Below are 112,253 nucleotides of genomic sequence, written 5' to 3' on the forward strand. Positions count from 1 at the left end.
CCCCTCCTTTTTTTCCCCGCTGCCGCCGGGGCTTTCCCCTTTCTGTGGGCTCTCCCCCGGGCGCCCTGTGCCTGCCCCGCGTCTGGCACCAAAAACCCCCGGGGGGACCGCCCCCCCGCTCTTTTGTAGAAGATCAGCTTCGGCTGTTAACGGCCGAAGAGATTCCGGTCGCTGCCCTGAGGGGCGGACTTCTCCACGTCGCCCGACGAATTGAGCAGCTTCTCGACGAGGCTACCGCTGTTGCGGACCGAGCTCGTATGCGCGCTGTCAACCGAAGTAACCGCAGGCTGATTGGCGCCATTGGAGCCAAAGTTGTCGCTGCCGGCGAACGCGCTGCCGGTGATGGCCAGAACGGCGGCGGCAGCAATAAGGATCTTGTTCATTTTAATCTCCTGAATTCTGGATTTCGCCAGGACGGCAGACACAGCTGCCGTCGCTTGCGAAATTGGCTGTTAGCGACCGAAGAGGTTACGGTCGCTGCCCTGAGCGGGCGTCTGGGCAGCCGGTTCCGAGGTCTTGGTGGAAGCCGTGTACGACTGGTCCACTGCGGCGGCAGGCTGGTTAGAGCCGTTCGAACCGTAGTTGTCGCTGCCGGCGAAAGCGCTGCCGGAGATGGCCAGAACGGCGGCGGCAGCAATGAGGATCTTGTTCATCTTAAATACTCCTGAATGTCTGAATTTCGCCAGGGCGGCGGGCGAGCCCGCCGTCGACTGGGAATCGGCTGTTAGTTGTTGCCGAAGACGTTGCGGTCAGCACCCTGGGCAGGCGCCTGAGCAGCCGGTTCCGACTTCTTGGTCGAAGCGGTGTACGAGCTGTCGACAGCAGTGGCTGCCGCGGCGTTCGAACCGTAGTGGTCGCTACCAGCGAAGGCGCTGCCGGAAATGGCCAGAAGGGCTGCGGCAGTGAGAATGATCTTTTTCATTTTTGTACTCCAGTATCGTCTTTTTCCGTCCGTCTAGCGGCGTGTCTTGGAAATGAAATCGCGTCGTTCGGACAGCCCCGATGTGGGAGGGCAACCCCGCCTTTTCCAATCACGAAGTTGTTCCGTGTGGACCATGAATCCACACCTTGAAATTGTGCCAAGGGAATCTACGGGTATATTTTTCTTCTTTAAATCAGCATGTTAAGTGTAACCGCTGGATGGATCACTGACTGTTTCAGAGGCCCAGCGTTCACACCGTCCTGCACGCACCGTCAACAGAAACGAACCGTTCGGTTCGATTTTAGATCGAGCTAATAGTCACTTTTCGAAACCGTTAACCTTTTTTGACCCCGCCAAGGGGTCCGATTCGGGGATATCGCAGCCGGCAAAATGGTCATCCGGGAGGTGGATTTCAGCCCGCGACGGTCTGCGGGAACGTTCGCAGGCCGTGTCGCGCCGCATGGATACGATGTCGTTTTCATGCCGACGGCGCGCCCCCGATCGTGGTTAGATCATACCATCTCAGGTGCCGCTTCGTGACGACGAGGCGGAGAATTGGGAAGCCGGTCAGAATCCGGCGCTGCCCCCGCAACGGTGGTGGAGTTCAAGTCGCAACGGGAGACCACTGGGCAACTGCCTGGGAAGGTGTCGCGATGGTCCGCAAGGACAACTCCAGAGCCCGGAAACCAGCCCGAGATTGTTAGACTCGACTGATCGCGGTGGGCGGTCAAGAGGTGGATAGCGCATGTCTGGCACCTAGCCGGCCTGCGTTTCAATCCTTCCTCCATCACCACCAGTTCAGTCCTTAGAAACGAGGACAGGACATGGATACCCGCAACGACATGCTAAGGCTCCTGAAGGGGCGCCGGCAAGGCTTTTCGCTGGAGCAGCCCTTCTACACCGATCCGGACTACTTCAAGCTCGACATGGAGCTGATCTGGTATCGCGACTGGCTGTTCATCGGCCATGATTGCGAACTGCCGAAGCCGGGCAGCTACATCACCGTGCAGATCGGCGACTATCCGGTGGTCCTTGTCCGCGACCAGCACGGCAAGATCAACGCCTTCCACAATTCCTGCCGCCATCGCGGCAGCCGTGTATGCAACACGGAGAAGGGCACGGCGGCAAAGCTCGTCTGCCCCTATCACCAGTGGACCTATGAGCTGGACGGCCGCCTGCTGTTTGCCCGCCAGATGGCCGACGGTTTCGACAAGAGTGATTTCAGCCTGAAGCCGGTCGCCTGCGAGAGCGTCGGCGGCTACATCTTCATCTGTCTGGCCAAGGAGCCGGCGGATTTCGCGCCGATGCGGGCGATGATCGAACCCTATCTTTTGCCGCACCGGTTGCGTGAAGCAAAGATCGCCTTCGAGAGCACGATCGTCGAGAAGGGCAACTGGAAGCTGGTCTGGGAAAACAACCGCGAGTGCTATCACTGCGCCGCCAATCATCCTGAGCTGTGCAAGACCTTCCCCGAGGCTCCGACCGTGACCGGCGTCAACGGCGCCGACAGCGACCCTGAAATGGTCGCGCACTGGGCCAAATGCGAGGCATCAGGCCTGCCGAGCAAATTCCGCATCGATCCGGCAGGGCAGTACCGCGCCACCCGCGCGCCGCTGCTGCGCGATGCCGTCAGCTACACCATGACGGGAAAACGGGCGGTCCAGAAGAACCTGTCCGACAGCGTTTCAACCGACCGCATCGGCTCCTTGCTGCTTTATCATTATCCGACAACCTGGAACCATATCCTCGGCGACCATGCCGTCACCTTCCGCGTGCTGCCGATCAGTGCCACGGAAACCGCGGTGACGACAAAATGGCTCGTCCACAAGGATGCGGTCGAAGGCGTCGACTACGATCTCGCTGAGCTCACCCATGTCTGGACCGAGACCAACGACCAGGACCGTCGCATCGTCGAGGAAAACGCCTTCGGCATCTTGTCGCCGGCCTACGAACCAGGCCCCTATTCGGAGCTGCATGAGGGCGGCGTGATCCAGTTCGTCGAGTGGTACGCGTCGTTCATCGGACCGCGCCTTGCAGAAGGCGACCGGCCGGCCCTGCGCAGCGTCGCCTAGCCCAGGGGACAAGAGGATGAATGCGATGACGGACCTTGGCCTCTATCGCCATCTCGACCAGATGACGCCCTGGAACGACAGGCTGCAGGTGCTGGAAGTGATCGGCGTCAGTGACGAAGCGCCTGACGTGAAGACCTTCACCTTCCGCTCCGACAACCAGACCTGGTTCCGCTACAAACCGGGCCAGTTCGTGACGCTGGAATTACCGACATCGGACGGGCCGCTGATGCGCACCTACACGCTGTCGTCCTCGCCGTCGCGGCCGTTCTCAATCGCGGTGACGGTCAAGGCGCAGGCGGGCAGCACCGGTACGCGCTGGATGTTCGACCATCTGACGCCGGGCTCGCACGTCAAGGCCTATGGGCCGACCGGCGACTTCTCGCTACACAGCCACCCGGCGGCCAAATATCTGTTCATTTCGGCCGGCTCCGGCGTGACGCCGATGATGTCGATGCTGCGCTGGCTGAACGACTGTGCGCCATGGACAGATGTCGGCTTCGTCAACTGTGCGCGCCGCCCGGAAGAGATCATTTTCCGCAAGGAACTCGAGCTGCTCGGCAGCCGCATGCCCGGCCTGTCGCTCGGCTTCATGATCGAGGAGCGGTCGAGCCGCGAGGGCTGGTTCGGCCATATGGGCCGCATCGACGCGATCCGGCTGCCATTGCTGGCGCCCGATTTCCGTGAGCGCGAGATCTTCTGCTGCGGCCCCGATCCCTTCATGCGCGCCGTGCGCGGCATGCTGAACGCCGCCGGCTTCGACATGGCGAAATACCATCAGGAAAGCTTTGCGGCGCCTGCCGTGGAGGAGATCCAGGCGCCGTTCTCGCCACTGCCGGAAGACGGCGCCGCCGTTGCCGTCGAGGCCGTGACGCCGATCCGGTTTTCGCTTTCCGATGTCGATGCCGAATGCGTCGCCGGCCAGACCGTGCTGCAGACGGCACGCGCCTCTGGGGTGCGGATTCCCGCCGCCTGCGAGTTCGGCCTGTGCGGCACCTGCAAGGTGAGGAAGGTCGCGGGCGACGTCGAGATGAGTCACAATGGCGGCATCCTCGATCACGAAATCGAGGACGGCTTTATCCTCGCCTGTTGCTCGAAGCCGCTTTCTGCGCTTGAAATCGAAGCGTGACCGGCTGCGCTCGCCCGAGTCTGCGCCATCTTGCCAAAAACCCTGCAAATGGTTAGACGCCTGCAACGGTGGGGTTGACCGTAAGGCCCGAAGATCATCTCCGCGGCCTGCTCGGCGGGGGAGCAAACATGCGACAATCCGGCATCTATGCCATTGCCAGCAAGGATATCGTCTTTGAATCCTTCGACGGCGAAGCCGTCGTTCTTGACCTGACCACGGGCAAATATTTCGGCTTCTCTGATTCAGGCAGCAGACTTTGGGATGCACTGTCGTCCGGCGTGCCTGCCTCCGAACTGGTCGGCGCCGCGACCGGAATTGGCGCCCTCGATGCCGCCGCGATTGACGGCTTTGTTTCACAATTGCTCGAATTCGGTTTGCTGGCGGCCGTAACCGATGGCATGGCAAGACCGGTTCCAAGCGAATTGCTGGCTCAGCTCGCCGCTGCCAGAGAGCCCCTCAAGGTCGACATCCATGACGATCTCGCCGATCTCATTGTCGTCGATCCCATCCACGAGGTCGAGGAGCCCCTCGGCTGGCCCGCGGTGAAGCAAGCCAACTGAAGCGCCCATCAGGTTCTCGTTGCCGGACAGCTCCGGAACAGGCAAACCCATGCCGAACATCACTCTCGAAAACCTGGCTGACTACGCACGTCATGTCCTGGCGCAAGCAGAGAGCAGCGCCGCGCATTATCCACTGACCCGCAAGGCGAGCTTGCCGCATCTGGATCTGACCGCGCATGTCAGCGCCGGCGCGTTGGCGGATGCCTTCGCTCATGGCTTTGTCACGGCTCCGGGCAGCCGAACGCCTGCCGACATCTGCCGCGTCTTCGTCGCACATCCCGGTATTGACGGCATCGCGGTACCGGCCAGTTGGGGCCAGGGACCCTTCACGCAGCATGGCTTCGCCACCCAACTGGCGGAAGCAGGATTGCGCGGCAACCATTTCCACGACCTGGATTTCTGGCAGTTCTATGATCCGCAACGTCGCGTTGGCGTGCAATTGATGGCTTCGGCCGACGCCTTTCCGCCGTGGGAGCCGGGAGCGCCGCTGCGGGCTTTCCTGCATTGGGAATATGGGGCGCGCGGCATGCGCCTTGCCCATGCCGGCACGCTCGGCGCCAATGGCAAGGGCGTGCTGCTGGCCGGTGCGGGCGGGGCCGGGAAATCTGGAACCGTCGCCGCCGGCCTCCTCAACGGACTGGACAGCGTCGGCGACGACTATGTGCTGGTCGACCTCTCCAACGGCGTGACTGCCCGCCCGTTGTTTTCAACACTCAAGCAGGATCCCCAGGGATTCGCTCGGCTTGGGCTGAAGCACCGGCTGCCGGCGCATGGCCCGCTTAACTGGCAAGGCAAATATGCGTTTCACATTGATGACATCGCTCCCCGGCCGGTGCCTGAAACTCTCGACATCGTCGCGCTGTTGGCGCCACATATCGGCGGTGGTGGGGCAAGTTCGATCGTGCCGGTGTCGCGCAGGGATGCCATGATCGCCTTGGCGCCGTCGGGCATAGCGCAGATGCCGGGCGAGCGGGAGAGCGGCTTTCGCTTCTTCAGCGACCTGACCCGCCTGCTGCCGTGCTATCGTCTGTCGCTGGGGACGCAGCCTCAGGAGATAGCCGGCACGATTGCGGACTTTCTCGCGCGGGGCGATTCGTGAAACTGAGCGTGATAATGCCCGTCTACAACCGTGAGCGCTATGTCGTTTCGGCATTGCGCTCGCTGGTGCGGCAGCGGGACGCCGCCGATCTCGATATCATCGTCATCGACGACGGCTCGACCGACGGCTCTACTGAGGCCGTGCGCTCGATGATGCGCGAAAACCTCTGCATCCGACTGTTCCAGCAATCCAACATGGGCGTAGCCAGGGCGCGCAACGCCGGGCTGCGGCAACTGCCGCCGGATGCGGAGTTCGTGTCATTCCTGGATTCGGACGACATCTCGCTGGCCGGACGGTTCAAGGCCGATCTCGCCCGCTTCGAGGCTACCCCCGGGCTTGAGCTGACCTATTCGCTGATGACGCTGGTCGACCGGATCGACGATGAGCGGCTGAAACCGGCAGTCGACAGCCGCACGATGACGCTTCGGGGAATTTCGCTGAGCGCCGCCGTGTTCAGCAGAGGGCTTGTCGACCGGACGGGCGAGTTCGATGAGGATTTCGAGCAGGCTGAGGATACCGACTATCTGCTGCGCGTTTTCGAGGCGGGACCGAACTACGAATTGTTGGACGCCGTCGCGATCTACTACCGACGCCACGCCGGAAATGTCACCAAGGAGCATAGCGAAAGGGTCCGCAACCACTTGCGCGCGATCCACAAGTCGATGCGGCGGCGCAAGGCCGATCCGTCACGGCGTGAGGTCCAGGGCATCTTCGAATTGAAGAGTCCCACCGATTGGCGGATGCTATGATGCTCGACACAATCGGGTCGGATCAGCCAAGCCCGGAACGCTGCTGGAGACGCCGATGAGGCTGAGCGTCATCATGCCGGTTTACAATCGCGAACAATTCGTTGGCCTGGCGCTACGCTCGCTGCTCAGGCAGCGCGAAGACATCGATCTTGACATCATCGTCATCGACGATGGGTCGACCGATGGCTCGGCAGCCGTCGTACGGTCGTTGATCGACGAGGCCCCGTGCATTCGTCTTTTCCAGCAGAGCAATGGCGGCGTCACAAAGGCGCGCAATGCAGGGCTGAAGCAGTTGCTGCCGCAGACTGGCCTGGTGTCGTTTCTCGATTCGGACGACATCTCCCCGACGGGGCGCTTCAAGGCGGATCTCGCCTGCTTCGAAGAGGATCCTGGCCTCGACCTGACCTATTCGCGCATGACGCTGATAGACAAGATAGATGGCGAGACGCTGGAACCGGCCGCCGACAGCCACTCCATCACCGTGCGAGGGATCCACCTGTCCGCCGGAATCTTTGCGCGAGACCTCATCGAGCGCACCGGTGGTTTCGACGAGGATTTCAAACAGGCCGAGGACACCGACTATCTGTTGCGTATCTTTGAGAGCCAGGCAAAATACGTTATGCCCGATACGGTGGCTCTCTATTACAGGCGTCATCCCGGCAACATGACCAAGGAAGCCGATGTGCCCTTTCGCGAGTTCATGCGCGCCATTCACAAGTCGATGAAGCGTCGCAAGGCCGATCCCAGCTTGCGCCGGGTGGAGGGGATTTTCGACTTCAAGGATCTCGCGCAGTGGCGGTTCCTTTGATGGCAGGCTACGGCGTCGTCATTCCGGCTTTCAACGCGGCCGCCACCATCGGCGCGGCCCTGAACTCCGTTCTGGCCCAGACGGCAAGGGCGGAGACCATCGTCGTGGTCGATGACGGTTCGACCGACGATACGGCTGCGGTGATCGATGCGATGAACCTGCCGGTGACGGTGCTGCGACAGGACAATGCCGGACCTGGCAGCGCAACGACCCGTGGCATTGCGGCACTCTCGACGCCGCTCATCGCGACGCTCGATGCCGACGATTTGTGGCTGGCGGACAAGGTCGAAAAGCAGCTGGCCTATCTCGACCGTCATCCCGGGACAGCGGGCGTCTTTACGCATTGGCGGACGTTTCGCGGCGACAGCCCCGATTTGCCCGATGCGACCAGTGGAGCTGGCTGGTCGCGCACGACGATGATGATCCGCCAGGAGGTGGTGCCGCGCATCGGTCCCATCATCGACCCACCAGGCGGTCGCGGCGAGATGATCGACTGGATCGCCCGGGTTCGTGAGGCAGGCCTTGCCCTTGCCATGCTCGACGACGTGCTTGCATTGCGCCGCATCCGTCCGGGCAGCCTTTCCTACGGCCGCGATCCGGCACGCGACCGGGGCTATCTCCAGGTCGCAAGGCTCGCCATGCAGCGGCGAGCCCAGAACAAGGCAGGCTCCAATTGAACGCCAGGCCCGTTCGCCGCATCGGCCGCCGCTTCCCGGACTATGGCTGGTCGTGGCCCACCGGCCAGCTGGACCTGTTGCTAAAGGCGGCGCTGCTCTCCGATGAGGACGCAGCCGCTGCCTGTGCCGCGCGCTGGCTGGACGAGAACGACATCGACCTCGTCTCGTTTCGAGAACATCGTCTGCTCGCCGCCATCTCCGACAGGTTCGGCAGGAAGCTGGCCGGGCATACCGCCCATCCGCGCCTCGTCGGCCTGCAGAAGATGCTGTGGACGAAGTCGCGCATGGCGATGCGCGAGGCCGAGCCGGCGCTGAAGGCGATGGCCGACGGCGGCGCCGACATCATGCTGATCAAGGGCGCCAGCCGCATTGCCTTGAACGCGTCGGCGCAGCGTGGCCGGGTGGCGCACGACATCGATATACTGGTGCGCCCGCGCGACTTGGCTGCCGTCTTCGACATCTTGCGCGACCGCGACTGGCAGATCGCCTCGGGCGTCAGCGCGCAATATCTGCGAACCCGGTTGGCGTCGCTGCGGTCGATGAACTTCTTCAAGGGCCGTTTCGGCGACATCGACTTGCACCAGTTCGGCTATGACGGATCGCAGACGAGCGCGGAAGACGACCTGGCGATCTGGCAACGGGCGGTCCCAGCCGAATTCAGCGGCGTCGCGGTCTTCGTGCCGTCGCCGGCCGATCGCATGGCCCTGGCCATCGCCCATGGCGGCCTCGACGCCCACACCCACAGCGACTGGCTTGTCGACTGCGCGGTCGCCATCCATGGCGAAGAGGTCGATTGGGACATGTTCCTCGACATCGTCGGCAGACGCGGCCTGGCGGTTCCAGCGGCGGTGGCGCTATCCTATCTGGCGTTTGAGATCGGCATTCCGGTGCCGGAATCGACAATGGTCAGAATCTTAGAGATGGCCGACGGAGCTGGCTTGTCGCGTTGGTCGTCGGTTCTGCAAGCCAAGCCGCGCACGGATTTCGGTGGCCTGGTCTGGCTGTCGCGCGGGCTTGCCAAGCAGTTGCGCCTGAAGCGGAAGAAGGGCCGGTTGCAACAGGAGCCACCCGCCAAACCTTGGCGCGGCAGACCGGCCGCGCGCAAGCCGCAAGCAGCATCGGCGCCTCTGATGTTTTCGCAGGCCATCGCCTGTCCGCAAACGACCGGCGACATGATGCTCGATATCACCGTCAGGATCGGCGTTCCGCCGGTCCGGCGCCGCATCGAAATGGAGATCAATGCCGGCGACGACCATGTCGCCCGCCTGCGCGCCATGGCCATCAGCCGATCCGGCAGGGAACGCGTGCTGCATTTTCGCGGCAAGGTGACGCTCGACGGCGCGCGAGCTGCCTGGACGCTCGAAGCGCGACCGTCGCGGCAGTTTCGTGAATGGAACGACGAAGCCACAGTGGCTGCTTATGGCGCCTTGCCCTTCGAGCTGCTGTCGGCGGATTTCTCGCCGGTTGGCTAAAGGCGAATCCGACGAACCTTTCTCGAAAGGCGGCGTCGGTTCACACTCCGTAGCGTTCGGTGCGAATGATTCCGGCTGCAACGCCGGCATCGATCAGCGCCTGGGCGGCCGCGGAAACGAAGGCATTGGAGCCGCAGACGAAGGCGATGCCAGGCGGCTCCGGCAGCCGCGCCATTGCTTGAACCATCATCGCGACGTCCACCCGCCGCGCATAGTCGGCTGGACGGCGTGCGGCTTCGCGGGTCAGTGTCAGCACCAGGTCGAAGCCGTCCTGGCGCTCGTCGCGAACGATCAGCTCGTCACGAAAGATCACTTCGTCCCAGATCCGCGCGGAAAAGACCAGGACGACGGGCACGCTCGAATTCTGCGCGGCGCGATGGCGGACCATCGACATCAGCGGCACGACGCCCGAACCGCCGCCGACCAGCACAAATGGGCCATTCTCATCTTCTGGCCAGACGAAATGTCCGCCGAGCGGCCCGCGCAGTTCGATTTCGTCGCCAATTGCCGCGACCTCGTGGAAGAATGGCGAAACCTCGCCATCGTCGAGTTTTTCGATCGCCAGTTCGATCACGCCGTCACTCTCGGGTGCGGAGGCGATGGAATAGGAGCGGCGCGCCTGATAGCCGTCCGGCGCCGTCAGCCTGACGTCGACATGCTGCCCGGCGCGATAGGCAAAGGACCGGGACGGTTGGAAAAGGAAGCTGGTGACACGCGGCGTGCGTTTTTCTATGCGGACGATCCTGGCTGTCTGCCAAGGCGATTGCACTGCTGCCGCATCGCTCATGGATCGTCCGTGTAGCGCTGTTCACGCCATGGGTCGCCATAGATGTGGTAGCCGCGCAATTCCCAGAAACCGGGCTCGTCGCGCGTGGTGAATTGCAGGCCGTTCAGCCATTTGGCCGACTTCCAGAAATAGAGATGCGGCACCAGCAGCCTCGCCGGGCCGCCATGGTCTGACGTGATCGGCTTGCCTTCGTAAAGCAGCGCCACCATGGCCTTGCCGGCAGTGAGATCCTTGACCGGCACATTGGTGGTGTAACCGTCGAACGCGTGCGCCAGCGTGAAGCCGGTCGGCGGCTCGACCCCCGCATCGGCAAGGATATCGTCGACCAGCACGCCCTGCCACGGCGTGTCGAACTTGGTCCATGCTGTCACGCAATGGATATCGCGTGTCATCTTGGTCAACGGCAGTGCGTTGAACTCGGCCCAGTTCCATTTCTTGATCGGGCGTGGCCCATGTTTCAGCGTGAAAGACCAATCCTCGGTACGCACGCGCGGCGTCGGACCGGCCGACAGCACCGGGAAACCCTGTTCGAGATATTGGCCGGGCGGGATGCGGGCATCGCCATCGGTTGGCGGGCGCCGTCCTGAAGAGAAACCTCGGGTGACCATAGCGGCAATCCCCATGCAATCAGGCCACTATCGGCCTGACGCAATGTTCTCGAAGATGTCGTGACGGGCAACCTAAATCTTGACGGGCGAAGACCGGCGGGATCGTCACCGATGGACCTGCCGCTCCCGCGTTCACGTCAACGCCATTTCTCAGCCATTGGCAAAAGGCACCGCGATGTAGATTTGAGCGTCGCCACGCTCGACCAGCAACAGCACCGATTTCCTGCCGGACCTGCCGGCCAAGGCGATCGCCTGGGTTACCTGCCTGGCGTTCTTCACCGGCACCTGATTGACGGCAACGATGATGTCGCCGGCCTGTATTCCGGAAGCGGCGGCAGCTTTGTCGGGATTGACGCTGGCAACCACCGCGCCGTGCTGCTTGTCGGCAAGGTTCATCTGTTGGCGAATGTCGGGCGTTATATCCATCAAGCCGAGCCCTATCGCCGGAGCGCGCCCGGCGCTCGGCGCGCCGGACCCGTCGTCCAGCGACGCGGTCTTCACATCGTCGCTGTTGTGGCCGACATCGACGGAAATCCGCATCGGCTTGCCCTTGCGCCAGACATCGACCGTTTCTCTGGCGCCCGGCGCGACATCGGCGACCGCCCGCGACAAGTCCTTGGGATCCTTCACGTCCTGCCCGGCAAAGCTGGTGATGACGTCACCCGTCTCGATGCCGCCCCTTGCCGCCGGCGAACCGTCGTTGACCTCTGAAACCAGCGCGCCGCCGGTATGGTCGAGCCCGATGGCGCTCGCGACATCCGGTGTCACCTCCTGGATCTGAACGCCGAGATAGCCGTACTGGATGGAGCCGCCCTTCATCAACTTGGCGACCACCTTCTGGGCCTGATCCGACGGAATGGCAAAGCCGACGCCGACGCTGCCGCCATTGGGCGAATAGATCGCCGTGTTGATGCCGACGACATTGCCGGCGACATCCACCAGCGGGCCGCCGGAATTGCCGTGGTTGATCGGCGCGTCGATCTGGATGAAATCGTCGAACGGACCACTATGCAGGTCACGGCCGCGCGCCGAGACGATACCTGCGGTGACGGTGGTGCCGATGCCGAACGGGTTGCCGAAGGCCAGCACCTGGTCGCCTGGCATGAGCTTGTCGGAATCACCCCACTTGACGGTCGGCAGGGGTTTGTCCGACTTGACCTTGAGTACGGCGAGATCGTTCTTGGCATCGCGGCCGACAAGCTTGGCCGGAAGTTCGGTGCCGTCATCGAGCGTAACCTTGATCGAAGAGGCGCCATCGATGACGTGATTGTTGGTGACGATGGTACCATCCGCGCCGACGATGAAGCCGGAACCCAGCGCCTCGGCGCGCTGCGGTTGCTGTTGTGGCGGCGTCTTGGGCGTCGGCATGCCCTGGTCACCGAAGAACTGGCGGAAATAGTCATCGAAAGGCGAGCCGCCGTCGAAAGGAGAGGCATCGCTCATCGTTTCAGGCTGTGCCTTCATAACGGTGGTGACCGTCACCACCGCCGGCTTGTCGGCGGCAACGATGGGTGCGAACGAGCCATTGGGCGCGGTGATGCCGGCGACAGGTGTCTGGGTCGTCGGAACGGTGTTGCCCTCGCCTTGGGCGAAAGACATGACGAAGGGGGATATGATCAGCGCAGCGCCCAGCAAGGCCGCGACGCGATGCCTGCGAAGGATATCTGACATGGTCGTTTGTCCGGGCGAGAGTTGATCCAGCGCCGTGGCCTCTCCCGTGCGGGAAATCGGTCATCGGCGTGTCGAGGTCGCAATTGCCCGTCTCGCCTACATGGCAGCCAACCGGATCGACGGCCTTGCATCTAGGGCGCGGATTGGCCCGATTTAGGGTTTTCGGGCGACCTTACGAAGATTTAATATTCGCACGGCGGCAGGGTCGCAAAGTCGTCGGGCCGCGCCTTGCTGCCTCGCTGGAGCCTCAGCCACCGGCGGTTCGTCCGAGATAGGCCGTGGCAATCTCGCGCATGCGCTTGCCGTCGAAGCTCGGTCCGTGTCCGCCATGACCGATGCGGATCGGCAGGTCGAGCAGACGCCGCATCGTGCTGATATAGGCGGCTCGGTCGGAATCCGGCAGGTCGTCGATCAGCATGGCGTCGTAGATGGCATCGCCGCTGAAGAACAGTCCGTCGGCCTCGTCGAACAGCGCGATCGAATCCGGTGAATGGCCCGGCAGATGCAGCACCCGGAACTGCCGGTCGCCGAGATCGATGACATCGCCCTCGTCCAGGGTTCGCGTCAACGGCGCAGGCGGGATCCTGTAGTCAGCCGACTTCCATCCGGGCGCCGGCAGTTTCGAGACGGCACCCTCGAGGTCATGAAACATGTAGGCGTAGGTCGCGGCCTCATCCATGGTCTCGAACTGCGCCGCGCTCATCCTTGGTCCTGCGCGCAACGGGAATTCATGTAGCGAGCCTACATGGTCGAGATGGATGTGGGTGGCAACGACCAACAGCGGCTTGCCCTCCGTCGTCTCGACCTGCGGCGCCAGCGGACAGATGCCCATACCGGTGTCGACCAGCAGGTCGGCATCGCGACCGCGCAGATGCCAGATATTGGCCCGAACATAGGCATGGACGAAGGGCTCGGTCAGCATCGTCGTCTTGTCGTCGACGACGCTCCTGCTGAACCAGCCTGGCATCAAGTGTGAGTCCGGCATGAGAAGCGAGCCCGGCATCAGGTGTAAGCCAGGCATCAGACGAAGGGCTTCCCGACCTTGTATTTTTCCGGCACCAGCCGCTTGAGATAGGCCATGCCGGCATCCGACAGCTGATTGACATCGGGCTTCATGAAATCGTCCGGCATGTGACGGGTCTTGCCGGCGACGTTCTTCAGCGGCACCTTCTTCAGAACCGTTTTGGTGCCGTCATATTGCAGCGCCACCGAGCCGCCGCCCTGTTCGGCGACAGAGACGGCGAAGGCGCCGGCATCGAAGGCCTCCTGCGCATCGACCGCGCTGATGGCGCCGATATAGCCGCGCGGCATGTAGCCGAGGGCGTCGACGCGAGCACGCTTGCCAGGCAGGCCCTCGGCCAGCGCGCGCTCGAGTGCGGCCGGCAGGTCGCTGCCCGACAGCTTGACGTTGCCATGCGCGTCGCGCTCAAGCTTGTCCGGCGGGACCAGGCTTTCGACCAGCGCCTTGCCGTCGGCGGTGCTGACGCCTTCCGAAACGGCGACGATGCAGCGCTTGTGGCGATCGAGCGTGGCACGGACGTCGTCGATGAAGCCGGCGGCTGAGAATGGGCGCTCGGGCACGTAGACGAGGTGCGGGCCGCTGTCGGCGTCGAGCTGCCAGGCGGCGGCAGCCGCGGTCAGGAAACCCGCATGCCGGCCCATGACGATGCCGACATAGATGCCGGGCAGCGCACGGAAATCGAGATCGACGGAGAGGAAGGCGCCAGCGACGAACTCGGCCGCCGAAATGAAGCCCGGCGTGTGGTCGTTTTCCTCGAGATCATTGTCGATGGTCTTTGGCGCATGGACGAAGGCGATCTTGCCGCCGGCGGCATCGGTCAGGATCTGCTGCGTACCCGACGTGTCGTTGCCGCCGATATAGATGAAGGCGTCGGCGCCGGCCTTCTTCAGGCCGTTGAGGATGACATCGCAATAGGCGGCGTCGGGCTTGTCGCGGGTCGAGCCGAGGGCGGCGCTCGGCGTGCCGGCAATCAGCCGCAGCCGGTCCTCGGGGATGGCGGAAAGGTCGACATAATTGCCGTCACGGATGCCGCGCACACCATGGATGGAGCCCAGCACCTTGGCACCGGGATGCCGCTTGCGGATCTCCAGCGTCGCTCCGACAACCGTCTGGTTGATGACGGCGGTTGGGCCGCCGCCCTGCGCGATGACAAAAGTTCCGGCCATTCCTGACGTCTCCCGAGCAATGCATTCGCAGGCACATTCGCCTGTCTTTCGCTATCGCGCAACGGAAGAGTGGGGCGGGTGACGTGTCAGACGACGACGACCGGATTTTTCTTGGAGACGCGGCTGTAGAGGTCGATGATGTCCTGGTTGATCAGGCGCACGCAGCCCGACGACATCGCCTGGCCGATGCTCGCCCATTCGGGCGAACCGTGGATGCGATAGCCGGTGTCCTTGCCGTCCTGGTAGATGTAGAGCGCGCGCGCGCCGAGCGGGTTGGTGAGGCCGCCGGGCTGGCCGGCCTGCCATTTCACCAGTTCCGGCTTGCGGGCGATCATTTCGGGCGGCGGCGTCCAGGTCGGCCATTCCCTGCCGTACTGGATGTTGGCGCGGCCGGACCAGCGGAAGCCGTCCTTGCCGATGCCAACGCCGTAGCGGATGGCATCGCCACCCGGCTGGACGAGATAGAGCATGCGCTCCTGCAGATGAACGACGATGGTGCCGGGCGCCTCACCCGTGGTGTCGACGACGATCTGCCGGCGGAATTCCGGCTTGACCTTCAAGTACGGAACTTCCGGCACGTTGAAGCCGCCGTCGGTCAGCGCGGCATACATGACGCCGGGGCTGGTGATGTTCTTGTCGACACTGATGCTCGGCCGGATAGGCACTGAACCGGTGGTGACGTCGTCGAGCTCGAGCGCCGGCAGGCCACCGCCCGAAGTCGAGCAACCGGCGGCGCCGAGCAGCGCCAGCGCCCCTGCCCCGGACAGGATAGCGCGGCGGGAAAGATGATGATCGGCTCCGATTGCGTCGCCATTTCGCGGCGGCGTCAGACCTTGCGGCAACTCACGCATATACCCAGACCCTACGCTGTCGGCGGGAAGCACGGTCCGGCCGGATAGCGGGCATTTTCATCATTCATGGTTGATAAAGCGTGAAGACCTTGCACAGCCTGCATTTGCGCCTGGCCTTGACGATGTCCGACCTTCTTGCCTGGGCTTGAACGAAGGCTGCTGCACAAAAAGACCTCGGTCGGGTCATATTCCCGGCGCCGGCGTTTTTTACTCCTCGAACCATCAGCGAGGGGCCCCAATGTGCAATACCTTAAAAACCGACATCAAGCTTTTTGCCGCTGCCATTGTCGCGGCGGCAACCGCTCTCGGTGCCAATGTCAGCCTGGCCGATATTGTGAGCACGCTGAACGGCGCGAACTGACACCGATCTGCCGCTGGCGCAGTCAGGGAAATCGCCTCTTTACATTCTCCCGGGTCTAAGGATTTATCCTCTTCTTTAAGCTCAAAGGAGACGAGCATGTCCTTCGAAAACTGGGCCGCCTTCGCCGCCGCGTCGACGATCCTCCTCATCATTCCGGGTCCGACCATCCTTCTCGTCGTGTCCTACGCGCTGGGCCAGGGCTGGCGTACCGCCTTGCCGATGGCCGTCGGCGTGGCGCTGGGCGACTTCACCGCGATGACCTTGTCGATGCTGGGCATCGGCGCGTTGCTGGCGGCTTCGGCGACCGTCTTCACCATCCTGAAGCTGATCGGCGCCGGCTATCTGATCTATCTTGGCGTGAAACTGTTTCGCGCCGGCGGCGCGCTGAAGGCCGAACCGCGCACCGACGCGGTCTCATCGGCCAAGATGATGGGGCATGCCTGGCTGGTCACCGCGCTCAACCCGAAAAGCATCACCTTCTTCGTCGCCTTCTTGCCGCAGTTCCTCGACCGACACGCCGATTTCTGGACGCAGATGCTGATCTTCGAGACGACCTTCCTGGCGCTCGCCTTCGCCAATGCTTTCGGCTATGCGCTGATCGCCTCACGCGCACGCAACGTGGTGCGCAATCCCAAGGCGATCCGCATCTTCAACCGCACCGGCGGCACGCTGCTGGTTGGCGCCGGCATCGCCACGGTGGCGATGCGTTCCAGCAATTAGGCTCTCTGTCTGACCATGACCCCGAAACTGTTTTTCGGGGTCATGACCGGCCTTACCATTTGACGCTGAACCCCAGATTGCCTTCGAGGATCCGACGCTCGTCGCCGCCGAGATTGGTGGTGTAGTCGCCGGTGGCGAAGATGCTGACCTTGTCCGTCACCTTGGCGATCACACCGCCACCGAATTCGAACGAGGTCGATCTGCCCTCGGTGGAGATATCGGTGGTGTCGAAATTGACATGGCTCGTGCCGCCGAAATCGTGCCAGATGTCGGCCTTGAGGTACGGCTGCAGCGCCATGCCATTGATCGTTGTTTCGCCTTGCAGCCGTGCGCCGAGCCGGCCGGTCACGCTGCCGTCCGTATCAAAGGAAACCGAAGCAAAGCGGTCCGACGCATCGTCGAGCGACAGTTGCTGCCAGACCAGTTGCGCCTGCGGTTCAAGCGTCCAGCCTTGCCCCAGCGCGATGGGATAGCCGCCTTCCAGCGAAGCGGTGATGCCGGTCCCGCCGACATCGATGCCGATGTCGCGCGACGATGTTGCGTTTCCACCGAAGAAGGTAGCCATGAGGACGCCGTCCAGGTACCAGCCACCCTGGCCGATCCGGGTCCAGTAGCCGCCGACGCTGGTGCCGTTGATATCCATGCTGCCGACGGACAGATCGTTCCAGCCCAGCGCCTGGCCGCGCACGTCGCCATTCATGCTGGCATAGGCGACGAACAGGCCGGCGCGATCGGTCTGGCCCGACGCGGTTTCGCGGCCGAACAGATCGAAGCCCGCCTGAAGGCCGAACAGGGTGCCGTCGAAGGACGGCGATACCGTTCCTGAATACGCCATCTTGCTGTCCTGACCGAAGATGCGGCCCCAGACCGGCGACAGCTCGGTGTTCGACAACAGACTCTGCTCGCCGCGCCGTTCGTGGAAGGTGCCGAGCGTCGTCATCGCCAGATGTTCGGCGACCGGCGGCAAGGCCGAATAGACCGGAACCTCGATGCGATAGAGCAGGATCTCCTCGCCCGCCGCCGGTGTCGGCAGGTCGGGCACATCCGTTGGCACCACCGGCGGCGGCGGGGGCGGATCCGCAACTGGTGCCGGCGGTGGCGCCGGTGGTGTCGCGGGCGGCGGATCGGTCGGCACGACCGGCGGCGCCGGATCAACCGGATCGGGGTCGCCGGGGGTGGATTCCGGCGGCGGCGGCGGCGCAGGGTCGATGGGCGGCGGCGGCGGCGGTTCGGCCGCCGGCGGCTCAGGTTCCGGCGGCGGAGCAGGTTCCAGCACCGGCGGGGCTGCGGCCGGCGGGGCCGGCGTGTTCAGCGTCGAGCGCAGGTACCAGTTCTCCTCGCTGCCGGCGCTGACGCCGCCCTTGAACAGGTAATATTCGAGGCACCGGCGGCGACCGGGGCGTCGAGCGCAAATGTCGTGGCGCCCGAGGTGGCGCCGTTGATTGCCTGGACGACCATGATGCCGTCCTGCGTGGTCGCAGCCCCCGCGCCGCCGAGATTGACCACGGAGATGCCGGTCGAACCGGAAGCCGTTCCGCTCGACAGGACCAACTTGTCGGATGCGGAGGAATCGTCACCGAGCTCGGTCTGGATAAGCAGCAGGCCACCCAGGCCGACATAATTGCCCGAAATCGTCAGGCTGTCGGTGGCACCGGTGCTGCCATTGGTCAGGTCGATGCGTCCGGCATTGGTGACCTGCGCCAACTGACCCGCCGTAAACGCCTGGATCGCCGCGTTGAAACCGCCGCCATAGAGCGTGCTTGCGGCATCGACACTGAGCGCACCTGTGCCGGTGCCGCTGTCGCCGAGCACCAGATTGCCGTCGAGCGTCAGCTCGGTGTCATTGGTGGCGTCGATGCTTTCCCAGTTCTGGAGCCGGCTGATCCCATCCAGTTTGACGTTGTCCAGGGTGAGCGCGTCGGTGCCGAGACCACCCGATATGGTATTCGTGGCACCGAGATTGGCGTTGGTGAGGTTGCTGAGTTCGGCGGTGTCGTTGTCGCCGCCGAGATCGACGGCGCCATAGATGATGCCGCCGCCGTTCCAGACGAAACTGTCGGCGCCAACGCTCATCAGTATATCGCCACCGATCATACCGCCGGTGACCGTGACGCTGTCGTTGCCGCCGCTGACGCTGATGTTGCCGCCGATGGTGCCGCCCGACAGGATGATCGTGTCCTTGTCGAAGCCGGTGACGAGGTTGCGGTCGATGGTGCCGCCGGACATGTTGAAGTAATTCTGATCGAGCTTCATGTTGACGCGGCCGATGCGGCCACCGGTCATCACGGCACGGTCGCCATCGTCGAAGAAATCGACGATGCGCCCGCCGGTCATGGTGAAGGTGTCGAGGCCATCGCCCTGGTTGAGCGAACCGATCTGGCCGCCGCTCATGTTGAAGTCGTCGATGCCGGCGCCCTGCTGGACATTGCCGGCGACGGTACCCGCGCCGATAGTGAAGAAATCCGTGCCGCCACCCTGATCGACGGTGCCGGTGATGGCGCCTGACTGCATATCGATGCGGTCCGTGCCGACACCAAAGGTGACATTGCCTGATATCTGCCCGGTGCCCCCGGCGGGAAAATTGAGCGTGTTGTCGCCATCGGGATCGGCGAGGCTGCCGCCTGAATCGCCGCTGTCGCAGGTGTAAACGGTGTTTCCGGCGGATGGACCCAGCACGCATGCGGCAAACGCGGGGGAGTTGGGCAGCAACGCAAAAGCCGTAGTTGAGAGGATGCTAATAAGCCACGGGTGTAGCGGATGCGGCTTTCGCCGTAGCGAAGCAACTGCCACCTGCACATCCTCCGAATGACTGTTCGGAAGTGAGTTCTTCATATGCCGCATCGCGTCCCCTCTCGATTCGCGATTTCCAGCCCCCGCCAGTCGCCGTAATGAAGACACAATTCATTCGATTTTACAAAGCCTAATCTGCCCCGCATGGTTGCTAAACTGCAAAGACTACTCAAATGACCTGGCGTAGCGCGCGGTTGGCGTTGCCGTGGCCCATGCTTTAGGATCGGTTTGGGCCGAAGGATCGAGGGCCTGTCACGGGTCGACAGAAGGACATCGCATGGCAACCAGGGACGCATTCGGCCTGGCATTTTCGGGCGCCACGGAGGCGGGATTCACCCCCTACAGCCAGGCAGTGCGTGAACTGCAGTGCTTCATCGGCGATCCCGTAGCCTCAGTCGACCGCGCCATCGCGGAAGATCCCGGCTTCGTCATGGCGCATGTCTTCAAGGGATATCTGTTCGGCCTCGCCACCGAGCGGGAGGCGACGGCCGTGGCCAAGGCCTGCCATGAGGCCGCACTGCCGCTTGCCGCGACCACGCGCGAGCGGGCGCATGTCTCGGCCCTCGGGCATCTCGCCAGCGGACGATGGCATCAAGCCAGCCGCATTCTCGAGGACATCACCATCGAGACGCCCCGCGACGGGCTGGCGCTGCAGGTCGGCCACCAGATCGATTTCTTCACCGGCAATGCACGCATGCTGCGCGACCGCATCGCACGCGCCCTGCCGTCATGGCAAAGCGGCATGCCCGGCTACCACGCCATGCTCGGCATGCAGGCCTTCGGGCTGGAGGAAATGGGTGATTATGCCAGGGCCGAGCAGCTTGGCCGCGCGGCGGTCGACATGGAGCCGCGCGATGGCTGGGCCCAGCACGCCGTCGCCCATGTCATGGAAATGCAGAGCCGGCAAAGGGATGGCATCGCCTGGATGCAGGCCAACCCGGAAGCGTGGACAAGGGAGAGCTTCCTGCAGGTGCACAATTGGTGGCACCTGGCGCTGTTCCATTACGATCTCGGCGAAACCGACGCGGTGCTGGCCCTCTATGACGGCCCTATCTACAGCGTACAATCGACGATGGCGCTCAACATGGTCGATGCCTCGGCAGTCTTGTGGCGGCTCGCCCTCGGCGGCGTCAATGTCGGCGACCGCTGGGCGGCGCTTGCCGCCAATTGGCGCAAGGCCGGAGCGGGCCTTTATGCCTTCAACGATGCCCACGCGATGATGGCCTTTGTCGGTGCAGGGTTCGATGCGCCGGCCCTCGCTTTGCTCGAGGCGCAGCGCGAGGCCATGCGTGGCAGCGATGACAATGCGGCTTTCACGCGGGATGTCGGCCATCCGCTGACGCTCGCCATCAAGGCATTCGGTGAGGGCAGCTACACCGAGGCCGTGCGCCTGATCCGGCCGATCCGCTCGATCTCCCATCGCTTCGGCGGCAGCCACGCTCAGCGCGATGTTATCGACCTGACGCTGATCGAGGCAGCGTTGCGCGCCGGTGACGGTGCGCTGGCCAGGGCGCTCACGGCGGAGCGTTCGATGGCGCGGCCCGACAGTCCGCTGTCAGCGCTGTTTGTGCGACGCGCCGCCGATTTGTCGGAGAATTGACCCGAAGCGGATCTTGTTTTAAAAACTGGCCAAGTCAGATTTTTTCGAGACCCGAAAAAATTAACTGGCGTGGGAGGAAGACATGTATCTGGGCCTCGATCTCGGGACGTCGGGCGTCAAGGCGCTGCTGATCGATGCCGGGCAAACCGTCATCGGTTCCGGCCACGGTTCGCTTGATGTTTCACGGCCGCATCCCGGCTGGTCGGAACAGAATCCCGAGCACTGGATCCGGGCCTGCGAAGACGCAATCGCCGAACTCAGATCCTCCCATCCGGATGAACTCGCGGCAGTCAAGGGCATTGGCCTGTCCGGGCAGATGCATGGCGCCACGCTGCTCGACGCCGCCGACAAGGTGCTGCGTCCCTGCATCCTGTGGAACGACACGCGCAGCCATGCCGAGGCGGCCGTGCTCGACGCCGATCCGCGCTTCCGCGCCCTGACCGGCAACATCGTCTTTCCCGGTTTCACCGCGCCGAAACTTGCCTGGGTGAAAAACAACGAACCCGCTCTCTTCGCCAAGGTCGCAAAAGTGCTGCTGCCCAAGGACTTCCTGCGGCTCTGGCTTTCGGGCGAACACATTTCGGAAATGTCGGATTCTGCCGGTACCTCCTGGCTCGATGTCGGCAAGCGGCGCTGGAGTACGGACCTGCTCGCAGCGACGTCGCTCGACGAGAGGCAGATGCCGTCGCTGGTTGAGGGTACGCACAAGGCAGGCGCACTGCGCAGCGAATTGGCATCGAAATGGGGCGTCCAGGCCGGCATTCCGATCGCCGGCGGCGCCGGCGACAATGCGGCCTCGGCCTGCGGCATGGGCACGGTCGGCGCCGGCCACGCTTTCGTCTCGCTCGGCACATCGGGCGTGCTGTTTGCCGCCAACGCTTCCTACCTGCCCAACCCGGCTAGCGCGGTTCACACCTTCTGCCACGCCCTGCCGAACACCTGGCATCAGATGGGGGTCATCCTGTCGGCGACGGATTCGCTCAACTGGCTGTCCGAAATCACCGGGAAGAGCGCCGGCGAATTGACCGCTCAGCTCGGCGACACATTGAAGGCGCCCAGCGGCGTGTCCTTCCTGCCTTATCTTTCGGGTGAGCGCACACCCTACAATGATGCCGCCATTCGCGGCGCGTTCACCGGGCTGGCGCATGAATCGAGCCGTGCCGTGCTGACCCAGGCCGTGCTGGAGGGTGTGGCCTTTGCCTTCCGCGACAGCCTCGAAGCCCTGGCCACGGCCGGCACGACCTTGACGCGGGTGACGGCGATCGGCGGCGGCTCGCGCTCGCACTACTGGTTGAAGGCGATTGCCACCGCGCTTCAACTGCCTGTCGACATTCCCGCCGACGGCGATTTCGGCGCCGCCTTTGGTGCCGCACGGCTCGGTCTGATTGCGGCAACGGATGCCGATCCGCTGGCTGTGTGCACGGCGCCCAGGACGGATGCTACCGTTGAACCGGACGCTGCGCTCGCTGGGGCGTATGCGGATGCATATCAGCGCTACCGGTCGCTGTACCCGGCAATTAAGAGCGTGACCGCGTGAGTGAGCGCGAGGCACCCCCCTCTGCCCTGCCGGGCATCTCCCCCGCGGGGGGGGAGATTAGCAGCGTTGGCGGGTATGCCAGTCCTGCAAGGTGGGTGATTGGCGAAGGCGCGGATGCCAACCAATCTCCCCCCTTGCGGGGGAGATGGCCGGTAGGCCAGAGGGGGGCGCTTCACGCCCGCCTCCCCCAGAAGTCCTTACTGCGCAGGCACCTTGTCGAGAAAGCCGGTGACGCTCCTCAGGCGGCCGTTCTCGATGATTCCGATGTCGGTACCTTCGATCACCGAAGGCGTCCCCTCAGGTCCGAGGTTCCACGAGAAGCGGATCTTGTCGGCAAAACCATCCGGCGTGCCCTTCAGCGAGAACCGGAAGCCGGCAAAGCGCTGCTGCACGCCGTCGATCAGAGCCGTGACGCCTTCATGGCCGTCGCCCTGCATGAGCGGATCACGATAGCTGACGTCTTCCGTGAAGGTCGCCTTGAGCAATTCGGCCCGGCGGCCGGCATCGCTTTCGTTCCAGGCGGTGATGTAGTTTTCAGCGATCTTGGTGAGGTCGGTCATGGTCTGTCTCCTTCGTTTGGTGGCTTTGACATGACCTTTTTCGACCAGCGCTGGCCTGAAACCAATTACGCCTGAGGTAATGGCGGCAGAACTTTGTGAGAGGACAGAAATCATGAGCAGCGGATTCTTCGGCGACATCAAGAAAATCAAATATGAAGGGCCGGATTCGACCAATCCGCTGGCCTATAGGTTCTACAATCCCGACGAGGTCGTCGCCGGCAAGCGGTTGGAAGATCATCTGCGCTTCGCCGTGGCCTACTGGCACTCCTTTGCCTGGCCGGGCGGCGATCCGTTCGGCGGCCAGACCTTCGACCGGCCGTGGTTTCCCAAGGCAGGCGGCACCGACACGATGGAGCTGGCAAAACTGAAAGCGGACGTCGCCTTCGAGATGTTCTCGCTGCTCGGCGCGCCCTATTTCTGCTTCCATGACGCCGATGTGCGGCCGGAGGGCAAGGACTTTTCCGAAAGTGCCGCGCGCCTCGACGAGATCGCCGATTACTTCGCGGGCAAGATGAAGCAGACCGGCGTCAAGCTGCTTTGGGGCACCGCCAATCTGTTCTCCAATCGCCGCTTCATGTCGGGTGCGGCCACCAATCCCGATCCGGACGTCTTTGCCTACGCGGCGGCGACGGTAAAAAGCTGCATCGACGTCACCAAGCGGCTGAAGGGCGAAAACTACGTGCTGTGGGGCGGGCGCGAAGGCTATGAGACGCTGCTCAACACCGACCTCGCGCGCGAGCAGGAACAGGCCGGCCGGTTCCTCAGCATGGTCGTCGACTACAAGCACAAGATCGGTTTCAAGGGCACGATCCTGATCGAGCCGAAGCCGCAGGAGCCGACCAAGCATCAGTACGATTACGATGTCGCCACCGTCTACGGCTTCCTCAAGCGCTTCGGGCTGGAGAAGGAGGTCAAGGTCAATATCGAGCAGGGCCACGCCATCCTGGCCGGCCATTCCTTTGAGCACGAACTGGCTCTGGCCAATGCGCTCGGCATTTTCGGTTCGATCGATATGAACCGCAACGACTACCAGTCGGGCTGGGACACCGACCAGTTCCCCAACAACGTGCCGGAAATGGCGCTGGCCTACTATCAGGTCCTGCAGGCCGGCGGCTTCAAGACCGGCGGCACCAATTTCGACGCCAAGCTGCGCCGCCAGTCGCTCGATCCGCAGGACCTGCTGATCGGCCATATCGGCGGCATGGATTCTTGCGCACGCGGCCTGAAAGCCGCGGCCGGCATGGTCGAGGACAAGGCGCTATCGGCGCCGCTGGCCGAACGTTATGCCGGCTGGAACACGGCCGAGGGCAAGGCGATGCTCGCCGGCAAGCGCACGCTGGAGGATATCGCCGAGCGCGTCGTCAAGAAGAAGATCGAGCCGCAGCCGAGGTCCGGTCGCCAGGAACTGCTGGAAAATATCGTCAACCGCTACGTGTAAGGCGCGCGCCGCTCCATCTCTGGACCGACATCCGACACCACTGGCTGAAAGCCGCCGCCATCGCCATCTGCTAGTCAGCCCACTTCGCACGAGGCTGCCGAGGATCGCACAGATCTTCGGCAGCCAGCGTGTGATCAAGATGCCACGCGTGCCGCCGAAAGAGGGCCCGTGCGGCAGCCTTTATTTTATGCATGTCGCCATCCCAAAATCGCTGTGCGCTTTTGGGCGACATGCATTGGCGGGAGACGGAAAATGGCAGAGGATCGAATCATCGTGCGCCCGGCGCAGGCGCGATATTCCGGCGTTGAAGCAGGTGCTGCATGAAACCTTCGAAGGCACATGGCTGCCGAACATCACCGAAGCAGCGGCGCGGCGCTATGTAGAGACGGATATTGGCGGGCGCTATGTCGACCAGAGCTGGCCTGAATTCGCCGTTGCCGAGATCGATGGCGAGGTCGCCGGCCTGATCCATTGGCGCGCGGGTTTCATCGAGGCCCTGCACGTGATGGCGTCCCGTCAAGGCCAAGGTGTCGGCCGCAAGCTGCTTTCCCATGCCGAACAGGCGATCGGCGCCGCCGGATTGGCGCAGGCGCGGCTGGAAACCGACACGTTCAACCTGCCCGCACAAGCACTCTACAAGGCGGTCGGCTATGTCGAGAAAAATCGCTATCCCGATGACGAATGGGACAGTGGCTTCACCACGGTGCTGTTCGAAAAGCGACTGTAGATTTCTCCTTGACCTGACCTGCCAAGGCGCAGGAACAGCTTTGCGCATGGCCCGGTCCCGCGACACGGTTTTGCCCTTCGACGCCCTTCAATGACCTCGCCCTTGCCTTCAAACTGCCGTCACGAATCTCGTATAAGAGTGGCTCGTGGCGGGAGAGGAAGAAGGAGGCGAACCGATATGCAGAACGAACGTGAAATCGACGCCCTGCTCTCACTTGGCGAGGCTGGATCGATCATCGACCGGCTGATGGCGATGCCGAGGAAAACGGACGACGCCAAGATTTCGAATGAATGGGATCGCGCCGTTGCCAGCCGCTTCGAGACCCGTCTGGCCAGACAGATGCGCTCGCAAATCGACGGCGACCGCCAGAACGCAGCCTGATCGTCCGTTGAAACCTACCCCCTCCGCAATCTGACCGGCGCTTCGCCGAAAGTCCTCGAAAACGCTCTCGAAAATGCGGCGGCGGACGAGAACCCGGTCCGCCCGGCAATATCGGCCATGGCAACCCTCGTATCGACCACCAGCCGGCGCGCGGCGCCGAGGCGCAGCCTGAGGTAATAGGCGCCCGGCGTCTCGCCGATCGATTTGCGAAAGATGCTTTCCAGCGTCCGTGCCGTCACCCCGGCACGCTTTGCCACCGCCTCTATGGTCAGAGGCTGGTCGACATGCGCTTCCATCAGCCGGATGGCATGCGCCAGCCGCGGATCGTAGCCGTCGAGCCGGCCGAGCGAGACCAGCGGCTGTGCGTCGGTGGCGGCGCGAGCCTGGTCGTAGATGAAGACGCTGGCGACATCGAGCGCGACGGCCATGCCGAGCCGCGTGCGGATCAGATGCAGCATCAGGTCGAAGGTCGGCGACGCGCCGCCGGAGGTGAACACCGGCCCGTCGATGACATAGCGATCCGGGCGAACATCGACGCCGGGGAAGGCCGAGGAAAAGTCCTCCATGTCCTCCCAGTGGGTGGTGGCACTGCGCCCTTCCAGCAGGCCCGCGCGTGCCACCAGCCAGGTACCCGCCTCGACGCCGCCGCACGCGCGGGCCGTACGCGCCGCCCGCCGCAGGCCGGAAAGCAAGGCCGACGTCGCATAGTTCTGAGTGCCGAAGCCGGCGACGACGACAAGGACGTCGGTTGGCTCGCCCGCGTCGAAACGGCCACTGACCGCCACCGGCAGTCCGCAGGTGGTGACCGGAGCCTCGCCGGTGACGGAGACCAGCTTGAAATCGAACAAGGTCTCGCCGGAGATACGGTTGGCGGCGCGCAGCGGATCGACGGCCGAGGCCACGCACATGATCGACGAGCCCGAAAACACCAGCAGCGTCACCTTGAGCGGCAGACGCTCGGCGCGAAAGATCGTCGGTTTTTCGCTTTTTGTCATGGAAGCTTCGTAAAACGCAAAACAGTTTCCGGCAAGTCGGGCATTGTTGTGTTCTGTTTCTATCGGAGGAGAGTTCCATGCCGCTTGCGATGAACCGTGAGGTCTTCATTACCTGTGCCGTGACCGGGTCCGGCGGCTCGCAGGACCGCAGCCCGCATGTGCCGCGCTCGCCCAGGCAGATCGCCGATTCGGCTATCGATGCGGCCAAGGCGGGTGCGGCGATCGTGCACTGCCATGTGCGCGATCCCGAAACCGGCAAGCCGAGGCGCGATGTGCATCTCTACCGCGAAGTGACCGAGCGCATCCGCGCGGCGGAAGTCGACGTCATCCTGAACCTGACCGCCGGCATGGGCGGCGACATGGTGTTCGGATCGCCGGAAGCGCCGCTGCCGCTCAACGAAAAAGGCACCGACATGGGCGGCGCCACCAACCGCATGGAACATGTGCGCCAGTGCCTGCCGGAAATCTGCACGCTCGACTGCGGCACCATGAATTTCGCCGAAGCCGATTATGTCATGACCAACACGCCCGGCATGCTGCGCGCCATGGGCGGCATGATGACGGCGCTCGGCGTCAAGCCGGAGATCGAGGCCTTCGACACCGGCCATCTGTGGTTCGCCAAGCAGCTGGTCGAGGAAAAGGTGCTCAATCCGGATGCGCTGGTGCAGTTGTGCATGGGCGTGCCGTGGGGCGCGCCTGACGATCTCAACACCTTCATGGCCATGGTCAACAACGTGCCGTCGACCTGGAACTGGTCGGCCTTTGCCATCGGCCGCAACCAGATGGCCTATGCCGCGGCGGCGGTGCTGGCCGGTGGCAATGTCCGGGTAGGTCTCGAAGACAATCTGTGGCTCGACAAGGGCGTGCTGGCGACCAATGCTCAGCTGGTCGAGCGCGCCGCCAGCATCGTCACCAATCTCGGCGCCAGGATCCTTGGGCCGGAAGAGGTACGGCAAAAGCTCAACCTCACCAAGCGGGCGCCGATCGCGGCATAAATTATTCGTCGGGAGGGTCGGCATGACTACCGTAAAATTCACCGCGATGAAGGATGGCGATCGGGACGACTACGAGTTCCTGACCGCGCATGAGATCGACTATGCGGCAAGGACCGGCGAGCGGCTGCTCGATGCGCTGGTCCAGCTCGACGCGGGCCTGTCGGGCTACAAGATCACAAGGCTCGGCCATTCGCTGCAGGCGGCGACGCGTGCCTGGCGCGACGGCGCCGACACCGACTGGATCGCCTGCGCGCTGCTGCACGACATCGGCGACATTTACGCGCCATACAATCACGACGAATATGCCGCTTCGATCCTGAAACCCTTCGTGCGCGAACAATGCACCTGGGTGGTGGAAAAGCATGGCGACTTCCAGCGGCTCTACTATGCCCATCATCTGGGCGGTAACCGCCATGCGCGCGACCGCTTTGCCGGCCACGCCTATTTCGACGATTGCGACCAGTTTTGCGAACGCTGGGACCAGTCGAGCTTCGACCCCGACTATGACACGCTGCCGATCGAATTGTTCCGGCCCTTCGTGCTCGAAGTCTTTGCCCGCAAGGCCTACGACCCGTCCGTGATCCGCGCCGGCGAACGCGTGCCGCTCATCGATCCCGCAACAGCCACGACAAGAGCCGGAGCTTCCGCATGAGCATCATCAACAAGGCAGCCGCCATCGGTGGCGGCGTCATCGGCGCCGGCTGGGTGGCGCGCCTGCTGCTCAACGGCATCGACGTGTCGATCTTCGATCCCGATCCCGAGGCATCGCGCAAGGTCGGCGAAGTGATGAAGGGCGCGCGGCGCGCCTACAAGCAGATGGTGCCCGGCGGCCTGCCCAAGGAGGGCAAGCTGACCTTCGCCAAGACCATCGCCGAGGCAGTGGCCGATGCCGATTTCATTCAGGAAAGCGTGCCGGAACGGCTCGACCTCAAGCACCGGGTGCTCGCCGAGATCGATACCCACGCGCCGGCCAATGCGATTGTCGGCTCATCGACCTCCGGCATCAAGCCGACCGACATGCAGGTGGCGATGAAGAAGCATCCGGAGCGGCTGGTCGTCGGCCATCCGTTCAACCCGGTCTATCTCCTGCCGCTGGTCGAGATCGTCGGTGGCGAGCAGACCTTTCCCGAGGCGATCGAGGTCGCCAAGGAGATGTATGCCTCGATCGGCATGAAGCCGGTCGTCATCCGCAAGGAGATCGAGGCCTTCGTCGGCGACCGCCTGCTCGAAGCGGCATGGCGCGAGGCGCTGTGGCTGATCAAGGACGGCATCTGCACGGTCGAGGAACTCGACGACATCATGCGCTACGGCTTCGGCCTGCGCTGGGCGCAGATGGGCATGTTCCAGGTCTATCGCGTCGCCGGCGGCGAGGCCGGCATGCGCCACTTCATGGCGCAGTTCGGGCCCTGCCTGAAATGGCCATGGACCAAGCTGATGGATGTGCCGGAGTTCAACGACGAGTTGGTCGACCTGATCGCCACGCAGTCGGACGACCAGGCGCATGGCCTGTCGATCCGCGAACTGGAAAAGATCCGCGACGATAATCTGGTCGCCATCATGGACGCGCTGTCGAAGCAGAACAAAGGCAAGGGCTGGGGCGCCGGCGCCCTGCACAAGGACTATACTAGGCAGCTGGCCAAACTGGCGGCGAAGAAGCCCACGGCCTCCAAGGCGGCCGAGAAGGCCAAGGCGTTGAAGCCGGTGAAAAAAGCCGAGAAGCCGAAGAAAAAGACCGGCAAGAAGAAGGGCTGAAGCATGGATTTCGGGCTGTCGGAAGAACAGAGGCTCATCGTCGAGACGACGAAGGCGTTCGTCGAGAACGAGCTATACCCGCATGAGCGCGAGGTCGAGCGCACCGGCGTGCTGCGCCGCGACCTGATCGAGGAGATCAAGGTCAAGGCGATCGAAGCCGGGCTCTATGCCGCCAACATGCCGGCCGATGTCGGCGGCGCTGGCCTGGATACGGTGACCTGGCTGCTCTACGAAAAGGAACTCGGCCGCGCCAACTATGCGCTGCACTGGACCTGCGTGGCGCGGCCCTCCAACATCCTCTTGGCCGGCACGCCCGAGCAGCGCGAGAAGTATCTGTTCCCCTGCATCCGCGGCGAGAAATGGGACTGCCTGGCGATGACCGAGCCGGGCGCCGGCTCCGACCTGCGCGGCATGAAGGCGACCGCCGTGCAGGACGGCGACGACTGGGTGCTGAACGGCACCAAGCATTTTATCTCCCACGCCGACCTCGCCGACTTTGCCATCGTCTTCATGGCCTCAGGCGAAGAGGATTCGCCGCGCGGCAAGCGCAAGAAGATCACCGCCTTCTTCGTCGACAAGGGCACCAAAGGCTTCACCGTCCGCGATGGCTACCGCAACGTCTCGCATCGCGGCTACACCAACGCCATCCTCGAATTCGACGATTGCCGGCTTCCCGCCGCCCAAGTGTTGGGCGAAGTCCACAAAGGGTTCGACGTCGCCAATTCATGGCTCGGCGCCACCCGCCTGCAGGTCGGCGCCACTTGCCTCGGCCGTGCCGAACGAGCGCTTGGTCATGCCGTGGAATACGCAGCACAACGCCAGCAGTTCGGCCAGCAGATCGGCAAATTCCAGGGCGTGTCGTTCAAACTCGCCGACATGGCGACCGAACTGAAGGCCGCCGACCTGATGGTGTTCGAAGCCGGCTGGAAGTACGATCAGGGCACCGTCACCGATCAGGACATGGCCATGGCCAAGCTGAAGGCCACCGAAATGCTTGCATACGTTGCCGATGAAGCGATCCAGATCCATGGCGGCATGGGGCTGATGGACGATTTGCCGCTGGAGCGCATCTGGCGCGACGCGCGCGTCGAGCGCATCTGGGAGGGCACGTCGGAAATCCAGCGCCACATCATTTCACGGGCGCTGCTGCGTCCGTTTGGGGCATAACATATGCACAAGCTTGAGCGTCTTCTGCGGCCGAAATCGATCGCCGTCTTCGGCGGTGCACAGGCCGCAGCCGTCGTCGCGCAGTCGATCAAGATGGGCTTTGCCGGCGATATCTGGCCGGTGCATCCGACCAAGGACGAGGTTGCCGGCCGCAGGGCCTATCGTTCGGTCGCCGATTTGCCGAGCGCACCGGACGCTGCCTTTGTCGGCGTCAACCGGCATTTGACCATCGAGGTGGTCAAGGCGCTGGCCGAACGCGGTGCTGGCGGTGCCGTCTGCTTTGCCGCCGGCTTCCTCGAAACCGAGGCCTATGACGACGACGGCGAGCGGCTGCAGGCCGAGCTGGTCGGGGCGGCCGGCTCGATGCCGATCATCGGGCCGAATTGCTACGGCCTGATCAATTATGCCGACGGCGCGCTTCTGTGGCCCGACCAGCATGGCGGGATAAGACTGGCCGAGGGCGGCAAGGGCGTCGCCATCATCACCCAGTCCTCCAACATCGCCATCAACATGACGATGCAAAGGCGCGGCCTGCCGATCGCCTTCCTGATGACCGCCGGCAACCAGGCGCAGACCGGCCTGTCCGAAATGGCGCTCGGCCTGATCGAGGACGAGCGGGTCACGTCGCTCGGCCTGCATATCGAGGCTTTCGATTCGGTAGCCGGCTTCGAGCGGCTGGCGGCACGGGCGCGCGAGCTGAAGAAGCCGATCATCGCCATGAAGGTCGGCCGTTCCGAACAGGCCAGGCAGGCGACTGTCTCGCATACCGCCTCGCTGGCCGGCTCGGACGCGGCCTCGGGTGCGTTCCTGCGGCGGCTCGGCATTGCGAGAGTCGATTCGATCCCCGCCTTCATCGAGGCGCTAAAGCTGCTGCACATCACCGGACCATTGCCAGGCTATAGGCTGTCGTCGATGAGCTGCTCCGGCGGCGAGGCCTCCGTCATGGCCGACAGCGCCGAAGGGCGCTGGGTCAATTTCCCTGTGCTGATCGACAGCCACCGCGCCCATGTCAAATCGACGCTCGGGCCGCTGGTCGCGGTCGCCAATCCCTTGGACTATCACACCTTCATCTGGAACAACGAGCCGGCGATGACCGCCACCTTCACCGCCATGGTGTCGGGCGGCTTCGACCTCAACATGCTGGTGCTCGATTTTCCGCGCCCCGACCGCTGCTCGGTCACCGACTGGTGGGCGACGCTGCGCGCCTTCGAATCGGCGCTGAAGACCAACAAGGCGCATGGCGCGATCGTCTCCTCGCTGCCGGAGAACCTGCCGGAGGAGTACACGGCCGAGCTGATGGCGCGCGGCATGGTGCCGTTGTTCGGCATTTCGGAAGCCATGGACGCCGCCGGGGCGGCAGCCTTCATCGGCTGGGCTTGGGCTGAACCGCAGGCGCAGCCGATCGACACGTCCGCATCCGGTGCGCCTGGCGGCGACCACGTCACGCCCGATGAGGCCGAGGCGAAGTCACGGCTGATCAAGGCTGGCCTGCCGGTGCCGAAGGGCGAACGCGCCGCCAATGCGGTCGAGGCGGTGATCTCTTCCATGGCGCTTGGCTTCCCGGTGGCGCTGAAGGCGCTCGGCGTCAGCCACAAATCCGAAGTTGGCGCCGTCAGGCTCAATCTCAGGGATGCCGAATCCGTCAGCACCGCGGCGCATGACCTCTTGCCGCTCGGCACCGGGCTCTATGTCGAGCGCATGGTGCGCGACGGTGTCGCCGAGCTCATCGTCGGCTTCACCCGCGACCCGATGTTCGGTGCGGTGATGACCTTGGGCACCGGCGGCGTGCTGGTCGAATTGTTGCGCGACAGCGTCACGCTGATGCTGCCGGCGACGCGCGACGATATCGAGGCGGCGCTGCGCGGCCTGAAACTGTTCCCGCTGCTCGAGGGCTATCGCGGCCGGCCGAAGGCCGATGTCGCCGCTGCCATCGATGCCATCTCTGGCATTGCCGCCTTCGTGCAGGAGAATGCCGGCGAGATCGAGGAACTCGACATCAACCCGCTGATCGTCTGTGCAGAGGGCAAGGGCGCCTGGATCGCCGACGCACTGCTGGTGCTGGGAGACAAGAAGAATGTCTGACGTCATTTCGACCCGCCGCGAGGGCACCATCCTCGAAGTCACGCTCGACCGGCCCAAGGCCAACGCCATCGACCTGAAGACCTCGCGGCTGATGGGCGAGACGTTCAAGGCATTCCGAGACGATCCGGAGCTTCGCGTCGCCATCGTCAAGACCGCCGGCGACAAGTTCTTCTGTGCCGGCTGGGATTTGAAGGCGGCCGCCGGCGGCGATGCGGTCGATGGCGACTATGGCGTCGGCGGCTTTGCCGGGCTGCAGGAGTTGCGCGACCTCAACAAGCCGGTGATCGCTTGCGTCAACGGTATGGCGGTCGGAGGCGGCTTCGAGCTGGCGCTGTCCTGCGACCTCATCTACGCCTCCGATCATTCCTCCTTCGCGCTGCCCGAGATTCGCGCCGGCACGCTGGCCGACGCCGCGACGATCAAGCTGCCGAAGCGCATCCCCTACCATGTCGCCATGGACCTTCTGCTGACCGGCCGCTGGATGGATGTGGCCGAGGCGCATCGCTGGGGCCTGGTCAACGAAGTGCTGCCAAAGGAAAGGCTGGAAGATCGCGTCTGGGAGATCGCCCGGCTGCTGGCCGGCGGCCCGCCGCTGGTGTTCGCCGCGATCAAGGAAACGGCGCGGGTGGCCGAGGCGCTGACCTTCCAGGACGCGATGAACAGGGTGACGCGGCGGCAGCTGCCGACGGTCGATGCGCTCTACGGCTCCGAGGACGGCATGGAGGGTTTTCGCGCTTTTGCGGAGAAGCGTGAGCCGGTTTGGAAGGGGAAGTAGCAGGAACGATGGCGTCCCGTCACACCCCCCTCTGCCCTGCCGGGCATCTCCCCCGCAAGGGGGGAGATTGGATGTCGTTTCTGCTTTCGCCAATCGTCAACGTTGCAAGAAGAGCACCGCGATCGAAACTGCCAATCTCCCCTCTTGCGGGGGAGATGGCCGGCAGGCCAGAGGGGGGTGCCCAGGTTCGACTTCGGCAGCCTCACTCATGACCGACTACAAAACCCTCATCGACGCCGAGACCTGGGCCTTCATCGAGCGCACCAATTCCTATTACCCGCCGGATACAATCGACTACACGATCGCGCAGCAGCGCGAGATCTACGACCGCATGTGCCGCGAATTCTTTGCCGGCTATCCCGACGGCGTTGCTGTCGAAACCTCAGCCATCGCGACGTCCACGCACGATATCCCGACCCGTATCTATCGAAGCCCACTCCAGGCAGCCGTGACGGTGCTCTATGTCCATGGCGGCGGCTTCATCCTCGGCGGACTGGACAGCCATGACGATGTCTGCGCCGAGCTTTGTGCCCGCACCGGCTATGAGGTGGTCTCGGTCGATTATCGGCTGGCGCCTGAACATCTGCATCCGGCCGCCTTCGACGATTTGATGAGCGCTTTCGAATGGGCCGCCTCCACCCGCAACCACCCAATTCTGCTGTGCGGCGACAGCGCCGGCGGCAATCTCTGCGCTGCCGTCAGTCACGCCACGCGCGGCCATTCGAAAAGGCCGGTTGGCCAGGTGCTGATCTATCCCGGCCTCGGCGGAGACCGCTCGAAAGGCTCCTATGTCAAGCACGCCGAAGCGCCGATGCTGACCGTGCGCGATCTCGAATTCTACAAGCACATCCGCACCGGCGGCGTGGATAGGACCGGGGACATCACGCTGGCCCCGCTCGCCGACATCGACTTCTCCAACCTGCCGCCGACAATGCTGATCACCGCTGAGTGCGACCCGTTGTCGTCGGATGGTGAGAACTATCGAGACCTAGTCGTGGCGGCGGGCGGACGCGCGACCTGGTTCGAGGAAGCGGGGCTGGTGCATGGTTATCTCCGAGGCCGGCACACGGTCGGCCGCGCCCGCACCAGCTTCACCCGGATCGTCGATGCGGTGACCGCGCTTGGACAGGGCGATTGGCGCTGGTGATCGCGGCTAGACTCCGGGGGCCGACCGGCGCCGGCTCACCCTACCGAAGCGGCCGCCGACCGGCCGGCGCTGCGGCCGGAAAAGATGCAGCCGCCGAGGAAGGTGCCTTCGAGCGCCGCATAGCCATGCACGCCGCCGCCGCCGAAGCCGGCGGCTTCGCCGACCGCATAGAGCCCGGCGACCGGCAGGCCATCGGCACCCAGCACGCGGCTGTCGAGATCGGTCTGCAGGCCGCCCAGCGTCTTGCGGGTCAGGATGTTGAGACGCACCGCGATCAGCGGGCCGTTTGCCGGATCGAGCATCTTGTGCGGCTTGGCCGTGCGGATCAGGCGGTCGCCGAGATAGGCGCGCGCCCCGCGCAGGGCGCTGATTTGCATGTCCTTGGAGAACGGGTTGTCGAGCTGCCTGTCGCGGGCGCGGATTTCCCGCTCTACCTGGGCGACGTCGAGCAGCGGCTCACCGCCGGCAAGGGCGTTCATGCGCGCGACCAGCGCCGGCAAATCAGCCTCGACGATGAAATCCTCGCCCTTCTCCATGAACGCCTTGACCGGACCCGGAATGCCAGATGTGGCGCGGCCGAGCACCTGGCGCCAGCTCTTGCCGGTCAGGTCCGGGTTCTGCTCGGAGCCCGACAGCGCGAACTCCTTCTGGATGATTTTCCTGGTCAGGATGAACCAGGAATAATCGAAACCGGTGCTCATGATATGGCTGAGCGTGCCCAGCGTGTCGAAGCCGGGATAGAGCGGCACCGGCAGGCGCTTGCCGCGTGCGTCGAGCCACAGCGATGACGGGCCGGGCAGGATGCGGATCGCATGGTCGGTCCAGATCGGCGCCCAGTTCTTGATGCCCTCGACATAGTGCCACATGCGGTCGCGGTTGATGATCGAACCGCCGGCCTCTTCCGTGATCGCCAGCATGCGGCCGTCGACATGGTCGGGCACGCCGGTGATCATGCGCTTTGGTGCCGCGCCCAGCCGATGCGGCCAGTTTTCGCGGACAAGCTGATGGTTGGCACCGATGCCGCCGGAGGCGACGATCACCGCTTGCGCATGAAGCTCGAAATCGCCGGCGACATTGCGCGAACTCTTGTGGCCGCGCTCGACGATGCTGGGCTGCAGGATGTCGCCACGCACGCCGGTCACAACAGCGCCCGTCCGCGTCAGTTCATTGACCCGATGACGGAACTTGAAGCTTATCAATCCGCGTTTTTGCGCCTCGCGCACGCGCTGCACGAACGGTTCGAGAACGCCGGGGCCGGTGCCCCAGGTGATGTGGAAGCGCGGCACCGAATTGCCGTGGCCGATGGCATTGCCGCCGCCGCGCTCGGCCCAGCCGACCACCGGAAAGAATTTCAGGCCGCGCTGCATCAGCCAGGAGCGTTTTTCGCCGGCGGCGAAGCCGACATAGGCTTCCGCCCATCTGCGCGGCCAGAAATCCTCGGGCCGATCGAAAGCCGCGGTGCCCAGCCAGTCTTCGAGCGCCAGGTCATGCGAATCGCGGATGCGCATGCGCCGCTGCTCGGGCGAATCGACGAGGAAAAGGCCGCCGAACGACCAGAACGCCTGGCCGCCGAGCGACTGCTCCGGCTCCTGGTCGACGATGATGATTTTCTTGCCGGCCTCGGCAAGCTCGGCGGCGGCAACCAGCCCTGCAAGGCCAGCGCCGACAATGATCACGTCCGCATCGTCAGCCATCTTTCCTCCCAGAATTAGCCGGCTATTTCAACGCAAGGGGTCAGACGGCCTCCCAGCCTTCTTTGCCGCCGGCGCGGAAGATGGCATCGATGACTTTCTGATTGAGCACAGATTCCTCCAGCGTGAAGACGCGCTCCTTGCCGCCCTGTGCCGCACGCGCGAAGGTCTCGACCTCCAGCCGGTACTGCTGCGTGCCGGGAAAGCGGAACACCTGCGCCTCGGAGTGGTTCTGGTTGTGCAGTTCGACGCGGTGGTGGTCGTAGAGCCCGGCATTGAAAGGCGAGAACAACTCGATGAAACCCTTCTCACCGTGGAACACCATGACCTGGCGCGCCGCCATCTGCGTCGACAGGTAGAAGGACAGTTCGAAGTCACCGAAATCGGCGCGGATCGAGGAGTAGATGTCGGTGCCGAATTTCTGGTCGCGCTCGATCGTCGCCTGCACGCGCAGCGGCTCCTTGCCGGTCGAAAAGCGCGTCGACACGGTCGGGTAGACGCCGATGTCGGGCAGCGCGCCGCCGCCGAGGTCGAGCTGGTTGCGCATGTTGCTGGGGTCGACATTGTAGTAGGAGAAGGCACCCTGCACATGGCGCAGCCGGCCGATGGCGCCGCTGGCGATCAGGTCGCGTACCTTGATCCATTGCGGGTGGTAGATGACCATGAAGGCCTCGCAGACCAGCACCTTTTTCTGGTCGCGCAGCTTGATCAGCGGAAGAATGTCGTTGGCGTCGAGCGCCAGCGGCTTTTCGACCAGCACGTGCTTGCCGGCTTCGATGGCCTTTGCCGTCCATTCGACATGCTGCGAAGTCGGCAGCGGGATGTAGACGCCGTCGACCTCATTGGAGGCAAGCAGTTCCTCATAGGAGCCGAAGGCATGCCGCGCGCCGAAGCGGTCGGCGAGCGCCTTGGCCTTCGACAGGTCGCGGCTGGCGATCGCCGACAGCACGCCATTCTCCGCCTCGACCATGGCCGGCAACAAATGCTCGCGGCCGATCTTGGCCGTCGACAACACACCCCATCGGAACATCAGGCTTCTCCTCTCGATTACAGGCGACGAGGTTTGCCCGAAATCGCCGGAAAAGCCAATGACAAGGTCAGCCCCTTTTGCCGGTCAGCGTCATGTCGAAGTCGACGATGTTGGAATAGATCGGCGTGCCGACATCCATGCCGTAGCGTGACCTCAACACCTTGCCGGTGACATGGAATTTTATGGTGCCAGCCTTGAGACCGCCAAGCTCGGCCGTGAATTTTTCCGGGAACGTCTTGCCGCGCGCCGTCAGCCGGCCGCTGACGAGGGCCTGGTGTCGCTGGTTCGGGTCACGCTGGTCGAGCGGAACTGGATTTCCGGGTTCTTGGCGGCATCGAACACCGCGTCAGAGCGCAGGAAGGCATCGATACGGCCCTGGCCGGTGCCGACGCTTTCGGGAAAGATGGTGAAATTGACCTGCGAGCGCCCGACATCGCTGTTGTCGATGCGGATCGACCCCTTGAAGCGAGCAAAGGCGCCATTGAGGCCGCCGCCGCCGACCTTGTCGATGGAGAAGCGGATGCTGGAGCTGGCCGGGCTGATCGAATAGCTGCCGGCGGCGTCACCAAGCGCGACGGCCGCTGAAACAGGCATGGCAAGGCAAGCGGCGACCGCCGCAAATCCGAGGATGCGCGTGTACATGGGATGTTCCTTGTTGGAGGCAGCGCATTTCTTGCGCCCTCACTCCATGAACGAATGAACCGCTCGCTCTATTCCGGATCTGACGAAGGCGTGATCATGCGCGTGAGCACGCCATCCCTGAGCTGGAAATGATGCCGCAGTGCCGCCGCGACGTGGAGCGCGACCAGAGCCATGCCGGCATAGCCGAGATACCAGTGCGCCGCCGCCCAGAAGCTTTCGGCACCATCCGATTCGGCCAGCGGCAGGTTCGGCATGATGAACAGGTTGAACGGCAGGCTGGGAATCTCCAGCATCGAGACCGACACCAGCGCCCAGCCGGACAAGGGCAAGGCAAGCTGGAACGCGTAGAGCGCAAAATGGGCCAACGGTGCCGCCCGACGCTCCAGAGTCCCGACCGAGCGCGGCAGCGGCGGCCATACATTGCCAAGGCGCCAGGCGATGCGCAGGACGATCAGGCCGAGCAGCAGAAAACCGAAGGATTTGTGCAGCTGGATCAGTTCGAAGGCGGTGCGCTGGCTGGTCAGCCGCACCATGACGAAGCCGAGTCCGAACTGGCCGATGAAGATGAGCGCAATCAGCCAGTGGAGAATGATCGCGCCCCAGCCGTAGCTGGTCGTGCTATTGGTGATCGATGTTTGCATCGTTGGTGAACGACCGCGATGCCGGTTTTCTTCCACCAGGGGGAGGGGCGAGCCCGCTCTATCCACTCACCTTGAAGAAATCGACAAACGCCCTAAGCGCTGGCCGCATCTGACGGCGGCTCGGATAATAGACAAAGAAGCCGTCGAAGGGCGGGCACCAGTCCTCCAGCACGCGGATCAGCCTGCCGTCGGCGAGCGGTGCGCGGACATAATCCTCAAAGACGAAGGCAAGCCCGGCGCCGTCGACCGCCGCCTGCGCGATCAGATGGTCCTCATCGAGGATCAGCGGTCCCTCCACCGCCATCTCGATCGTCTCGCGGCCTTTCTCGAATTCCCAGCGGTAGAGGATGCCGCTGGAGAAGCGGAAGCGGATGCAGCGGTGGCCGGCTAGGTCGCGCGGGTGGAGCGGCTTGGGGCTCACCTCGAAATAGACCGGGGCGCCGACCACCGCGCCGCGAAGGTCCGGCCCGATGCGCACCGCGATCATGTCGCGCTGCAGGCTCTCGCCTAGCCTGACTCCAGCATCGAAGCCGCCTTCCACCACGTCGGTGAAGCGGTCCTCGATGACGATCTCCAGCACGATGTCGGGATAGGCCGACGCAAAGGCGCCCAGCCGTGGCGTCAGCGCCAAATGGGCCGCCGTGCGCGGCACGGTCAGCCGCAGATTGCCGGCCGGCCGGTCGCGCGCTTCGATTGCCGTCTCCAGCGCCAGGTCGATCTCGGAAAGCGCCGGCCGCAATCGCTCGAGCAGTTGCGCGCCCTCCTCGGTCGGGGCAACGCTGCGCGTGCTGCGTGCCAACAGGCGCACGCCAAGCCGGGCTTCGAGGCTGGATACCGCGTGGCTAACCGCCGAAGGCGCGATGGCCAATTCCCTGGCAGCGCCGCGAAAGCTGCCGCATTGAGCGACAGTCGCCAGCACCGCCAGTTGTGAAAGATGCGCTCGATTCATTGATCTATCTTTTAGTACAGCCCGTGCGGATGAAAACCGATTATCGAACACAAGGCAAGGCGCTATTTCTCCCACATCGCAACAAGGAGACGCGTTATGCAAACCCGCAAGCTAGGAACTGAATTGAACGTCTACCCCGTCGGCCTCGGCTGCATGGGCATGAGCTTCGCCTATGGCGGCCAAGCGGAAGCCGATGCGATCGCCACGCTGCACCGCGCCGTCGACATCGGCGTCAATTTCTTCGACACGGCGGAAGTCTATGGCCCTTACGAGAACGAGATCCTGCTCGGCAAGGCGCTGAAGTCGGTGCGTGACAAGGTGACGATCGCGACAAAATTCGGCTTCAAGATTTTGGAGGAAGGCACAGGCCTCGACCGCATGGCGGGCGTCGACAGCCGCCCCGAGCACGTCAAGGCGGTCGCCGAGGCCTCGCTGAAACGGCTGGGCACCGATGTGATCGACCTCTACTATCAGCACCGTGTCGACCCCAACGTGCCGATCGAGGATACGGTCGGCGCCATGGCCGAACTGGTGCGCGAGGGCAAGGTGCGCGCGCTTGGCCTGTCCGAGGCGAGTGCCGCGACCATCCGCCGGGCCCATGCCGTTCATCCGATATCGGCCGTGCAGAGCGAGTATTCGCTGTGGAGCCGCGACCCGGAAGACGAGGTGTTCGCCGTCTGCCGCGAGCTCGGCATCGGCTTCGTTCCCTATAGCCCGCTCGGCCGTGGGCTGCTGACCGGCACGATCGCCAAGCCCGAGGCCTTGAGCGACGACGACTGGCGCCGGACCTTGCCGCGCTTCCAGGCCGAGGCGATGGAAGCCAATGCCGCCGTCATCGCCACGCTGGAAAAGCTGGCGGCTGAAAAGGGCGCAACCTCGGCGCAGCTGGCGCTGGCCTGGGTGCTGCACCAGGGCGATTTCATCGTACCGATCCCCGGTGCGCGCAAAATCCGCCATCTCGAGCAGAACACGGCGGCGGCGGACATTGCACTTAGCGCTGTCGAGGTGCAGGCGATTGGCGATGCGCTGTCGCCCGACAAGGTGGTCGGTAGGCGCTATGCGCAGAAGGAGTTGGCGCTGGTGAATGGGTGAAAGCTGGTGAGTAAGCGGAAGGGGTGCTTCGGCGCCCCTTTTCATGCGCGATGGTGCAGAAGGTTGCGTGACGTTGGCGCGAGGCACCCCCCTCTGTCCTGCCGGACATCTCCCCCGCAAGGGGGGAGATCGGATGTCACGCCGGCTTTCGCCAATCACCAACGTTGCAAGAAGGGTGCCGCCGATGAAGTTGCCAATCTCCCTCCTTGCGGGGGAGATGGCCGGCAGGCCAGAGGGGGGTGCCTCGCGCCAACATTCCGGCAACTCCCTACCAAGGCACGACAGTGGTCTCCGGCCAATACTCCTGGGCGCGTCTGCCCTTCACCTCATGCGTGCGCTGATTGTCCATCACCCGGTTCGGTGTGATGCGGAACGAAAAAATATCGTCAAGACCAAATGGAGCCACGATCTCGAGCTGCCCATCCGCATCGTATCGCACACCCACCGCATGGGTCTTCGACGCAAAATAGCTGACGGATTCGCTGGCGCTCGAATAGCGCGGGCAGGGTTGGCAGAACTTCTGCGGATACCATAGATGCACCCGCGCCTGGTTGCGCACCTCGACCGGCAACGCTAGCCCCTCGAAATGCCGCGCCGCCCGGCGGATCACCGCGTCCTCGGCCTCGTAGGACAGGTCGCTGTCATCGAAGTAGAAGAGATCAACGTCCTTGATGCCGTAACCCGAAGGCTTGCCGGTCAGGTGGTTCCAGACACTGTTGTAGAGCGCGCCGGACACCACCAGCCAGCCCGGCAGGTCGAGCGTGCGAGCCCGCGCCAGCGCGTCGCGGACCAGCGGGTCGGCAGGCACGATGGCGAGAAACGCCGCGCGCTGTTCTTCGAAAGGAAGTCCGGAATACCGCAGATGGTCCATCGCCCTTTGGAGGGCGATTCGCCATCTGCTCGCAAGTCTTAGCCGCGCAGAACGCCGCCCGTCTGCTTGCCGACATTCTCGACGATACGCTTGGCCAGTGCCTCGAAATCCTCGTCGGTCAGCGTCTTTTCGACCGGCTGGATCGACACTTCGATGGCAATAGACTTCCTGCCCTCGCCGAGCGAAGCGCCTTCGAAGATGTCGAAGACCGAAACGCCCGTGATGAGCTTCTTGTCGGCGGCGAGCGCCGCGCGGACCAGCGTGCCGGCCTCGACCGTTTTGTCGACGACGAAAGCGAAGTCGCGCTTGACCGCCTGGAAGGGGGACAGTTCCAGTTTCGGCTTGGTTTTCGTCGGCTTGGTCTTCGGCTCGGGCACAGCATCGACAAACACTTCGAAGCCGCACAGCGGACCGGAAACATCGAGGCCTTCCAGCGTCTTCGGGTGGAATTCGCCGAAGGTGCCGAGCACGGTTTTCGGACCGAGCTTGATCGTGCCGGAACGGCCGGGATGATACCATGCCGGGCCGCCGGCCTCGATCTGCAGCCGGTCGACAGGCGCACCGCAGGCTTCCAGTGCGGCGATCGCGTCGGCCTTGGCGTCGAACACGCCGACCGCACCCGAATTGCCGGCCCAGTTGCGGCCTGAGCCGTCGAGCTTGGCGGTGCCGCGGCGCACGCCGGCGGCGACGCGCCGCTGCTGGTCGGCGCCGTCGCCCTCATAGGTGCCCGACACTTCGAACAGCGCCACGTCGCCGATACCCTTGTCGGCGTTGCGCTGGGCAGCAGCGATCAGCCCGGGCAGCAGCGAGGGCCGCATGTCGGACATGTCGGCGGCGATCGGGTTGGCGAGCTTCAGCGCGGTCTGGCCACCGCCGAACAGCTCGGCATGCTTGGCCGGAATGAACGACCAGGTGACGGCTTCCATCATGCCGCGCACGGCAAGCGCGCGCTTGGCGGTGCGGGTACGGACCTGCAGCGTGGTGAGGATCCTTGCGTTGACCGCGTCATGCGCGCCGAGCGGCTGCGGCGCGATGTTGTCGACGCCGTGGATGCGCATGACTTCCTCGACCAGATCTGCCTTGCCATCGACGTCGGGGCGCCAGGACGGCACGGCGACGTCGAAGACGCCCGATATCTTTTCTTGAGACGAGAAATCTCGTGTGCCGGGCGGCGGAGCAACATAGTTGGCATGGGGTCGATAGGTTGGCTCTGCACTGAAACCCAGGCGCTCAAGGATAGATAGGCTCTCATCCTCGTCGACCTCGATGCCGGTCAGCCGCTTCACTTCCGCCAGCGGGAAGGAAACGATCTTCGGCTGATAGTCGGCATAACCGACGACTTCCATTTCGGTCGGCGTGCCGCCGCAGAAATCGAGCACCAGTTTCGTTGCCAACTCGACGCCGGGAACCATGAATTCGGGGTCCACGCCGCGCTCGAAGCGGTAGCGCGCGTCGGTGATGATGCCGAGCGTGCGGCCGGTGCGCGCCGTGGTGATCGGATCCCAAAGGGCGGATTCGATCAGCACGTCGGTCGTGTTCTCGTCGCAGCCCGAATGCTCGCCGCCCATGATGCCGGCGATGGACTCGACGCCATTGTCATCAGCGATGACACACATTTCCGGCGTCAGCGTGTATTCGCGGCCGTCGAGCGCCTGCACCTTTTCACCATCGCGCGCGCGGCGCACGACGAGATTGCCGGCAACCTTGCTGGCGTCGAACACATGCAGCGGGCGTCCGCGGTCGAAGGTGACGTAGTTGGTGATGTCGACCAGCGCGCTGATGGGTCTCAGGCCAATGGCGATCAGCCGCTGCTGCAGCCATTTTGGCGACGGCCCATTCTTGACGCCCTTGACCAGGTTGAGCGCGAAGCCGGGGCAAAGCTCCGGCGCTTCGATCGTCACCTTGACCGGACACATGCCATTGCCGACATGCGGCATGATGGCGCCGCCAACGAGGCGGCCAAGCCCGCTCGCCGCCAGATCCCTGGCGATGCCATAGACGCTGGTGGCATCCGGCCGGTTCGGCGTCAAATTGATCTCGATGACCGGATCGTCGATATGCGCATAGGCGGCGAAGCTGGTGCCGACCGGCGCATCCTCGGGCAGGTCGATGATGCCGTTGTGTTCGTCTGACAGTTCCAGCTCGCGCTCGGAACACATCATGCCGTGGCTTTCGACCCCCCTGATCTTGCCGACCGCCAGCGTCACGTCGATGCCGGGCACATAGGTGCCGGGCGCGGCAAAGGCGCCGATCAGGCCAGCGCGGGCGTTTGGCGCGCCGCAGACGACCTGCACGGGTGGCTTGCCGTCGCCCGTATCGACGGTCAGCACGCGCAGCCGGTCGGCATCGGGATGCTGGACCGCCGTCAGCACCCTGGCGATGACGAAGGGCTTCAGGCTTGACTTGTCGTCGACATGCTCGACTTCGAGGCCGATCGAGGTCAGCCGCTCGACGATCTCGTCGAGCGTAGCGTCGGTCTCTAGGTGGTCCTTGAGCCAGGAGAGGGTGAATTTCATGGGGCTGTTCCGTCTGGTCTTTTGACGCTTGATTTCAGATGTCTCGGCAGGTCGTCGGACATATGCAGGTAGGGCAGCTGCTCGCCGACATAGGCATGCAGCGTGGGTTCAAAATCGGCTGGCATGTCCATGGCGCCGAGCATGAAGTAGATGTCGTCTTCCAGCCGCTCGTCGACATAGGCGATGGGTGAGCCGCAAGTGCCGCAGAACGAGCGCGTCACCGGGCCGTTCTCGAACATCTTCAGCGCCTTGCCGGTGAACGCGACCTGACCGGCCGGGAAGCCGACAAAGGCCGATACAGGCGCGCCGCTGGCCCGCCGGCAATCGCCGCAATGGCAATAGCTGACGTGGTGCGGTTCGGCCGATGCCTCGAACCGCACGGCGCCGCAGCGACAGCCGCCGGCGTAGGGCGCTGTCATGCGCTCAGGCCCCCAAACAGCGTCGGCATGTCGAGCGGCCTGAACCCGTAATGCGACAGCCAGCGCACGTCGGCATCGAAGAAGGCGCGCAGGTCCGGCATGCCGTATTTCAGCATGGCGATGCGGTCGATGCCCATGCCCCAGGCAAAGCCCTGATATTCGTCCGGATCGAGCCCGCCATGGCGCAGCACGTTGGGATGGACCATGCCGCAGCCGAGGATCTCCATCCAGTCGGAGCCTTCGCCGAAGCGCACTTCGCCCGGCCGCGAGCGGTCGCACTGGATGTCGACCTCGAGGCTCGGCTCGGTGAACGGGAAGAAGGACGGCCGGAAGCGCATCTTGACCTGCGGCACCTCGAAGAAGGCCTTGCAGAACTCCTCCAGCACCCACTTCATGTTGGCGACGTTGGCCGTCTTGTCGATCACCAGCCCCTCGACCTGATGGAACATCGGCGAGTGAGTGGCGTCCGAATCCTGGCGGTAAGTCTTGCCCGGAATGACGATGCGGATCGGCGGCTTCTTCGTCTCCATGGTGCGGATCTGCACCGGCGAAGTGTGCGTGCGCAAAAGCTTGCGCTCGCCCTTCTCGTCCGGCTGGAAGAAGAAGGTGTCGTGCATCTCGCGCGCCGGATGGCCTTCGGGGAAATTCAGCGCAGTGAAATTGTAGTAATCGGTCTCGATATCGGGACCTTCCGCGATGGAAAACCCGAGGTCGCCGAAGATCGCCGCGATCTCATCGATGACCTGGCTGATCGGGTGGATACGGCCGCGCTCGGCCGGCGACTGCCGCACCGGCAGCGTCACATCGACCCTTTCGGCGGCGAGGCGGGCGGTGATCGCCACATCTTTCAACTCGGCCTTGCGCACCGTCAGCGCATCTGTGACGCGGTTCTTGAGCCCGTTGATTGCGGGGCCTTTGACCTGACGCTCCTCAGCGGTCATGGCGCCAAGGGTCTTCAGCATCTCGGACACGGCGCCCTTCTTGCCGAAAGCAGCGATGCGCACGGCCTCGATGGCCGGCTCATCGGCGGCCGAGGCGATTTCGGCCAGAAGTGAGTTTTCAAGCGTATCCAGGCCAGTGGTTGCGTCGTTCACGGTCAAACTCGCTACGTTGGAAATCAGCTCAAAGTGAAAGTCACTTTTAAGTTGAAAGTTCAGGCAAAAGAAAAACCCGCGCCAGCCGTGCCAGCGCGGGTTCCCCAAATCAGAATTGCGAATGCTTGGGAAGCGCTGGTCTTAGGCGACAGCGCTTTCAAAAGCGTTCGGCGTGGTGTTCTTCAGATATTCGAGCGCCACCTTGGCCTTGGCGACCAGGGCTGCGAAAGCCTGCGGCTCATGGATGGCCATGTCCGACAGGATCTTGCGGTCGATCTCGATGCCCGACTTGTTGAGGCCGTCGATGAAGCGGCCATAGGTCAGGCCATGCTCGTGCGTCGCGGCGTTGATGCGCTGGATCCACAGCGCGCGGAACGAGCGCTTGCGGTTCTTGCGGTCGCGATACGCGTACTGCATCGACTTTTCCACCGCCTGCTTGGCGATGCGGATGGTGTTCTTGCGGCGGCCGTAGAAGCCTTTGGCGGCTTTCAGGACCTTCTTGTGCTTGGCGTGCGAAGTGACGCCTCTTTTTACGCGTGCCATGTCATGATCTCCTTAAAAGCAATTCCAGGAAAAGTGCCTTGCGGTTTTCCGTTCGGAATTGCGTAAAACAAATGCGTGTCCGGACCGAATGATCTTATTTTGGCGAATGATGTTTTCCAAAAAGTCTGCAACTTTTTGGCATCATTCCCTAGAGACCGTTCGGCAGAAAATTCTTGATGACCTTCTTGCCATCCGGTTCAGCCAGAACCATCGTGCCGCGGGCATTTCGAATGAACTTGTTGGAACGCTTGATCATGCCGTGACGCTTGCCGGCCGCAGCCGACAGGACTTTACCCGTACCTGTGATCTTGAACCGCTTCTTGGCGGCCGATTTGGTCTTCATCTTGGGCATTTTGCTACTCCGTATTGTTGGCGCACTATCGCGCTTCTTGTTCGCTTCGGGCCGACCAAAGCCCGAAAAGCAAATGAAACCGCCACGGCATGCCCTGCCGGGCGGTTTTCTTGAACGGCGGTGCTATACGTCAAAGACGGCCCGCGTGCAACACCTGTGGAGATGCGGCGCTGTGTCCTTGGTCAGGGCAGCGTGAACCAGACCGGCAACATGCCTGACAGCTGGGCTCCGTCTATCAGCTCGAAGGCCGGCAGGGCGACGAGGAAGACCAGGCCGTCGAGCAGCGTGGTCAGCAACAGGCGGGGCTTGAAGCTGCCCGTATCGCCCTCCTGGTAGAGCGACAGCTTCGGGAAGAAGCGCGGCACCTTCTCCAGATAGGCCTGGTACGGCGCGCCGAGCGCTTCCTTGAGGAACTTCTCTTCGCGCAGGATGACGATGTGGAAGGCACCCGCGCACAGCAGCGCAAAGAGGATGATGCCGGAGAACGAGCCGATCTGGGCGCCGACGCCCGCCGCGGCCACGGTCGAGAACACATAAAGTGGGTTGCGGGTGATCGAGTAAGGCCCGCCGGTCACCACCTCGGAAGATTTGCGCCCGCCTATGTAGAGCGTCGCCCAAAGGCGCCCGACGATGCCGAGGAAAATCAGCAGCACGCCGAACATTTCGATCGACTCATGCACCCAGGTTTCAGGCGGAAACGTCGATTGGCCGAACAGCAGTGCCAGAAACAGCACCACCACCAGCACCGCAAGCACCATGCGGCGCATATGCTGGTAGTTGCCCAGCCCGTGTGCCTCGACGGGCGCAGACTTGATTTCATTGACCATGGCGGAATCCGATCGTCGAAAAACTTGCCGGCGATCGCAGCTTCTGGCCAAGAAAACAGGGCCCCGCCGATCGTTGGGACGGCTTGCAGGATAATTCAGGCGGATTTAATGCATGTCGCCTCTTTTGACTGCCTACCGCAGCTCAATACAGCCAGAAGAGGACGGGAATTACACCGCTTTCCTGTCCGGACTCGATGAGTTCGAAAAACGGTATGGAAACCAGAAACATCAAGCCGTCGCGCAGCGTGTGATTGAAGATGCGCGGTGTGAAGGTGACCTCGGCCTGATCGCGATAAAGCCGGGGATTGGGAAAAAAACGCGGCACCCGTGCAACGTAGTCCTTGTACGGCGCCCCGAGCACGGTCGTCAAATGCCGTTCCTCGCGCAGCGTGACGATGTGGAACGCGGCCGCGCACAAAACCGCCGACGCTACCGCGACGATCGCGCTGCCGGTCTGGGTGCCGATGCCGACGGCCGCTACGGTGGAGAAAAAATACAGCGGGTTGCGCATCACCGAATATGGGCCGGTTGCAACCACTTCGGCCGACTTGCGGCCGCCGATATAGAGGATCGACCAGAGCCGGCCGCCGATTCCGATCAGTATCAGGGCGATCCCGTGCGCCTCTATGCGTTCGTGGGTCAGTTCATCGTGCGGGGAGCCGCCGAAGATCAGCAAAGCGCAAAAAGCGCCGATTAGCAGCGCCAGCAGGACGCGCCGGCGCCGCTGATAGCGACCCATTTCACTTGTAGAACGTGCCGCAGCGGTCATGGGAGAATCCTTTCGCCGCGAGGACCGGCAACCAGAATCCTTGTCGAAGCAACTTGCGGAGAAATCATGGCGGAGGCAAAACAAAACAAAAGCCGCCGAAGCGGCCTTTGCTTTTGACGGGGATCGCTCTAGCGCGGCGACAGCACCATCATCATCTGGCGGCCTTCGAGCTTCGGTTCCGCTTCGACCTTGGCAATCGTCGCCACTTCCTCGCGGACCTTGTTCAGAAGCTGCATGCCGAGTTCCATATGCGCCATCTCGCGGCCACGGAAGCGCAGCGTCAGCTTGACCTTGTCGCCTTCCTCGAAGAAGCGGCGAACCGCCTTCATCTTGGTCTCGTAGTCATGGCTGTCGATGTTCGGGCGCATCTTGATCTCCTTGATCTCGATGACCTTCTGGTTCTTGCGCGCCTCGGCCGCCTTCTTCTGGTTGGCGTATTTCAACTTGCCGAGATCGAGGATCTTGACGACGGGGGGCACCGCATTGGGCGATATCTCGACGAGATCGAGCCCAGCCTCTTCGGCGAGCAGCAACGCATCGTTGATGGAAATATCGCCGCGGTTCTGGCCATCGGCGTCGATAAGCTGGACCCGGGGAACCCGGATGTCACGGTTGGAGCGCGGGCCATCCTTGGTCGGCGCCGCTGCTTTGAAAGGTCTGCGAATGGTCGTGGTCTCCTTGGCCGTTTCGTTCAGGTTCGTCAGTGTTGATGCGTGGACGCGCAATGTGGTGAGCGCGCGGGCGGAGTCAATAGCACAGCATTGACAGAAAATCACCCTGATCGCTGCTCTGCACCAAACAAACAACATCGTGAGCACTTTTCGCCACGCCACCGGCTGTGTCACAAGACCCGCGTTGAGGAAAAGCCATGACTGCTACGCCCCCAATCTTTCTGGATGTAGATGGATCGCGCATCGCGGTGCGCCATACTGCTGGCTCTGCGCCAGGCATCGTCTGGCTCGGCGGCTACAAGTCGGACATGCTGGGCACGAAGGCGCAGACGCTGACGGACTGGGCGGCGAAAGAAGGCCGCGCCTTCCTGCGCCACGATTATTCTGGCCATGGCGAATCCGGCGGCGCCTTTGCCGACGGCACGATTTCGACATGGCTTGCGCAGAGCCTTGCCGTGTTCCGGCATTTCACCCGGGGCAGCCAGATCCTGGTCGGCTCCTCGATGGGCGCCTGGATCGCGCTGCGCATGGTGCAGGAATTGCGCAAGGCAGGCGATAGCAACGTCGCCGGCATGGTGCTGCTGGCGCCAGCCCCGGATTTCACCGCCGACCTGGTCGAACCGGTGCTGACCAAGGCGCAGAAGCGCGATCTCGCCAAAAAAGGTTTCTTCGAAGAGCCGTCGGACTATTCCACGGAACCCTACATCTACACCCGCGCCCTGATCGAGGACGGGCGCTACAACCGGGTTATGACAGGCCCGATCGACACCCATTGCCCGGTGCACATCCTGCAGGGCCTGGCCGATGCGGACGTGCCTGCAAGCCACGCACTGAAGCTGGTCAGCTTGCTGCCCGCCGACGACGTGACACTGTCATTGATCCCCGACGGCGACCATCGCTTGTCGCGACCCCAAGATCTCGACATGCTGGTGCGGGCCGTCGATGCGATGGCGCAGAGGGGAAACTGATGCGCCTTTCCATCCCGATATCCGCCTTCGTCGCGGCGATCGTCGGCTTCGGCGGCACGCTGGCCATCGTCATCGCAGCCGCCACCGCAGTCGGTGCGACGCAGATCGAGACGGCAAGCTGGGTGACGACGATCTGCCTGGCCATGGCGATCGAGAGCCTGTGGCTGTCATGGCGCACGAAAATGCCTGTCATCACCGCCTGGTCGACGCCGGGCCTGGCGCTGATCGCGGCATCGAGCGGCTTTTCGATGAGCGAGGCCGTCGCCGCCTTCATCGTCACCGGCGTCCTTCTGATCGCCACAGGGCTGTTTCGGCCCCTGACCAAGCTGATCTCGAGGATACCGCCCTCCGTCGCCTCGGGCATGCTGGCCGGCATCGTCGTCACCTTCGCGCTCAATGCGGTGAAGACCATTCCGATCGACCCGTGGCTGATCCTGCCGCTGATCGCCGTCTTCTTCGTTATCAGGCTGTTCAACCCGGCGCTGTCGGTGCTGGCGGTTCTGATCGGCGGTGGCCTCGCCGCTTTCCTCACCGGCCGTGTCGGTGGCCTGCCGACACCGGAACTGTCGACGCTGACGCTGATTGCGCCTGACTTCACCACCAAGGCGGTGATCGGCCTGGCACTGCCGCTCTATCTCGTCACCATGGCGTCGCAAAACCTGTCCGGCCTCGCCGTGCTGCGCGCCGCCGGCTATCACCCGGAGCCCGGCCCGCTGATCGGTGTCACGGGCCTGTTTTCGCTGCTCTCGGCGCCGTTCGGCGGCTCGACGACCAATCTGGCGGCGATCTCGGCGGCGATCTGCACCGGGCCGGACGTCCACCCCGATCCCGCCGAGCGCTGGAAGACCGGCCCGTTCTATGCGCTCGCCTATCTCATCTTTGCGATTTTCGGCGCTTCGCTGGTGGCGATCTTCGCGGTGCTGCCGCAGAGCCTGATCGTGCTGGTGGCAGGCCTGGCGCTGATGGCGTCGCTCGCCAACGCGCTGTCTATCGCGCTGAAGGAAGAGGCGGATCGCATGGCCGCCACCGTCACCTTTGTCGTCACCGCGTCGGGTCTGACGCTGTTCGGCGTTGGCGCCGCATTCTGGGGCCTGATTGCCGGGCTGGTCGTGCTTTTCCTCGATATGATCAAAAAGCGATAATCATTTCAGATGCTTGTCCGGATTTGGCGGACATTGTCTTGAATCGCCGTTTTTCTCTTCCCATTTCGATTCCACGCAGCCGGGTTTGGCTGTCTCCAACCGAAGGAATGGGAGAAAATGAACACATCCGCATTGATCCGTCCGGCCTGGACGCCGGCAACCATCGCGTTGATGGTTGTGGGTTTCATGGTGTTCTGGCCACTCGGCTTCGCCATGCTCGCCTACATCATCTGGGGCGACCGCCTCGATGGCTTCAAGCGTGACGTCAACCGCGCGACCGACGGCATCTTCGCCGGATGCCGCCGCGGTTCCGACAAGGCCGCGCGCTGGGGCAATGGCTCCGCCCGCACCGGCAACGTCGCTTTCGACGACTGGCGCGAAAAGGAACTGGAGCGCCTGAACGAAGAGCGTCGCAAGCTCGACGAGATGCTGACCCAGTTCGACGAGTATGCCCGCGAATTGCGCCGCGCCAAGGATCAGGACGAGTTCGACCGGTTCATGGCCAACCGCAACAAGTCGACGGCTCCGACGAAGACCGATCCGGGCGCCGGAACGACGACCACCAAGCGTGGCAAGGGTTCGAACCTGCTTGACGACTGAGGCCCGACGCATGACCCCGAAAATCGGAACCGGTTTTCGGAAAGGATCATGCGCCAACTTAAAGTGCTACAGCGTCCTTTGCGCGTCCCAGAGGACGCGCGGCTCTGTAGGACAGGCCAAGGTATGACGACGGCGTCGCGCGAGCGGCGCCGTTTCTTTTTTGTTCTAGTCGTTTTTCTCGAATCGCGTATCGTCCCGCCATGACTCTCGGCTTCTTTCGCAATCTGACAAAGCCCAAGCCCACGCCTGTCGTGGAACGCGAATATTGCGTCGCCGGCCGCACGCTGCCGCTCAAGATCGTCGAGAGCGCCAGGGCGCGCCGAATGACGCTGCGCATCGATTCAGGCGGTCAGGGTCTGCGCATCACCGTGCCGCCAGGCCTGCGCCGCGGCGAGGTGGACAGGTTCCTCGAGCGGCACCAGGACTGGCTGGAGCAGCGACTGGCCAAGGTGCCGACGCGGCCGCAGGTGCGGCCCGGCATCAGGATCCCGGTGCGTGGCGTGGCGCACCGCATCGTCCATGAGCCATCAAAGCGCGGGACCGTGACGGTGTCGAGCGATGAGCGCGGCCCGCTGCTGATCGTGCACGGCGATCGCATACACCTACCGCGCCGCATCGCCGACTTCCTCAAGCGCGAGGCCAAGAAGGACATCGAGAAGCTGGTGCTCAAGCACACCCAGGCGTTGGGCAAACGCGCCAAGGCCGTCCGCTTCAAGGACACGTCGAGCCGCTGGGGCTCCTGCACCTCCGAAGGCAATCTGTCCTTCTCCTGGCGCATCATGATGGCGCCGTCGCCGGTCATCAACTATCTCGTCGCGCATGAAGTGGCGCATCTCAAGGAGATGAACCATGGTCCGAAATTCTGGAAATTGTGCGAAAAGCTCTGCCCCGACACCGATCGCTGCAAGGACTGGCTGAAGCGCAATGGCGGTGCGCTGCAGGCGATCATGTTCGAGTAGGCGGCAGCCGAGCGGCACGTCGAGCGCAGTAGGCTACTCGCGCGACCGTTGGAGATTGGCGAAGCTATCTCCAACGTCGTCATCCTAGGGCGGAGCAAGGAGCGAAGCGACGCGGCGCAGACCCTGGGATCCATGCCGTGACGCACGAGCGCCGCAACGGTGCAGGTCTCGGATATCCGCCAGAACAAAACGACCATTTCAGCAACGCGTTCATTCTCCACCGCCGCATCCTTCGGTGGATGTCACGGCATGGATCCTAGGGTCTGCGCTCCGCTTCGCGTCGCTCCGCCCTAGGATGACGAAATTCAGTCGTCATTCGCCGCATTAAGCTCTTCCGGCCGCAACCCCTCATCGCCATGATGCGGCCACGGCAGGAAATTGCCGTCGAATTCATCGCCGCCGAAATAGTCGAGCGCCCGGTGCGCTTCGGCGCCGTTGAAGGCAGCCTTGTCGATCAGGTGCGCGATGACCTCGCGCGCCTGCGCGACCTTCTGCCTGAGTTCGGCAATTGTCCTGTCGGTCATGATCGTGCTCCCGCCGTGTCCTGTTCATCCATAGGTAGCGCCTTTGGCCGTGTCGGCAAACAGCATGCTTTTTCTCGACTCTTTTCGCTTTTCATGCCAATTCCCGCGCCATGGCACTCGACATCAAGATCTGCGGCTTGAAGACCGACGGGGCAATGGCCGCGGCGCTGGCCGGCGGCGCCAGCCATGTCGGGTTTATCTTCTTCGCCAAAAGCCCGCGCTATGTCGAACCTGCCGAGGCTGGCCGTCTGCGCGAGACTGCGCGCGGCAAGGCGATGGCGGTTGCCGTCACCGTAGATACCAGCGACGCCTTCCTTGATGAAATCGTTGCCAAAATGCAGCCTGACATGCTGCAGCTGCATGGTGCGGAAACGCCCGAGCGCGTCGCCGAGGTCAAAGCCCGCTATGGCCTGCCGGTGATGAAGGCGCTGCCGCTCAGCGAGGCCGCCGATCTCGAACGGATAAAGCCGTTCATCGGCATAGCCGACCGGTTCCTGTTCGACGCCAAGCCGCCGAAAGGCTCGCAACTGCCGGGCGGCAACGGCGTGGCCTTCGACTGGCACATCCTCGCCGGCCTTGACGGCAGCGTCGATTACATGCTTTCCGGTGGGCTCAACGCCGCCAATATCGGCGATGCCCTTCGGCTTGCCGACCCGCCCGGAATAGACATTTCCTCAGGCGTGGAAAGCGCGCCGGGCATCAAGGATCCGGCGCTGATCGAACAGTTTTTCCGGGCCGTCAGGGCCGCGCGGAACACCCGCGCAGCCTGAGCGTGCTGTAAACGACAAGCCAGGAGATCGGCGATGAACAAGCCGGCGACACCCAATTCCTTCCGCACCGGACCCGACGAACAGGGCATGTTCGGCATTTTCGGCGGTCGTTTCGTTGCCGAAACGCTGATGCCGCTGATCCTCGATCTGGAGCGGCACTGGAACGAGGTCAAGAACGATGCGGATTTCAGGGCCGAGCTGACTGACCTGTCGACCCACTATGCCGGACGGCCGTCGAAGCTTTATTTCGCCGAAGGCCTCACGAAGCATCTCGGCGGCGCAAAGGTCTATTTCAAGCGCGAGGATCTGAACCATACCGGTTCGCACAAGATCAACAATTGCCTCGGCCAGATCCTGCTGGCCAAGCGCATGGGCAAGAAGCGCATCATCGCCGAGACCGGCGCCGGCCAGCACGGCGTGGCGTCGGCCACGGTCGCGGCCCGCTTCGGCTTTCCCTGCGTCGTCTATATGGGCGCCACCGACGTCGCCCGGCAAAGCCCCAATGTCTTCCGCATGAAGCTGCTCGGCGCCGAAGTGCGGCCGGTGACCGCCGGTCACGGCACGCTGAAGGACGCCATGAACGAGGCGTTGCGCGACTGGGTGACCAATGTCGAGGACACCTATTACTTGATCGGCACCGCTGCGGGCCCGCATCCCTATCCGGAGCTGGTGCGCGATTTCCAGTCGGTGATCGGCATCGAGGCGCGGGCGCAGATCCTCGAACAGGAGGGCCGGCTGCCGGACACGATCATCGCCGCTGTCGGCGGCGGCTCCAACGCCATCGGCCTGTTTCATCCGTTCCTCGACGACAAGGATGTCCGCATCATCGGCATCGAAGCCGGCGGGCGCGGTCTCGACGGCATCGAGCATTGCGCGTCGATGAATGCCGGCGCGCCCGGCGTGCTGCACGGCAACCGTACCTATCTCCTGCAGAACTCTGACGGCCAGATCATGGATGGCCATTCGATCTCGGCCGGCCTCGATTACCCTGGTGTCGGCCCGGAGCACTCGTGGCTGCGTGATTCAGGCCGCGTCGAATATGTGCCGATCCTCGACGACGAAGCGCTGGAGGCCTTCAAGCTGACGACGCGCGTCGAAGGCATCATCCCGGCGCTGGAATCCGCGCATGCCATTGCGCATGCGGTGAAGATCGTGCCCGCCATGGACAAGGACCAGATCGTCATCGTCAACCTGTCCGGCCGTGGCGACAAGGACGTGCACACGGTGGCTTCGATGCTGGGCATGGAGATCTGATCATGGTGACCCGCATCGACCGCCGCATGGCAAAACTGAAAGCCGAAGGCCGCCCGGCGCTCGTCACCTATTTCATGGGCGGCGACCCGGACTACGACACCTCTTTGTCGATCATGAAGGCACTGCCCAAGGCTGGCGCCGACATCATCGAGCTCGGCATGCCGTTCTCCGATCCGATGGCCGACGGCCCGGCAATCCAGGCGGCGGGTCTCAGGGCGCTGAAAGGCGGCCAGACGCTGGTCAAGACGCTGAAGATGGCAGCCGACTTCCGGACCGGCGACAATGAGACGCCGATCGTGCTGATGGGCTACTACAATCCGATCTACATCTATGGCGTCGACCGCTTCCTCAAGGACGCGATCGCCAGCGGCATCGACGGGCTGATCGTCGTCGACCTGCCTCCGGAGATGGACGAGGAACTGTGCATTCCGGCGCTGAAAGCCGGCATCAATTTCATCCGGCTGGCCACACCCACCACCGACGACAAGCGCCTGCCCAAGGTGCTGCAGAACACGTCGGGCTTCGTCTATTACGTCTCGATGACCGGCATCACCGGCTCGGCGCTGGCCGACACCGGCAAGGTGGCGGCGGCGGTCAAGCGCATCAAGGGCCATACCGACCTGCCGGTCTGCGTCGGCTTCGGCGTCAAGACCGCCGAGCAGGCCCGGGTGATCGGCGCCAATGCCGACGGCGTGGTCGTCGGCACCGCGATCGTCAATGCGGTAGCCAATGTGCTGGGACCGAAGGGCGAAAAGACCGCCGATCCGGCCGAAGCCGTCGCCACGCTGGTCAGCGGCCTTGCGCAAGGCGTGCGTTCGGCCCGCCTTGCTGCTGCCGAATAGTTCTCCTACCTCAGCTTTTGCGCATGTCGTTATCCCAAAACCGGTTTCCACTTTTAGGCGACATGCACTAACTCTTCGTCAGGACAGGAGCCGAAGCGATGAACTGGATCACCAATTACGTTCGCCCGAAGATCAATTCGATGCTCGGCCGGCGCACCGACATGCCCGAGAACCTCTGGATCAAGGATCCGGAGACCGGCGAGATGGTGTTCCACAAGGACCTGGAATCCAACCAGTTCGTCATTCCCTCGTCCGGCCATCATATGAAGATTTCGGCCAAGGAGCGGCTGAGATTCTTCTTCGATGGCGGCAAATACGAGACCCTGGACAACCCCAAGGTGATGCAGGATCCGCTGAAATTCCGCGACGAGAAGCGCTATGTCGACCGGTTGAAGGACGCCAAGGCCAAGACCGGCCTTGAGGACGCGATCATCAATGCGCTGGGCACCGTCGAGGGTCTGCCGGTGGTGGTCACGGTGCAGGACTTCGCCTTCATGGGCGGCTCGCTCGGCATGGCTGCCGGCGACGCCATCGTGCATGGCTTCGAAGTGGCCCTGCAGCGCAAGCGGCCGCTGATCCTGTTCGCCGCTTCCGGCGGCGCCCGCATGCAGGAAGGTATTTTGTCCCTGATGCAATTGCCGCGGACAACGATCGGTGTCGACCGGCTGAAGGAAGCCGGCCTGCCCTATATCGTCGTTTTGACCAACCCGACCACGGGCGGCGTGACCGCCTCCTACGCCATGCTGGGCGACGTGCACATTGCCGAGCCCGGCGCGCTGATCGGCTTTGCCGGACCGCGCGTCATCGAACAGACGATCCGCGAGAAATTGCCCGACGGCTTCCAGCGCTCCGAATATCTGATGGAGCACGGCATGGTCGACATGGTGGTGTCGCGGCTGGAGCTGCGCGAAACCATATCGCGGCTGCTCAAGATGCTGCTCAAGCTGCCGGAGGAGCAAAAGCCGCTGGAGCCGGAAATCCTGCCGCCGGCGGCGGTCGCCGCGGAAGCTCGGCCGCAAGCCTGAAGCGACACGAGGCGCCGCGACCGCGATTGCACGAGGGCTTCGGCGCGCTGTAGCTTTTGATTGCCATGGCCATCCGAAACGATTCTGGTTTTCAGGCTCATGCGCTAGGATTCTACCCATGACGACGCTTGCCGCCGACCGCGAAATCGAAGCCCTGATGGCACTTCATCCGAAAGGCTTCGACCTTTCGCTCGACCGCATTTCGCGGCTGCTGGAGCGGCTTGACAATCCGCAGGATCGGCTGCCCCCGGTCATCCACATCGCCGGCACCAACGGCAAAGGCTCGTGCGCCGCCTTTTCGCGCGCCCTGCTCGAGGCCGCGGACTACCGCGTCCATGTCCATACCTCGCCGCATCTGGTCAACTGGCATGAGCGTTACCGGCTGGCCGCCGATGGCGGCGGCAGGCTGGTCGAAGACAGGGTTTTCGCCGATGCTATTGCCCGTGCCGCCAGGGCTAATGAGGGCGAGAAGATCACCGTCTTCGAGATTCTCACCGCAGTCACCTTCCTCTTGTTTTCCGAACACCAGGCCGACGCCGCCATCATCGAGGTCGGGCTCGGCGGCCGCTTCGACGCGACCAATGTCGTCAAGGAGCCCGCCGTGTCGGTGATCATGCCGGTGTCGCTCGACCACGAGGCCTATCTCGGCGACCGTGTCGAACTGATCGCGGCCGAAAAGGCCGGCATCATCAAGCCCGGCTGTCCGGTGGTCATCGGCGCGCAGGAGAGCGAGACGGCGCTGCAGGTGCTGATCGAAACCGCCGAGCGGCTTGAATGCCCCACCTTCGTCTACGGCCAGGATTTCCTTGCCTTCGAGGAAAACGGCCGCATGGTCTACCAGGACGAAGACGGCTTGATGGACCTGCCGCCGCCCAGGCTGCCCGGACGCCACCAGTTCGCCAATGCGGCGGCGGCGATCGCCGCGGTCAAGGCGGCCGGTTTCGAGATCAGCCATCGCGCCGCCGAAAAGGCGATGATCAATGTCGCCTGGCCCGGCCGCATGCAGAAGCTGATGCAGGGCCGGCTGGCCGAACTGGCACCCAAGGGCGCCGACATCTGGCTCGACGGTGGCCACAATCCGGGCGCCGGCGTGGTGGTTGCCGAAGCGTTGGCCGAGCAGGAAGAGAAGAACCCGCGTCCGCTGTTCCTCATCTCGGGCATGATCAACACCAAGGACCAGAGCGGCTATTTCCGTGCCTTCAAGGGCCTCGCCCGGCATGTCTACACGGTGCCGGTGAGCCTCAGCGAGGCCGGCGTGCCTAATGACGAACTGGCGATCCGCGCGACGGAAGCCGGGCTGACCGCCGAGCCGGTGAGTTCCGTCGCCAGCGCGCTGATGCTGCTGCGCGACACCTGGGACGGCCCGGCGCCACGCATCCTGATCAGCGGTTCGTTGTATCTGACCGGCGCGGTGCTGGCCGAGAACGGCACTCCGCCGACCTGAGGTCGGAGTTGCGAGGAACCCGTCATGATCAAGGTCAAGCAGCTCGCTCACGTCTGCATCTTCGCGCATGACCTGGAGGCAACGCGAAGCTTCTATCGCGACGTGCTGGGCCTGGATACGCAGTTCAATTTCCTGCGCGACGGCAACATTTTCGGGTTCTACCTCAATTGCGGCGGGCGCAGCCACATCGAGGTGTTCCAGAAGGACGGCACGGCCTACACCGAGCAGAACCAGATCAACCATTTCTGCCTCGAGGTGGAAAACATCGATGCTGCGATCGATCACATCAAATCGAAGGGCATCGACGTCACGGCCAAGAAGCACGCCTGCGACGACACTTTCCAGGCGTGGATCCGCGATCCCAACGGCGTGAAGATCGAGCTGTTCGAATACACCGGCAAAAGCGCACAGTTCGCCGGCGGCGACCGCATCGCCGATTGGTAGAGCATTCCTCCTTTTCCGTGAAACGGTGAAACGCCCTAACGCGTGTCGCGTCTGAACGGATTCAGGTGACCCGCTTTAGGCCATTGTTTTTATGCATGTCGTCTTCCCAAAACAGAGATCACTTTTGGGCGACATGCATTAGAAATCCCAAGGTGAGATCAGCTCGAGGTTGGCCGGGCCGAAGTCGTTCAGGTTACGCGTTGCCAGCCGACCGCCATTCACGCGCGCTATCGCTGCAATCATGCCATCGGGTGCCGACATGCCCCGGCCCTTGCGCGTCGCCGTTCCCATAATCTCGCCATAAGCCAGAGCCGCCTCCTCCGTCAGCCCAAAAATGCGACCGGCAAAGCGATGGCGCCATTGGGAGAGACCTTGCTCCAGGCGATCGGCACGCTCGTCAGGTCGTATCTTTTGGATACCGAAAGCGATTTCGGCAATCGCCACCGTGGGAAGCGCCAGTTCGGTATCGTTGCGAACCAGCCAAGCCATGACAGCCGCGTCAGGCGCCTTTCCAAGGCTCTCAGAAATCACATTGGTGTCGACGAAAATCAAAGCTCCGGCCCTGTATGGACCTTGCGGTTTTCCCGGATGATTTTTTCCAGATCGATGTCGACGCCAACGCTTGCCGTCAGGCGGGAGTAGAAGGCGGATGCCGGTTCTCGCCCGGCCTCGCGAATCTCATAGGATTCAAGCGCGCGTTCGACGATATCAGCTATTGAGCGGTTTTCGCGACGAGCGAGTCGATGCGCAAGATCACGTGCTTTTGCGCTGCGGACGGAAAGCTGGGGTTCGGCCATTTCAAACTCCCTTTTGAAAAGATATAGCCTTTCCTGCCCCTGCCATCAAGATGGCAGATGATGGCACGCCATCACTTCAGCTCGATCTCGATGAAGGCGTATTCACCCTCATTGGCGCTGATCACGTCGTGCTCGACGCCTTCCTTGCGGAAATAGGGTGCGCCCTTCTTCATCTCGGCGAAGTTCTCGCCATCCTTGGTCACCAGCTTCACCTTGCCGTCCATCAGCGGCACCACGACATAGTCATGGCCATGGCGATGCCAGCCAGTATTGTCGCCGGGCTGGAAGCGGTATTCGGTGACGATGACGCGCTCATTGTCGATGAAGACGGTGGCCTTGGCGGATCCGGTCATATCATTTCTCCCTGCTTGCGCTGCCAACAGAAGACATGGATTGCCCGGATGTGAGGGCCAGAGCCTGTTACCAATGACGCCAACAAAAAGCCCGGCGCGAGGCCGGGCTTGATATCAGGAATTTCAGATAGGTCAGGCGAGGTTGCCATTGATCCAGTGCGACAGCGCGGTCTTCGGCGCCGCACCGACCTTCATGTCGGCCATTTCGCCGCCCTTGAAGATCATCAGCGTCGGGATCGAGCGCACGCCGAACTGGGCGGCAAGCTCGGGATTCTCGTCGATGTTCAGCTTGGCGATCTTGACCTTGGCGCCGAGTTCGGTGGCGATGTCTTCGAGCGCCGGAGCGATCTGCTTGCAGGGGCCGCACCATTCCGCCCAGAAATCGACGACGACCGGTACGCTGGCGTCAAGCACGTCAGCCTGGAAGTTGCTCTTGTCGACCTTCACGGTTGCCATATGGAAAAATCCTTTTGAAAGTTTTTGTACCACCAAATGTGGTGGCGATCGCGCCCTTCTTCAAGCAGGTGTTGTGTCACGCTCGCGTGAGTCGAGCAAGAGCGTCGTCCATGGCGCTGGCCGGCAGTTCGATCAGCCGTGGCGCCTCGGTGAACAGCAAGGCCGCCTTGACCATGCGGCCGGGATAGAGCGGTTGCAGCAAGGCGCGATAGAGCGCGAGCTGCAGGACATAGGCCGGCGTAACCTCGGCCAGAGAGCCGGGCGCCGGCCGATTGGTCTTGTAGTCGACGATCGACACACTGTCCGATGTCACCGCCAGCCGGTCGATCTTGCCGGAAATCGAGCGCTTCTTGCCCTTGACCTCCAGGCTGCCCATGATCGCGACCTCGGCGCGCGACGACGGTGCAAACAGCTGACCGAAGCCGGGATCGGCAAGGATTGACGTGACCGACGCCAGGGCCTTTTTACGCTCTGACGGAGGCCAATCAGCACCCGTTCGTGCGAGATAGCGCTCGGCGGCGTCCGAGCGGTCAGGCTCCGCAATGCCGGGCAACATCTGCAGCAGTTTGTGCAGGGCAAGCCCCCGCAGCACGGCAAAGCCCGGCTCGGCATCGGCGTCCAGCACCGGAGACGTCTTGTCGACCACAGCTTCCTTGCCTTCGTCTATCAGCGCCGAGACACCGGATGGCGACAGCGGACGCGGCAGATCCTCGAAGGGCGGCAAGGGCCGGAACAAAGTCGCCGGCAAAGGTCCGAAAGCATCCGTCCGCCGCGCCTGCTCGCTGGAAGCCTGTGCGACCGGCGGCAGCTTGGTGACATGGAAACGATGCACCGGCTCGCCGCCGGCGGGATGCGCACGCTGTTCGCTTTCCGGCGCGCCGATCAGCGCGCGGCTGACGATCGAGTGCCAGGTGCCGGCGTTCGGCGCCCGCTTGCCGTGATAGCCGCAGACGATCAGCCGGTCCTCGGCACGGGTCATGCCGACATAGAGCAGCCGGCGGTATTCGTCGTCGGCGAGTTCCCGTGCCCGCGCTGCCGCTGCTTTGGAAAAGCCGTTGGCGACGTCGCTGGCCGAGCGCCAGAGATAGCCCTTGCCGTCCCAGTTCGCGCCGGAGCCGTCGAAGGGCATCAGGCGCGGCAAATGCTGGTCGCTGAACGGGGCGGAACCGCCATCGACCAGGAACACGACCGGCGCTTCCAGCCCCTTGGCAGCGTGCACGGTCATGACCCGGACCTCGTCGCGGGTCTGGTCCATCTCCCGCTTGATCTCGGGACCGGCGTTTTCCAGCGTCGACAGGAAGGCTTCCAGCCCCGGCAGGCCGGTCCGCTCCTCGGCAAGGCAGAAGCTCAGGAACTCGTCGAGAATGTCGCCGGCTTCGGGCCCAAGCCGCGCGATCATCTTGCGGCGCACGCCATCGCGCGCCAGCAGGCAAGCGTAAAACTCGAACACCGGTTTGAAGGCGGCCTCGTTCGTCCAGATGTCGACCTGAGCGACGATCTTCGCCATTCTCTCGCTTTCGCCGGCGTGCTGGCGCAGCGATGCGATCAACGACAGGCCAGCCGGCCTCTGCGCGGCGAGCGTGAAAAGCGTCTCTTCCGGCAGATCGAAGATCGGGCTGCGCAGCACCGCGGCGAGCGACAGGTCGTCCTGCGGCTGGATGAGGAGGTGACCGAGCGCAATCAGGTCCTTGACCGCGATGTGCCCGGGCAGGCTCAGCCGGTCGGCGCCGGCGACCGGAATGTCGCGGCGTTTGAGTGCGCGGGTCAGCGCATGGACGAAGCGATCGCGCTTGCGCACCAGCACCAGGACATCGCCCGGCCGCAGCCGCTTGCCGCGACCCTCGATGATCTCACCGGTGCCGATCCAGCCGGCTATGGTGGCGGCGACGTTCTCGGCCACGCGCACCGCCGGCGCGTGCGCATGGTCGATGGCTTGCGTCCAGTCGTCGGGCTCATCGACGACATCGGCGCCGACTGACGGCCACACCTCGACATAGCCCGGTGCGTCGGTGCGGATCGCCTGGTGGCGCAGCGGATCGGGATCATGGCTGATGCCGCGCCGCACCCTCGCGTCGGCAAAGACGCGGTCGACCGCGGTCAGAACATCGTCGGTCGAGCGGAACGACCAGGTCAGCTTGAGGTCGGCAAAGGACGCCTTTGCGTCGCGCACTCGTCCCGCGAACAACAGCCGGCTGTCGGCGAAGGAGTCCGGGGCGGCACCCTGGAACGAATAGATCGACTGCTTCTCGTCGCCGACGGCGAAGACCGTGCGATGGACCCTGTCGCGCGCGCCAAAGCCGGCAAAGAATTCTTCCGCCAGCCGTTTCACCACTTCCCATTGGTCCGGACTGGTGTCCTGCGCCTCGTCGAGCAGGATATGGTCGATGCCTTGGTCGAGCTTGTACTGCACCCAGGGGCCGGCGTCTGGTCGCGCCAGCAGGTTGACGGTGCGGGTGATCAGGTCGTTGAAATCGAGAAAGCCGCGGCTGCGCTTCAGCATTTCGTAGCGGGCGATCAGCCAGTCGGCGATGGTCAGCGCGGCAGCTGTGCCCTCCAGCATCCGGAACAGGGCCAGCCGGTCGGTGGTTTCGACGATGGCGTTGGCGGCCGAGAGATAGCGCTCCGCCAGATCCGGCAGCCGGTCGACCAGGGCCTTCTTGAAGGCCTTTGCCGGGTCGTAGGCGTCGCCATCCGTCTTGAGGAAGGCTCGCGCGAGCAGTTGCAGGCGCCGAATGGGATCGCCCTCGGCGAAAGCCTGCCGCGCATAGGGCAAGATGTTGTTCAGCACCGATCTGGCGTCGGTGGCCTCGGCTGCGTGGGCGAAGCCGGCAAAATAGTCGGGCAGGAAACCCGGCAACGGCCATACCGAAGCGGCTATGCCCTCGGCCGTCTGGCCTGGGTGGAAATGGAATTCGTCGAACAGGGCCTGGAAGCGCGTGCCGTCACGCCCGACGGCGTCGATGAAATTGCGCAAGCCGTCGCGCTTGCGCACGATCTCACCCAGCAAGGCGTCTAGCCCGGCTTCGCCGCCCCGATCGAGAATGGCGGCAAAAGCCTCGGCCAGATCCCTGTCACCGGCGGATGTGCCCGAAATCATCTCGCGGCGCGCCGCGGCAAAAAGCGATGCCTCCATCTGGCCGTCGAGCATCTCGAAATGGGCCGGGATATTGGCTTCCAGCGGGAACTGGTGCAGCACCGATTCGCAGAAGGCGTGGATGGTCTGGATCTTCAGCCCGCCAGGCGTTTCAAGCGCCTCAGCAAACAGGCGCCGCGCCCGGCGCATGGTCTCGAGATCGGGCCGGCGGCCCTCCAGCGCCTCGACCTTTGCCGCAAGGTCCGCGTCACCAAGCGTCGTCCACTCCGACAGCGTCGAGAACACCCGGTTCGACATGTTGGCGGCGGCGGCACGCGTATAGGTCAGGCACAGTATCTTTGACGGATCGGTGCCGCGCAGCAGCAGCCGGATGACGCGCTGGGCCAGCACATGGGTCTTGCCGGATCCGGCATTCGCCGACACCCAGGCGGAATTGCCGGGATCGGCGGCGCGGGCCTGGCTGGTCGCGGTGTCGCTGGGGATCGGATAGGCCTTTTTCATGCCTCCCCTCCCTCGTCACCGGCATCGCCGCCTGCCGACCATTCGAGCACGCGGGCAAGATGGTCGTAGTCGCCATCGGTCTCGCCTTCGCGGAACGGCAGCGCGCGCGACAGATAACCCGTCGCAGGATCGGCATAGTGGATCAACAGCTTTTCCAGCCGCGCCCAGGCCTCTTCGGCAAGATCGGTCGCGGTCCGCGGCTGGCGATTGTGTTCGAGGATGGATTCCTCGAACACCTCGCCATTCGGCTTCAGCCTGATGAAGGCCAGTTGAGAGGGCTCGCGCGCGCCCAGATCCTTGAAGGCGCCGCGCCTGAGCAGCGCGCCCTCCAACGCCAGTTGCGGCGCAAGCAGTGTGTGCGCCTGCGCCTTGGACGGCGAGGACCCCGTCTTGTAATCCAGTATGTCGGCCATGCCGCCGGCCAGCAGATCGACGCGGTCGGCGTAGCCGGACAGCGTCACGCCGGACTGGCCGACGACGGTCTTTCCGGCGCGCTCCTCGGCATGGCGCCTTGTCACCGCATCGGCGCGCGTGCGCTCCCACTCGATGATGTTTGCGGCGAGTTTCTCGAAACGTGGCCACCACACCGCCTCGACATCGGCAGGAAGGGCGGCTTCGGCAAAGCAGGCGTGACCGGCGGCGATAAGGCCGGCAAGCGCATCGGGCGCGCGCGGATCGGCGACGCTGCCTGAGAACAGGTGCAGGATGGCGTGAAACAGCGTGCCGCGCTCGGCCGCACCAGGATCGCGAATGACCGGACCGAGCGGCATCAGGCCGAGGATGCGTCTTGCATAGACGGCGTAGGGGTCACGGCGCAGGGTCTCGATCTCGGTGACCGAGAAATGCGTCGGGCGCACCGACAAGGGCGGCTTCGGCTGCGGCCGTGGCGCGAAATCCTGCCTTGGGCCTGTATCCAGCGCGCGCGCCCAGGCGAGCAGTTCGTCGCCACGCCGGCGCAACTCTGCTGCCTGATCGTTGCCGATGAAGGTCAACAGCCGCTGCAGCCAGCGTGATGGCACGGCGGGTGCGTCGCCGGCACGCGCCGAGCGGGACAGCACGACCTTCCCAGCCCCCATGGCCATCTGGAAATCATGCGCGGCAAGGCCGATGCGCCGTTCCGGCGGTTCGAGGTCGATGCCGGTCTTCATCAGCCGCGACATGAAGCGGTCGCTCTCTGGCTTGCGCGGCCACACGCCCTCGTTGAGCCCGCCGATGACCAGCGTATCGACGGTCTGCAAGCGCGCTTCCAGCGCGCCCCAGATGGCGATGTTCCGGTCGGTGCCGTGTGCCGGCTTGACCGTTTCAGGCGCGATCAGCGCCGCCATGATATCGGGCCACTCGGTCGCCGCGAAGGATAGCGAAGCCGAAGCCGCGACCAGCCCGCGCAGCAGTTCGGCAAGCTTCTCGCCGGCGTCACCGGCATAGAGTTCGGCAAGGCCGCCATCGACGGTGCGGCCGAGATTTTCGAGGATGGCGACACTGGCCCTGACAAGCGCGGCAAGGTCGGCATCGTCCCGGCCGCGGAAGGCTGCGAGCGGCGCCAGCGCCTGCTTGAGACGTTCAAGCAAATTCCGGGCGGTTTCGATGGAGCGCACGGTCAGCCGGGAAAACCAGAAGGGCTGCCGGCTGCCGCCGCCCAGGCCGGTGAGGCGGGCCTCAAACAGTTCCGGCAGCGAAACGATGTCGGGGCGGCCGGTGCCGCCGCGCAGCGCCACCAGCTCGACCAGTTCCGCCGCGTGGCGCACATCGGCCCGTTCGAGGCCAAGGCCAAGCAGCGGATGCTTGAGCAGCGACAGCAGGCCGACCGGATCGCCTGGCCTGAATAATGCCTCGAGCGCCAGCCTGAGCAGGCTGGCCGCGGGGGTGTTGGCGAGCGGCGTGCCACCGGAATCGTCGGCGGCGACGCCGAAGCGCTGGAGCTCGATCGAGACGCGCCGCGCCAGCGCGCGGTCGCCGGTGACGAGAGCCGCCCTTTGGCCGGGCTGTTCAACCGCGCGCTTGAGCGCGACGGCGATGGCGACGGCTTCATCACGTTCGCTTGCAGCTTCGAGCAAGGTCACCCCGGCGAAGGCGCCGGCCATATCGGAGGCCGGGAAGCCCGCACGTGTCTCGGCCCAGAGTTCGGTGGTCTCGGCCGGCCGCAGCGCTTCGCCGACAAGAGCGGCGCGGAGCGCCAGACGCGGCTCGGCCACGCCGAGCTCGTCGACGTCACCGCGCAGCCCGCCGACCTTGGCGATCAATCTGGCCAGGCCATATTGCGGGTGGCCGAGCACGGCTGGACGCGCGCCTGGCGCGGCGATTGCCTGGAACGACGCTTCGTCCAGCGTACGGTCGAGGCCGGGCAGCACGATGGCGCCGCCGGGCAGGCCGGCGATGGCGGCAAGCAGTTCGGCCGTGGCGGGTATCGAGCCGGTCGAGCCCGCGGCGATAACGGGGCCGGCGGGCGGATTGCGCAGCAGCCGCGCCGCCTCGGCGCGGATCAGCGCACTGCGATGCGCGGCCGGATTGGAGCGGTCGCTTTCCGCGAGGAATTTCGGCCAGGCTTCGGTGACGATGCCGAGGAATTCGAGCGTCACCTGCCACCATCCGGCAAGATTGCCGGTCACCAGATCTGTGAGCTTGGCCCAGTCGGTGCCTTCCGTCTCGATCTCGTCCATCAGCCGGGCGAGATCGCGCGCCAGCCAGATTGCGTCGGCGGTGGAAGCCGGGATGACGATCTCCTCGGCGAAAAGGGCGGCGACATGCGCCGGCAGCCGGCGTTTCCAGGCCCGAACCAGCGGCGTCAGCAGCAACAGGCGTTCGGTTGCCGAAATCGGCGGCGCGAGATCGATGGCCGCCGATGCCTCCGTCTCGAATGCGGCCTCATCCTCGTCGAACTCGCCCAGTGGCCGGATGACCGGCAGGATCGCCGAGCCGCCGCCGCCGCGTGCCGCCAGGCTGTCGACGAAGACACCCCGCAGAGCGCGCGCAGCACGGCGTGTCGGCACATAGATGGTGACATCGGCCAAAGCGAGCGGGTCGCCGTCAAATCGAAACCCCGGGACAAGACGGCCGGCAAGCAGCGCCTCGGCAAGCGTCGGCAGAAACGGCGCTCCGGGCGGGATCGAGAAAACGCGGCTGGAGCCGCTCATTGCGACTCGATGAGCGCACCGGCGACCGCCGCTTCCGCGAGCGGTACGGCATCGGGCGTGCCGACGGTGATCCAGTGGCCATGCATCGGCATGCCGAACAGGCGGCCGGCCGCGATGGCGGAATCGAAATAGGCGTTGAGCGAGTGCGGCCCGGCCGGTGCACCCTCGAACAGGCGCGGATGGACGATCGCCGCCCCGGCATAGATCAGCCCCGCCGGGTCGCCTTTCGAACGCCGCAAGCCGCCATCCGGCGCCACCAGGAAATCGGTGCTGCCGCAGTGTCCGGTCGCCTGTTGGAGATCCGCCAGCATCAGCAGAATATCCATTTTCGCCGCGTCCCATGCAAGGGCGAGGCGCTGGAGATTCAGAGGACCGTCATCGATCCAGAACGTGTCGGCGTTGAGGATGTAGAAGGGCTGATCGCCCAGTTCCCGCAACGCCTTGACGATGCCGCCGGCGGAATCGAGCAGTTGTTCGCTCTCGTCGGAAATGACGATGTTTGGCGCGCGGCGGGCAGTGACATGGGCGACGATCTGTTCGGGAAAGTAGTGGACGTTGACGACCGCCTTGCCGACGCCGGCGGCGGCCAGGCTGTCGAGGCTCCAGTCGAGCAACGTCTTGCCGGCTATCCTGACCAGCGGCTTGGGGATGGTGTCGGTAATCGGCCGCATGCGTTTGCCAAGCCCGGCTGCGAGTACGATGGCGGTGTCGGGTCCTGCTGTCACAGCGCTCGCTCCTCCAGCAAACCGTGGGCGTCGTAGAACTCGCGCAGGCTTGCCAGCGCCGGATGAGACAAGGCCCGGCGCAGATAATCGCAGATGCGCGGCAGGTGTTTCAGATAATAGGGCTTGCCGTCGCGCTTTTCGAGACGGACGAAGATGCCGAGGATCTTGGAATTCCGCTGCGCCGCCATGACGGCGTAGGTTTCGAGGAAGCTTGCTTCGTCGAAAGCACCGGCTGCGTGGCGCGCGGCGACATAGGCGTCGAGCGCCGCTCTCTCGAGCTCGGGCGACATCGTAACACGAGCGTCCATGGCAAGCGAAGCGACGTCATAGGCGGACGGGCCGATCAGCGCATCCTGGAAATCGACGATGCCCAGCCGGTCATGGCCGGAACGATCACCGCGCCAGATGATGTTGGGTGAATGGAAATCGCGCAGCATCAGCGTGTACTCGCGGCCTTGCAGCCGGTCGAGGAGCGCGTTCCATTGCTTGTGGTAACCGGCGCGCAAGCTGTCACTTGCCGGGTCGCCCGATATCGCCGGTACATACCAGTCGACCAGCAGATCGGCTTCGATCATCATGGCATCGCGGTCGAAAGGCGGCACATCGTGGAAGCCGCCGTGTCCTGTTTCCAGGCGCTGCGGCCAGGTCCTGCCATGCATCATGGCCAGCAGCTCGGCCGCCGCCATGTAGCGCTCGGCCACCGGCTGGCCATCGCCGCCGAGAAACCCCTCGGAACCGAGATGTTCGAGCAGCAAAAATCCCTGCTCCTGGTCCTCGGCATGGATTTCCGGAACGCTGACCCCACCCGCTTTCAAGGCGCGGTCGATGGCTACGAAGGCGGAGACCGACTGGGCGGTGTGCGCGATCTCTGCATAGGGCTTGCCGTCGCGAACCGGCGGGCCGAGCACCAGCCGTGGTGAGTTCATCAGCACTTGCGGCTTTCGGTCCGGCAGCGAAACGATCTCATAGGAGCGGGCCGAGGCATCGCCGATGAAATGGCGGCGCTGCGCTTCCCCCCAGCCGGCGTTCACGAGAAAGTCGCGCATGGCCAGCGACCGTGCCGCCCGATCGAAGGCATCACCCTGCCCTGACAATCGCGCCAGCCGGCCGTCGCCATGCTGGACGAGCTCTATCAGGATCGTGGTTTTCGGCAGATGGGCTTCCGCCCGTTCCGGCCATTCGACCAAAGCAGCACCCTGCGCCAGGGCTTCGTCGAACCCAAGCTCATCGAGCTCGTCCGCCGAGGACAGGCGGTAGAGATCGAAATGATGGACCGGAATGCGGGTGTCGTAGCTCTGCACCAATGTGAAGGTCGGACTCGGAACGTCGAGGCCGGCATCGTCGGCCAGGGTCCTGATCAAGGCCCGCGCCAGCGTCGACTTGCCGGCGCCCAGATCGCCCTTGAGGGCAATCACGTCGCCCGGGCGCAGCGACAGCGCCAGATCTTCGCCCAGCCGCGCTGTGTGGGTCTCGTCGGCGAGTAATCGCTCCAGCACCAGTCCGGTCATCGAACGCGCTACTCGGCCGCGGCGCGGATGCCCGGCATGTCTGGAAAGGTGCAGATGACGGTCGTGCCCTTGTCCTTGCCGGTTTCGATGCGAACGCTGCCGCCATGCAGCTCGACGAAGCTCTTGACGATCGACAGGCCGAGGCCGGCGCCGCGCCGGCGGCCGCCATTGGCGCGCGGCTCGAAACGGCGGAACACCGAATCAAGCACATCCGGCGGCATGCCGGGGCCGTCGTCATGAACCGAGAATTCCACCCCATCCGCCAGATGGCGGCAAGTGAGCCGGATGATGCTGGCTTCCGGGGCGTAATTGGCGGCGTTGCTGAGCAGATTGTAGAGGATCTGGCGGACGCGGACCTCATCGCCATGGAACGTCTTCGGCGCCGCAACGGCGTCCACCTGGAGACTGATCGAATGCTCTTCCAGCCGGTCGGCCACCAACTCGGCCGCAGCGGCGATGGTGCGATCGACCTGCACCTCGGAAATGTCGAGCTGCATGATGCCGGCGTCCACCGTCGCCAGGTCGAGGATATCGTTGACGATGGTGAGCAGGACCGAGGAGGACGAGCTGACATGCTCGACATATTCGCGCTGCTTCTGCGACAGCGGACCGGTCGTGGGCTGCGACAGGAGTTCGGTGAAGCCGATGATGTTGGTCAGCGGCGAGCGCAGTTCATAGGAGACGTGCTGGACGAATTCATTCTTGAGCTGGTCGGATTTTTGCAGCGCCTCGTTCTTGTCCTTCAGCGCCCGCTCGACATGGACGCTGTCGGTAACGTCGACGAAGGTCATCATCACCTGCCCGTTGGGCAGCGGGATCATGGCGTAACTCAGCACATTGCCGTTGTTGAGCTCGGTCTGTCCGTGGCGGTCGCGGCGCTCGTCGTCAAAGCCGGTGATGGCGGCAACGAAGCTGGGCCAGGGGCTGTCCGCGGCCTGCCGGTCGCAGAGGTCACGTATCGCCGACACATGGACGCTGGGCTTGGCCGCTTCACCGCTCAATCCCCAGAGAGTGGCAAAGGCAGGATTCGACAGCCGGAGCCTGCCGTCGGGTCCGAACACCGCCACGCCTTCGGCAAGATTGTCGAGCGTCTCGCCCTGAACCCGCACCGCTGTCTGGTAGCGGCTTTCGAGGTCCATCTTCTCGGTCAGGTTCTCGAACACCCAGGTCACGCCGCCCTTGGGCTGCGGATTGGCGACGACGCGAATGGTCTTGCCATCCGGCAGATGCCACCAATGTTCCTGGGATTCGACGGCGCGATAGGCGCCGAGCAGGCCTTCCTTCCAGCGGCGCCATTCAGGCTGTTCGGCGATCTTGCCTTCGCTGCGCAGCCGGTCGAGCAGCAAGGCATTGTCGGGTGCGCTGTGCAGGAAGCCGGCGTCCAGCCCCCAAAGCTTCTGGAAGGCCTGATTGAAGAACCGCAGCTTCTCGTCGATGTCGAAAATGGCGACCGCCGTGTTGAGCTGGTCGAGCGTGTCGGCGTGGCTTCGCACCGTCCGTTCGTATTCGCCGCGAACGGCCTCAATGGCGCTGGTGTCGCAGGCAAGGCCGGCCGAGCCATCGCTGCCGGCGAAATCGGTGACCGCGAACACACGGCGGTCACCTTCGATCACGGTGGACAGCGACTGCTCGAAAACCGGATGCGTCTTGTGCTGGGCGGCAATAGCATCGCGCGCCTGACCGCCGAGGAACTCCCTTTTCTCCCGAACCGCGGCTTCGGCATTTTCGGCTTCGACGGCATCGGCATAGGCGCGGTTGACCCACTTCAGCCCGCCATCCTCGCCGCGGAGCCATGCCGGCATGTTCATCGCGTCGAGCAGGCCGATCATCGTGTCGTGGTCGGCGGCCAGCCGCTGGTTCTCGATCTTCAGCCTGGCCTGGCTGCGCTGCGTCTCCGAGAGCGAGACGAAACGCACGAGCACATGCGCGGCACTCTTGCGGCCATGCACTTCGAGCGGCGCGCCGGCCTGCGATTCGATGACGAGGTCGAAGGGTTTGGCCCTTTCGCGCAATCCCGCGACGGCATGTTCGAGTGCCGCCGCCGAACGCGGCATCAGCCAGCGGCCGAAAGCAAGAAAAGCGGCCCTATCCTCGGGAGCGCCGCTTTCGACGGGCAATGTGCCGATGAGCTCGGGCTTCTTGTTTTCCGCGGCCCAGACGACGACGCGCTGGTCGCGCAGATTGAGCAGCGCCTCCGAACGGCGGAGCGCCGCGTTGATGTCGGCCAAGCGGCTCCTGAGTTCGACATTCTCCGCCGAGGTGCGGGCTCTTTCGCGGATGAGAACGATGGCCGATATCAGTGCGGCACCAGTCACGCCGACGAACACGGCAAGCTGCATGACCTCGATGGCGCTCAGCGACAGTCCGGCGACGCTGGCAGCAGCGGTTTCGGCATGCGCGACGGCGCCAGCCAAGGGGACCGTGAGCGCGGAGGTGGCAAGAAATGTCGACGCGCGGGCGCGCCAGGACAGGCTCCCGCCTTCCAGGGCGGAGCCAGCAATCCCCGAATCGTCATGGCCGCCGGAAACGGCCCGTCCCGCTCTGTGCGGGTGTTGCCCCGGCATGTCTTGGTCCTCTCCGCCGCCTGAATGCAAGACCGCCCTGATGCGTGCCTCTCTTGACCCTCTCGGGCTGGAAGCATCGCCGAATCACCTGACAATAACCCCTCGCCGAATCGCCGTGAAGGCTGATGGCGCGCAAAAATATGGCCGGGCGAAAAGTCAATCGCCCGGCCTCAATATCTGGTAGTAATTTTAGCTTTGGTTAATAGCGGTAGTGTTCCGGCTTGAACGGACCCTGCGGCGTGACGCCGATATAGGCGGCTTGTTCACCGGACAGTTCGGTCAAGCGGGCGCCGAGCTTGTCGAGATGCAGGCGCGCGACCTTTTCGTCGAGATGCTTGGGCAGGACATAGACCTGGTTCTCGTACTGGCCGGGCTTGGTGTAGAGCTCGATCTGGGCCAGCACCTGGTTGGTGAAGGATGCCGACATGACGAAGCTCGGGTGGCCGGTGGCGTTGCCGAGATTGAGCAGCCGCCCTTCCGACAAAAGGATCATCCGCTTGCCGTCCGCGAAGGTGATCATGTCGACCTGCGGCTTGACGTTTGTCCATTTCAAATTGCGCAGCGCGGCGACCTGGATCTCATTGTCGAAGTGGCCTATGTTGCCGACGATGACCATGTCCTTCATCGAGCGCATATGGTCGAGGGTGACGACATCCTTGTTGCCGGTGGTGGTGATGACTATGTCGGCGGTGGGGGCCGCATCTTCCAGCGTGACGACTTCAAAACCGTCCATCGCCGCCTGCAGGGCGCAAATCGGATCGACCTCGGTGACCTTGACGCGGGCGCCGGCGCCCTTGAGCGAGGCCGACGAGCCCTTGCCGACGTCGCCATAGCCGCACACGACAGCGACCTTGCCGGCCATCATCGTGTCGGTGCCGCGGCGGATGCCGTCGACCAGCGATTCCTTGCAGCCATATTTGTTGTCGAACTTCGACTTGGTGACCGAGTCGTTGACGTTGATGGCGGGGAAGGGCAGCAGGCCCTTCTTCTGCAGCTGGTATAGGCGGTTGACGCCGGTGGTCGTCTCTTCGGTGACGCCGCGGATCGCCGCCTTCTGCTTGGTGAAGAAGCCGGGCGAAGCCTTCAGGCGCTTCTTGACCTGGGCGTAGAAGTATTCCTCTTCCTCGCTCTGCGGGTTGGACAGCACATCCTCGCCTGCCTCGGCGCGGGCGCCGATCAGGATGTACATGGTGGCATCGCCGCCATCATCGAGGATCATGTTGGAGAGGCCGCCATCGGCCCACTGGAAGATCTTGTCGGTGTAGTCCCAATACTCCTCGAGCGACTCGCCCTTGACGGCGAACACCGGGATGCCGGCTTCGGCGATGGCCGCGGCCGCATGGTCCTGGGTCGAGAAGATGTTGCAGGAGGCCCAGCGGATATCGGCGCCCAACTCCTTCAGCGTCTCGATCAGCACCGCCGTCTGGATCGTCATGTGCAGCGAACCGGTGATGCGCGCGCCCTTGAGCGGCTGCTTGGGACCGAATTCCTCACGGCAGGCCATCAGGCCCGGCATTTCGGTTTCGGCGATCTCGAGTTCCTTGCGGCCCCAGCCGGCAAGCGAGATGTCGGCGACCACATAGTCCTTGCTACCCGTCATGGCAGTACTCCGATGCGAATGTTGTGCTTGCGAATTTGTTGCGGACACGCCCGCGCCGGTCGGCGCGTCGAAGGGCGCGAATTGCCGGCCTGACTAGCAGATCGGAGCAGGGTCGACAATGGGATATAAAGAAATCTTTATCCCTGCATGTCTCTCAGACGCGCATCTGCACTCAGCATTCCTCGCCAAAGCGGGACGCCACCAGCTGCTCCAGGGCGTCGATGACCTGCCGGGCCTCCGGCCCGCTGGCGGTGACGCGGATCGAATAGCCGGGGCTTGCCGCCAGCATCATCAGGCCCATGATCGAGGTGCCGCCGACCTTGACGCCGTCCTTCTCGACATGCACCGAGGCATCGAAGCCGCTGGCCAGCTGGACGAACTTCGCCGAAGCGCGGGCATGAAGGCCACGCTGGTTGATGATGGGAAAGTCCCGGACAATCTGATCTTTTTCCGGGGACAGGGCGTTCATTTGCTGCTCAGGAGCTGGCTGGCGACGTTGATGTATTTGCGACCGGCGGCCTGAGCCTCATCGAGCGCGGCGGCCATGTTGTCGCCCTTGCGGATCGAGGAGAGCTTGATCAGCATCGGCAGGTTCATGCCGGCGATCACCTCGGTGCGGCCGGATTCCATCACCGAAATGGCAAGGTTGGAGGGCGTGCCGCCGAACATGTCGGTCAGCACGATGACGCCCGCCCCGGTATCGACACGGGCAACAGCGTCGACGATGTCGCGGCGACGCTGCTCCATATCGTCGTCGGCACCGATCGCCACGGTTTCGAAATTGTCTTGTGGCCCGACGACATGTTCGACGGCATGTCGGAACTCGGTGGCCAGTTGACCGTGCGTTACAAGCACGAGTCCGATCATTCTTTGGTGGCTCCCGTCATCGCCGCTTCACAGGCGCATTTTATGCTCGCCAGCCAATCCAGGCGGCGGGAGCGCTATCTTGTCGACGCACGGCCCGTTGACAAGCCCAAAATTGCGCAGGCACATGCCATTTTGACGCATTGCAGCAAAAAACCCGGAACGGATCATAGAAAAGGCGCGATCGACAGCCGCGCCATCACGACCGGCAAGACCGCTGGGACATTGCGTTCGACCACGTCGACCCGCGGCACCAGACAGCCCGCAATGCTGCTTGCGGTATCCTCCTGGAAGCGCACCGCTTCGCCGGCCGGCACCAGGCGGACATGGAGGTCGACGAGGCCTGCCGGCTCGAATGGCAGAGGTCGGGGGCCGAGCCCCGGCACCTCGGCGAGGCCTTCTATGGCGGCGGGAGCGCGGCACAGCAGCCGCCCGGCATGCGCCTCGACGAAGAGCTGATCGTCGCCGACGAGCCGCGAGAACAGGCCGCGATGGCGACAATGGTCGATGAGCGCCAGCGCCAGCGTCGTCTTGCCCGAGCCGGATGCTCCGGTGACGAGAATGCCGCGCTCGCCGATCAAAACCATTGTCGCGTGAATATTTTCAGGCTGCACGGCTGGACCAAGCGTGGTTGGAATTCATGCTCTCAGCCTTCGGCCGGCAATGTCACCACAAAGCGTGCGCCCTTGATCTCGCCGGGTTTGGTGCCGGGGATGTTCTCGGCGGTCAGCGTGCCGCCATGAGCCTCGACGATTTGCCTGGATATCGACAGGCCAAGGCCCGAATTCTGGCCGAATGCCTCGCCGGCCGGCCGATCCGTGTAGAAGCGCTCGAAGATGCGGTCGATGTTGTCGGCGCGGATGCCGGGGCCATTGTCGTCGACGGTGACGATGTTGAACTTGCCGGCACGCGCCAGCGAGAGGCTGATGTGGCCATGGTCCTCGGGAACGAAGGAACGGGCGTTCTCGATCAAATTGGTGATGACCTGGCCGATGCGCAGATCATGCCCGACGACGACGTAGCCTTTGACGCCTTGCGGCAGTTTGGCGGCCTTGAACTCGATCTCGACCGCCTTCTTGTTACGCGTCGCTTCGCGCGAAACGGCGACCAGATCGGTGATGAATTTCTTCAAATCGACGGTCCCGGCATCCTCGCGCGCGAGCTCCGCGTCGAGGCGCGAGGCGTCGGAAATATCAGTGATGAGCCGATCCAGCCGCCTGACATCGTGCTGGATGATATCCATCAGCCGGCCGCGCGAATCGTCGTTCTTGGCCAGCGGCAAGGTTTCCACCGCGCTGCGCAGCGACGTCAGCGGGTTCTTCAATTCATGCGACACGTCGGCCGCAAAGCTTTCGATCGCCTCGATACGGGCGTAGAGCGCGTTGGTCATGTCGCGTATGGCGATCGACAGATTGCCGATCTCGTCCTGACGGTCGGAAAAGTCGGGGATCTCTTCACGGCTCTTGACGCCGCGCCGCACCCGCACCGCCGCCGCCGACAGCCGGCGCAGCGGATTGGCGATGGTGGAGGCAAGCAGCATCGACAGGATGGCGGTGACAAGGGCCGCGATACCGAAGACGCGCAGGATCGCCTTGCGCTCGGCGGCGACGATCTTGTCGATGTCGCCGCCTTCGGTCGACAGCATCAGCACGCCCAGGACGGCACGAAAGCGCTGGATCGGCACCGCCACCGAAACGATCTGCTCGCCCTGCTCGCTGACGCGCACGATGGTCGACGGGCTGCCGGTGAGAGCCTTGACCACTTCCGGGAAAGCGGCGCCATTGCCGCCCGGCTGCTCGTGATAGACCGGCAGCTCGGTGTTGCGGAAGAAGTCGAAGACGAATTTCTGGATGCGCTCGACAAGATCGGGCTCTTCCTCTTCAACCGGCGGCAGATCGTAGCGCAGGATCTGGCCGCGCGAATAGAGGTGGCGCGAATCGAGCAGCAGATTGGCGTCGCGGTCATAGATGCGTGCGCGGGTCCTGGTCGGCGAGATCAGCCTTCTCAGCACCGGCGCGACCCGCTCCGGGTTGATCGGGAAGTCGAGATTGTCGAGCTGGTCGGAGCCGGGTCCCAGGCTTTCGCCGGCCTGCAGCTCAAGCAGCTTTTCCGGGTCGATGCTGATCGAATCCGTCTCGACGGTCGCCGACGCGGCAATGGCGCCGGCGATGATCTCGCCCTGGGTCATCAGGCTTTCGACGCGGGCGTCGATCAGTCCGTCGCGGAAGGTGTTGAGATAGAGGATGCCGGTCACCAGGACGGCGAGGCCGGCAAGGTTGAGGAACAGGATACGCCGCGTCAGGCTGGAAAAGATATGATGGCCGAGGAAGCGGCGCATCGGCACCGTGATCTTCGAGACGAAGGACGGCATGATCCGGGACGGCCGCCTGGAGGCGCCCGCCGGTCTTGTTCGCTGTGTTTCCACTGCCATCGAATAGCAGGCCCTGCTACTTACGCTTCGCGGAACCGGTATCCGACTCCGTAAAGGGTTTCGATCATCTCGAAGTCGTCGTCGACGGCCTTGAACTTCTTGCGCAGCCGCTTGATGTGGCTGTCGATGGTGCGATCGTCGACATAGACCTGTTCATCATAAGCCGAATCCATCAGCGCATCACGGCTTTTAACGACGCCAGGACGCTGCGCCAGCGAATGCAGTATCAGGAACTCGGTGACGGTGAGCGTCACCGGCTCGCCTTTCCAGGTGCAGGTGTGGCGCTCCTGGTCCATGACGAGCTGGCCGCGCTCGAGCGAGCGGGCCTGCTGGCTTGGCGTCTTGGCGGCAGCCTCGCGGGCACTGGCGCGGCGCAGCACGGCGCGCACGCGCTCGACCAGCAGGCGCTGTGAGAAGGGTTTGCGGATGAAGTCGTCGGCGCCCATCTTGAGACCGAACAACTCGTCGATCTCATCGTCCTTGGAGGTCAGGAAGATCACCGGCAGGTCGGACTTCTGGCGCATCCGGCGCAGCAGTTCCATGCCGTCCATGCGCGGCATCTTGATGTCGAGGATGGCAAGGTTCGGCGGGCGTGCCGCCAGGCCTTCCAGCGCCGACGCACCATCCGTGTAGGTCTCGACGCGATACCCCTCGGATTCCAAGGCGATCGACACCGATGTCAGAATGTTGCGGTCGTCATCGACAAGCGCGATTGTTGCCATTTCAAGCGGCTCCCTCATGAGCTGTCCCTTCTGTCGTAGAGAAGGGGCTTTTGCAGGACAAATTAGGTACAAAATGTGGCATAGGCCTTGTCCGCTGTCACGCGCGGCATGCCGGCGGCCACAATCCTACCTCGACATGGGTTGGACGAACGTACATCGCCAATCCTTTGGGCAACCGCGAAACTTTTTGCACATATAAACGATTTAAACAACTTTCAAAATATTTAAATCGATTAATGATTTGATATCATTTGCCTTTTCTGGTTCTGACCATCTCAGCCCGCGTAGTGGGCGTGCTGGAAACGTGCCGGCAAAGATGCGGCAAATCCAAGAGGGACACTCGATGTCGGAAGTCGGCAAACGCAATTCCGCCTGCGCGATCGATCATATCGGCCTGAAAACCACCGGCGTGGTGCGCTATAATTTCGGTGCGGCTACCCTTTATGAGGAATCGATCCGGCGCGGCGAGGCCCGCTTGACCGCCCATGGCGCGCTGGTCGCCGAGACCGGCCAGCACACCGGCCGCTCGCCCAAGGACAAGTTCGTCGTCCGCAACGGTGACACCGAACCACATGTCTGGTGGGAGAACAACAAGGCGATCTCGCCGGCCCAGTTCGACACGCTGCTCGCCGATTTCCAGGCGCACGCCGCGGACAAGGATCTATACGTCCAGGATCTGGTCGGCGGCGCCGATGCGGAGTCGAGGCTGCCGACCAGGGTGATCACCGAATTTGCCTGGCACTCGCTGTTCATCCGCAATCTGCTCATTCGTCCCGGTGCCACCGAACTCGAGCAGTTCGTGCCCGAGATGACGATCATCGACCTGCCGTCCTTCCGCGCCGATCCCCTCCGTCACGGCAGCCGCACCGAAACGGTGATCGCCGTCGATCTTTCGCGCAAGATCGTGCTGATCGGCGGCACCTCCTATGCCGGCGAGATGAAGAAGTCGGTGTTCACCATGCTCAACTATCTCCTGCCGGCGAAAGGCGTGATGCCGATGCATTGCTCGGCCAATGAGGGTGCGGCCGGCGACGCCGCCATCTTCTTCGGCCTGTCGGGCACCGGCAAGACGACGCTCTCGGCCGATCCCTCGCGCACGTTGATCGGCGACGACGAGCATGGCTGGGGACCGCACGGCATCTTCAATTTCGAAGGCGGCTGCTACGCCAAGACGATCAAGCTGTCGGCGGAAGCCGAGCCGGAAATCTTCGCCACCACGCAGCGCTTCGGCACGGTGCTGGAAAATGTCGTGCTCGACGCCGATGGCGTGCCGGATTTCAACGACGGAAGGCTGACCGAAAACACACGCTGCGCGTACCCGCTGGACTTCATCCCCAATGCCAGCAAGACCGGCCGCGCCAACCATCCCAACAACATCATCATGCTGACCGCCGACGCCTTCGGCGTGATGCCGCCGATCGCGCGGCTGACCCCGGCGCAGGCGATGTATCACTTCCTCTCCGGCTACACCGCCAAGGTGGCCGGAACCGAAAAGGGGGTAACCGAGCCCGAAGCGACGTTTTCGACCTGTTTCGGTGCGCCGTTCATGCCGCGCCATCCCTCTGAATACGGCAATCTGCTGCGCGAGCTGATTGCAGGCCACGGCGCCGATTGCTGGCTGGTCAATACCGGCTGGACCGGCGGCGCCTACGGCACCGGCAAGCGCATGCCGATCAAGGCGACGCGCGCCTTGCTTGCCGCCGCACTTGACGGCTCGCTGAAGACGGCCGAGTTCCGCACCGACCCTCATTTCGGTTTCGCGGTGCCGGTGGCTGTCCCGGGCGTCGACAGCGGCATTCTCGACCCGATGATTCTGGACCCCCGGGCGACCTGGGCCGACAAGGCCGGCTATGACCGGCAGGCGGCAAGGCTGGTCGGCATGTTCGCCGTCAATTTCGAGAAATTCGAAAGCCATGTCGATGCCGTGGTGCTGGGCGCCGCGCCGCGCATGCAGGAAGCGGCGGAGTAATCGCGCCACAGGGTTCAGCTTTCGTTGAAAGGCCCGGTTCGATCGGGCCTTTTCTTTTTCGATCCGCCGCGCCATGACTGCGGCATGGCGAGCGACGACAACATCATCATATCAGGCGATGCGGTTATCCATCCGGGCGACCTGCACGAGGATTTCATCCGCTCGTCCGGCCCCGGCGGCCAGAACGTCAACAAGGTGGCGACGGCGGTGCAGCTGCGCTTCGACGCGGCCAACGCAACGGGTCTGTCGGAGCGCGTGCGCGAGCGGACGATCAAACTTGCCGGCCAGCGTGCCACCAAGGACGGTGTCATCGTCATCGAGGCAGGCCGCTTCCGCACCCAGGAACAGAACCGGGCGGATGCGCGGGCACGGCTGACGGCATTGGTCGCCAAGGCCGCCGAACCGCCACCGCCGCCGCGCAAGAAGACACGGCCATCGAAGGGCGCCGTGGAGCGGCGGCTGAAGAGCAAGGCCGGGCGCGGCACGATCAAGAAGCTGCGCGGCCGGGTGGAGAACGATTAAGCACCACACCAGAGCATGATGCCGAAAAGTGTGAAGCGGTTTCGGGCGACATCATGCTCTATCTCTTGGATCTAGGCACGCGCACAAAACGACTTCCCATTTTGGACCGCAGATGCAAGGTTCAACCATTGCCATTAGCAAGGGAGACCCAAGGATGGGCATGTTCGATTTCGTCAAGAGCGTCGGCAAGAAACTGGGCATCGGCGGTGACGACGAAGCCGCACCCTCGGCCGACACACTCAAGAAGGAGCTCGATTCGCACAAACTCGGCACCGATGGCGTCGAGGTCGTCGTCAAGGGTGACACGGCGGTGCTGAAGGGCGTGGTCAAGGATCAATCGATCTTCGAAAAGGCAGTCATCGCCGTCGGCAACACGCTCGGCGTCTCCAAGGTGCAGGCGGACGAATTGCAGGTCGCGCCAGCGTCTGGCACGGCCGCCGCCCCGGCCAAGGAGCCCACCTTTTACACGGTGAAGAAGGGCGACAATCTCTGGAAGATCGCCGAGAAAAGCTACGGCCAGGGCCAAGGCGTCAAGAACACGGTCATATTCGAGGCCAACAAGCCGATGCTGACCCATCCCGACAAGATCTATCCGGGCCAGGTGCTGCGCATCCCAGATCTCGCCTGATCAAGGCGATGCCAATTTGCGAAAAGCAATTCCAGGAAAAGTGTGAAACGGTTTTCCGTCCGGAATTGTGCCAAACAAAGAGTTAGAACGGCGGCTTTCGGGTCGCCGTTTTCTTTTGATCGTGACATTTTACGGTTCCGAACCATCCGGGAGGTGACCGAATCCGTGCTCGTTCTGCCCAAAGGTGTCCGCCACATGCCGGCCTATCTGTCACGCACCGTGCAGGAAGCGCTGGTCGATGAGGTGAGACGGATCGTGCAGCAGGCGCCGCTGTTCGTGCCGGCCATGCCGCGCACCGGCAAGGAGATGAGCGTGCGCATGACCAATTGCGGGCCGCTCGGCTGGGTCACCGACAAGGAGCACGGCTATCGTTACCAGCCGGCGCATCCGGTAACCGGGGCGCCTTGGCCGCCAATTCCGGATGCGCTGCTCGAGCTGTGGCGCGAGGTCTCGGGCTATCCGCACCCGCCGGAAGCATGCCTGATCAATTTCTACACGCCGGATGCAAAAATGGGGCTGCATCAGGACCGCGACGAGGCCGATTTTTCGGCGCCGGTCGTCTCCGTCTCGCTCGGCGACGACTGCCTGTTCCGAGTCGGCCAGACTACGCGTGATGGCGCCACCAAGTCGTTCAGGCTGCAAAGCGGTGACGTCGTGGTGCTCGGCGGCGAGGGGCGGCTGTGCTTTCACGGCGTCGATCGGATCTATCCCTCGACCTCGGCGCTGCTGAAAAACGGCGGGCGGATCAATCTGACATTGCGACGGGTGACGAAGCCGGCCGTCACAGCTTCCTGAGCGCCACTTCCTCGATCAGGTGGTCGGCGCCCTTGCGCAGGATCAAGTCGGCGCGGGCCCGCGTCGGCAGGATGTTCTCGCGCAGATTCTTCAAATTGATGTTGGTCCACAGGCCTTCGGCGATGGCGCGCGCCGACCCCTCCGACAGCTGCGAATAGCGGTGAAAGAAGGAGTCCGGATTGCGGAAGGCGGTCTCACGCAGCCGCATGAAGCGGGAAATGTACCAGTTGTGGATCAGCTTCTCGTCGGCATCGATGTAGATGGCGAAGTCGAAGAAGTCCGACAGGAAAGGCACGATCTTGCCGTCCTGCGGCAGCTTGCCGGGCTGCAGGACATTGATGCCTTCGAAGATCAATATGTCCGGCCTGTCGATGGTGACGAACTCGCCGGGAATGACGTCATAGGTCAGGTGCGAATAGACAGGCGCGCGGACATCGGGCAGCGCCGACTTGATGCCCGACAGGAAGCGCAGCAGCGCGCCCACATCGTAGCTGTCGGGGAAACCCTTGCGCTCCATCAGGTTCTCGCGGCGCAGGACCTCGTTGGGCAGCAGGAAACCGTCGGTGGTGATGAGATCGACCTTGGGGCTCGACGGCCAGCGCGCCAGCAGTTCCTTCAGCACGCGTGCGGTGGTCGATTTGCCGACGGCGACAGAACCGGCGATGCCGATGATGAAGGGTGTCTTGACCACGTCGACCGCGTTGAAGAAGGCCTGGCGTTGCCGGAACAGCAGCTGGCTCGCTTCGACATGCGCCGACAACAGCCGCGACAGCGACAGATAGATGCGCGTGACCTCCTCGAGATCGACCGGATCGTTGAGCGAGCGCAGGCGGCGGAATTCGTCCGCGCTCAGCGTCAGTGGGGTATCGGCGCGGAATTGCGACCATTGCTCGGCGGAGAAGAAGCGAAAGGGGGAATACTTCTCGGTCGGCGCGAGCTGATCCATCGAGATACCTGCCCTCCTCGCGGTCAGCCCTTGGGCCGTGACGCCTTCTCGGCGATCCCCGAACGCCCGGTGCGGCCTTCGAGTTCCCTGAGCACGTCGCTCAGCGGAACCCCGGAGAGGCCGAGAACGACAAGCCAATGATATATAAGATCGGCACTTTCCGAAACGATGGCCTGTTTGTCGCCCTTGACGGCGGCAATCACCGTCTCTACCGCCTCCTCGCCGAGCTTCTGCGCCGCCTTGTCGATGCCGCGCGCGAACAGTTTTGCCGTCCACGAGTCCGGGTCGCCGGAATGGGCGCGTTCCCCGACGATTTTTTCCAGATCTGACAGTGAAAACTCGGTCATGGCCGTCATCTATCTGCTTGTTTAAGCATGATCTTTTTCCGAAAAACGGTTCCCACTTTTCGGGATCATGCTTTAGGGCCGATTATTCACAGAGTCCAGCCGCATCGGCAGCCCCGCGGCGGCCATATGTGCCTTGGCCTGCGCTATCGTGTAGGTGCCGAAATGGAAGATGGACGCCGCCAGAACCGCGCCGGCATGGCCGTCGCGAATGCCTTCGACCATGTGGTCGAGCGTGCCGACACCGCCGGAAGCGATCACCGGCGCGCGCACGGCGTCTGATATCGCGCGGGTCAGCGCGATGTCGTAGCCGGCCTTGGTGCCGTCCCGATCCATCGAGGTCAGCAGGATCTCGCCGGCGCCGCGATCGACCATTTTCCGGGCGAACTCGACCGCATCGATGCCGGTCTTTTCGCGGCCGCCATGGGTGAAGATCTCCCAGCGGTCGGTCTCACTGGTGCTCGACACCTTCTTGGCGTCGATGGCGACGACGATGCACTGGTTGCCGAACTTGTCGGCGGCCTCGGCAACAAAATCCGGGTTCTTCACCGCGGCCGTGTTGATCGACACCTTGTCGGCGCCGGCCAAGAGCAGCTTCCTGATATCGGCGACCTGGCGCACGCCGCCCCCGACGGTCAGCGGCATGAAACATTGTTCGGCGGTGCGTGCGATGACGTCGAAGATGGTTTCGCGATTGTCCGACGAAGCGGTGATGTCGAGGAAGCAGAGTTCGTCGGCGCCGGCCGCGTCATAGGCCTTGGCCGCCTCGACCGGATCGCCGGCGTCGACGAGATCGACGAAGTTGACGCCCTTGACGACACGGCCGTTCTTGACGTCGAGACAGGGGATGACACGGGCTTTCAGCATCAGCGGCCCTCTATCGTGGCGATGAGATCGTTCAGCAACTGGCCAACCAGCGGCGGAACATCGGCCTGGGCGTCGAAGGCCGGGTCGTAGGCGGAGACGGTGATGCCGACGACCGGCACCGCCAGCGCCATGGCGCAAGTGGCGTCGCGCAGCTGTTCCGGGCTCGGGCCGCCCGAAGTGATATAGCGGTTGGCCTGCAGCTCCCGGGGATCATGCACGTCCATATCGAGATGCATGTGCACGCGTCTGGCGCCGGCGATCTTCAGTCTTTCGGCCGCCTGGGCCACCCCGGAGCATTCCGTCCGCACGATCGGCAAGGTCTCGAGAAGCTGTCTTTCCGCCGGATCGAGATCGCGCGCGTTGACGAGCACGCAACGCGACGGATCGATCGGCCTGAAGCCGGGAATGGCCGACGCCATCGGCCGCCAGCACAGGCCAAGCACCGTCGCCAGCGCCATGCCGTCGAGAAAGCCATATGTGGATGTCTCGGGCGTGTTCAGGTCGCCATGCTGGTCGGCCCAGATGATCGCATCGGCGTCCTCACCGGCGACCGCGCCGGCGCTGGTCAGGCAGTTTCCCGCAAGGACGATGGGAAACCGACCGGCGTCACGGGCAAGGCGAACCTCGCTCGCAACCGCGTTGCAGACGGCAAAGCCGGTGGCGATCTCGCGCTCCTGATCGTCTCCGACCTTGCCGATGTCCCCGACCGCGACGTCGTGACCGGCCATCGTCAAGGCTTCGACGAGCCCGCCCGAGACCAGCGCGTCCGGACCTTGGCCCATGCCGCCATGGTAATGGCCGCTGTCATAGGAGGCCAGGATGATGGAAATTTTCACGTCCGCGGCTCCGCCCTGCCCTGGAGGATCGCCAGGGCCTCGGCCGGATCGATGCGGCCGTCATAGAGCGCGCGCCCGGAGATCGCGCCTTCGAGCTTTTGCGCATCGGGCATGGTCATGCGCACGATGTCGGCGATCGAGGCGAGGCCGCCGGAAGCGATCACCGGGATCGACACGGCATCGGCGAGGTCGATGGTGGCGTCCCAATTGATGCCGGTCAAAACGCCGTCGCGGTCGATGTCGGTGTAGATGATGGCGGCGACGCCGGCGCCCTCGAATTTCCTCGCCAGTTCGATGACGCCAAGGCTCGACGCCTCGGCCCAGCCCTCGACGGCGACCTTGCCGCCCTTGGCGTCGATGCCGACGGCGACCTTGCCCGGAAACGCCTTGCAGGCCTGCTTGACCAGGTCGGGATCGCGCACCGCCACCGTGCCGAGGATGACGCGGGCCAGCCCGCGATCGAGCCAATCCTCGATCTGCGCCAGCGTGCGGATGCCGCCGCCGAGCTGCACCGGGTTCTTCGTTGCCTTGAGGATGGCGCCGACCGCCGCACTGTTGACGCTCTGGCCCTGGAAGGCGCCGTTGAGGTCGACGACATGCAGCCATTCGAAGCCCTGTTGCTCGAAGGCTCGCGCCTGGGCGGCAGGATCATCGTTGTAGATGGTCGCGGTCGCCATGTCGCCATGCCTGAGGCGCACGCACTGGCCGTCCTTGAGATCTATCGCCGGGAAAAGGATCATCCGTTCAGGCGCCTTCCACAATGGCGAAATGCGACGTCGAATAGAGGCGTCGGAATTTCAGCGCCGCCTGGTATTCGGGCGAATGGAAGCAGGCGAGTGCGACCGCGTAGCTCTCGAACTCGATGATGACATGGCGATTGCCCGATGGCCCTTCCGGGCTCGACGACCGACCGCCGCGGGTCAGGAATTTTGCGCCATATTTGTCGAAAGCCGCTTTGTTGGCGGCAATGTATAGCGGATAATTTTCCGGATCGGTCACCTCGACCATCGCCATCCAGTAGCCCTTCTTGCTCATCGGTTTTCAGGGCTCCAGCGCAGGAAATTGGTGATCAGCGCCAAGCCCAGCGCCTGGCTCTTTTCCGGGTGAAACTGCGTGCCGACGAGATTGTCGCGGGCGACGGCCGCCGTCACCGGGCCGCCATAGTCGGCGACCGCCAGAACCTCTTCCGCCTTGCCCGCATCGAGATGGTAGGAATGCACGAAATAGGCATGCAGCCCGCTTGCGCCAGTCGGTATGCCGGCAAACAGCGGATGCTGGCGCTTGAGCTCGATCGTGTTCCAGCCGATCTGCGGGATCTTCAGCGTCGGATCGGCCGGCGTGATCTCCTTGACGTCACCTGATACCCAGCCGAAGCCGTTGGTGATTGTCTTTTCCAGGCCGCGCTCGGACATCAGCTGCATGCCGACGCAGATGCCGAGGAACGGCCGGCCCTTGTCGATAGCCACCTCCTCGACCGCTTCCCACATGCCTTCGAGGGCATGCAAGCCGGCCGCGCAGTCGGCATAGGCGCCGACGCCGGGCAGGACGATGCGGTCGGCCGTGCGCACCCGTTCGGCATCCGATGTCAGGTCGATAGCAGCCGATATGCCGGCTTCCCGCGCCGCGCGCTCGAAAGCCTTGGTGGCCGAGCGCAGATTGCCCGAACCGTAATCGATGATCGCAACCCGCATCAGCTTCTTCCCGGGATGTGGGTCAGCCCCAGCGCCATGCCCGGCTGCGACGGCCGCGCCAGGGCAGCGTCCGGGACCATGCGCGGTGCCGGTGCGGCCTGATCGGGAAGCGCTTCCGCCTCGAGCGCATAGCGCGTGTCAGCATCGTCGAGCCAACCGGCTTCGACCGCGCCCCATTCGTGCCAACCGCGCCGGCGAAGTGCCGCGATGCGCAGGCCTTGCCCTTCCAGTCCGACATAGAGCGAAACCAGCAACGACAGCAACGACCCGGCCAGACCAAGGCCGAGCTTCTGGCCCAGCATCGAAAGCAGGCCCATGACGACGAAGGCAAGCGCCGCCTCGATCCACAGCCGATGCCAGGCGAACCATAGCGGCGGCACCAGAAGGCCCAGCCAGGTGAAGCCATCGCGGACAAAGGCCGTGGCATCGGCCTTTTCGCTGCGGCCTGGCGGTTCCATCACGACATAGGTGGCCATTGCCTTATCCCTTCAACGATCCCTTGGTGGAGGGAACCGCATCCGGCTGGCGCGGATCGCGTTCGAGAGCCGCGCGCAGCGCGCGCGCCACCGCCTTGAAGCAGGTCTCGGCGATGTGATGGTTGTTGGCGCCGTAGTGATTGGTGACATGCAGCGTGATGCCGGCATTCTGCGCCAGCGCCTGGAAGAATTCGGGCACCAGCTCGGTGTCGAAGGTGCCGATCTTCGGCGATGAGAAGGAAACGTTCCAGACCAGGAAGGGACGGCCGGACACGTCGATCGCGGCGCGCGTCAGCGTCTCGTCCATGGCAAGGTCGATCGAGGCATAACGCATGATGCCGCGCCGCTCGCCCAGTGCCTTGGCCAGCGCCTGGCCGAGCGCGATGCCGGTGTCCTCGACCGTGTGGTGGTCGTCGATGTGCAGATCGCCCTTCGCCCTGACCGTCATGTCGATCAGGGAGTGGCGCGACAGCTGGTCCAGCATATGGTCGAAGAAGCCGACGCCCGTGGCGATATCCGACTTGCCGGAGCCGTCGACATGGACCGCCACGGAGATGTCGGTTTCCTTGGTCTTGCGGCTTGCTTCGGCGGAACGGGGCGGCATCACTCTATCCTTGTCCCAGAGGTTCACATCGTGACCGGCTCAGAGGCTTCAAGCGCTCGCAGGCTTGAAAACGAAAGCCTTCTAGCAGCATGATCCGGCGATTGCCAGTTGCCTCTGACAGCGGTATCGGCCTTGCCAGAGAGCGATTTGCAATCACCGGCCCCATGCATACATATGGCCAATCAAAGTTACTCGTACCGCGCCAATCGCCTTATCGGGATGGCGCTGCTCGGAGCCAGTAAATGTCCAATGAACTGACCATGCACGCCACGACCATCGTGACGGTGCGCAAGGGCAACAAGGTGGTGATCGCCGGCGACGGCCAGGTCAGCCTTGGCCAGACCATCATGAAGGGCAACGCCAAAAAGGTGCGCCGCATCGGCAAGGGCGGCAATGTGATCGCCGGCTTCGCCGGCGCCACCGCCGACGCCTTCACGCTGCTGGAACGGCTCGAGGCCAAGCTCGAACAATATCCAGACCAGCTGACGCGCGCCTGCGTCGAGCTCGCCAAGGACTGGCGAACCGACCGCTATCTGCGCCGGCTGGAAGCGATGATGTTGGTGGCCGACAAGTCGGTGTCGCTGGCGCTGACCGGCACCGGCGACGTGCTCGAACCCGAATTTGGTGTCATGGCCATCGGTTCGGGCGGCAATTACGCGCTGGCGGCGGCACGCGCGCTGATGGACAGCGACAAGGATGCCGAGGAGATCGCCCGCAAGGCGATGCAGATCGCATCCGACATCTGCGTCTACACCAACAACAGCTTCGTCGTCGAAACGCTCGATGTCGGCTGAGCGGGCCGACCATGATCCCGAAACGTGGAAACCGGTTTTCTCGGACGAACGGTTCCGTTCGTCCAGAGATCATGGTCCAACAAGAAGATAGCTATGATTTTCGGCCGGTGACCGAGAAAGACCTGCCGATGATCGCCGGCTGGCTCGCCGAACCGCATGTCGCCGAGTGGTGGGACGATCCCGAGATCGAGATCGCGCAGATCCGCGAGCACATCGACTCGATTTCCGTCGAGCCGCTGATTATCGAACTCGACGGCAAGCCGATCGGTTATCTGCAGACCTATGATCCGCATCTGGAGGACGGCCATCCCTATGCCGACCAGCCGTTCGGCACGCTCGGCATCGACCTGTCGATCGGCCGGCCGGAGCTGGTCGGGCTCGGCCATGGCTCGGCAATCGTGCGCCAGTTCGTCGAACAGCTTTTCGACGAAGGCGTGCCGCGCGTCATCATCGATCCTGATCCCGCCAATGTCAGGGCCATCCGCGCCTATGAAAAGGCTGGCTTTGTTGCCTTTGACACCAGAACATCGGAGTACGGGCCTGCCTTGATGATGGCGCGCGACGCGACGCAGGAGCCCAATTGATCAGCGCCGAAACACTCGACAAGGCAGTCGCGAAAGGTTTGATCTCGCAGACCCTGCGCGATCAGTTGGAGGCCATGGAACGCGCGGTCGCTCTCGCCCCCGAGGTCAGGCGCGCCGATGACGAGGGTGACGAGGAAAACCTGCGGCTGGTCGGCGGCGGCAACGATCTGTTCGTCACCGTTGGAACCGTTCTGCTCAGCGCCGGCTTCTTCTTTGTCCTCACCACCTTGCTTCCAGGCCAGACATTCTGGATCGCCGGCATCCTCGCGGTTTTCGCCTGGGGGCTCGCCGAAATTGTCACGCGTCAGCACCGGATGAAATTATCGTCGTCCGTGCTTGCCCTGATTTTCATGGCCGCCATTCTGGCCGCTCTGGCGCTACAAGTGGAGGCCAGCTTCGGCATACGCAAGCCGGAGACCATCTGGCAGCTATTGGCGTTGCGCCAGACGGCGTCCCAGGCCGGATATCTGTTCCTGGGCGGAGGAATAATTGCGGCGGCGATCTATTTCTGGCGCTTTCGCGTCCCCATCATTGCCGGGGCTATCGCCATCGCCTTTACACTGCTTGCCTTCCTGCAAACGGCGATAATCCTGTATGACAGCGTGACAGCGGGTGCGATTGCGCCGCCGCGTATTGAGGATGTTCCCGAATTGCTCCGAGCGGCACTTTACATGCCGCTGATCTGCGGCCTGATCGTGTTCGCAACGGGTGTAGCTTTTGACATTTACGACAGGGATCGACGCAAGATCTGGTCCGATTGCGCTTTCTGGCTGCATGTCGTCTCGGCGCCCATGCTGGTGCATCCGCTCTTTATCATGGCGACCGGCCAGAACGTCGTATTCGGACATATCGCGCCGGACGCCAATGCAACCATCATGCTGACGGTCCTGATCCTTGGCTTCCTCTATGTCGCGCTGGCCATAGACCGCCGTTCGCTTCTGGTTCCTACATTGGCTTACTTCGGCTCGCTGGGCATCTATTATCTGGTGAATTCCGCCTCCGATTCGACGGGTATCCCGCCTTTTGCCTTGATCCTGGTCGTTGTTGGCGCGCTGATTATTCTGTTCGGGGCTGGCTGGCAGCGTATCCGGCGGATTGTGGTCAAACCCACCTTGCCGGCTGCCGTGATCCGCCGGCTACCGCCGCTGAAGGCGTGACAAGGCTTTATGATGATCGAGACGGCGACGCGAAACGAGGGGGAATGAACCGATGACGACACCGGCCACGGAGAGCAGCTATTCGGCCTATGAAGACAGCTGGCGGATGGGGCTTCTGCTCGTCCTCGCCCTGATCATCTTCCAGGCCGGGGCGCTCTACGGCATGGGGCGAACGCCGATCTGCACCTGCGGCTACGTCAAGCTCTGGCATGGCGTCGTGCAGAGTTCGGAAAATTCCCAGCACATTTCGGACTGGTATACGTTCTCGCACATCATCCACGGCTTCCTGTTCTATGCGCTGGCGCGGTTCCTGTTCCCGCGTTCGCCGATCGGCTTGAGGCTGGCGTTCGCCGTCTTCATCGAAGGCGGCTGGGAGCTGCTCGAAAACAGCCCATTCATCATCGAGCGCTACCGCGCCGGCACCATCTCGCTCGACTATTACGGCGACAGCATCATCAATTCGGTGTCCGACACACTGGCCATGGTGCTGGGATTTGTGATGGCGCGAAGGCTACCTATATGGGTGATCGTCAGCCTTGCCATCATCTTCGAACTCGGTACCGGCTATCTCATCCGGGACAATCTGACACTCAACGTGATCATGCTGCTGCATCCGTTCGAGTTCCATCAAGCAGTGGCAAAGTGGAATCTAGTGATATGAGCACATTTTCTCCCCGCGAAATCGTTTCGGAACTCGACCGTTTCATCATCGGCCAGAAGGACGCCAAGCGCGCCGTGGCCATCGCCTTGCGCAACCGCTGGCGCCGCCAGCAGCTGGAAGGCCAGATGCGCGAAGAGGTGATGCCGAAGAACATCCTGATGATCGGGCCGACCGGCGTCGGCAAGACGGAAATCTCGCGCCGCCTGGCGCGGCTCGCCGGTGCGCCTTTCGTCAAGGTCGAGGCAACCAAGTTCACCGAGGTTGGCTATGTCGGCCGCGATGTCGAGCAGATCATCCGAGACCTGGTCGAGATCGCCATCGGCCTGGTGCGCGAGAAGATGCGCGAGGACGTCAAGGCGCGCGCCCACGTCAACGCCGAGGAACGCGTACTGGAAGCATTGGTCGGCAAGACGGCGAGCCCGGCCACCCGCGACTCGTTCCGCAAGAAGCTGCGCGACGGCGAACTCGATGACAAGGAGATCGAGGTCGAGGTCGCCGACACCGGCGCTGGCGGCATGCCCGGCTTCGAAATCCCCGGTATGCCGGGCGCCAATATCGGCGTGCTGAACATCAACGACATGCTGTCGAAGGCGATGGGCGGCAAGAAGACCAAGATGCGCAAGACGACGGTGAAGGAATCCTACGACCTGCTGGTCAACGACGAGTCCGACAAGCTGCTCGACCAGGACGAGGTGGTGCGCCGGGCGCTCGATGCGACGGAGAATGACGGCATCGTCTTCCTCGACGAGATCGACAAGATCGCGTCGCGTGAAGGCGGCATGGGCGCCGGCGTTTCCCGCGAAGGCGTGCAGCGCGACCTGCTGCCGCTGATCGAAGGCACCACGGTGGCGACCAAATACGGACCTCTGAAGACCGACCACATCCTGTTCATCGCCTCGGGTGCGTTCCACGTGTCCAAGCCGTCAGACCTGTTGCCGGAATTGCAGGGCCGCCTGCCGATCCGGGTCGAGCTGCGGGCGCTGGAGAAGGACGATTTCGTCCGTATCCTGACCGAGACAGAGGCCAGCCTGATCAAGCAGTATATCGCTCTGATGAAGACCGAGGGCGTCGACCTGACCTTCACCGACGACGCGATCGATTCGCTGGCCGGCATTGCCGTCGACCTCAACGCCAGCGTCGAGAACATCGGCGCAAGACGACTGCAGACAGTGATGGAACGGGTGCTGGACGAAATCTCCTACGACGCGCCCGACCGCAACGGAACCAGCGTCACCATCGACGCCGCCTATGTGGAAAAGCATGTCGGCGACCTGTCCAGGAATACCGACCTGTCGCGGTTCATCCTTTGAACGACGGCGCCGGAACGTTCCGGCGCCGGTCCAGGCAACATTTTCCGGCCAGCAAAATCATGTGTGGCCAGATGGTATCATCTGGCCAGCTTTCGTAGTGCCGGGTGAAGGGGCGCTCTCGACTCGACCAAGAGCTTTACCTAGTTTGCGCGGCAATTCTCGATCTCTTGGTTTGACGCAATTCCGGAAAACCGTTTCACACTTTTCCTGGAATTGCTTGGGCGGCGGGTGCATGAAAAAACTGATCCTGGTTATTCTCGGCTTGACGCTGGCGGCGACGCTGTTCGCCGCCGAGGCAGCGACATTGGTGCCGCCGGGAAATCGCAATGCCGTGCAGCCCGATATTCCGGGCGCGTCCAGCCGGCGCACGCAAGCGACCAACACCAGCTTCCAGGCGAAGTACCGCAAGGTCTACGCCCTGCTGCAGAACGACGCCGATCTGCGCGGCAAGATCAAGAAGGCAGCCGCCACCTACGGCATCGATCCCTTGCACATCGTCGGCGCCATCGTCGGCGAGCACACCTACAATGTCGATGCCTATGACCGGCTGCAGACCTACTACGTCAAGGCGATCTCCTATCTCTCCAGCAAGCTGTCCTTCGCCTATGACGGCGAGGACATCACCGATTTCGTGCAGCGGCCGGAATTCAAGAAATGCGCAGGGATGTCCGACAGCTACGATCTGTGGGAATGCCGCGAACAGGTGTGGAACCGTTCGTTTCGCGGCAAGAGCGTCGGCGGGACGAACTTTCCCGACGACCGTTTCGGCGCCACCTTCTTCCAGCCCTATTATGCCGGCCAGACCTTCGGCCTGGGTCAGCTCAATCCGCTGACCGCCCTACAGATGAGCGATCTGGTGCACAAGGTTTCCGGCCTGCCCAGGCTCGACGTCGGCGATCCCAATTCGGTCTACAAGACCATCATGGATCCCGACCTGACGCTGCCCTACGTCGCCGCGACGATCCGGAAATCGATCGATGCCTACAAAAGCATTGCCGGCTTCGACATTTCGGGCAATCCCGGGCTGACCGCCACGCTCTACAATGTCGGCAATCCGGAGCAGCGCGCCGATGCCTTGAAAGCTGAGAACGACAGGCGCCGCGCCGCCGGCGAGCCGGAAAAGCTGCCGGAAGAGAATTACTATGGCTGGCTGGTGAATGACAAATTGGCGGAGCTGAAGGCGCTGTTTTAGCGGGTTTGAGCTCAGGCCTCTACCTCCCGCTTGTGGGGAGGGTATCGCATATGGACTCTTGCGAAGAAGGACCCCCACCCTAACCCTCCCCACAAGGGGGAGGGAACGCTGTCGCGTGCCTTTTATTCTTCTTTGGCGCCGAAAAGTCAGGCGACTAGCCTAGGTCGGCGCCGACGGAAGTCTCCCTTCCCCTTGTGGGGAGGGGTTAGGGGTGGGGGTCGGTGCCGGGCAGACATCTCAGGAATTCCATATGCGATTACCCTTCCCACAAGGGGCAGAGCAGGCTCAAGCCGCCAGCAGCGACTTCAGCTTGACGTCCTGCGATCCCAGTGCTTCCGGCGCCGGCTTCGCGCGCTTGCCGATCAGCATTTCAGCCAGCCTGATGTCGCGGGCGACCGCGTTGCCGGGGCCGATGCCGCTGGCCGCCACCAGCCTGCCGTCCTGGGCCAGATGGAAGAGGATGAAAGCGCCGTCGCCGAGGTCGCGGCGCACGGTGCTGCTGCCTTCGTCGGACAGCCCGGCAATCTGCAGGGACAGACCATATTGATCCGACCAGAACCATGGCACCGCCGCATGCGCCTCGCCGGCACCCAGCATATTCCTCGCCGCCAGCGCGCCCTGCTCCTGGGCGTTGCGCCAGGCTTCCAGCCGTACGCGGCGGCCGCCATAGACGGCGAGCGGAAACGAGCAGCAATCGCCGGCGGCAAAGATGTCGGGATCGCTGCTGCGCAGCTCGGCATCGACGGCAATGCCGTTGTCGATCGCCAGCCCAGCTTCGGCCGCAAGCCCGGTCACCGGCACGGCGCCGATGCCGATGATCGCGAGGTCGGCGACGATTTCCCGGCCGCCGGCAAGCGCTATGCGCACCTTGTTGCCGTCGTCGGCGATGGACGCGATGCCGTCCCCGCACAGAATATCAACGCCCTCGGCGATGTGTGCATCGTGGATAATTTCGGCGATCTCGGCCGGCACGCCGCGCATCAGGATGCGCGGCTGCGCCTCGATAACGGTGACCGCAGCGCCTAGCTTGCGGGCCGCGGCCGCGAGTTCGAGACCGATGAAACCGCCGCCGATGATGGCGATACGGTTACCACGGTTGAGATGCGCGCGAATGGCGAGCGCGTCAGTGAAGGTTCTGAGATAGACGCAGCGCGGACCCAGCCCCGGCATCGGCAGCTTGCGCGGGGTCGAACCGGTTGCCAGCAGGAGCTTGTCGTAAGGCAGGACCGATCCGTCCGACAGGCGCACCGCATGCGCCGCGCGATCGATCGCCACGGCCTGGACGGAATGGATATGCCGGATCGATTTCTCGGCCAGAATGGCGTCGCTGGCGATCGCCTTGATCTCGGGCGCATCGCTGGCCATCGCCTCCTTGGACAGAGGCGGGCGCTCGTAGGGCAGATGCGGCTCGTCGCCGACCAGCGTCACCGGCCCCCGATAATCGAGGTCGCGCAGCGCCAATGCCGCCCGCCCGCCGCATTCGCCGGCGCCGATGATGAGCATCCCCCCCGCCATGTCAGTCATCCGATCTGGATCAGGACTTTGCCGGCATCGACCTTGACCGGATAGGTCTTGAGATTGACGCAGACCGGGGCGCCGCGGGCGTCACCCGTCTTGTAGTTGAAGCGGCCATTGTGCTTGGGGCATTCGATGATGTCATCCATCACCAGCCCGTCGGCCAGGTGCACCTTTTCATGCGTACAAAGGCCGTCGGTGGCGAAGAACTCGTCGTCGGGGCTGCGATAGATGGCGAAGGTGCGGCCGCCATGGTCGAAGCGCATCACATCCTCCTCGTCTATGTCGCCGGTGGCGCAGGCCTCGACCCAGTCGCTCATTCAAGTCCTCCCTAAAAGCAATCCAGAAAAAGTGCGCAGCGGTTTTCCGCCCGGAATTGCGTTAAAATAAACAGTCCAGATCGGATGGAAGCACGATCATTCCGCCGCGGCGACGATAGTGTCGTTGTGGAATTCTTCGCGATATGGCCGTGCGGTCGGCGGCAGCTCGCGTTTGAGGAAATAGTCCTCGTTGCGCAGCTGGCGCAGGAAGACCGGGATCATCTCGCGATAGCCGGCCAGGATCGACGGTGTCGGTTCCGGCAGATCGTGCTTGATCAGTTCGTGCAGCCTCGGCAGCGCATGATAGGGCACCATCGGGAACATGTGATGCTCGACATGGTAGTTCATGTTCCAGTAGATGAAGCGGCTGATCGGGTTCATGTAGACGGTGCGGCTGTTCAGCCTGTGGTCGGTGACGTTATCGGCCAGGCCGCCATGCTGCAGCAGCCCGACCATGACGTGATGCCAGGCGCCATAGAGCCTGGGCAGGCCAACCAGCATCAGCGGCAGAAACGAACCGGTGTAGAACGCCAGCGCGATGGTGGCGGCATAGATCGCCGTCCAGATGCGGGCGATCCGGATCGCCTTGGGCTGTTCCTGCTCGGGAATGAAGGTCTTTTCCGCCGCGCTGATGTTGCCGGCGGCGTTGCGCAGCATATCGCTCATCGCATGCCAGGCGTCGAGCACGCCGACGAAGCCCAGGACGGCGCGAACCAGGTCCGGCGGCCGCATGACCGAGATTTCCGGGTCGCGGCCGACGATGACGGTGTCGGTGTGGTGGCGCGTGTGGCTCCAGCGCCAGGTCACCGGATTGCGCATGATCATGAAGCAGGCGATCTGATAGACCACATCATTCATCCACTGCGTCCGGAAGGCGGTGCCGTGCCCACATTCGTGCCAGCGTGAATCCGTCGACGAACCGTAGAGGACGCCATAGACGAAGAAGAACGGCACGCACCACCATGTGCCCCAGAACCAGGCGCCGCCGGCGCCGCTGACGATCAGCGCGGCGAACCAGATTGCCGTATCGCGGATCGCCGGCCCGTCGGAGCGCTGCATCAGCTCCTTCATCTGCTTGCGCGGTACGTCGGTGTGATACCACTCGGCGGCCGACAGGCCGGTCTCGACGGCGAGCCTGGCGTCGCGGCCGATCAGGCTGTAGTCACGCCGGGACGGCGCAGTGGACATGATTTGCCTCCCTCGGCAAAGGCATCCGCCAGAGCGATGCCGTGAAATCCCTTGGTTTCGAGCATCAAAGTAACGCCGACCGATGATAGACTCAACATCACAAAGATAGTTTCTATCATTTCCCATCAGGATGATGTACGAAGGCTCAAGCAAATCCGACGAGGCAAGCATGGTGAAGCGGCCGACAATATCAGATCTGGCGCGCATCTCGGGCGTCAGTGTCGCCACCGTCGACCGCGTGCTGAACAACCGGCTGCCGGTGCGCGAAGAGACAGCGCGCCGCGTCTACGAGACCGCTACCGATATCGGCTACCACGCCGCCGGCCTCATCAAGCAGCGCATGCGCCAGGAATTGCCGGAGTACCGGCTGGGCTTCCTGCTGCTGCGGGGCAATGATGCCTTCTACGGCGACTTCGCGCGGGAACTTGAACTGGCCATCTCGCAATCGCAACGCTTCCGCGGCGTTGCGACCATCGATTTCGCCAGTTCCCTGGCTCCCGACGAAATCGCCTCCCAGATGCGCAGGCTGGCGGCGAAATCGAGGGCAATCGCCGTTGTCGGTCCGGACCATCCGACCCTGACAGCGGTCGTGGAAACCTTGAAGGCGAGAGGGCAGCCGGTCTTTTCGGTGCTGTCCGACTTTGCCGCCGGCATCCGGGAGGGCTATATCGGCCTCGACAACCGCAAGGTCGGGCGCACCGCCGCATGGATGATCTCCAAAGCAGCCAAGCGGCCCGGCAAGGTCGCCCTCTTCGTCGGCAGCCACCGCTTCCACGGCCATGAGCTGCGTGAGATCGGCTTTCGCTCCTTCTTCCGCGAGCATGCGCCGGAGTTCAGCGTGCTTGAAACGCTGGTCAATCTGGAAGCCAACCAGGTGACCCATGACGCGATGATCGATCTTCTGGCGCGTTATCCGGATCTTGCCGGCTGCTACGTCGCCGGCGGCGGCATGGAAGGCGCGGTCTCGGCACTGCGGGCAGCGAAACCCGCGACCATGCCGGTGGTCGTCTGCAACGAGATCAACGCCGAATCGCGCGCGGCACTCGCCGACAACATCCTCACTATGGTGATCTCGACCCCGCTCGCCGCTTTGTGCCGTGAGCTTGTCGACCTGATGGCGCATGCCATCGAAACCGGCGCCGCCAACGCTCCGGGCCAGACCTTCCTGCCCTTTGACATCTACCTGCCGGAAAACATCTAGCCCGCCGCCGCGCAAGGCCGCCGAGGCAAATGATAGAATCCATCAGAGCGATGCGTAAATCGGCCCGCAGGCCGCGGAATCGCCCTTGACGCCCCGATGTGAAATGGAATAAATATTTCATCATCTGTGTATTTTGGTTCTTTCGTTCCGGAACATCTGTTTCAAACAGAGGGCTTGACGTTCCAGCCAGGAGGCAAGCGTCATCCGGAATAGAAAAGATATCAGGGAGAGATTCCCCGGGGAGATCGGGGATTCCGGATAAATCGGTGAAACCGGACACCAATATGTGGAGGAGAAACACAATGAAGAAATTGATTTTGGGCGTCGCCTTCGCGGCGCTGATGAGCTCATCCGCCTTGGCCGCCAAGGTTGGCGTGTCGATGGCCAAGTTCGACGACAACTTCCTGACCGTGCTGCGCAACGGCATGATCGAGCAGGCCAAGGGCATGAGCGGCGTGGAGCTGCAGGTCGAGGACGCGCAGAACGACGTTGCCAAGCAGCTCGACCAGATCAAGAACTTCGCCGCCTCGGGCGTCGATGCCATCATCGTCAACCCGGTCGACACTTCGGCCACGCAGGCGATGTCGGATGCCGCGGCGGCCGCCAAGATCCCGCTGGTCTATGTCAACCGCGAGCCGGTCAATGTCGACACGCTGCCCGACAACCAGGCCTTCGTCGCCTCGAACGAAGCCGATTCCGGCACGCTCGAGACCAAGGAAGTCTGCCGCCTGTTCAAGGAAGCCGGCAAGAAGGAAGCCAATGTCTATGTGATCATGGGCGAGCTTTCCAACCAGGCCGCCGTGCAGCGCACCAAGGACATCGACGATGTGATCGCGACGCCGGATTGCAGCTTCATCAAGATCATCGACAAGCAGACGTCGAACTGGAACCGCGACGAGGCGCAGAACCTGATGACCAACTGGCTGTCGACCGGCAAGCCGTTCGACGGCGTCATCGCCAACAATGACGAAAGCGCCATCGGCGCCATCCAGGCGATGAAGGCCGGCAACATCGACATGAAGGCGGTTGTCGTCGGCGGCGTCGATGCCACCCAGGACGCGCTGGCGGCAATGCAGGCGGGCGACCTCGACGTAACCGTGTTCCAGGACGCGGCCGGCCAGGGCGCCGGCGCTCTCGATGCGGCGCTCAAGCTCTCCAAGGGCGAGAAGGTCGAGCACAAGGTCTACGTGCCCTTCCAGCTGGTGACGCCGGCCAACATCGACAAGTTCCTGAAGAAGAACTGAGCCGCCAACGGTTCGATACGGAGCGGCGCTCTCGATCGCGACAGCGCCGCTCCCCTCTCTCCCTCGGCGCCGGCACGGCGCGAGGGCGACCGCGGCTGATGGAGACAGGATACGTGGCACAGACATCTCATGGCGTCGGCGGCGTCGGCTATGATGCGAGGAAGCGCACATGGCCGGCCGAGTTCAATGTTTTCCTGGCATTGGTCATTCTCGTCGTCATCTTCGAACTGATCGGCCGCGTCTTTCTCGGCGACAGCTTCCTGTTCAACACACGCAGCGACGTCGGCGGCATCTTCAACGAAGCGCGCCTGCAGATCATCATCCTGCAGGTGTCGATCGTCGGCATCATCGCCATCGGCGTGACGCAAGTGATCATCACCGGCGGCATCGACCTGTCCTCGGGCTCGATCGTCGGCGCGACCGCCATGATCGCCATGAGCTTCGCCCAGGTGGCGACGGTCAACGGCAACCCCAATCCCAAGGCGATGTTTTTGGCGCAAGGCTGGACGGACCTGCCTGTCATCGTGCCGCTGCTGGTGGCGATCGCCTGCGGCCTGTTCGCCGGCCTGGTCAATGGCGCGCTGATCGCCTACACGCGCATTCCGCCGTTCATCGCCACGCTCGGCATGATGGTGACCGCGCGCGGTATCGCCAAATGGTGGTCCAAGGGCCAGCCGATCTCGTTTCCCACCGAGAGTTTCGCCGGCATCGGCAAAGGCCTGATGCCCGTCGTCATCTTCCTGTCGCTGGCCATCCTGTTCCAGCTGATCATGACCTACACCAGGTACGGCAAGCACTGTTATGCGATCGGCTCCAACGAAGATGCCGCGCGCATGTCCGGCATCAAGATCGCCAACCACAAGATCCTGGTCTACGTCATCGCCGGCATTCTCGCAGCGCTCGCCGCCGTGGTGCTGAGCTCCAAGAACCTGACCGCGCAGTCCGGCATGGGCGTGATGTACGAGCTCGACGCCATCGCCATGGCGGTCATCGGCGGCGTCTCCCTGTCGGGCGGGCGCGGCTCGATCATCGGCACGGTTATCGGCTCGCTGATCTTCGGCGTCATCATCTCCGGCTTCACCTTCCTGCGCCTCGACGCCTACTACCAGGAGATGGTCAAGGGCGTGATCATCGTCGGTGCGGTGGTTCTCGACCAGTGGCGCCAACGCCTGCGGGCAATGAGGGCATGACCATGTCAGACATCGTCCTGAAGACCGAAAACCTGACCAAGCGCTATGGCGGCGTGCATGCGCTGGAAGGCGCGAATTTCGAGCTGCGCAAGGGCGAGCATGTCGCCATCATGGGCGACAACGGCGCCGGCAAATCGACCTTCGTGCGCCAGATCACCGGCGTCGAGCAGCGCACAAGCGGCCAGATCTGGTTCGACGGCATGGAAGTGAATTTTGCCGGGCCGATCGAGGCCCGTACGGCCGGCATTGAGACCGTGTTCCAGAACCTGGCGCTGGCCGACGATCTCGACGTGCCTTCGAACCTGTTCCTAGGCCGCGAGAAGGTTTTGTTCAACCTCGGCCCGTTCTCGATCCTCGACCGCAAATACATGCGCAAAGCGACCGAGGCGGCGCTCGTCCGCACGGCGGTGAAGATCCCCAATCTGTCCAACACCATCCGCCACATGTCGGGCGGCCAGCGCCAGTGCGTGGCGATCGCCCGGACGGCAACCTTCGCTTCCAAGCTGATCATCATGGACGAGCCAACGGCTGCCCTTGGCGTGCAGGAGACCGCGCAGGTCGAAAACATCGTCCGTACGCTCAAGGACAATGGCGAGCCGCTGATCCTGATCAGCCACAATATGCGCCAGGTGTTCGATCTCTGCGACCGTATCGTCGTGTTCCGGCGCGGCCGCATCGTCGCCAATCTGCGCAAGGAGAACACCGACGGAAACGATATCGTCTCCTACATCACCGGCGCCAAGACCGGGGAGGCGGAACTCGCAGCCTAAAACAGGACGATCACCCTGTTTTAAGGACGATATGCGTGCTTGAAGCAATCTTGCCCCTTCCTCAGAGAAGGTGCGGACACAACTCTCTCTAACCCATCCCCCCAGAGGAAATACCCATGACCGTTCGCTTCGCTCTCCTCGGTGCCGGCCGCATCGGCAAGGTCCACGCCCGCGCCGTCGGCTCCAATCCGCAGGCCAAACTGGTTGCCGTTGCCGATGCGTTCGAGAAGGCCGCCAAAGAGCTGGCGAGCGCCTATGGCGCCGAGGTGCGCAGCATCGAAGACATCGAGAAAGCCGGGGATATCGACGCCGTCGTCATCTGCACGCCGACCGACACCCATGCCGATCTGATCGAGCGCTTCGCCAGGGCCGGCAAGGCGATCTTCTGCGAGAAGCCGATCGACCTCAACGTCAAGCGCGTCGAGAAGTGCCTGGCCGTGGTCGAGAAGACCAAGGCGACGCTGATGGTCGGCTTCAACAGGCGCTTCGATCCGCATTTCGCCGCCGTGCGCAAGGCGATCGACGACGGCGCCATCGGCACCGTCGAGATGGTCACCATCACCTCGCGCGATCCCGGCGCGCCGCCGATCGACTACATCAAGCGCTCGGGCGGCATTTTTCGCGACATGACCATCCATGATTTCGACATGGCGCGCTTCCTGCTCGGCGAAGAGGTCGTGGCGGTCAGCGCCCATGCCTCGGTGCTGGTCGACAAGAAGATCGGTGCTGCCGGCGATTTCGATAGCGTCAGCGTCATCCTGGAAACCGCTTCCGGCAAGCAGGCCGTCATCTCCAACTCGCGCCGCGCCACCTATGGCTACGACCAGCGCATCGAGGTGCATGGTTCGAAGGGTATGATCGCGGCCGAGAACCAGCGGCCGGTGTCGATCGAACTGGCCAACGAGAAGGGCTATACGCGCCCGCCGCTGCACGACTTCTTCATGACCCGCTACCTCGACGCCTACGCCATTGAGATCGCCGCGTTCATCACAGCCGCGACCTCGGGCAAGAAAGCGTCGCCGAGCGGCGCGGATGGGCTGGTGGCGCTGAAGCTGGCCGATGCGGCGCTGAAATCAGCAACGACCGGCAAGACCGTCCGTCTCGACAAGTAAGAACCCTTGGAAAGAAACCACAGGAGCACAGCGATGAGCGTATCAGCCGATCGCAATTCACAGACGCGCGCCATCGTCACCGGTGGCGCCCAGGGCATCGGCTTTGCCGTCGCCGAGGCGCTGGCCGACGAGGGCTGCCGGGCGCTGGCGCTCATCGGCCGCTCGCAGGAAAAGGGCGACAAGGCAGTCGCCCATTTCAAGAAAGCGGGCGTCGACGCGATCTTCATCAGCGCCGACGTCTCTAAAGTGGCCGACTGCAAGCGCGCCGTTGCCAGCGCGATCTCGCATTTCGGCGCCATCAACGCGCTGGTCAACGCCGCCGCGACATCGGCGCGCGGTTCGCTGGTCGAAACCAGCGAAGAGCTGTTCGACACCATCTTCGACACCAATGTGCGCGGGCCGTTTTTCCTGATGCAAGGCGTGGTGGGGCATCTCCTGGAAAAGAAGGCACCAGGCTCGATCGTCAACGTGCTGTCGATGTCTGCGCATACCGGCCAGTCGTTCCTGACGCCCTATTCGACCAGCAAGGGGGCGCTGATGACGCTGACCAAGAACGTCGCCAATGCCTATCGCCACAACCGCATCCGCTGCAACGCGGTGCTGCCCGGCTGGATGGACACAGAGGGCGAGGACATCGTGCAGAAGAAGTGGCACGACGCGCCGGACGACTGGTTGGCAAAGGCCGAAGCGGCGCAGCCGATGGGCCAGTTGGTCAAGCCGGACCAGCTTGCACGGCTGATCAGCTACATGGTGAGCCCGCAGTCGGGCGTCATGACCGGATCGCTGGTCGACTACGACCAGAGCATTGCGGGGGCGTCGCCGGAGTAGCGCCGGCGAGTCCCGCGGAAACGCCCATCACTTCGTCATCCACGGGCGGAGCAAGGAGCGTAGCGACGCGGCGCAGACCCGAGGATCCATGCCGCGACTCCAATGCGCCGCGACGGTGCAGAATTCTGTTCCGCTGCACTCTTGGTTGACGTCCCGGCATGGATCCCAGGGTCTCCGCGACGGAGCTTCGCTCCTGCTTTGCCCTGGGATGACGAAATCGCGAAGGTTCGGCCATCCTGAATTTGGCTGCCACCACCCACGTGACAAGCGCCTCCGCATCGACTATATGAGCCTCATGATCAACCTGACCGCCACGTATTGGTACTTTAGGAGCTCGCTGGCGGCGGGAGGATTGCGCTCGATCTGAAGATTGCAGCAACAAGATCCGAACAGCCGCCATACCTGGCGGCTTTTTTGTTTTCAGCCGGCAGGTTCCCTCTAAATCAAAGAGGAGCATGATGTCGTCCGAAAACCGCTTCACACTTTTCGGCATCATGCTCTCGACAGGAGCAGAAAGCCGTGTTGACCACCACAGACGACCTTCGGGTCAAGGAAATCCGAGAACTGAGCACACCGGACGAGGTGATGCGGGAGATACCGCGCACTTTGACGGCGACGCGCACCGTCAGCGCATCGCGCAACGCAACCCATGCCATCTTGAACGGCACCGACGACCGGCTGCTCGTCATTGTCGGCCCGTGTTCGATCCACGATCCGGTCGCGGCCGTCGACTATGCCAGCCGCCTGGCAGCGCTGCGCGAGAGCCTGTCGGACCGGCTGGAGATCGTGATGCGGGTCTATTTCGAGAAACCGCGCACGACGGTCGGCTGGAAAGGCCTGATCAACGATCCCGACCTCGACGGCAGCTTCAACATCGACAAGGGGCTGCGGATGGCACGCAACGTGCTGTCGGCCGTCAACAATCTCGGCCTGCCGGCAGCGACCGAGTTCCTCGACATGACGACGCCGCAATACATTGCCGACCTCGTCGCCTGGGGCGCGATCGGCGCGCGCACAACCGAGAGCCAGATCCACCGCGAACTCGCCTCGGGCCTCTCCTGCCCGGTCGGCTTCAAGAACGGCACCGACGGCAATCTTCGCATAGCCGCCGAGGCGGTGAAATCCGCCGCCCAGCCGCATCATTTCATGGCGGTGACCAAGGGCGGGCGCAGCGGCATCGCCACGACCACGGGCAATGAGGACTGCCACGTCATCCTGCGCGGCGGCGTTCAGCCCAACTATGATGCGGCGAGCGTCGAAGCCGCCGCTGTGGAACTCGCTCATATCGGCGTTGCGCCCAGGCTGATGATCGATGTCAGCCACGCCAATTCGGCCAAAAAGCCCGAAAACCAGCCCAAGGTGGCGGCCGATGTCGCCGGCCAGGTCGCGGCAGGCGACGAGCGCATCATCGGCCTGATGATCGAGAGCAATCTCGTCGCCGGTCGCCAGGACGTGGTGCCGGGCAAGCCGCTGGTCTATGGCCAGAGCATCACAGATGGCTGCATCGACTGGGCGACTACCGAGACCGTGCTGCACGGCCTTGCCGGCGCCGTCGAGTGGCGCCGCTCGGCACGCCGCGCCATGATCGACAACCGGCAGGGAGCCGCTTGAGCCACTATTGCCGGCCTTTGCCCGGCACGGACCCCCACCCCTAACCCCGCCCACAAGAGGGAGGGCAATCGCATATGGATACTTGCGAAGAAGGACCCCCACCCTAACCCTCCCCACAAGGGGGAGGGAACGCTGCCGCGCACTCCTACTCGAACCTTTGACGCCTGAAAACGTCGGCAGTTTGCCGTTGTCAGCGCCGACTGGTGTCCCCCTCCCCCTTGTGGGGAGGGGTTAGGGGTGGGGGTCCTCTTCGCAGGAAATCCCTACGCCGCCCTTAACCCCTCCCATGCCGTGAACACCGACACGGCAAAGAGCAGCAGTCCGGCCGCCCGGCCGGCAAAAATGGTCGCCCGCGGATTGGCGATCAGAAGGTTGCGGCTGCGGCCGGCTGTGATCGCCAGCCCGCCATAGATCGCAGCCTGCGTCACCACGGTCAGCAGTCCCATGATCGTCGCCTGCATCCAGATCGGACCGTAGTCCGGTTTCAGGAACTGCGGATAGACGGCAAGCACGAACAGGTATGCCTTCGGGTTGATCAGGCAGGTCACAAAACCCTGGCGAAAGGCCTTCCATGCGGAACGGCTGCCGGCAGGCCCCTCCTGACCGACAGTGATGGAACTGCGCATCAGCGTGATGCCGATAAAGGCCATGTAGGCGGCGCCGGCAAGCAGAAGCGGCTTGAACAGGATCGGCACGAAATGCATCAGCAGGCCGACGCCGATGGCGCCGTTCAGCGTGTGCACCATGCCGCCGACCATGATGCCGCCAGTCGCGGCGAGACCCCTGTCGCGTCCGCCGGTCAGTGCATTGGCGAGCACGAAGAGCATGTCCATGCCTGGAACGGCGATGATGCCGAACAGCAGGATAAAGAAAAGCCAGAGATTTTCCGCATAATCCATGTCAGTTGCCTGCCGCCTCGCTCCGCCAAACCGCAGCGGAACCTGTTGATTTTCAATTCGATAGGCGCTCCTATAGATCAGCCCAACTGACAATGCTGTGTCAGTTGGGCTCGCAACCCGGGGGAAAAAATGCGCAAGGCGTCACGCCTGTTCGAGATCATCCAGATCGTGCGGCTGGCGCGGCAGCCGGTGACGGCAGCAACGATTGCCGAGCGGCTGGAAGTGACGGTGCGCTCTATCTACCGTGACATCGCAGCACTGCAGGCGATGCGCGTGCCGATCGAGGGCGGGCGTGGCATCGGCTATATCCTGCGCCCCGGCTTCGACCTGCCGCCGCTGATGTTTTCGATCGAGGAGATGGAGGCGATCGTGTTGTCACTGGCGCTGCTGGAGCGCACCGGGGACAGCGAGCTCAAACAGGCGGCCAAGCGCGTCAGCGCCAAGATCGCCGGCGCGGTACCGCCGCCCCTGCGCCAGGCATTCGATGCCAATGCGCTGCATGCGTGGGGGTTCGCCGCGCCTTCGACCGGTGCGATCGATCTGGCGCTGGTGCGTCGCGCCATCCGCGATGAGGAGAAGCTCGACCTCTCCTATCGCGACGAAATGGGCCGCGCCTCCGAGCGACTCGTCCGCCCGATCGCCCTGATCTATTACGCCGAAACCGCCAACATCGTCGCCTGGTGCGAGCTGCGCCAGGCGATCCGCAATTTCCGCAGCGACCGGATCGAGGATTGCCAGGCGACGGGATCGAGGATTGCCAGGCGACGGGGCTGCGGTTCAAGGGCGAAGGCGACCGCTTGCGACAGGTCTGGGTCAACGGCTGGGAGACGAACGCCTCGACCGCCGCGAGTTGAGTTCCAGCGCTTTGGTTCTGCCACCGACCCAAGCTAGATAGTTCTATTGCCCTATCTTCGCCGCTACGCACCCCAACGAGGGCAGCGGAGTGATACCATCCTTTGTTATCTCGTCCTGCCGGGACCTGTTGTCGCCATCGGCAGCGCAGCGATGAATCGCCTCTAAGATAAGCTTTCTGACAGGCTCTTGCGGGAGTGACATATACTCGAAATACGTGTCCTTGGTCGGAAAGCCGTTCACGTAATCAAGAGCTCCAAAGACGCACGCGTTAGTTTCCACCTTGTTGCCTATCCCAAATTTAGTCTTATCAACAAAAACCAAGCCAACCGAGATCCACGTCTTTCTGCTGGTAAATTTATATGCTGTGCAGCCATCACCACTGAGGCGCGCCGTATAGGCAAATGATTTATAACCCTGCAGTAATTTCGAATTCCCCAATAATTTCTCTATGTCATTTGCAAAGACGCCTGGGGAAACTGATATAATGGAAATCTGAGTTGTCCCACTCGTCCGAACTAGGTCGAAAATGCCATCTCGATTAGTTCTATATTCACTTACGGAACCATCTATCTCAGGGCCAGCGTTGATAAGCTCATACGTTCTGGTGTAAGATGGCCATACTAAAATTTTCGCCCCTTGATCCAAATGTGACAAATACCTCAATGAAGCGCCTTTAACGCTTTGACCTATACCTTCGGCAGAAGCACCTGTTGCGATCATACTCAAGGAAAGGTAACTTGCAACTGCAAGTAAGAACCAGAAGTTTCTCGCTCCGAATTTGATCATTTATTTAGCCCGGTGAAATTCCTAAATTTTGCCTTGCATGGGATATCACTTTTCCCATCACGACGAAATCGGCTGCGCCAAGGAGCCTCATCTGCCCGAATTGCGCCTATCCGCTATGCCGAAACCACCAACATCGTCGCTTGGTGAGTTCCGCCAGCCGATCGCAATTTCCGCAGCTGAAGCGCCCATCACCAGTCGTGCTCCCCAAGAATGATCACCTCACATCCACCCAGCGCTTTTCCTCGAACGAGCGCGCCATGGCGTGCACGGTGCGCTCGATCTCCAGCCCTTCGGCGAATTCGATGAGCCGCGCCGGCCTGCCTTCAAGCCGCGTCAGCAATTCGTGGCACTCGATGATCTTGAGGTCGTTGAAGCCGAGGCCATGGCCGGGCGCCGGCAGGAAAGCGTCGTACGGCTTGTGGTGGGGCGCCACCAGTATGGTGCGGTAGCCCTGCTCGGTCGGTCGATCGGCGGTGACATAGAGCTGGATTTCATTCATCCGCTCCTGGTCGAACAAGATCGACCCTTTCGAGCCGAAGATCTGGACGGCGATGCGGCCCTTGCGGCCCCAGGCCGAGCGGTTGACCAGCAGCGTGCCGGCAATGCCATTTTCCAGATGCATCAGCACGCTGGCGATATCGTAGGTTTCGACCGCGCGACGGCCGCCGCTGGCCAGCTTGCGATCGGCATAGGGTTTGGCCATGTCGCAGATGACGCTGGCGACGCGGCCGAACAGGGCTGAGACCAGCGACAGCGGATGCACGGCGAAATCGTCGAGCGCGCCATAACCGGAGGCCGCCTCGTGCTTCCAGAAGAACAGCGCCTCGGGATCGGCCATGAAGTCCTCGTCCATCTCGATGCGCAGATGGTTGACCTCGCCGATGATCTTCTCTTCCAGCAAAGCGCCGATGTGGCGGATGGCCGGGCTCTGGATGTAGTTGTAGCCGAGCGCCGCGACCTTGCCGGACTTGCTCGCCGCCGCAGCCATCGCCTCGGCCTCGGCAAAGCTCGGCGCCATCGGCTTTTCGCACCACAGATGCTTGCCTGCTTCGAGGATGGCGATGGCCATTTCCGGATGGAACTGGTTGGGCGTGGTCAGCGAGACGATATCGACTTCGGGATCGTTGACTACGGCACGCCAGTCGCCGGACGCCTTGGCGAAACCGAACTCGCCCGCCTTGCGCCGGGCGAGTTCTTCATTGACCTCGCCGAGATGGACCAGCCGTGGCTTGGCAACGTCGGGAAAGACGGCGCTGACGGCACTCCATGCTATGGCGTGACACTTGCCCATGAAACCCGTACCGATGAGACCGACGCCGACCATTTTCCGTTTCTCCACTGCTTGAAGCGTTGTGTGGATGAATTAGTCCATTTTCATCCGAAATGGAATGTCTGCCTCATTTTTTATGGCGTTCTTGCGCAGGCTCGCTATGATGATGCAGAGAGGGACGCTTCACGCATGAGCTTGGACACAGCGACGATGGACGAACGGGTACCTCGCGATTTCGAGACGCTGCGCACCACCATCCTGGAGCGGCGCGAAAGCCTGCCGAAGCGCATCGCCCAGATCGCTGCCCATGCGCTCGACAATCCCGACGATATCGCTTTCGGCACCGCCGCCAGCATCGCCGCTTCGGCCGGCGTGCAGCCTTCAACCCTGATCCGATTTGCCCAGCAGCTTGGCTTCGACGGTTTCACCAGCCTGCAGCAGGTGTTTCGCGAACGGCTGCGCGAGCGCAACTCCTCCTATGACGAAAGGCTGCAGGCGTTGCGCATCAAGGCTGAGGGCGGCGCCGGCCATCGGTCGATCTTCGACGGCTTCGTCGCCGCGGCCAGCACCTCGCTCAACGACATTTCGCGCACGCTGGACGATGCGCATCTGGAAGACGCTATTTCCCTGCTGGCAAAGGCGGAAACCATCTACGTGCTGGCCAAGCGCCGCTCCTATCCGGTGGCGTCCTACATCGCCTATGCGCTGGGCAAGCTGAAGATCCGCAACCAGTTGATCGAATCGGCGGCCGGGCTGAATGCCGAGATGATCGGCTTCGCGACGCCGGCGGATGCCGTCATCGCCATCTCCTTCTCGCCCTATGCGCCTGCCACCATCGAGGAGGCGCGCAGCATTTCGGAACAGGGCGTGCCGATCGTCGCCATCACCGACAGCTCGTTTTCCCCGCTCGCCCAGTTCGCCAAGGTCTGGTTCGAGGTTGCCGAGGCCGATTTCGCCGGCTTCCGCTCGCTGTCGGCGACAATGGCGCTGGCCATGGCGCTGACCGTCGGCGTCGGCGAGAAGCGACGCGACACGGGTCGGAAGCGCAAGGCCTGATACACCGCCGAAAGGTACTTTTCCCCGAAGGAACGCTCATTCCATATTGACTATGGATTGGAATTATTATTTCATATTCCCGGCGCCACGCTGCCGCTCGCGCGTGTACCCCAACACAACAAGGCCGACGGGAGGTTCCAATGAGCGAAGCCGTGGACGCTGAATACGCGCCGCTCGACGTCATCACCATCGGTCGCGCTTCCGTAGACCTTTATGGGCAGCAGATCGGCTCGCGGCTGGAGGACATCACCTCCTTCGCCAAGTCGGTCGGCGGTTGCCCGGCCAATATCTCTGTCGGCACCGCCAGGCTCGGCCTGCGCTCGGCGCTGCTCACCCGCGTCGGCGACGAGCAGATGGGCCGCTTCATCCGCGAGCAGCTGACGCGTGAAGGCGTCAATGTCGACGGCCTGAAGACCGACAAGGAGCGGCTGACCGCTTTGGTGCTGCTGTCGGTCGAGGACGAAGGCGTTTCGCCGATGATCTTCTACCGCTCCGATTGCGCCGACATGGCGCTGGCGCCGGAAGACATCGACGAGGCCTTCATCGCCTCGGCGCGCTCGATCGTCGTCACCGGCACGCATTTTTCCAGGCCCAACAGCGATGCCGCGCAGCGCAAGGCGATCCGCATCATGAAGGCCAAGGGCGGCAAGGTGGTGTTCGACATCGACTACCGGCCGAACCTGTGGGGCCTTGCCGGCCATGCCGAAGGGTTCGAGCGCTATGTGAAATCGGACCGGGTCTCGGCACAGTTGAAGACGGTGCTGCCCGACTGCGACCTCATCGTCGGTACCGAGGAAGAGATCATGATCGCGTCGGGCGCCGACGATTGCCTGAGCGCCTTGAAGACGATCCGCTCGCTGTCGTCCGCCACTATCGTCCTGAAGCGCGGCGCCATGGGCTGCATCGTCTATGACGGACCGATCAGCGACGATCTCGAGGACGGTGTCGTCGGCAAGGGATTTCCGATCGAGATATACAATGTGCTCGGCGCCGGCGACGCCTTCATGTCCGGTTTCCTGCGCGGCTGGCTGGGTGGCGAAGATCATGCGACAGCGGCGACCTGGGCCAACGCCTGCGGCGCCTTCGCCGTGTCGCGGCTGCTCTGCGCGCCGGAATATCCGACCTTCGAAGAACTGCGGTTCTTCCTCAAACACGGCAGCAAGCATCTGGCGTTGCGCAAGGACGAGGCGATCAACCACATCCATTGGGCGACGACGCGACGGCGTGACGTCGCCTCGCTGATGGCGCTCGCCTGCGACCATCGCATCCAGCTAGAGGATGTGGCGGCGAAGGCCGGTGCCGATCCGGCGCGGATCGAAGAATTCAAGGTGCTGGCGGTCAAGGCCGCGGCGAAGGTCGCCGCCGGCCGCGACGGCTACGGTATGCTAATCGACGAGAAACACGGCCGCAAGGCGATGTTCGAATTCGCTAGGCATTCCTTCGCCTGGCTCGGGCGGCCGGTGGAGTTGCCGGGTTCGCGGCCGCTGCGCTTCGAATTCTCGCAGGACATCGGCTCGCAGCTCACCGAGTGGCCGGTCGACCATTGCATCAAATGCCTGTGCTTCTATCACCCCGACGATCCGGCGGCGCTGAAGGACGAACAGCAGCAGAAACTGCGCGCCCTGTTCGAAGGCGCGCGGAAGGTCGGTAGGGAACTTCTCATCGAGATCATTGCCGGCAAACATGGCAAGCTCGACGACACGACGATCCCGCGCGCGTTGGAGGAACTCTATGCGCTCGGCATCAAGCCGGACTGGTGGAAGCTCGAGCCGCAGGCGTCGAGCGGCGCCTGGGCGAAGATCGAGGCCGTGATCCTGAAGCACGACCCCTGGTGCCGCGGCGTCGTACTGCTTGGCCTGGAAGCGCCGCAGGACGAGCTGGAAGCGGCCTTCGCCGCCACCGCCAAGGCACCCATCGTCAAGGGCTTTGCCGTCGGCCGCACCATCTTCGTCCATGCGGCCGAACAATGGCTGGCCGGCAAGATGTCGGATGACGAGGCGATCGCCGACATGGCGTCACGCTTCGAACAGTTGACGGATGCGTGGCTTGCCGCGCGCGGCCGCAAGGCGGCATAAGAAGGCGCGGAATAGGACTGCGGAGGAAAACACCATGAGCAAGACGATCCGCCTGACAATGGCGCAGGCGCTGACCCGCTTCCTGTCGCGCCAGATGACCGAGATCGACGGTAGCAAAGTCCCCATCTTCGGCGGCGTATGGGCGATCTTCGGCCACGGCAATGTCGCCGGCATCGGCGAGGCGCTCTATCAGCTGCGCGACGAATTGCCGACCTTCCGCGCCCACAATGAACAGGCGATGGCGCATGCCGCGATTGCCTACGCCAAGGCCAATTTCCGCCGCCGCTTCATGGCCGCGACCTCTTCGATCGGCCCCGGCGCGCTCAACATGGTGACGGCGGCGGCGCTCGCCCATGTAAACAGGTTGCCCGTCCTGTTTTTGCCGGGCGACGTCTTCGCCAACCGCATCCCCGACCCGGTGCTGCAGCAGGCCGAGGATTTCTCCGACGGCACAGCGACGGTCAACGACTGCTTCCGTCCGGTTTCGCGCTATTTCGACCGCATCACCCGGCCGGAGCAGATCATTCCTGCGCTCAGCCGCGCCATGCAAGTGCTGACCGATCCGGCCGAATGTGGGCCGGTGACGCTGTCGCTGTGCCAGGACGTCCAGGCCGAGGCCTATGATTATCCCGAGAGTTTCTTTTCCGAGCGGGTCTGGCACCAGCGCCGGCCGCGCCCGGACCGCCATGAGCTTGCCGCTGCAGTCGCCGCGCTAAAGGGCGCAAAAAAGCCGCTGGTGATCGCCGGCGGCGGTGTCCTCTATTCGCAGGCGTCGGACGAACTGGCGAAATTCGCCGAGAGCGCCGGCATCCCGGTCTGCGAGACGCAAGGCGGCAAATCCTCGCTGCCGGACGACCATCCGCTCAACATGGCGGCGGTCGGCGTCACCGGCACTTCTGCCGCCAACCGGCTGGCTGAGGAAGCCGATGTCGTGCTGGCCATCGGCACGCGCCTTCAGGATTTCACCACCGGCTCGTGGGCGCTGTTCAAGAATTCCGGCAAGACCATCATCGGGCTCAACGTGCAGCCCTTCGACGCCGGCAAGCACCGCGCGCTGCCATTGGTGGCCGATGCGGCCGAGGGCCTGGCCGAACTCAGTGCTGCGCTGAACGGCTGGAAGGCACCTTCCACCTGGACCGACAATGCGGCCACCGGCAAGAAGGCCTGGCAGGCCGAGGCGGCCAAGGTGACGGCGTCGACCAATGCCGCCTACCCGTCCGACGCGCAGGTGATCGGCGCCGTGCAGCGCGCCATGGGCTCCGGTGTGACGCTGCTGAATGCCTCCGGCGGCCTGCCGGGCGAATTGCACAAACTTTGGCAGGCGGGCGCGCCCGGATCGTATCATGGCGAATATGGCTTCTCGACCATGGGCTACGAGATTGCCGGCGGGCTCGGAGCCAAGATGGCGAAGCCGGGCGAGGAGATCGTCGTCATGATCGGCGACGGCTCCTACCTGATGATGAATTCGGAGATCGCCACCTCGGTGATGCTCGGCCTCAAGCTCACCATCGTGCTG

Annotated in this window: 107 protein-coding genes, 4 pseudogenes and 1 riboswitch (1 of these 112 running past the window's edge); of the genes and pseudogenes, 54 read left to right on the forward strand and 57 right to left on the reverse strand. The window is 63.4% G+C overall.

Translation table 11 applies throughout. From position 1 onward, the window contains the following. Positions 1–146 precede the first annotated feature (146 nt). The 3 genes from NKH97_RS18010 to NKH97_RS18020 form a co-directional block, all read right to left on the reverse strand. A complete protein-coding gene (locus tag NKH97_RS18010) occupies positions 147–383 on the reverse strand; it encodes a DUF680 domain-containing protein (RefSeq protein ID WP_352798266.1) in 237 nt (78 codons plus the stop codon). A 69-nt stretch (positions 384–452) separates the two neighbouring features. Continuing rightward, positions 453–653, reverse strand: a complete 201-nt coding sequence (locus tag NKH97_RS18015) for a DUF680 domain-containing protein (protein WP_023813653.1) — start codon at positions 651–653, stop codon at positions 453–455. Between the two features lie 71 nt (positions 654–724). Then, complete coding sequence (locus NKH97_RS18020; RefSeq protein ID WP_352440474.1) at positions 725–922, reverse strand: DUF680 domain-containing protein; 198 nt, start codon at positions 920–922, stop codon at positions 725–727. Between the two features lie 507 nt (positions 923–1,429). Next, a riboswitch (cobalamin riboswitch) is annotated at positions 1,430–1,631 on the forward strand. Between the two features lie 115 nt (positions 1,632–1,746). On the opposite strand from NKH97_RS18020, the gene NKH97_RS18025 reads away from it, so the two are divergent. From NKH97_RS18025 to NKH97_RS18060, 8 genes are all read left to right on the forward strand, one after another. Beyond that, positions 1,747–2,994 carry an aromatic ring-hydroxylating oxygenase subunit alpha gene (locus tag NKH97_RS18025; RefSeq protein WP_023813654.1) on the forward strand — a complete coding sequence of 416 codons (1,248 nt, stop codon included), beginning with the start codon at positions 1,747–1,749 and terminating at the stop codon, positions 2,992–2,994. Positions 2,995–3,019: 25 nt separating this feature from the next. Continuing rightward, positions 3,020–4,120: an FAD-binding oxidoreductase gene (locus NKH97_RS18030; protein ID WP_352672767.1), complete on the forward strand. Its 1,101-nt coding sequence runs from the start codon at positions 3,020–3,022 to the stop codon at positions 4,118–4,120. A 128-nt stretch (positions 4,121–4,248) separates the two neighbouring features. Next, the gene (locus tag NKH97_RS18035; RefSeq protein ID WP_127289668.1) at positions 4,249–4,680 is read left to right on the forward strand and encodes a PqqD family protein; all 432 of its coding nucleotides are present in this window, start codon (positions 4,249–4,251) and stop codon (positions 4,678–4,680) included. 49 nt (positions 4,681–4,729) lie between these two features. Continuing rightward, complete coding sequence (locus NKH97_RS18040) at positions 4,730–5,779, forward strand: serine kinase (RefSeq protein WP_352798270.1); 1,050 nt, start codon at positions 4,730–4,732, stop codon at positions 5,777–5,779. Positions 5,780–5,793: 14 nt separating this feature from the next. Beyond that, positions 5,794–6,528, forward strand: a complete 735-nt coding sequence (locus NKH97_RS18045; protein ID WP_352798272.1) for a glycosyltransferase family 2 protein — start codon at positions 5,794–5,796, stop codon at positions 6,526–6,528. 55 nt (positions 6,529–6,583) lie between these two features. Then, positions 6,584–7,336 (forward strand): glycosyltransferase family 2 protein, encoded by a 753-nt coding sequence (locus tag NKH97_RS18050; protein ID WP_352798274.1) that lies wholly within the window; start codon positions 6,584–6,586, stop codon positions 7,334–7,336. Next, a complete protein-coding gene (locus NKH97_RS18055; protein ID WP_352798276.1) occupies positions 7,321–8,013 on the forward strand; it encodes a glycosyltransferase family 2 protein in 693 nt (230 codons plus the stop codon). Before NKH97_RS18050 ends, NKH97_RS18055 begins: the two co-directional genes overlap by 16 nt. Continuing rightward, the gene (locus NKH97_RS18060) at positions 8,010–9,485 is read left to right on the forward strand and encodes a nucleotidyltransferase family protein (RefSeq protein ID WP_352798278.1); all 1,476 of its coding nucleotides are present in this window, start codon (positions 8,010–8,012) and stop codon (positions 9,483–9,485) included. The genes NKH97_RS18055 and NKH97_RS18060 overlap by 4 nt, the downstream gene beginning before the upstream one ends. Before the next feature lie 40 nt (positions 9,486–9,525). Here the strand turns inward: NKH97_RS18060 and NKH97_RS18065 are convergent, their stop codons facing one another. The 6 genes from NKH97_RS18065 to NKH97_RS18090 form a co-directional block, all read right to left on the reverse strand. Then, positions 9,526–10,272, reverse strand: coding sequence for an FAD-binding oxidoreductase (locus NKH97_RS18065; RefSeq protein ID WP_352798280.1), 747 nt, complete (start codon positions 10,270–10,272; stop codon positions 9,526–9,528). Further along, on the reverse strand, positions 10,269–10,880 hold the full coding sequence (locus NKH97_RS18070; protein WP_352798282.1) for a molybdopterin-dependent oxidoreductase: 612 nt from the start codon (positions 10,878–10,880) through the stop codon (positions 10,269–10,271). The genes NKH97_RS18065 and NKH97_RS18070 overlap by 4 nt, the downstream gene beginning before the upstream one ends. A gap of 150 nt (positions 10,881–11,030) precedes the next feature. Further along, the gene (locus NKH97_RS18075; RefSeq protein WP_352798284.1) at positions 11,031–12,551 is read right to left on the reverse strand and encodes a DegQ family serine endoprotease; all 1,521 of its coding nucleotides are present in this window, start codon (positions 12,549–12,551) and stop codon (positions 11,031–11,033) included. Positions 12,552–12,798: 247 nt separating this feature from the next. Continuing rightward, positions 12,799–13,518 carry an MBL fold metallo-hydrolase gene (locus NKH97_RS18080; RefSeq protein ID WP_352798286.1) on the reverse strand — a complete coding sequence of 240 codons (720 nt, stop codon included), beginning with the start codon at positions 13,516–13,518 and terminating at the stop codon, positions 12,799–12,801. A 53-nt stretch (positions 13,519–13,571) separates the two neighbouring features. Beyond that, a complete protein-coding gene (locus tag NKH97_RS18085) occupies positions 13,572–14,738 on the reverse strand; it encodes a diphosphate--fructose-6-phosphate 1-phosphotransferase (protein WP_352798288.1) in 1,167 nt (388 codons plus the stop codon). An 86-nt stretch (positions 14,739–14,824) separates the two neighbouring features. Next, positions 14,825–15,589 (reverse strand): L,D-transpeptidase, encoded by a 765-nt coding sequence (locus NKH97_RS18090; RefSeq protein WP_352798290.1) that lies wholly within the window; start codon positions 15,587–15,589, stop codon positions 14,825–14,827. A gap of 238 nt (positions 15,590–15,827) precedes the next feature. Between NKH97_RS18090 and NKH97_RS18095 the strand changes: the two genes are divergently transcribed. Further along, the gene (locus tag NKH97_RS18095) at positions 15,828–15,950 is read left to right on the forward strand and encodes a hypothetical protein (RefSeq protein WP_352798292.1); all 123 of its coding nucleotides are present in this window, start codon (positions 15,828–15,830) and stop codon (positions 15,948–15,950) included. Positions 15,951–16,046: 96 nt separating this feature from the next. Next, positions 16,047–16,670 (forward strand): LysE family translocator, encoded by a 624-nt coding sequence (locus NKH97_RS18100; protein WP_352798293.1) that lies wholly within the window; start codon positions 16,047–16,049, stop codon positions 16,668–16,670. 52 nt (positions 16,671–16,722) lie between these two features. Here the strand turns inward: NKH97_RS18100 and NKH97_RS18105 are convergent. Further along, positions 16,723–19,511 (reverse strand): annotated as a pseudogene (locus NKH97_RS18105) (autotransporter family protein). A 226-nt stretch (positions 19,512–19,737) separates the two neighbouring features. Here NKH97_RS18105 and NKH97_RS18110 point away from each other — a divergent pair. Next, the gene (locus NKH97_RS18110) at positions 19,738–21,060 is read left to right on the forward strand and encodes a tetratricopeptide repeat protein (protein ID WP_352798295.1); all 1,323 of its coding nucleotides are present in this window, start codon (positions 19,738–19,740) and stop codon (positions 21,058–21,060) included. An 82-nt stretch (positions 21,061–21,142) separates the two neighbouring features. Then, positions 21,143–22,597 (forward strand): xylulokinase, encoded by a 1,455-nt coding sequence (gene xylB / locus NKH97_RS18115; protein WP_352722541.1) that lies wholly within the window; start codon positions 21,143–21,145, stop codon positions 22,595–22,597. Positions 22,598–22,794: 197 nt separating this feature from the next. Here xylB and NKH97_RS18120 read toward each other — a convergent pair whose 3' ends face one another. Continuing rightward, a complete protein-coding gene (locus NKH97_RS18120) occupies positions 22,795–23,157 on the reverse strand; it encodes a nuclear transport factor 2 family protein (protein WP_023810584.1) in 363 nt (120 codons plus the stop codon). A gap of 112 nt (positions 23,158–23,269) precedes the next feature. Here NKH97_RS18120 and xylA point away from each other — a divergent pair, with 112 nt between their 5' ends. The 3 genes from xylA to NKH97_RS18135 all read left to right on the forward strand — a co-directional run bounded on the left by xylA (position 23,270) and on the right by NKH97_RS18135 (position 25,703). Continuing rightward, on the forward strand, positions 23,270–24,595 hold the full coding sequence (gene xylA, locus NKH97_RS18125) for a xylose isomerase (protein ID WP_023810585.1): 1,326 nt from the start codon (positions 23,270–23,272) through the stop codon (positions 24,593–24,595). A gap of 313 nt (positions 24,596–24,908) precedes the next feature. Further along, positions 24,909–25,322, forward strand: coding sequence for a GNAT family N-acetyltransferase (locus NKH97_RS18130; protein ID WP_352798298.1), 414 nt, complete (start codon positions 24,909–24,911; stop codon positions 25,320–25,322). Between the two features lie 177 nt (positions 25,323–25,499). After that, on the forward strand, positions 25,500–25,703 hold the full coding sequence (locus tag NKH97_RS18135; protein WP_352554619.1) for a hypothetical protein: 204 nt from the start codon (positions 25,500–25,502) through the stop codon (positions 25,701–25,703). Between the two features lie 14 nt (positions 25,704–25,717). Here NKH97_RS18135 and NKH97_RS18140 read toward each other — a convergent pair whose 3' ends face one another. After that, complete coding sequence (locus NKH97_RS18140; protein ID WP_352798300.1) at positions 25,718–26,698, reverse strand: GlxA family transcriptional regulator; 981 nt, start codon at positions 26,696–26,698, stop codon at positions 25,718–25,720. 77 nt (positions 26,699–26,775) lie between these two features. On the opposite strand from NKH97_RS18140, the gene bcoG reads away from it, so the two are divergent. The 7 genes from bcoG to NKH97_RS18175 all read left to right on the forward strand — a co-directional run bounded on the left by bcoG (position 26,776) and on the right by NKH97_RS18175 (position 34,616). Continuing rightward, complete coding sequence (gene bcoG, locus NKH97_RS18145) at positions 26,776–27,693, forward strand: 3-dehydrocarnitine:acetyl-CoA trimethylamine transferase BcoG (RefSeq protein WP_352554620.1); 918 nt, start codon at positions 26,776–26,778, stop codon at positions 27,691–27,693. Between the two features lie 22 nt (positions 27,694–27,715). Then, positions 27,716–28,345, forward strand: a complete 630-nt coding sequence (locus NKH97_RS18150) for an HD domain-containing protein (protein ID WP_352554621.1) — start codon at positions 27,716–27,718, stop codon at positions 28,343–28,345. Next, a complete protein-coding gene (locus tag NKH97_RS18155) occupies positions 28,342–29,445 on the forward strand; it encodes a carnitine 3-dehydrogenase (protein WP_127322329.1) in 1,104 nt (367 codons plus the stop codon). Before NKH97_RS18150 ends, NKH97_RS18155 begins: the two co-directional genes overlap by 4 nt. 3 nt (positions 29,446–29,448) lie before the next feature. After that, entirely contained in the window at positions 29,449–30,612 is a 1,164-nt protein-coding gene (locus tag NKH97_RS18160; RefSeq protein WP_352440490.1) for an acyl-CoA dehydrogenase family protein, read from the forward strand. A gap of 3 nt (positions 30,613–30,615) precedes the next feature. Next, the gene (locus NKH97_RS18165; protein ID WP_352798303.1) at positions 30,616–32,694 is read left to right on the forward strand and encodes an acetate--CoA ligase family protein; all 2,079 of its coding nucleotides are present in this window, start codon (positions 30,616–30,618) and stop codon (positions 32,692–32,694) included. After that, positions 32,687–33,469 (forward strand): carnitinyl-CoA dehydratase, encoded by a 783-nt coding sequence (locus NKH97_RS18170; protein WP_352440492.1) that lies wholly within the window; start codon positions 32,687–32,689, stop codon positions 33,467–33,469. Before NKH97_RS18165 ends, NKH97_RS18170 begins: the two co-directional genes overlap by 8 nt. Before the next feature lie 208 nt (positions 33,470–33,677). Then, a complete protein-coding gene (locus NKH97_RS18175; RefSeq protein WP_352798305.1) occupies positions 33,678–34,616 on the forward strand; it encodes an alpha/beta hydrolase in 939 nt (312 codons plus the stop codon). Between the two features lie 35 nt (positions 34,617–34,651). Here the strand turns inward: NKH97_RS18175 and NKH97_RS18180 are convergent, their stop codons facing one another. From NKH97_RS18180 to NKH97_RS18200, 5 genes and pseudogenes are all read right to left on the reverse strand, one after another. Beyond that, a complete protein-coding gene (locus NKH97_RS18180; protein WP_352798307.1) occupies positions 34,652–36,310 on the reverse strand; it encodes an FAD-binding dehydrogenase in 1,659 nt (552 codons plus the stop codon). 40 nt (positions 36,311–36,350) lie between these two features. Next, entirely contained in the window at positions 36,351–37,337 is a 987-nt protein-coding gene (locus tag NKH97_RS18185) for a Gfo/Idh/MocA family protein (RefSeq protein ID WP_352554626.1), read from the reverse strand. A gap of 67 nt (positions 37,338–37,404) precedes the next feature. Further along, positions 37,405–37,979 (reverse strand): annotated as a pseudogene (locus NKH97_RS18190) (YceI family protein). Between the two features lie 68 nt (positions 37,980–38,047). Then, positions 38,048–38,620, reverse strand: a complete 573-nt coding sequence (locus tag NKH97_RS18195; protein ID WP_023810599.1) for a cytochrome b — start codon at positions 38,618–38,620, stop codon at positions 38,048–38,050. 58 nt (positions 38,621–38,678) lie between these two features. Next, positions 38,679–39,569, reverse strand: coding sequence for a LysR family transcriptional regulator (locus NKH97_RS18200; protein WP_023810600.1), 891 nt, complete (start codon positions 39,567–39,569; stop codon positions 38,679–38,681). A 96-nt stretch (positions 39,570–39,665) separates the two neighbouring features. Here NKH97_RS18200 and NKH97_RS18205 point away from each other — a divergent pair, with 96 nt between their 5' ends. Beyond that, a complete protein-coding gene (locus NKH97_RS18205) occupies positions 39,666–40,661 on the forward strand; it encodes an aldo/keto reductase (RefSeq protein ID WP_352440499.1) in 996 nt (331 codons plus the stop codon). Between the two features lie 268 nt (positions 40,662–40,929). On the opposite strand, the gene NKH97_RS18210 is transcribed toward NKH97_RS18205, so the two are convergent. From NKH97_RS18210 to infC, 9 genes are all read right to left on the reverse strand, one after another. Next, positions 40,930–41,532, reverse strand: a complete 603-nt coding sequence (locus NKH97_RS18210) for a nucleotidyltransferase family protein (RefSeq protein ID WP_352611044.1) — start codon at positions 41,530–41,532, stop codon at positions 40,930–40,932. 38 nt (positions 41,533–41,570) lie between these two features. Beyond that, positions 41,571–44,048, reverse strand: a complete 2,478-nt coding sequence (pheT, locus tag NKH97_RS18215) for a phenylalanine--tRNA ligase subunit beta (RefSeq protein WP_352798311.1) — start codon at positions 44,046–44,048, stop codon at positions 41,571–41,573. Further along, positions 44,045–44,467 carry a GFA family protein gene (locus NKH97_RS18220; RefSeq protein WP_023810604.1) on the reverse strand — a complete coding sequence of 141 codons (423 nt, stop codon included), beginning with the start codon at positions 44,465–44,467 and terminating at the stop codon, positions 44,045–44,047. The genes pheT and NKH97_RS18220 overlap by 4 nt, the downstream gene beginning before the upstream one ends. Next, on the reverse strand, positions 44,464–45,561 hold the full coding sequence (gene pheS / locus NKH97_RS18225; RefSeq protein WP_352554632.1) for a phenylalanine--tRNA ligase subunit alpha: 1,098 nt from the start codon (positions 45,559–45,561) through the stop codon (positions 44,464–44,466). Before pheS ends, NKH97_RS18220 begins: the two co-directional genes overlap by 4 nt. A gap of 141 nt (positions 45,562–45,702) precedes the next feature. Continuing rightward, entirely contained in the window at positions 45,703–46,104 is a 402-nt protein-coding gene (gene rplT, locus NKH97_RS18230) for a 50S ribosomal protein L20 (protein WP_023672281.1), read from the reverse strand. 148 nt (positions 46,105–46,252) lie between these two features. Continuing rightward, the gene (gene rpmI, locus NKH97_RS18235) at positions 46,253–46,456 is read right to left on the reverse strand and encodes a 50S ribosomal protein L35 (protein WP_006201248.1); all 204 of its coding nucleotides are present in this window, start codon (positions 46,454–46,456) and stop codon (positions 46,253–46,255) included. 182 nt (positions 46,457–46,638) lie between these two features. Beyond that, positions 46,639–47,283, reverse strand: a complete 645-nt coding sequence (locus NKH97_RS18240) for a methyltransferase family protein (RefSeq protein WP_023810606.1) — start codon at positions 47,281–47,283, stop codon at positions 46,639–46,641. A 142-nt stretch (positions 47,284–47,425) separates the two neighbouring features. Then, complete coding sequence (locus NKH97_RS18245; RefSeq protein WP_023810607.1) at positions 47,426–48,052, reverse strand: methyltransferase family protein; 627 nt, start codon at positions 48,050–48,052, stop codon at positions 47,426–47,428. Positions 48,053–48,180: 128 nt separating this feature from the next. Continuing rightward, entirely contained in the window at positions 48,181–48,717 is a 537-nt protein-coding gene (gene infC / locus NKH97_RS18250) for a translation initiation factor IF-3 (protein ID WP_023810608.1), read from the reverse strand. Positions 48,718–48,920: 203 nt separating this feature from the next. On the opposite strand from infC, the gene NKH97_RS18255 reads away from it, so the two are divergent. The 4 genes from NKH97_RS18255 to NKH97_RS18270 all read left to right on the forward strand — a co-directional run bounded on the left by NKH97_RS18255 (position 48,921) and on the right by NKH97_RS18270 (position 52,392). Next, positions 48,921–49,691 carry an alpha/beta hydrolase gene (locus NKH97_RS18255; RefSeq protein ID WP_023810609.1) on the forward strand — a complete coding sequence of 257 codons (771 nt, stop codon included), beginning with the start codon at positions 48,921–48,923 and terminating at the stop codon, positions 49,689–49,691. Next, positions 49,691–50,833 (forward strand): benzoate/H(+) symporter BenE family transporter, encoded by a 1,143-nt coding sequence (locus NKH97_RS18260; protein ID WP_352798314.1) that lies wholly within the window; start codon positions 49,691–49,693, stop codon positions 50,831–50,833. Before NKH97_RS18255 ends, NKH97_RS18260 begins: the two co-directional genes overlap by 1 nt. A 117-nt stretch (positions 50,834–50,950) precedes the next feature. Then, positions 50,951–51,433: a DUF2852 domain-containing protein gene (locus NKH97_RS18265; RefSeq protein WP_023810611.1), complete on the forward strand. Its 483-nt coding sequence runs from the start codon at positions 50,951–50,953 to the stop codon at positions 51,431–51,433. 200 nt (positions 51,434–51,633) lie between these two features. Beyond that, a complete protein-coding gene (locus tag NKH97_RS18270; RefSeq protein WP_352611041.1) occupies positions 51,634–52,392 on the forward strand; it encodes a M48 family metallopeptidase in 759 nt (252 codons plus the stop codon). A gap of 305 nt (positions 52,393–52,697) precedes the next feature. On the opposite strand, the gene NKH97_RS18275 is transcribed toward NKH97_RS18270, so the two are convergent. Further along, positions 52,698–52,916, reverse strand: coding sequence for a hypothetical protein (locus tag NKH97_RS18275; protein WP_352798317.1), 219 nt, complete (start codon positions 52,914–52,916; stop codon positions 52,698–52,700). A 110-nt stretch (positions 52,917–53,026) separates the two neighbouring features. Here NKH97_RS18275 and NKH97_RS18280 point away from each other — a divergent pair, with 110 nt between their 5' ends. The 6 genes from NKH97_RS18280 (at position 53,027) to NKH97_RS18305 (ending at position 58,695) form a co-directional block, all read left to right on the forward strand. Then, a complete protein-coding gene (locus NKH97_RS18280) occupies positions 53,027–53,686 on the forward strand; it encodes a phosphoribosylanthranilate isomerase (RefSeq protein ID WP_352798319.1) in 660 nt (219 codons plus the stop codon). A 33-nt stretch (positions 53,687–53,719) separates the two neighbouring features. Next, positions 53,720–54,940 (forward strand): tryptophan synthase subunit beta, encoded by a 1,221-nt coding sequence (gene trpB, locus NKH97_RS18285; protein WP_023810615.1) that lies wholly within the window; start codon positions 53,720–53,722, stop codon positions 54,938–54,940. 2 nt (positions 54,941–54,942) lie between these two features. Then, positions 54,943–55,782, forward strand: a complete 840-nt coding sequence (gene trpA / locus NKH97_RS18290) for a tryptophan synthase subunit alpha (protein WP_352611037.1) — start codon at positions 54,943–54,945, stop codon at positions 55,780–55,782. Positions 55,783–55,880: 98 nt separating this feature from the next. After that, on the forward strand, positions 55,881–56,807 hold the full coding sequence (accD, locus tag NKH97_RS18295; protein WP_023810617.1) for an acetyl-CoA carboxylase, carboxyltransferase subunit beta: 927 nt from the start codon (positions 55,881–55,883) through the stop codon (positions 56,805–56,807). 118 nt (positions 56,808–56,925) lie between these two features. Further along, positions 56,926–58,251 carry a bifunctional folylpolyglutamate synthase/dihydrofolate synthase gene (locus NKH97_RS18300; RefSeq protein ID WP_352440510.1) on the forward strand — a complete coding sequence of 442 codons (1,326 nt, stop codon included), beginning with the start codon at positions 56,926–56,928 and terminating at the stop codon, positions 58,249–58,251. Between the two features lie 24 nt (positions 58,252–58,275). Then, the gene (locus NKH97_RS18305) at positions 58,276–58,695 is read left to right on the forward strand and encodes a VOC family protein (protein WP_352753072.1); all 420 of its coding nucleotides are present in this window, start codon (positions 58,276–58,278) and stop codon (positions 58,693–58,695) included. Positions 58,696–58,833: 138 nt separating this feature from the next. Here NKH97_RS18305 and NKH97_RS18310 read toward each other — a convergent pair whose 3' ends face one another. From NKH97_RS18310 to NKH97_RS18380, 15 genes are all read right to left on the reverse strand, one after another. Beyond that, positions 58,834–59,247, reverse strand: a complete 414-nt coding sequence (locus NKH97_RS18310; RefSeq protein ID WP_352440512.1) for a type II toxin-antitoxin system VapC family toxin — start codon at positions 59,245–59,247, stop codon at positions 58,834–58,836. Then, entirely contained in the window at positions 59,244–59,492 is a 249-nt protein-coding gene (locus NKH97_RS18315; protein WP_352440513.1) for a plasmid stabilization protein, read from the reverse strand. The genes NKH97_RS18310 and NKH97_RS18315 overlap by 4 nt, the downstream gene beginning before the upstream one ends. A gap of 71 nt (positions 59,493–59,563) precedes the next feature. Next, a complete protein-coding gene (locus NKH97_RS18320) occupies positions 59,564–59,845 on the reverse strand; it encodes a cupin domain-containing protein (protein ID WP_023810622.1) in 282 nt (93 codons plus the stop codon). A 132-nt stretch (positions 59,846–59,977) separates the two neighbouring features. Continuing rightward, positions 59,978–60,301, reverse strand: a complete 324-nt coding sequence (trxA, locus tag NKH97_RS18325) for a thioredoxin (protein ID WP_352440514.1) — start codon at positions 60,299–60,301, stop codon at positions 59,978–59,980. Positions 60,302–60,377: 76 nt separating this feature from the next. Further along, positions 60,378–63,896, reverse strand: a complete 3,519-nt coding sequence (gene addA / locus NKH97_RS18330; RefSeq protein WP_352798324.1) for a double-strand break repair helicase AddA — start codon at positions 63,894–63,896, stop codon at positions 60,378–60,380. Beyond that, positions 63,893–67,027: a double-strand break repair protein AddB gene (addB, locus tag NKH97_RS18335; RefSeq protein WP_352773858.1), complete on the reverse strand. Its 3,135-nt coding sequence runs from the start codon at positions 67,025–67,027 to the stop codon at positions 63,893–63,895. The genes addA and addB overlap by 4 nt, the downstream gene beginning before the upstream one ends. Continuing rightward, complete coding sequence (locus NKH97_RS18340) at positions 67,024–67,752, reverse strand: nucleotidyltransferase family protein (RefSeq protein WP_023810626.1); 729 nt, start codon at positions 67,750–67,752, stop codon at positions 67,024–67,026. The genes addB and NKH97_RS18340 overlap by 4 nt, the downstream gene beginning before the upstream one ends. Then, entirely contained in the window at positions 67,749–69,260 is a 1,512-nt protein-coding gene (tsaE, locus tag NKH97_RS18345; RefSeq protein ID WP_352798327.1) for a tRNA (adenosine(37)-N6)-threonylcarbamoyltransferase complex ATPase subunit type 1 TsaE, read from the reverse strand. Before tsaE ends, NKH97_RS18340 begins: the two co-directional genes overlap by 4 nt. 8 nt (positions 69,261–69,268) lie before the next feature. Then, on the reverse strand, positions 69,269–71,824 hold the full coding sequence (locus NKH97_RS18350) for a sensor histidine kinase (RefSeq protein WP_023810628.1): 2,556 nt from the start codon (positions 71,822–71,824) through the stop codon (positions 69,269–69,271). Between the two features lie 199 nt (positions 71,825–72,023). After that, positions 72,024–73,424 carry an adenosylhomocysteinase gene (gene ahcY / locus NKH97_RS18355; RefSeq protein ID WP_023810629.1) on the reverse strand — a complete coding sequence of 467 codons (1,401 nt, stop codon included), beginning with the start codon at positions 73,422–73,424 and terminating at the stop codon, positions 72,024–72,026. A 172-nt stretch (positions 73,425–73,596) separates the two neighbouring features. After that, positions 73,597–73,893 (reverse strand): HPr family phosphocarrier protein, encoded by a 297-nt coding sequence (locus NKH97_RS18360; protein ID WP_023810630.1) that lies wholly within the window; start codon positions 73,891–73,893, stop codon positions 73,597–73,599. Continuing rightward, positions 73,890–74,291 carry a PTS sugar transporter subunit IIA gene (locus tag NKH97_RS18365; protein WP_010912939.1) on the reverse strand — a complete coding sequence of 134 codons (402 nt, stop codon included), beginning with the start codon at positions 74,289–74,291 and terminating at the stop codon, positions 73,890–73,892. The genes NKH97_RS18360 and NKH97_RS18365 overlap by 4 nt, the downstream gene beginning before the upstream one ends. Before the next feature lie 164 nt (positions 74,292–74,455). Next, positions 74,456–74,902 (reverse strand): HPr kinase/phosphorylase, encoded by a 447-nt coding sequence (locus NKH97_RS18370; protein WP_023810631.1) that lies wholly within the window; start codon positions 74,900–74,902, stop codon positions 74,456–74,458. A 32-nt stretch (positions 74,903–74,934) separates the two neighbouring features. Continuing rightward, positions 74,935–76,719: a sensor histidine kinase gene (locus tag NKH97_RS18375; RefSeq protein ID WP_023810632.1), complete on the reverse strand. Its 1,785-nt coding sequence runs from the start codon at positions 76,717–76,719 to the stop codon at positions 74,935–74,937. A 20-nt stretch (positions 76,720–76,739) separates the two neighbouring features. Then, positions 76,740–77,441: a response regulator transcription factor gene (locus NKH97_RS18380; RefSeq protein WP_013528337.1), complete on the reverse strand. Its 702-nt coding sequence runs from the start codon at positions 77,439–77,441 to the stop codon at positions 76,740–76,742. A 343-nt stretch (positions 77,442–77,784) separates the two neighbouring features. Between NKH97_RS18380 and NKH97_RS18385 the strand changes: the two genes are divergently transcribed. From NKH97_RS18385 to NKH97_RS18400, 4 genes are all read left to right on the forward strand, one after another. Next, the gene (locus tag NKH97_RS18385) at positions 77,785–79,410 is read left to right on the forward strand and encodes a phosphoenolpyruvate carboxykinase (RefSeq protein WP_128302730.1); all 1,626 of its coding nucleotides are present in this window, start codon (positions 77,785–77,787) and stop codon (positions 79,408–79,410) included. Positions 79,411–79,494: 84 nt separating this feature from the next. Then, entirely contained in the window at positions 79,495–79,932 is a 438-nt protein-coding gene (arfB, locus tag NKH97_RS18390) for an alternative ribosome rescue aminoacyl-tRNA hydrolase ArfB (protein WP_023810634.1), read from the forward strand. Positions 79,933–80,086: 154 nt separating this feature from the next. Next, positions 80,087–80,560 carry a peptidoglycan-binding protein LysM gene (gene lysM, locus NKH97_RS18395; RefSeq protein ID WP_023810635.1) on the forward strand — a complete coding sequence of 158 codons (474 nt, stop codon included), beginning with the start codon at positions 80,087–80,089 and terminating at the stop codon, positions 80,558–80,560. A gap of 165 nt (positions 80,561–80,725) precedes the next feature. Further along, the gene (locus NKH97_RS18400; RefSeq protein WP_023810636.1) at positions 80,726–81,355 is read left to right on the forward strand and encodes an alpha-ketoglutarate-dependent dioxygenase AlkB family protein; all 630 of its coding nucleotides are present in this window, start codon (positions 80,726–80,728) and stop codon (positions 81,353–81,355) included. On the opposite strand, the gene coaA is transcribed toward NKH97_RS18400, so the two are convergent. The 9 genes from coaA to hisB all read right to left on the reverse strand — a co-directional run bounded on the left by coaA (position 81,342) and on the right by hisB (position 87,119). Next, entirely contained in the window at positions 81,342–82,301 is a 960-nt protein-coding gene (gene coaA / locus NKH97_RS18405) for a type I pantothenate kinase (RefSeq protein WP_013528342.1), read from the reverse strand. The genes NKH97_RS18400 and coaA overlap by 14 nt on opposite strands. Before the next feature lie 23 nt (positions 82,302–82,324). Next, positions 82,325–82,648 (reverse strand): phosphoribosyl-ATP diphosphatase, encoded by a 324-nt coding sequence (locus tag NKH97_RS18410; RefSeq protein WP_023810637.1) that lies wholly within the window; start codon positions 82,646–82,648, stop codon positions 82,325–82,327. A 72-nt stretch (positions 82,649–82,720) separates the two neighbouring features. After that, positions 82,721–83,515, reverse strand: coding sequence for an imidazole glycerol phosphate synthase subunit HisF (gene hisF, locus NKH97_RS18415; RefSeq protein WP_023810638.1), 795 nt, complete (start codon positions 83,513–83,515; stop codon positions 82,721–82,723). After that, the gene (locus tag NKH97_RS18420; RefSeq protein ID WP_023810639.1) at positions 83,512–84,348 is read right to left on the reverse strand and encodes an arginase family protein; all 837 of its coding nucleotides are present in this window, start codon (positions 84,346–84,348) and stop codon (positions 83,512–83,514) included. The genes hisF and NKH97_RS18420 overlap by 4 nt, the downstream gene beginning before the upstream one ends. Beyond that, positions 84,345–85,088 carry a 1-(5-phosphoribosyl)-5-[(5-phosphoribosylamino)methylideneamino]imidazole-4-carboxamide isomerase gene (hisA, locus tag NKH97_RS18425; RefSeq protein ID WP_023810640.1) on the reverse strand — a complete coding sequence of 248 codons (744 nt, stop codon included), beginning with the start codon at positions 85,086–85,088 and terminating at the stop codon, positions 84,345–84,347. The genes NKH97_RS18420 and hisA overlap by 4 nt, the downstream gene beginning before the upstream one ends. A 4-nt stretch (positions 85,089–85,092) precedes the next feature. Further along, positions 85,093–85,383, reverse strand: coding sequence for a DUF1330 domain-containing protein (locus NKH97_RS18430; RefSeq protein WP_023810641.1), 291 nt, complete (start codon positions 85,381–85,383; stop codon positions 85,093–85,095). Then, positions 85,380–86,039, reverse strand: a complete 660-nt coding sequence (gene hisH / locus NKH97_RS18435; RefSeq protein WP_023810642.1) for an imidazole glycerol phosphate synthase subunit HisH — start codon at positions 86,037–86,039, stop codon at positions 85,380–85,382. The genes NKH97_RS18430 and hisH overlap by 4 nt, the downstream gene beginning before the upstream one ends. Beyond that, positions 86,039–86,515 (reverse strand): DUF2628 domain-containing protein, encoded by a 477-nt coding sequence (locus NKH97_RS18440; protein WP_352611029.1) that lies wholly within the window; start codon positions 86,513–86,515, stop codon positions 86,039–86,041. The genes hisH and NKH97_RS18440 overlap by 1 nt, the downstream gene beginning before the upstream one ends. Positions 86,516–86,519: 4 nt before the next feature. Then, positions 86,520–87,119 carry an imidazoleglycerol-phosphate dehydratase HisB gene (gene hisB / locus NKH97_RS18445; protein ID WP_352611028.1) on the reverse strand — a complete coding sequence of 200 codons (600 nt, stop codon included), beginning with the start codon at positions 87,117–87,119 and terminating at the stop codon, positions 86,520–86,522. Positions 87,120–87,361: 242 nt separating this feature from the next. Between hisB and hslV the strand changes: the two genes are divergently transcribed. The 6 genes and pseudogenes from hslV to NKH97_RS18475 all read left to right on the forward strand — a co-directional run bounded on the left by hslV (position 87,362) and on the right by NKH97_RS18475 (position 92,817). Beyond that, the gene (gene hslV / locus NKH97_RS18450) at positions 87,362–87,913 is read left to right on the forward strand and encodes an ATP-dependent protease subunit HslV (protein ID WP_023810644.1); all 552 of its coding nucleotides are present in this window, start codon (positions 87,362–87,364) and stop codon (positions 87,911–87,913) included. A gap of 71 nt (positions 87,914–87,984) precedes the next feature. Beyond that, complete coding sequence (locus NKH97_RS18455; RefSeq protein ID WP_023810645.1) at positions 87,985–88,497, forward strand: GNAT family N-acetyltransferase; 513 nt, start codon at positions 87,985–87,987, stop codon at positions 88,495–88,497. Then, the gene (locus NKH97_RS18460) at positions 88,494–89,654 is read left to right on the forward strand and encodes a hypothetical protein (RefSeq protein WP_352440523.1); all 1,161 of its coding nucleotides are present in this window, start codon (positions 88,494–88,496) and stop codon (positions 89,652–89,654) included. Before NKH97_RS18455 ends, NKH97_RS18460 begins: the two co-directional genes overlap by 4 nt. Before the next feature lie 52 nt (positions 89,655–89,706). Further along, positions 89,707–90,307, forward strand: a pseudogene (locus NKH97_RS18465) (DUF2585 domain-containing protein). Positions 90,308–90,311: 4 nt separating this feature from the next. Next, positions 90,312–91,625, forward strand: coding sequence for an ATP-dependent protease ATPase subunit HslU (hslU, locus tag NKH97_RS18470; protein ID WP_023810648.1), 1,314 nt, complete (start codon positions 90,312–90,314; stop codon positions 91,623–91,625). 232 nt (positions 91,626–91,857) lie between these two features. Then, the gene (locus NKH97_RS18475; RefSeq protein ID WP_352440525.1) at positions 91,858–92,817 is read left to right on the forward strand and encodes a DUF1402 family protein; all 960 of its coding nucleotides are present in this window, start codon (positions 91,858–91,860) and stop codon (positions 92,815–92,817) included. 285 nt (positions 92,818–93,102) lie between these two features. Here NKH97_RS18475 and NKH97_RS18480 read toward each other — a convergent pair whose 3' ends face one another. The 3 genes from NKH97_RS18480 to NKH97_RS18490 all read right to left on the reverse strand — a co-directional run bounded on the left by NKH97_RS18480 (position 93,103) and on the right by NKH97_RS18490 (position 95,840). Beyond that, entirely contained in the window at positions 93,103–94,341 is a 1,239-nt protein-coding gene (locus tag NKH97_RS18480) for an NAD(P)/FAD-dependent oxidoreductase (RefSeq protein WP_352632009.1), read from the reverse strand. After that, positions 94,338–94,652: a Rieske (2Fe-2S) protein gene (locus NKH97_RS18485; protein ID WP_027161041.1), complete on the reverse strand. Its 315-nt coding sequence runs from the start codon at positions 94,650–94,652 to the stop codon at positions 94,338–94,340. Before NKH97_RS18485 ends, NKH97_RS18480 begins: the two co-directional genes overlap by 4 nt. Positions 94,653–94,748: 96 nt before the next feature. Further along, positions 94,749–95,840 (reverse strand): fatty acid desaturase family protein, encoded by a 1,092-nt coding sequence (locus NKH97_RS18490; protein ID WP_352632011.1) that lies wholly within the window; start codon positions 95,838–95,840, stop codon positions 94,749–94,751. Positions 95,841–96,009: 169 nt separating this feature from the next. On the opposite strand from NKH97_RS18490, the gene NKH97_RS18495 reads away from it, so the two are divergent. The 7 genes from NKH97_RS18495 to NKH97_RS18525 all read left to right on the forward strand — a co-directional run bounded on the left by NKH97_RS18495 (position 96,010) and on the right by NKH97_RS18525 (position 103,796). Further along, a complete protein-coding gene (locus NKH97_RS18495; RefSeq protein WP_023810652.1) occupies positions 96,010–97,041 on the forward strand; it encodes a LacI family DNA-binding transcriptional regulator in 1,032 nt (343 codons plus the stop codon). Positions 97,042–97,343: 302 nt separating this feature from the next. Continuing rightward, positions 97,344–98,285, forward strand: coding sequence for a sugar ABC transporter substrate-binding protein (locus tag NKH97_RS18500; RefSeq protein ID WP_024502009.1), 942 nt, complete (start codon positions 97,344–97,346; stop codon positions 98,283–98,285). A gap of 113 nt (positions 98,286–98,398) precedes the next feature. Continuing rightward, positions 98,399–99,475: an ABC transporter permease gene (locus NKH97_RS18505; RefSeq protein ID WP_023810654.1), complete on the forward strand. Its 1,077-nt coding sequence runs from the start codon at positions 98,399–98,401 to the stop codon at positions 99,473–99,475. A 2-nt stretch (positions 99,476–99,477) separates the two neighbouring features. Next, complete coding sequence (locus tag NKH97_RS18510) at positions 99,478–100,245, forward strand: ATP-binding cassette domain-containing protein (RefSeq protein WP_352440528.1); 768 nt, start codon at positions 99,478–99,480, stop codon at positions 100,243–100,245. Positions 100,246–100,361: 116 nt separating this feature from the next. Continuing rightward, the gene (iolG, locus tag NKH97_RS18515; protein ID WP_352440529.1) at positions 100,362–101,357 is read left to right on the forward strand and encodes an inositol 2-dehydrogenase; all 996 of its coding nucleotides are present in this window, start codon (positions 100,362–100,364) and stop codon (positions 101,355–101,357) included. Between the two features lie 33 nt (positions 101,358–101,390). Next, positions 101,391–102,185 (forward strand): SDR family oxidoreductase, encoded by a 795-nt coding sequence (locus NKH97_RS18520; protein WP_352440530.1) that lies wholly within the window; start codon positions 101,391–101,393, stop codon positions 102,183–102,185. Between the two features lie 519 nt (positions 102,186–102,704). Beyond that, positions 102,705–103,796, forward strand: a complete 1,092-nt coding sequence (locus NKH97_RS18525; protein WP_352798340.1) for a 3-deoxy-7-phosphoheptulonate synthase — start codon at positions 102,705–102,707, stop codon at positions 103,794–103,796. Positions 103,797–104,059: 263 nt separating this feature from the next. Here NKH97_RS18525 and NKH97_RS18530 read toward each other — a convergent pair whose 3' ends face one another. Next, on the reverse strand, positions 104,060–104,695 hold the full coding sequence (locus NKH97_RS18530; RefSeq protein WP_352736556.1) for a LysE family translocator: 636 nt from the start codon (positions 104,693–104,695) through the stop codon (positions 104,060–104,062). Positions 104,696–104,824: 129 nt separating this feature from the next. Here NKH97_RS18530 and NKH97_RS18535 point away from each other — a divergent pair. Continuing rightward, positions 104,825–105,549 (forward strand): annotated as a pseudogene (locus NKH97_RS18535) (helix-turn-helix transcriptional regulator). 43 nt (positions 105,550–105,592) lie between these two features. Here the strand turns inward: NKH97_RS18535 and NKH97_RS18540 are convergent. Beyond that, positions 105,593–106,336, reverse strand: a complete 744-nt coding sequence (locus tag NKH97_RS18540; RefSeq protein ID WP_352798342.1) for a hypothetical protein — start codon at positions 106,334–106,336, stop codon at positions 105,593–105,595. A 214-nt stretch (positions 106,337–106,550) separates the two neighbouring features. Further along, positions 106,551–107,660 carry a Gfo/Idh/MocA family protein gene (locus NKH97_RS18545; protein WP_352798344.1) on the reverse strand — a complete coding sequence of 370 codons (1,110 nt, stop codon included), beginning with the start codon at positions 107,658–107,660 and terminating at the stop codon, positions 106,551–106,553. 156 nt (positions 107,661–107,816) lie between these two features. Here NKH97_RS18545 and NKH97_RS18550 point away from each other — a divergent pair, with 156 nt between their 5' ends. The 3 genes from NKH97_RS18550 to iolD form a co-directional block, all read left to right on the forward strand. Then, entirely contained in the window at positions 107,817–108,662 is an 846-nt protein-coding gene (locus tag NKH97_RS18550) for a MurR/RpiR family transcriptional regulator (protein ID WP_164779972.1), read from the forward strand. Positions 108,663–108,802: 140 nt separating this feature from the next. Continuing rightward, a complete protein-coding gene (locus NKH97_RS18555) occupies positions 108,803–110,737 on the forward strand; it encodes a bifunctional 5-dehydro-2-deoxygluconokinase/5-dehydro-2-deoxyphosphogluconate aldolase (RefSeq protein WP_352798346.1) in 1,935 nt (644 codons plus the stop codon). A 34-nt stretch (positions 110,738–110,771) separates the two neighbouring features. Beyond that, a protein-coding gene (gene iolD / locus NKH97_RS18560; protein ID WP_352798348.1) for a 3D-(3,5/4)-trihydroxycyclohexane-1,2-dione acylhydrolase (decyclizing) crosses the window boundary here: on the forward strand, positions 110,772–112,253 show its 5' portion. It continues 369 nt past the right edge of the window; the window shows 1,482 of its 1,851 coding nt (coding positions 1–1,482); it begins with the start codon at positions 110,772–110,774; its stop codon lies beyond the right edge, outside the window.

Origin of the sequence: Mesorhizobium sp. M0870 (assembly GCF_040319775.1) — a bacterium.
Classification (GTDB): Bacteria; Pseudomonadota; Alphaproteobacteria; order Rhizobiales; family Rhizobiaceae; genus Mesorhizobium.

What these genes read in the sequence shown, in the direction of transcription:
- NKH97_RS18155 (WP_127322329.1), top strand. Translation starts at nt 28,342, where the DNA reads ATGAGCATCATCAACAAGGCAGCCGCCATCGGTGGCGGCGTCATCGGC.
- NKH97_RS18120 (WP_023810584.1), bottom strand. Translation starts at nt 23,157, where the DNA reads ATGACCGACCTCACCAAGATCGCTGAAAACTACATCACCGCCTGGAAC.
- NKH97_RS18165 (WP_352798303.1), top strand. Translation starts at nt 30,616, where the DNA reads ATGCACAAGCTTGAGCGTCTTCTGCGGCCGAAATCGATCGCCGTCTTC.
- NKH97_RS18200 (WP_023810600.1), bottom strand. Translation starts at nt 39,569, where the DNA reads ATGAATCGAGCGCATCTTTCACAACTGGCGGTGCTGGCGACTGTCGCT.
- NKH97_RS18135 (WP_352554619.1), top strand. Translation starts at nt 25,500, where the DNA reads ATGCAGAACGAACGTGAAATCGACGCCCTGCTCTCACTTGGCGAGGCT.
- NKH97_RS18160 (WP_352440490.1), top strand. Translation starts at nt 29,449, where the DNA reads ATGGATTTCGGGCTGTCGGAAGAACAGAGGCTCATCGTCGAGACGACG.
- NKH97_RS18110 (WP_352798295.1), top strand. Translation starts at nt 19,738, where the DNA reads ATGGCAACCAGGGACGCATTCGGCCTGGCATTTTCGGGCGCCACGGAG.
- NKH97_RS18040 (WP_352798270.1), top strand. Translation starts at nt 4,730, where the DNA reads ATGCCGAACATCACTCTCGAAAACCTGGCTGACTACGCACGTCATGTC.
- NKH97_RS18255 (WP_023810609.1), top strand. Translation starts at nt 48,921, where the DNA reads ATGACTGCTACGCCCCCAATCTTTCTGGATGTAGATGGATCGCGCATC.
- rpmI (WP_006201248.1), bottom strand. Translation starts at nt 46,456, where the DNA reads ATGCCCAAGATGAAGACCAAATCGGCCGCCAAGAAGCGGTTCAAGATC.
- NKH97_RS18265 (WP_023810611.1), top strand. Translation starts at nt 50,951, where the DNA reads ATGAACACATCCGCATTGATCCGTCCGGCCTGGACGCCGGCAACCATC.
- NKH97_RS18095 (WP_352798292.1), top strand. Translation starts at nt 15,828, where the DNA reads ATGTGCAATACCTTAAAAACCGACATCAAGCTTTTTGCCGCTGCCATT.
- NKH97_RS18180 (WP_352798307.1), bottom strand. Translation starts at nt 36,310, where the DNA reads ATGGCTGACGATGCGGACGTGATCATTGTCGGCGCTGGCCTTGCAGGG.
- NKH97_RS18500 (WP_024502009.1), top strand. Translation starts at nt 97,344, where the DNA reads ATGAAGAAATTGATTTTGGGCGTCGCCTTCGCGGCGCTGATGAGCTCA.
- NKH97_RS18185 (WP_352554626.1), bottom strand. Translation starts at nt 37,337, where the DNA reads ATGTTCCGATGGGGTGTGTTGTCGACGGCCAAGATCGGCCGCGAGCAT.
- NKH97_RS18240 (WP_023810606.1), bottom strand. Translation starts at nt 47,283, where the DNA reads ATGGTCAATGAAATCAAGTCTGCGCCCGTCGAGGCACACGGGCTGGGC.
- NKH97_RS18540 (WP_352798342.1), bottom strand. Translation starts at nt 106,336, where the DNA reads ATGATCAAATTCGGAGCGAGAAACTTCTGGTTCTTACTTGCAGTTGCA.
- NKH97_RS18100 (WP_352798293.1), top strand. Translation starts at nt 16,047, where the DNA reads ATGTCCTTCGAAAACTGGGCCGCCTTCGCCGCCGCGTCGACGATCCTC.
- NKH97_RS18275 (WP_352798317.1), bottom strand. Translation starts at nt 52,916, where the DNA reads ATGACCGACAGGACAATTGCCGAACTCAGGCAGAAGGTCGCGCAGGCG.
- NKH97_RS18315 (WP_352440513.1), bottom strand. Translation starts at nt 59,492, where the DNA reads ATGGCCGAACCCCAGCTTTCCGTCCGCAGCGCAAAAGCACGTGATCTT.
- NKH97_RS18410 (WP_023810637.1), bottom strand. Translation starts at nt 82,648, where the DNA reads ATGACCGAGTTTTCACTGTCAGATCTGGAAAAAATCGTCGGGGAACGC.
- NKH97_RS18490 (WP_352632011.1), bottom strand. Translation starts at nt 95,840, where the DNA reads ATGTCCACTGCGCCGTCCCGGCGTGACTACAGCCTGATCGGCCGCGAC.
- NKH97_RS18220 (WP_023810604.1), bottom strand. Translation starts at nt 44,467, where the DNA reads ATGACAGCGCCCTACGCCGGCGGCTGTCGCTGCGGCGCCGTGCGGTTC.
- NKH97_RS18270 (WP_352611041.1), top strand. Translation starts at nt 51,634, where the DNA reads ATGACTCTCGGCTTCTTTCGCAATCTGACAAAGCCCAAGCCCACGCCT.
- bcoG (WP_352554620.1), top strand. Translation starts at nt 26,776, where the DNA reads ATGCCGCTTGCGATGAACCGTGAGGTCTTCATTACCTGTGCCGTGACC.
- NKH97_RS18075 (WP_352798284.1), bottom strand. Translation starts at nt 12,551, where the DNA reads ATGTCAGATATCCTTCGCAGGCATCGCGTCGCGGCCTTGCTGGGCGCT.
- ahcY (WP_023810629.1), bottom strand. Translation starts at nt 73,424, where the DNA reads ATGACGGGTAGCAAGGACTATGTGGTCGCCGACATCTCGCTTGCCGGC.
- NKH97_RS18065 (WP_352798280.1), bottom strand. Translation starts at nt 10,272, where the DNA reads ATGAGCGATGCGGCAGCAGTGCAATCGCCTTGGCAGACAGCCAGGATC.
- NKH97_RS18010 (WP_352798266.1), bottom strand. Translation starts at nt 383, where the DNA reads ATGAACAAGATCCTTATTGCTGCCGCCGCCGTTCTGGCCATCACCGGC.
- NKH97_RS18550 (WP_164779972.1), top strand. Translation starts at nt 107,817, where the DNA reads ATGGACGAACGGGTACCTCGCGATTTCGAGACGCTGCGCACCACCATC.
- accD (WP_023810617.1), top strand. Translation starts at nt 55,881, where the DNA reads ATGAACTGGATCACCAATTACGTTCGCCCGAAGATCAATTCGATGCTC.
- NKH97_RS18195 (WP_023810599.1), bottom strand. Translation starts at nt 38,620, where the DNA reads ATGCAAACATCGATCACCAATAGCACGACCAGCTACGGCTGGGGCGCG.
- NKH97_RS18300 (WP_352440510.1), top strand. Translation starts at nt 56,926, where the DNA reads ATGACGACGCTTGCCGCCGACCGCGAAATCGAAGCCCTGATGGCACTT.
- pheT (WP_352798311.1), bottom strand. Translation starts at nt 44,048, where the DNA reads ATGAAATTCACCCTCTCCTGGCTCAAGGACCACCTAGAGACCGACGCT.
- NKH97_RS18555 (WP_352798346.1), top strand. Translation starts at nt 108,803, where the DNA reads ATGAGCGAAGCCGTGGACGCTGAATACGCGCCGCTCGACGTCATCACC.
- NKH97_RS18015 (WP_023813653.1), bottom strand. Translation starts at nt 653, where the DNA reads ATGAACAAGATCCTCATTGCTGCCGCCGCCGTTCTGGCCATCTCCGGC.
- trpB (WP_023810615.1), top strand. Translation starts at nt 53,720, where the DNA reads ATGAACAAGCCGGCGACACCCAATTCCTTCCGCACCGGACCCGACGAA.
- NKH97_RS18495 (WP_023810652.1), top strand. Translation starts at nt 96,010, where the DNA reads ATGGTGAAGCGGCCGACAATATCAGATCTGGCGCGCATCTCGGGCGTC.
- xylA (WP_023810585.1), top strand. Translation starts at nt 23,270, where the DNA reads ATGAGCAGCGGATTCTTCGGCGACATCAAGAAAATCAAATATGAAGGG.
- tsaE (WP_352798327.1), bottom strand. Translation starts at nt 69,260, where the DNA reads ATGACCGGACTGGTGCTGGAGCGATTACTCGCCGACGAGACCCACACA.
- NKH97_RS18510 (WP_352440528.1), top strand. Translation starts at nt 99,478, where the DNA reads ATGTCAGACATCGTCCTGAAGACCGAAAACCTGACCAAGCGCTATGGC.
- NKH97_RS18030 (WP_352672767.1), top strand. Translation starts at nt 3,020, where the DNA reads ATGACGGACCTTGGCCTCTATCGCCATCTCGACCAGATGACGCCCTGG.
- hisB (WP_352611028.1), bottom strand. Translation starts at nt 87,119, where the DNA reads ATGCCGCCCCGTTCCGCCGAAGCAAGCCGCAAGACCAAGGAAACCGAC.
- hisA (WP_023810640.1), bottom strand. Translation starts at nt 85,088, where the DNA reads ATGATCCTTTTCCCGGCGATAGATCTCAAGGACGGCCAGTGCGTGCGC.
- addA (WP_352798324.1), bottom strand. Translation starts at nt 63,896, where the DNA reads ATGAAAAAGGCCTATCCGATCCCCAGCGACACCGCGACCAGCCAGGCC.
- addB (WP_352773858.1), bottom strand. Translation starts at nt 67,027, where the DNA reads ATGAGCGGCTCCAGCCGCGTTTTCTCGATCCCGCCCGGAGCGCCGTTT.
- NKH97_RS18385 (WP_128302730.1), top strand. Translation starts at nt 77,785, where the DNA reads ATGTCGGAAGTCGGCAAACGCAATTCCGCCTGCGCGATCGATCATATC.
- NKH97_RS18025 (WP_023813654.1), top strand. Translation starts at nt 1,747, where the DNA reads ATGGATACCCGCAACGACATGCTAAGGCTCCTGAAGGGGCGCCGGCAA.
- NKH97_RS18305 (WP_352753072.1), top strand. Translation starts at nt 58,276, where the DNA reads ATGATCAAGGTCAAGCAGCTCGCTCACGTCTGCATCTTCGCGCATGAC.
- NKH97_RS18050 (WP_352798274.1), top strand. Translation starts at nt 6,584, where the DNA reads ATGAGGCTGAGCGTCATCATGCCGGTTTACAATCGCGAACAATTCGTT.
- NKH97_RS18245 (WP_023810607.1), bottom strand. Translation starts at nt 48,052, where the DNA reads ATGACCGCTGCGGCACGTTCTACAAGTGAAATGGGTCGCTATCAGCGG.
- NKH97_RS18090 (WP_352798290.1), bottom strand. Translation starts at nt 15,589, where the DNA reads ATGCGTGAGTTGCCGCAAGGTCTGACGCCGCCGCGAAATGGCGACGCA.
- NKH97_RS18380 (WP_013528337.1), bottom strand. Translation starts at nt 77,441, where the DNA reads ATGGCAACAATCGCGCTTGTCGATGACGACCGCAACATTCTGACATCG.
- NKH97_RS18350 (WP_023810628.1), bottom strand. Translation starts at nt 71,824, where the DNA reads ATGCCGGGGCAACACCCGCACAGAGCGGGACGGGCCGTTTCCGGCGGC.
- trpA (WP_352611037.1), top strand. Translation starts at nt 54,943, where the DNA reads ATGGTGACCCGCATCGACCGCCGCATGGCAAAACTGAAAGCCGAAGGC.
- NKH97_RS18045 (WP_352798272.1), top strand. Translation starts at nt 5,794, where the DNA reads ATGCCCGTCTACAACCGTGAGCGCTATGTCGTTTCGGCATTGCGCTCG.
- rplT (WP_023672281.1), bottom strand. Translation starts at nt 46,104, where the DNA reads ATGGCACGCGTAAAAAGAGGCGTCACTTCGCACGCCAAGCACAAGAAG.
- NKH97_RS18360 (WP_023810630.1), bottom strand. Translation starts at nt 73,893, where the DNA reads ATGAACGCCCTGTCCCCGGAAAAAGATCAGATTGTCCGGGACTTTCCC.
- NKH97_RS18440 (WP_352611029.1), bottom strand. Translation starts at nt 86,515, where the DNA reads ATGGCCACCTATGTCGTGATGGAACCGCCAGGCCGCAGCGAAAAGGCC.
- hslU (WP_023810648.1), top strand. Translation starts at nt 90,312, where the DNA reads ATGAGCACATTTTCTCCCCGCGAAATCGTTTCGGAACTCGACCGTTTC.
- NKH97_RS18140 (WP_352798300.1), bottom strand. Translation starts at nt 26,698, where the DNA reads ATGACAAAAAGCGAAAAACCGACGATCTTTCGCGCCGAGCGTCTGCCG.
- NKH97_RS18035 (WP_127289668.1), top strand. Translation starts at nt 4,249, where the DNA reads ATGCGACAATCCGGCATCTATGCCATTGCCAGCAAGGATATCGTCTTT.
- lysM (WP_023810635.1), top strand. Translation starts at nt 80,087, where the DNA reads ATGGGCATGTTCGATTTCGTCAAGAGCGTCGGCAAGAAACTGGGCATC.
- xylB (WP_352722541.1), top strand. Translation starts at nt 21,143, where the DNA reads ATGTATCTGGGCCTCGATCTCGGGACGTCGGGCGTCAAGGCGCTGCTG.
- NKH97_RS18475 (WP_352440525.1), top strand. Translation starts at nt 91,858, where the DNA reads ATGAAAAAACTGATCCTGGTTATTCTCGGCTTGACGCTGGCGGCGACG.
- NKH97_RS18205 (WP_352440499.1), top strand. Translation starts at nt 39,666, where the DNA reads ATGCAAACCCGCAAGCTAGGAACTGAATTGAACGTCTACCCCGTCGGC.
- NKH97_RS18365 (WP_010912939.1), bottom strand. Translation starts at nt 74,291, where the DNA reads ATGATCGGACTCGTGCTTGTAACGCACGGTCAACTGGCCACCGAGTTC.
- NKH97_RS18545 (WP_352798344.1), bottom strand. Translation starts at nt 107,660, where the DNA reads ATGGTCGGCGTCGGTCTCATCGGTACGGGTTTCATGGGCAAGTGTCAC.
- hisH (WP_023810642.1), bottom strand. Translation starts at nt 86,039, where the DNA reads ATGCGGGTTGCGATCATCGATTACGGTTCGGGCAATCTGCGCTCGGCC.
- iolG (WP_352440529.1), top strand. Translation starts at nt 100,362, where the DNA reads ATGACCGTTCGCTTCGCTCTCCTCGGTGCCGGCCGCATCGGCAAGGTC.
- NKH97_RS18210 (WP_352611044.1), bottom strand. Translation starts at nt 41,532, where the DNA reads ATGGACCATCTGCGGTATTCCGGACTTCCTTTCGAAGAACAGCGCGCG.
- NKH97_RS18530 (WP_352736556.1), bottom strand. Translation starts at nt 104,695, where the DNA reads ATGGATTATGCGGAAAATCTCTGGCTTTTCTTTATCCTGCTGTTCGGC.
- arfB (WP_023810634.1), top strand. Translation starts at nt 79,495, where the DNA reads ATGGCGAGCGACGACAACATCATCATATCAGGCGATGCGGTTATCCAT.
- coaA (WP_013528342.1), bottom strand. Translation starts at nt 82,301, where the DNA reads ATGGATCAGCTCGCGCCGACCGAGAAGTATTCCCCCTTTCGCTTCTTC.
- NKH97_RS18080 (WP_352798286.1), bottom strand. Translation starts at nt 13,518, where the DNA reads ATGCCAGGCTGGTTCAGCAGGAGCGTCGTCGACGACAAGACGACGATG.
- NKH97_RS18150 (WP_352554621.1), top strand. Translation starts at nt 27,716, where the DNA reads ATGACTACCGTAAAATTCACCGCGATGAAGGATGGCGATCGGGACGAC.
- NKH97_RS18485 (WP_027161041.1), bottom strand. Translation starts at nt 94,652, where the DNA reads ATGAGCGACTGGGTCGAGGCCTGCGCCACCGGCGACATAGACGAGGAG.
- NKH97_RS18375 (WP_023810632.1), bottom strand. Translation starts at nt 76,719, where the DNA reads ATGGCAGTGGAAACACAGCGAACAAGACCGGCGGGCGCCTCCAGGCGG.
- NKH97_RS18170 (WP_352440492.1), top strand. Translation starts at nt 32,687, where the DNA reads ATGTCTGACGTCATTTCGACCCGCCGCGAGGGCACCATCCTCGAAGTC.
- NKH97_RS18430 (WP_023810641.1), bottom strand. Translation starts at nt 85,383, where the DNA reads ATGAGCAAGAAGGGCTACTGGATGGCGATGGTCGAGGTGACCGATCCG.
- NKH97_RS18455 (WP_023810645.1), top strand. Translation starts at nt 87,985, where the DNA reads ATGGTCCAACAAGAAGATAGCTATGATTTTCGGCCGGTGACCGAGAAA.
- NKH97_RS18320 (WP_023810622.1), bottom strand. Translation starts at nt 59,845, where the DNA reads ATGACCGGATCCGCCAAGGCCACCGTCTTCATCGACAATGAGCGCGTC.
- NKH97_RS18520 (WP_352440530.1), top strand. Translation starts at nt 101,391, where the DNA reads ATGAGCGTATCAGCCGATCGCAATTCACAGACGCGCGCCATCGTCACC.
- NKH97_RS18480 (WP_352632009.1), bottom strand. Translation starts at nt 94,341, where the DNA reads ATGACTGACATGGCGGGGGGGATGCTCATCATCGGCGCCGGCGAATGC.
- NKH97_RS18070 (WP_352798282.1), bottom strand. Translation starts at nt 10,880, where the DNA reads ATGGTCACCCGAGGTTTCTCTTCAGGACGGCGCCCGCCAACCGATGGC.
- NKH97_RS18085 (WP_352798288.1), bottom strand. Translation starts at nt 14,738, where the DNA reads ATGGCCGGAACTTTTGTCATCGCGCAGGGCGGCGGCCCAACCGCCGTC.
- hslV (WP_023810644.1), top strand. Translation starts at nt 87,362, where the DNA reads ATGTCCAATGAACTGACCATGCACGCCACGACCATCGTGACGGTGCGC.
- NKH97_RS18280 (WP_352798319.1), top strand. Translation starts at nt 53,027, where the DNA reads ATGGCACTCGACATCAAGATCTGCGGCTTGAAGACCGACGGGGCAATG.
- NKH97_RS18260 (WP_352798314.1), top strand. Translation starts at nt 49,691, where the DNA reads ATGCGCCTTTCCATCCCGATATCCGCCTTCGTCGCGGCGATCGTCGGC.
- NKH97_RS18020 (WP_352440474.1), bottom strand. Translation starts at nt 922, where the DNA reads ATGAAAAAGATCATTCTCACTGCCGCAGCCCTTCTGGCCATTTCCGGC.
- NKH97_RS18175 (WP_352798305.1), top strand. Translation starts at nt 33,678, where the DNA reads ATGACCGACTACAAAACCCTCATCGACGCCGAGACCTGGGCCTTCATC.
- trxA (WP_352440514.1), bottom strand. Translation starts at nt 60,301, where the DNA reads ATGGCAACCGTGAAGGTCGACAAGAGCAACTTCCAGGCTGACGTGCTT.